This is a genomic window from Paenibacillus sp. JJ-100 (assembly GCF_948329825.1).
Taxonomy (GTDB): Bacteria; Bacillota; Bacilli; order Paenibacillales; family Paenibacillaceae; genus Paenibacillus.
The window spans coordinates 461,372-576,714 of sequence record NZ_CAOJCM010000003.1; the positions used below are offsets into that span (position 1 = coordinate 461,372).

Genomic DNA, 115,343 nt, shown 5'->3' on the forward strand with positions numbered 1-115,343 from the left:
TGAATACATCGGACAGAATGTTATGGAATATTACGGCAGGGTAACTGAAGCGTTGATCGCCGATCTGGAGGCCAGACGTGGACCAGATGTATGGTTCGAAGATCGATACATGGGCGATATGAACCAGCTCGCCACGGAGGGCAGTGACCGCTTGCTTCAACGTCTTATGGAAGTATGCCGCAGCTTGCTGCTCTCTGCGGAACCGCTGCGATTGCCGTTTGAGGAGGAATTACTCCAGCGTGCCAATGTGACGATTACGTATGGAGATCGAGATGTGTTAACACGGGATGACCTATTCCGCAGACTGTACCGCACACTGGAAGATCAAGCCGTTGTTCGCATACGGGTGTTCGACTATACGCAGGAGCATCGGTATGAAGAGAAGTACTTTTTCGGCGACCACCATAGTGCTTTCCTGGACTATGCAGCACATGCGGAGGAGACCTCACGCATCTACAAGCTGGGTGTGGTGTATGAAGAACGCAGCAGTGGGGTGGAGAAGCTCAATCTCATGGGTGGTTTCCATCTCGAGGATCTTATGGTTTATCGCAACGGCAAAGTGTACTACGATTCATATACCGAGAACGGTTATGAGCTTCACCCTGCGGATCTGGTAGAGAAGCTCTCTCCGCTTCGATAAGCGATGTATTAAGTCAGCCTGCGTATGGCGGGTTTTGAGAAAGGATGCATGTAGACATGCAGCGAAAAATCAATCTTCTCCTGGTACTGTTCAGCCTCATTGGCGGAGCAGTCGGTTTTGCGGCAGGGGAACTCATGCTGCATCAGTGGCTTGGGAAGATGCCACGGCTGCTGCTGATGGGATTATACTTTGGTGTGCTGGCACTGAGTGTAGGGCTGTTCTGCTTACTGGCGGAGATAATCTCACCACGTCTGAATGGTGCTTCGTGGAAGCTCAGATATCTCGGCTTGTCCTGGAAGCTGCTCGTTCCGGCAACACTGGCTCTGCTACTGGTGGCTGGACTCGGTTTGCAGTTGCTATACCAGATTAATCCGGGCGGTGCGAAGCAGGTCAAAGATATCGTGCTGATGATCGACAACTCCGGCAGCATGAGCGACACCGATCCGAATAACGGGCGGTTTGAAGCAGCCAAAACGCTGATCAACCAGATGGAGAGCGACAAGCAGGTGGCGGTAATTACGTTTGACGATCAGCCACAATTGTTGCAACCCTTCATTGCAGTGGATAGCGAAGCTTCGAAAAATGAAGTGAACAACCAAATTGACAGCATTGTAACAACGCCGGGTGGGACTAATTTTGATGCGGTACTCCGGGAAGGGATGGAGCTGATCCAGAGCAAGCCAGATGTGAAGCGGGGAACAGTTGTTATCCTGTTATCTGACGGATTCAGCGATGCCGATATCTCAGGTGTTTTGCCGCAGTATGTACAAGAACAGGTTGCGATTCATACGGTTGGCTTGAGTCTGGTTGACCCTTCGGGCACGGATCTGCTCAAAAATATTGCTCAGCAAACCGGCGGGATGTACTATGATGTGCCGGATGCAGGTGGTCTGGATCTGGCATTCCAGCAGATTTACGATACGATTGATGAACGTACACTCGTGACAGAGCGTACCGGTGCCATGGAACATAGCGTGTATCTCGCCATTTTCCGCGTCGCTGCCTTACTGTTCATCGGTGTAGCTCTGGGTGTATCACTTGGTCTTGTGTTTGATAACCGACATCTTGCGCTCAGCTTTGGTGTGGGCGGTGCAGTCTCGGGCTTACTAGCCGGTTTATTGCTAGAGTGGGGATTGAACGGTTCGAATGTAGGTGATGCTTTCGTTCGGTTGGGAGCAATGCTGATCCTGTCGGGTGTGCTTACCCTCTTCTCATGGATTGTTCCCATTAAAGAGAACACGCCGCGTAAGAGTAAAGGACGCCGGGACGCTGGTCGTGGGACTTCTTCTGCGGAAGGATTCGGGCAGCGACCACGAGACACACGCAGCAAAGGATTTTAACATCGGGGAGGTCAATGGAATATGCGGGTTATGAATGCAGATGCAGATCCTTCAGCTCCCCGGATTCGAAAGCTAACGCTCGCGGTGGACGAAGATCGCTGCACGCTTCGCTGGCTCTGGCCGGAGCAGCTTGAGGCAGTGTACGTCGAACGTCTGGAACTTAATCAGATGAACGAGAATCACGTGGCTGAGGAACAATGGGGCGATATGGATCACAGTGGAAAGGGACATTCAGAAGCCTGGACACAAGGCAAGCTGAAGCTGTATACACGCGAGGAGTACAAGGCTAACAACGGGTATACAGACCGAATCACTGGCTTTGGTGCGATCCAGTACACTGTGTATGCATGTCAGATGCATAAGGATGGGCCTGTGCTGATTCGTCAGCAGGATGAAGATAATCGAGGGATTGCAAGTGCAGGCAAGGCGGATATCCGCTTTGCCATTCGCTATAAGAGCGGTTTTTTTCAGAAACGCAAGACGGTTCTGATTACCGTAACGGCCGAAGTGCCTGTGCCTAAAGAAGCGCTCTGTTATGTTCGCAAGCAGGGCGGTGTACCGCTGAACAAGGACGATGGTACGGTATACCCTTTTCTGAGTGATTTTGTACCTGGAAAAAATGAAATGCCGCCTGTGGAAGTCGCCAAAGACGACTATGTGAGGTTGTTCTTCACGGATGGCCCGAAATATGGAGCCGCTTATCGGCTCATTTCAGACTGAACAGACACGACGATCCAAGTTGAATTTATATTTACACACAAACGGGGAGGGGAGTGGCTATGAGTTTTTTTAGCCGGTTTTTGAAGAGACAGCAGCCGGAGGAACGACCGCTGTTTTACGACATCGTATGTCCTTACTGCTTCAGCAAATTCTCACCGGAAGATGTGGTGTTCCGTGCGGCACACCATCGTGACGATGATGAGGACTATGCACTCGGAGAAGATGCCAAGCTCAACCGATATCGGGAGCGCTTTGGACTGGATACGGTATTTGATATGGAGGCTGTGCTGACACCTTATGATGTACCGGAAGAACATCGAATCTATTCGGATAACATCATCATGGGGTTGAATGATCGTTATGGTGTAGTGACGCGCCGCCGGTTGTGTCCGCACTGTCATAACGAACTGCCTGTAACGGCAGGCAAGGCACCAAGCAACATCATTTCCATCATTGGAGCATCCCAGGTGGGGAAATCCGTCTATATGACATCGTTGATTCACACGTTGCAGCATTATACGGCAGATCATTTTGACGCCGCCTGTATGCCGCTGAATGCAGAGATTAGCCGCCGTTTCCGCGCGGATTATGAAGAGCCACTTTTCGAGCGGGGTGACCTGCTGGATTCAACACAGAAAGAGAAGTTGCAGGAGCCGTTTATCTTCCAATTTGTGTTCAAGGATGAGGATAAAGCACCGTTGACACTCGTTTTTTTTGACGTGGCTGGTGAAGGTATGGTGGAACAGGATTATCTGGGTTTACATGGACAGCATATCAAAAACTCGGCAGGCATTTTATTTATGGTGGACCCGCTCCAGATTCGTTCGATCCGAGACAAGATCCGTATTAACCTCGGCAGCGAACCGGGAGAATGGACACCAAAATACGATGAACCGCGAGATGTGGTGCTGACCCTGTTCGGTGACTTTATTGCTTATCAGGATAAGGCCAAGACCGATATCCCAACTGCTGTTGTGCTCACCAAAAGTGACATGCTGCACTCTCTCAAGGATGAGGAGGGGGATTACATCAAGTCCAACAGCAATGTATTCCGCAACATGGTGCACCGCGATTGGTTTGACCTGACCGAGTTCGAGAATATCGATGGGGAGATTCGCCGTTTTATCGAGAAAGTGGATCGTCCGTTCAAAGGCACGATGGATGTGTACTTCAAGAACACGGCTTATTTCGCTGTATCTGCGCTGGGCAGTAATCCGGTAGATATGAAAATCCAGGGCGTAGTTAGTCCTATTCGTGTGGATGAGCCTTTCCTATGGCTGCTGTACAAGCTCAAATACATTGAGGGGAGAGTGGGATAATGCGTTCTTCCATAACTCCGCCCATTCAACAGCAGATGTACACGAGAGAGCGGCGCGGGGTATTCCGGACAACAGAGGGATTCGATACGGTGGCTGCATCGCCGGGACTCGACCCTTCCTTTATCAAAAAAGTACTACATCCTTACTGTGTCTATGATGCTCCTGCGGAGCTGACAGGCCGAAGCGAGAAGGATGAGAGCAAATTCCCGGCTTCCATGCACCTACTTCATCTGGAGAACGGTGAGACGATTCTGGGGCAAAATGTGTACCAGGCTGCGGACTTTACCGGGCTGCGCAGTGCTTTTTTCGCTCATAACTATGTGTTGTCTCCAGCCAGCGCGGAACAATATATGAAAGGGATCGACTGGCTGGATACCGTGTTCGCTACTTCGTATGACATCGAGCAAGGCACGGAGCTGCCTGTGCTGACAGCATTGCCTGTAGCAACGGGAGATGTCGCTGGGCCTCGTGCTGGCCTGAGCGACAGCCATTTTAATTCTAATGCTTCAACGAGCCAGATTCTGAGTGCGCTGAAAATGGATGAGACGCTATTCAAGCGTTTGCTCTATGCAGTAATGCAGGCTGTGGCAACACGCCGCAAAGTATACATAGCGCTTGATGTGCCAGCGGAGGAAGTGACTGCAGGTGCGAAAGCTATACTGCGTCTGCTGTACAAGGCACTGCCGTATGCGTTCAGGCGGCAACTGGGCTTTATGACGTTTGCCAAGGAACCGCAGGCCAAAAAGGGAATTCATGTGCAGTTTGTGGAGCGCGGTACATTGCGTCCCAAGGATCGGAATACGGAAAAAGATTTCACCTTTGATCTCATGTCAGGGCGGGTTATGCATGCAGAGGCTTCGGTGGCCAAACTGCCTTATATTGAATTTGCATGGTCTTTGATACAAGACCCGGCAAGGGCGACTGCGTTTTACACTTTTGCTGATGAGATGTTAGCAGGCATGGAGCCTGGACGAGAGTTTTCTATTGAAGCATACGGAGAGTTGTCAGTATTCTTTAGCCTCGAACAAGGTATGGAAGATGTCTATTTGAATAACAAAAGCGAGGTCTTGAGCGGGTTACTGACCTACCTGAAACCGGAAGGAGCGCTACAGCAACGTTCACGTCTGAATGAACTGTTTCTGACTTTGCTCAGCCGAGAGTTAGACAGCACACGACGAGAAAATGTACCTGAAGAGGCAGTTGCCTCTTGTATTGGAGACTATTTCAGCATTGCAGCACCCGTCGTGAAGGCAAGGATTGTCGATTATTTTATCTATGCTGTGAACAATGCCCGTGCCCAGAAACGGATGCGAGCTGTCCAGGAGCTGTATACCATTCTGGAACGCGATGCTTGGCTGCATCAGGCATTCTTTGATAAGGTGCTAGGCAATGCGTCGTTAACAAAGCTGTTGTTTGAGCCATATCTGGACAATCAGTTGAAACGTACGGAAACAGCAGCGGGTGTCATTGAACTTATTCAGCGGTGGGTTACAGCCAATCCGTCTGCCATCCAATCTACATTTTTACTCGAACGTTCTTGTGAAGAGCTTCGGGAAAGGCTGTGCTCTGCGCCTGAGCCTGTTCCATCTGCGAACGATGCGCTGCAGCGGGTTAGTGTGCTGGATCGGATCAACGGGAAGCGTGAGCTTGAACCTGAGATTACAGGACATATCGGACAGTCTGACGTCGCAGCTAGTTTAGAGCACCGAACGGGTCACTATAGCAACAACCTGGCTGGGTATCAGGAAGACTTGACGAAGCTGGCAGACAAGCTTGCCTATGTGATTAACTTGTTCATGATTCAGGATCTGGATCTAGAACGGGTGAATCGCGACCAGCTTCTGCGTATCGATATTTTGCAGCATGAGGATGAAGTTCGGGATTGGGCTGCACGCCAAGGCTCGGATGTCGCTGCAAGAACAAACGTGATGCTGGCTGCCAGAGCATGGCTAAAAGGTGAGGTTCAGGCAGAAGAAGGGGTGGAGTCCCTCTCGCTTGCTGAGCGTGATGAGCTTCAGCGCTGGACACGTCGCTGGCTAGCGACAGAGCTGCAGAATCATCGGGGAACAGAAGCGTATGAGGCTTTGCCGCTAGCGTTCTACCGTGGGGGAAGCAGCAGTAATCGTCTTGATTATTCGGGTCTGATCGAATTTGTACGTAGTCATACAGGTCAACCCGAAGTCTTGTATGCTTTTTTTGAATGGTCTGGCAAACAACGGATGTTTGTTCGTGGCTCCAATGCGCATAAAGGTTATGCAGATGCCATCATTACGTATTTTAAATCTCATGATCGGGAAGCATTCCGATCCAAGTCTGCTTTTAAGCCGTATTATGCAAAAGCAGGAAAAGCGATGAAACCGGTCTATGATCGTGCCAAAGCTGAGCTTGCTTCTCCGCTAATGCGTATACTAACTGGAAGTAAGAACAGGCGCTGGCTGGGGATGTTGCTTCTACTCCTCGTTCTCGGTATTGCGGGTGGTACGTATGCCTGGATAAACAGTGCGTCAGAACCTCAGGCGCAACCACCGACCGATCAGAAGCCAGCAGCCCCTGCCGAGCCTGAGGAGAAACCAGCAGACTATATTGGTTATATTGTAGCTGCGAATAAGCAGAACGAAGCAGAATCATCGTCCCTGTTAGTCATCCGTTATCAGGGCGAGAAGGGCGGTGATCCTTTTGAACGTGGGCGTCTACAGTTCCTTATGGATGACGGTAGCACGAAGGATCTCGTCGTGGAGAACAAATGGAAACCATTGAATGATGCTCAGATGTCAGGCGGAACCAAAGAAGATTCTGCATCAGATTCAAAGGTTGGTGCAGGGACAGGAAATGCATCTGAATCAGATGCAGAAGCAGATCAAGAGTCGGCAGATTCCGAAGCTGGCAGTGCATCAACAGACCTAACGGATGAATCACCGACACAAGACGAAGGGAAAACGGATAAGAATCCAGCGGGTACGGTCTCGACAGAAGGGAAACCCAATGCGGACAGTTCAAGTTCAACACCTTTAACTGCGGCAGAAGTGGATCGCTTGTACCCTTACGGCATGCAGATGACGTTGCCGGACAGTATTGATCCGAAACATGTGGTGGGCATCCAACAAGGTGCAGAGGGTTCGGAATTAACTGTTGAGCTGATACAGGAACCCATCTGAGGATCCTGATTTAACGATACAATGAATCATAACAAACACAGAAACATATTAAGGTAAGATTAAGTTGAGTTAGAAGGATGGTCCTGAACCGAGGTTTCAGGATCATCCTTTTTTTGAGATAACCCGTTTAAGAAGAGGAAGTGTGCAGTAGACATTTTTAGTTCACAAAATAGACATAATTCGATTGATTCAGATTAAGGACATGAGTGAACAGTGAAAAATGGTACGGAATCATTGAGAAATACTCTCATATAATAAGTGGGGAAGGAAGTGGCTTAGAGCGGAAGATAGATAAAAAAAGCCTGAATCCATCAAAAGATGTGGTATTTTTGGTTGACAAGTGATAATGATTATCAGTATCTTTATTGTAGAAGATTTAATTCAGAAGTAATGAATCAGAATATAAATTCGATTTCGTGTTCGTTAGGATAGCCGGCATACATAACCGGGATTAATGAGAGAGGGATGATCGCATGTTTCGTCTGGAGACGTCCAAGTTGGATATCGCTTATGAGGAAAGACTGATAGTTGAGGATCTGAACATTCAGATTCCCCAAGGGAAAATCACTGCACTTGTGGGAGCCAATGGTTCGGGAAAATCAACGATCCTGAAAACGATGGCACGTATTATGTCTCCGAAGGCAGGCAACGTGTTACTCGACGGGAAGTCTATTCATAAGCAGTCTACGCGTGAAGTTGCCAAGCAACTTGCGATTCTGCCTCAAAATCCTACAGCTCCGGAAGGGCTGACCGTTACAGAATTGGTTTCTTATGGTCGTTTTCCTTATCAAAAGGGATTCGGTTCCATGCGCGCAGAAGACAAACGCATGATTGAGTGGGCGATTGAAGTAACCGGTATGACCGAATTCCATGATCGTCCGATCGATCAGTTGTCTGGTGGGCAACGTCAGCGTGCCTGGATTGCCATGGCACTTGCACAGGAGACGGATATTCTTTTCCTAGACGAGCCGACAACCTTCCTCGATATGGCTCACCAGCTTGAAGTATTGCAGTTGTTGGAGCATCTGAATGCAACGGCTAATCGGACCATTGTGATGGTCGTACACGACCTTAATCATGCATCTCGATATGCACAGCATATGATTGGAATCAAAAAGGGTAAAGCTGTTGCACAAGGCTCACCGGTAGAAGTCATGACTTCAGATGTACTGCGTGAAGTGTTCAATATTGAAGCGGATATTGTCATGGACCCGCGTTCCAATGTACCACTGTGTTTACCATATGCACTCGCTGGTGAACGCCAAAGACCTGTAGCTCCTGAAACAAAAGTGATGAACACTGCCATGGTTCATGCCGTGGGCCGTACGGAACATCGCGTTCAAGCAACAGGCAGTTAATTGAAATGAGCTGGATTGCATATGCGATCCTGAAGTATAGAATTGAAGCCGCTGTGCGCTGTAGCACGCGGCTCATTCGCATTCACGGGAGGATTCACTAATGGGCGCAATCGACTATACCTGGCTTGAACAATATGGACGGATATCGACCAGTCCCGCTTCAGATCCGATATATACTACAGTTTTGGCATCGTTACGGGATGCAGAGCATGCGAAAGAGATGCTGACCGTGTATCATGAGTATTTACGTGCAGATTGCTTGCGGACCACTGCAGTATATTTCATGCATTCTATTCGTGGACTGCTGTTAGCCATTCATTACATGAATGCGATGTGTGACACGATACTGAATATTTCTCTGGATAATCTTCAACTACAGTTGGTTGTTCAGGACGGATATCCGTCATTCCAATTTCTATTGCTCGATCAATCCGAGTATGCACATCCTGCGGCAGTGGTTAAGGATCAATCGGAATCGAAAGCTGCATCTGTATCTGCACGAGAAGCGATGCTCAACGCGTATTACAAGGAACAGCTTAGGCCGCTCATTGAGGGAATTGCACAGGCTGTCGGAGCGAACACAGGACAGATGTGGGCACAGCAAGCGTCGATCCTGAAGTGGTTCAAGACGCTGGCTGCCCAGATGGACATTACAGCTGAAGAACGGGAGGCTGTTCATCAGGGTTATGAGTATGTGACTATGATGCCGCCTGAAATTCTGGGATTGCGCAAAAATGTGTTAGCTTTCAAGCCCGTGGAGATCGACAGTCCGTACCAACCTGGAGAGAAAATGTTGATGAAGTCAGCATGCTGTCTGCATTATAAAGTCTATGACGGTCAAGAGTATTGTTATAGCTGTCCTAAGCTAAGCAGAGCTGAGCGGCAAAGCCAATACGATAAGATCAGGGCTTCGCGGTAAATTTGATGTATACGATGGAACAAGTCTATAATTAACTTAAAGGTCGGCGTTATAGCCTATAAGCTATAGGTGCAGGCTCATAAGCTATTGTGGGCATTGGTGTATATTGGTTTATACATGCCCTCGTCTAATTTATGTCATAGGAGGAATCAGCAATGTCCGTATATTCTTACAAGGCAGTAACAACCGCAAATCAGGAAGTGCCCCTGGATATGTATCAAGGCAAGGTGCTCGTCATTGCGAACACAGCTAGTAAATGTGGGCTGACTCCGCAATATGGTGAACTGCAGAAGCTCTATGATCGCTATCGTGATCAAGGTTTGGTGGTACTTGGTTTTCCATGTAATCAATTCGGTGGACAGGAGCCAGGTACAAGCGAAGAAGCTGAATCTTTTTGTCAGATCAACTATGGCGTAAACTTTCCAGTCTTTGCAAAAGTCGATGTGAACGGTGAAGAGGCACACCCTCTGTTTCAATATCTGAAAGAACAGCAACCTGGACCGGGGGAAACCAGCGATATTCAGTGGAACTTTACGAAGTTTCTTGTGAATCGTGAAGGTGAAGTTGTTGCCCGGATTGAACCCAAAGAATCACCAGAGTCAATGACTCAAGCGATTGAGCAATTACTCGGTTAATTCGCTGCATGTGAAATAGACTGATGATGCGAAGTCTGTCCTAGATAGGACAGGCTTCTTTTTGTTCTCTTTTTAGATAAAAGCCTCTGAACCTGTTGGGTTGGTTGCTGTCCTCTTAATGGTATGTTGCCCATTACTCATCAAATTGAACTATTTGGTCGGCATAAGCAAAATGTAATTCGGGGAAAATGAAGTTAGTGAGACCTTAAGAAAGAAGGCATATATACAGAGTGTGAAAACAGAAGACCGAGACTGCACTGTCGTTATTTTTTTCTGATTTAATAATTTTTTTACTTAATCTATTGCATTGTGAAAAAGATCACATTATAATGAGTGTATAAAGTGAAATTAATCACATACACATTGTTTTATTAATAGTGAATTATTTCACAACCTAATGAGTCTAATTATTCCATATTTTATATACACCAAGGAGGAACTATTCATGAAAATCGCAGTCATCGGATGTACACACGCAGGAACGGCAGCTATCGTTAACACCGCTAAATTATACCCGGACGCTACGATTACGGTATACGAACGCAATGACAACATTTCCTTCCTATCTTGTGGCATTGCGCTCTACGTTGGTGGAGTCGTGAAAGACCCTGACGGTTTGTTCTACTCTTCGCCGAATCAATTGGCAGAACTCGGTGTTGTCACCAAGATGCTTCATGAAGTTACAGCCGTTGATGCCAAAGGGCACACCTTGCGGGCTAAAAATCTGAAAACAGGGGAAGAATTTGAAGATACGTTTGACAAATTAATCGTAACTACAGGTTCATGGCCAGTGATACCCAACCTGGAAGGCATCGAGTTGGATAACATCTTGCTCAGCAAAAACTACAATCACTCCAACACCATTATTGAAAAAGCGAAAGATGCGAAACGCGTAACGGTGGTCGGTGCAGGTTATATCGGCGTCGAACTGGTAGAAGCATTCCAGATGAATGGCAAAGAAGTGACACTGATTGACAGCGTGGATCGGATTTTGAATAAATATTTGGACCCTGAATTTACAGATGCGATCGAAGAAACACTGACAGGAAAAGGCATTAAGCTGGCTCTTGGTCAGACTGTAGAAAAGTTTACTGGCGAAAACGGCAAAGTAACCAAAGTCATCACGTCCAAAGGTGAATTCGAGACGGATTTGGTCATTCTCTGCATCGGGTTCCGTCCGAATACGGAGCTGCTCAAAGGTCAGGTGGATATGCTTCCTAACGGCGCAATCATCGTGGATAAATACATGCAAACCAGCCAAGAAGATGTCTTCGCTGCAGGTGACAGCTGTGCAATTCATTACAACCCGACTGGCAAAGCTGCCTACATCCCGCTGGCGACCAATGCAGTTCGAATGGGTACACTGGTAGCGCGCAACCTGGTTCGTCCAACGACACCTTACTTGGGTACGCAAGGTACATCCGGTATCAAGATTTATGAGCAAAATATTGCGGGTACCGGGATGACGGAAGCGTCTGCTGCTGATGAAGGTCTACAAGTTGAAGCCGTAACGTTTGAGGATGCCTACCGTCCAGAATTCATGCCAACTGCTGAGAAGCTGCTGTTAAAAGTGGTCTATGAACAGACGACTCGTCGCATTGTTGGTGCACAGATCATGTCAAAAGTGGATCTGACGCAGTCGATCAATACGATCTCCGTCTGCATCCAGAACAACATGACCGTAGATGAGTTGGCCTTCATCGACTTCTTCTTCCAGCCGCATTACAACAAACCATGGAACTTCCTGAACTCGGCGGGTCTGCAAGCACTGCCACCAGTAGAGGTAAAGGAACCGGCTCTGGTATAAGGAAAAGGATGGGCTTCGAGAGATAGAAAAATAGAAAAAACCAAAAGGCTGGCGAGTAATCGTCGGCCTTTGTTTTTTTGTAATGGATTCACCATATGGCTACTCGTGATTAAGATTAAAGCTCATTATTGTTTTTGGCAGATGTTCCCCAAGCCTGGCCATTCATATTGTTTCCACCTGCGCGATATGAGACCTCAAACTCCCCACCTCTAACGCCCTGAGGATAATCGTAGTAGCTTCTCCAATCCAAAGTGCCTCCTGCTGGAACGGAGTCCACAATATATACTTTGCCAGCACGAACCAAGGGAGTTGCGGTTCCAGTTCGGGCGATTGATGAAATTCAAGAGCAGAAGCATAAAGATGGGCTTGTTTGCCCACATTGCAAAAACCATTCTGTCGTGCGATTTGGAAAGTACGCTGTAAAAACACGCACTGGAGAGGTTAACCGTCAACGTTACCGTTGTAAGTCTTTTCGCCTAACGTTCAATGACCTTACAAATACCCCTCTTCAACGCACGAGAAGACCTCATATGTGAGTTCGTTTTATCGAATGCATGATTGAGGGCTTTTCTCTGAGAAAATGTGCAGAGCAGTTAAACGATGAAGTCACGCATGTCACCTTGTTTTACTGGCGGCATAAGATTCTCTCTGCTCTAAAGCAGATTCCGACCGAAGCATTTCAAGGTATTGTTGAAATGGACGAGACTTATTTCTTGTTCTCTGAAAAAGGTAGACGTAACATCACCGAACGCAAGCCACGTAAACGAGGTGGTAAAGCTAAATATCGTGGTATAAGCCAAGATCAAGTATGCGTACTCGTTGCCCGTGACCGTCAGAAAATGACTTACTCTGGCGTACTTAGGCGTGGACGTATTCGGACTACAAAATTGGATGAAGCGATTGGTGGTCATATATTTGACTCAAACGTGCTATGCACTGATTCGTGGAGGGCATTCAGTTCCTATGCGAATTCAAAAGGCTTGGCTCATTACCGATTCAAGTCCGACGGAAAACAACGTGTGAAAGGCGTGTACCATATCCAAAATGTAAACAGCTACCACAGCCGTTTAAAAAAATGGATGGATCGTTTTAATGGTGTTGCAACTAAATATCTACAACATTATTTGGCTTGGTTTCGCTATATAGACAGCAAAGAATATGAGAATACCTCGTCGAATAAGAAAAATATGTTGGTCAAATCGTGTCTGTTTACTGTGACCGACACGAACACCAAACTTCGGCTTTCTGCTCACTCTTGTTAATACGGACGGGCAGGATAGCCAAATGAACAAATGTGAGAAAATTATAAAATTGACTTTATCATTCATGTGTATAAGTAGTAAAATTAGTAATGCTTGGGTGTTTGGTGTGATCATTATTGACTTAAGATACTGAGAGGGAGGAATGGATATGCAGGCAAATGAGGAAGTCAAAATGGAAGAAAGACTGGAAGACATCACGGGTATAACTTGTATTTACGTACCAGTAAATGATGTTTACGAGTCTATTAAATGGTACCAAAAGAATTTAGGGTACCAACCTTCAAACAACGACCGTGTTGAGCCTGGGATGGTGATGGCTGTTTTGAATTTACCCAATCGGAATGGCAACCTACCTTCACCTGGTTTAAGGCAAGTTGTACCTGCTCTGTTCCTTCACAAATCGGACGAAGAAGGCGGTCGATTACGCTTTTCATGGTCATTGGACAGCGGCAACCCCCATGCAATGGCATGTTTCATTACTCCACGGATCGAGGAGCTATATGAACGTTTCAAAGAAAACGGAGTGAATATATTAGGAGAAAGGGTGACAAGCGGACTAAACATAACGTTCGCTGATCCTGACGGTAACATATGGGAAGTTTGGCAACCATAATCGATTAAACAGATCTTTTACGCTAATAGGTACGAAGCAAATAACCGCCTTTTCACTAAGGCGGTTATTTTATGGTTAAATATCAACATTAGAGTTTAACATAGCCAAAAGTATAATACTATTTCTATGAGGATGATAGACTGCGTAAAGTTACAGAGTTACCCACAATCATTTGTGATTAATTTCACAATAAATCCTCCCGTTTTGACATACAATTGATGTAATGGAATGAACTGAAGGAGAGGATGAGATATGGCGGCTAAAACACCTCTGGAGGTTGCACAATACACGGCACAGACCGGGGTGAAGAAAGCACAAACCCCCGTTTCCTCTGTGCTTATTCTTGGTTTTCTGGCAGGTGCATTTATTGCGCTTGGTTTCTTGCTGGATATTCGCGTGATTGCATCTGCACCAGCAGAATGGGGAAGCATCGCGACATTTATCGGAGCGGCTGTCTTTCCGGTTGGATTGATTCTGGTCTTGATCGGTGGCGGAGAGCTGCTGACGGGGAATATGATGGCTGTGCCGCTTGCTGCAATTACACGTAAAATTACACCAGCCAGTATGGTGAAAAACTTACTCCTGGTAACGTTGGGTAATCTGCTCGGTGCCCTGTTCGTAGCTTATTTCTTCGGTCATGTGCTGGGACTTACTGCGGATGGAGTGTATTTGACCAAAGTGGTTGATATGGCGGGACACAAGCTGCATGACAGCTTTTTGCAAGCCTTTATATCTGGTATTGGCTGTAACTGGTTAGTTGCACTGGCAGTCTGGCTGTCATACGCAGCGGATACGATGAGTGGTAAAATTCTGGGCATTTGGTTCCCAACGATGGCGTTTGTGGCCATTGGTTTTCAGCACGTCGTGGCGAACATGTTTTTGATCCCAGCCGCGATCTTTGAAGGCCACTATTCCTGGGGACAGTATGTCATGAATTTTATTCCAGTCTGGCTGGGTAATCTCACAGGCGGAGCGTTGTTCGTAGCGGCTGCGTACTGGATGGTATATCTACGCCAAGCCGAACCGGTAACCAAGCCGGAAACTATAGGACCTGCTACGGTTGCTCCTGTGGAAGCAGAAGGCAGAACGATGCTTAGTAAACATGCATAACCCATGGTTGAGTCGACATTTGGACAAATTTTATCACAGAATAAATTGTGAGAGCGTCAGAAGATTAGCTGGATGGTGGATTGTCTGCTCGTATAGGTCACGTTGAATAAGAGCTACCCTGCTGTTTCATGAGAAAATAGATACGGAGAAATACCCATAGGCTAGATGAAGTGAGATGATGGCATCTTATCGCTTCACGACAGGCGTTGTCGTGGCGGTGTGAGATGTGATCATCTTTTTTTGTGCAAAATAAATTCGCCATGACAAGGTTCGGGGGAACGAAACCTGTTCATGGCGAATTTCGGGAGTGGTCCATGATATGGCATGAGGAGGAAGTGGGGAAACATCAACCTAATGCCTTGATTCTAATTACCCCTGGATTCCAAGAATGAATCAAAGGGACAAAACTATTTTTAAAAATATTTAACTACCGCTATTACTGATATAATTACGAAATTTTGGAAGAATCATTCTTGTTCTCTTTACGATATAGCCTAGAACGGGATATCATACAGGGATAGGTATGGAAAGAGGGAGGACCAGAAGATGATGATCGATCAGGAGAATGGTGTATTTCCAGCGGTATGCCCGCTCGATTGTCCAGACACATGCGGTCTGTTGTTACATAAAGAGGACGGAAAAATTGTCAAGGTCACCGGTAATCCGGACCATCCCATTACGAAGGGTGCGATCTGTAATAAAGTTCGAAATATGACGGAGCGTGTGTATCATCCCGAGCGTCTTCAATATCCGATGAAACGAGTCGGACCCAAAGGTGAAGGCAAGTTCGAGCGTATCAGTTGGGACGAAGCAATCCAGGAGATTACGACAACGTTCAAGGACCTGTCCGCAACTTATGGACCTGAGAGCATTCTGCCATACAGCTTCTACGGCAATATGGGCATACTCGGTGTGGACGGTATGGATCGACGTTTCTTCAATGCACTTGGCGCAAGTGTACTGGAGCAAACAATATGTAATAGTGCGGGTAACACCGGCTGGAAATATACGATGGGAGCCAATCGCGGAACGCTGCCTGAGGAGACAGAGCATGCCGATCTGATTGTGGTCTGGGGTGGTAATATCGTCAGCACCAACATGCATCAGGTCGTACTGGCGGAGAAGGCTCGTAAAAAGGGTGCCAAAATCGTTGTTATCGACGTGCACCGCAACCGGACGGCCCAATGGGCAGACTGGTTTATTCCGCTCTATCCGGGTACGGACAGTGCACTTGCACTGGGTTTGATGCATGTATTATTCGAACAGGGACTGACAGATGAAGCTTTTATGCAAAAATATACCGTAGGACATGAAGCGCTGTGCGAGCATGTACGCAGTTATACCCCGGAGCGCGTAGCACGTATTACAGGCGTGCCGGAAGAAACAATCCTGGAGCTGGCACAGCTCTATGGGAACGCTCAGGCCGCTTACATACACATTGGCAATGGTCTGCAACATCATGACAATGGGGGGATGAACGTGCGCAGCATCGCCTGTCTGCCCGCGATTACAGGGCAGTGGCTGAAGCGCGGCGGCGGTGCGGTTCGCACCAACAGCTACGCAAGCACCAACAGTGATGCGCTGGAGCGCCCGGACTTGCGGCATAATCAGGAGCCGCGGGTCGTGAACATGAACCGGATTGGGGAAGCGCTGCTTGAAGCCGAGCAGCCGATCCGGGCGATGTTGGTTTACTGCAGCAATCCACTGGTGGTAGCACCGGATACCGAGCGGGTTGAGCGAGGTTTTGCACGGGAGGATCTGTTCACGGTGGTTCATGATTTGTTCATGACCGATACGGCGAAGTATGCAGATATTGTGCTGCCTGCGACCTCTTCTTTTGAAGCGACCGATCTGTACACCTCTTACTGGCATCAGTATGTTCAGCTGCAGGAGCCGGTCATTGCACCCATTGGAGAGAGCAAAAGCAATGTAGAGCTGTTCTCGCTACTTGGACAAGCGATGGGATATGACTCGGACATTTTTGGCGAAACACCGGAGCAGATGATTGAGGATGCACTACAGCACACGGAAAATCCGTATATGAACGGGGTTACGTTAGAACGTTTGAAGCAGCAGCGGTTTGTGAAGTTGGATATGTCGGCTCATGCCTCCTTCCTAGATCGCCTGCCGACACCATCGGGCAAAATTGAATTATATTCCGAGCAGATGGAACAGAAGGGGTTACCGCCACTACCAACATACTCCGCGCTTGTTGAAGGATTTGATGGAGAGAACCCGGCTGGACCGAATGATGCATATCCGCTAATGTTTGTATCTCCGCCAAACCACAACTTCTTGAACTCAAGCTTCGGCAACTCCGCCAAACATCAACGTCTGGAGAAGATGCCGCTATTGCAGATCCATCCAGAGGATGCAGCACGCCGCGAAGTGCAGGATGGCGATGTCGTTATCGTATGGAATGAGCGTGGACGCATCGAATTGACGGCTAAAGTGACGGATGCGATGCTTCCAGGTACGGTGATCAGCCAAGGGCTCTGGTGGGACAGCGAGGGTAAAAAGCAGCGCTCCAACACCCTGACCTCGAACCGTTTGTCGGATATGGGCAATGGCGCAACTTTTTTCTCAGCCACTGTTGAAGTGAAGCGGCAATGAGTGTGCTTGCAGTCAGATAGTATTGATGTAATATAGATTCATATTATAAAATCTTTCAACTTACAGGCTTCCGCCGTGGCGAGTCATGTCACGTGAGCGGGAGCCTTTTGTGTGAACATATGCTAGTGGATAGGACAACAGGTTAGTGAATGTAAGGAGTTTAAGATAACAATGATGAGATGGCTGGATGACTATCCCAGAGAAGTTCGAGTTTTTTTGCTTGCAAGTCTGGTGAATGCTACGGGCAGTGCCCTGATGTGGCCGCTGACAACGATGTATGTGTTCGACGAGCTGGGACGCACGATGGCGAATGCGGGGTTTGTCATTCTAATTCAATCCTTGGGTGGCATTTTTGGACAGCTGCTTGGCGGTTCATTGTACCATCGGGTAGGTGTCAAAAAGCTAATCATCGGTTCGCTGGCACTAAACGCGGCAGGATTGTTTGCCTTGCCTTGGATTAGCGCGTACTGGGTAGTCTTTATCTGTGCGATGGGCTGGATCGGGCTGTTCAGTTCGTTATCGTTACCTGCGATTCAAGCGTTTATCGGCTTCCGGTTTGCCGAGCGGCGCGGAGAACTGTTTAACATTATCTACGTGGCAAACAATATTGGCGTGGCGATTGGTACAGCCCTCAGCGGATTTCTCGCTGACTTTTCGTATCATCTGAGCTTTGTATTAAACGGGGTGACCTCGGCAGGGTTTGCGGTATTCTTCTGGTTTTATCTGTCCCGGGCTGAGCCCGAGCAAGGTGAAGTGCATCTGAGAAAACGTACAACGGTACCTGAGGGTCCGGGCATCTGGACGCTGCTAGGCAATACTCGGCTGTATCTGTTCATGAGTTTGGGTGTGTTGTTCCTCTTGTTCGGCAATTCTATCTGGAATACAGGTGTGTCGCCTTATATCATCTCAGAAGGGTTGGAGAAAAGAATGTACGGCCTGCTCTGGACACTTAACGGTGTACTGATCTTTGTCGGACAGCCGTTCACCAGTTGGGTGAAGCGTACGATGGCTCGTACTTCCAGTGCCCAGATGACGGCAAGTGCTGTATTCTACGGCATGGCCTATATCGTCATGATCACGATGTACAATTATCCAGGCATGATGCTAGCTATGGTTCTGGCTACCTTTGGAGAGATGCTAATCTCGCCGGCAACGCCGGCATTTATATCGGAGCATGCCGGTAGAGCAGCCCCTTTTTACATTGGGGTCTCGGGCGGGATTGGAGCAGTGGGACGCGTGATCGGACCATATGCCATGGGAGTTATGTATGATAAGCAAGGCTTAATCCCTGTAGCTTGGCTGGCAGTGGGAACCGCTGTGATTGCTCTGCTTGGATTCGGACTGCATGCAGCGCTGAACCGCAACCGGGAGATTCGGGAATACGGTATAGACGGATAGAGGATGGGATTTGATCTCCATGAACGTCAAACAGTGGATATGCACAAGTTGAATGAAAAAGCATTGAAGATGCTGATCTCATCTCGAATAGAGATTGACAAAAAACTTTAAATATGCTATAATTTACATATATAAAGTTTCCGTATATACTAAGGTTCTCCTGGCCAGGGGGACCTTATTTTGTTTTATACGGGAGGAAACATAGGATGAGCCAGAAAGAGTCCAGCATCACATCTCTGATTTCAGCATTTGCCCGAGCCTATCATGTGGAACATGATAAACCACTCATTTTTAATGATGTTGTAGCCAGGAAGCTAATCACCGCGCAAGAGTTTGCAGATATTGGAGCGAACATGGCTCAAGGCATACATTTCTTCCACCCGGATGCCGATCGTCAGTTCGGCGGAGACCCGGAGCAGATTTTAAAATGGATCACTCAGGTCCAGTTGTCCCCGATAACACTGGCTCGTTCTGCGTATAGTGAGCAGGTGATACTGCAGGAAGCGGTATTGGGAGTGAAGCAAGTGATTATTCTTGGCGCAGGCATGGATACGTTTGCGATTAGACATCCGGAACTGGAGCACACACTGGACATCATTGAGGTGGATCTTCCACCCGCACAAAAGCTCAAGAAGGAACGCTTGCAACAGGCAGAGCTGGTGATTCCGCGTAATCTTCATTTTGTTCCTATGGATTTTACCTATGAAGTTATTCATACAGATTTTAAGAGTGAAGTCTGGAAGAATGTGAAAACCTTGTTTACATTGCTTGGTGTTTCGTATTATCTGTCCAAAGACGACCTGTTCCGGTTGATCCATAACGCCTTTTCAGACCTTCCCGCTGGAAGCTCAATCGTATTTGACTATGCGGATGAGTACCTCTATGAGGAGAAGGGCTACTATAATCGGGTTGAAAACATGGTCAAGATGGCTGCAATGGGCGGTGAACCGATGACATCCTGTTTTACGTATGCGGAACTGGAACAGCTGCTAGAGCAAGCAGGGCTTCTCATCTATGAGCATCTCACACCAGAAGATGTACAAGCGCGTTATTTTAGTCAACGAACAGATAATTTGTCCGCCTTCGAAACCATACATTTGATTCATGCTGTGAAAAAGTAAAGCTGATTCATTACAAGCTATAATCATTTCCACCATTAGGCTTGCTTTATAAGGAGCGTTGCTTTTAATCTTAAATCAGAAGGCTTAGTAGAAGCCAAGGTTGAGAGTTCTCCTATATAGCAAGCCATCTCCTCTCGTGTAACATCTAAGTTGTAAGTTGTAAGTTAATGTTTTGCTAATAAGTCTACTGCTTCGAAAGTAAAGTTGGAAACGTATTGAATATGTTGTTGTTTTCTGTCAAAATCAAATAAAATGGTTGAAATCGCTATCACTAGCGACTATAATGATAATGTCGAAACGTTTCAATCTGTTACGTAGAGCAGAGTTGTCAACATTTATCTGTATATGATAAGTCTAATTTGATCATGAATAAGCAGATGATGACTACAGTTTTGTTTGTACACTGGCAGAGAGATAGGAAGATTGAGCGTGGATTATTTTTTTGGAAACACCTCGAAACGTTTCGATTATTAAGATGAAAACAGCTCAGCATTAAGCAAAGAGTTCATAATAAGAGAAGAACCAAAGCATAATTTAGAAGTAATCTGAACACCACAAAATATATGCAATACAAATGAACCGTAACTATAATGGACACAGAATAGGACGAAGTAGTAACGGATGAGATAAGCAAGAAGGAGCGAATGAGGAATGGCAACGATCAAGGATGTGGCTAAGCTGGCGGGTGTGGCGCTCTCCACTGCCTCCTATGCACTGAACGGTGACAGCAAGGTTAGTGCCAAAACGAAAGCGAAGGTGCTTGAGGCAGCACGGGAACTGAATTACCGTAAAAACGGCTTTGCCATGGATCTGAAACGAAGCCGGACAAATACCATTGCACTGATTCTGACGGATTTGTCGGGACCCTATTATTCGGAACTCATTCGCAGTGTGCAGGATGTGGCGCTGGCGAACGGATATGATCTGATTGCATGCAGTTCGATGGGTGGGGGAGATTCCACGGCTGTTCGTTTTTTACGTGAAAAAAGAGTAGACGGAGCCATTGTATTGGCCCAGAACATTCATGATGACATTCTAGTGGAATCAGCCGGATCACGCTTCCCGATTATTGTTATGGACCGGCCGCTTACGGGTGACCATCTGGTTAACGTTCTGGTCGATGGCGAGCAAGGAGGATATCTGGCAACCCGTCGTTTGATCAAAAGCGGTCATGAGGACATTGCTTATATCAGTGGACCTTCCAATTCATATGACAATGCGCTACGTTACCAGGGATTTCTGCGTGCGATGAGGGAAGCAGGGCTTGCAGAGAAGTCCAAGTGGCGTCTGAACGGCAATTTTGTGCGTGAAGGCGGCTTCAGTGCAACCAAGATGATGATCATGCAGGGAGAGCTTCCATCTGCTGTGTTTTATGGGAATGACGAGATGGCTCTTGGCGGCCTGAAGGCATTTGAAGAGAGCAATATCTCGGTGCCGGGAGACATTTCCGTTATCGGCTTCGATGATATTCAGCTATCGGAATATGTCACTCCGCCGCTTACCACGATTCGCCAACCAAAGCATGAAGCCGGATCACTCGCTGCCCATCTACTATTCCAGATGTTGAACGGAGAAACGGTTAATCCTGCCTATACGTTAACCATTGATCTGGTGGAGCGCGGTTCTGTAGGTTCTCCGCGAAGTATCTCAGGAAATAATGGTTAGTTTGGTTACTGAGAAGTCACAGGTATGCCGCGTTTAAGTGGACAACACACATAGAGCGGTCGATGTACGAGGATGTCGGATGTACAGGTACACCACAACATGAGGACAATGGATGTGACTAGGAATTTTCATATGCATCAAGACCGGGCTAGTGTGAATACATAAAGGTTAAGCGCGGTCTGCATGTGAATAGGATTTGTTATGTACACAAGGGTTATCGTTGGAGCAGGTTCGAAAAGAACCGTTCAAAAGGAGCCTTATTCTTTTACAACAAAATCGAAACGTTTCGAATTTAGGTAATAAACTAAATTAAGGAGTGATTGTGAGATGGCAACAATTTTGAATGAAACGATTCGCTTGGCAGCCGGAGAAGTCACATTTACCTTTTTGAGCAGTGGAGACTTGGCTCAGGCAACTTCCGGTACAACCATGCTGAACCAACTGATTAGCAATCCGGTTGATGGGTCGATGAACAATCTGTATCTGCGCGTACATGAGAATGGAGAGATTCATTCGTTCCCGATGCTCGGCGTACATTCCAACAGTCAAGTATCAAAGAGCAGATTTCATGGGGACCGTCAACTGATCTGGAAAGGTAGCGTTCAGCCTAAACAAGCCGGAGAAGCGATTAACTATCAGGTGGTATTTACGCTTGCGCCGCAAGGGATCTGGTTCTGGGATGTGAAGATTACCGGACAACAACAGCGTATTGATGTCGTGTATGGACAAGATGTAGGATTGGCCGATCCGGGAGCTGTTCGCAGCAATGAAGCCTATCTGTCACAATACATTGACCACACCGTATTTGAAGATGATGCGAAGGGATATGTCGTATGCTCGCGTCAGAATCAGCCACAAAGCGGAGCATTCCCTTACATGCAGCAAGGTTCCTTGACCAAAGCGGTCGGTTATTCCACAGATGGATTCCAGTTCTTCGGACTGTCTTATAAAGAAACGAATCAACCCGAAAGTCTGAGCCGCCCGTCACTAGCCAATGAGATTTATCAGTACGAGTTTGCTTATACTGCACTGCAATCCAAGCTTATGGAGCTGAACGGTGAAGCAAAGGTTGTCTTCTACGGCTTGGCGAAGGCTAACCATGCATCGGATATTACAGCACTGGAGTTCGGGGATGAAGTTGCAACAGCGTGGAACGACGTTCAGGCCATGGTAGCCGAAGAGGGGGATGTTCTTGATCAGGTGAAGCTTTCCTCGTCTTTAGGTGAGCCACTGGCAGCCCTTGATCTGACACAAGAAGAGATTAACGAGCTGTACCCTGATCGTCATCAGGAAGAACGTAGTGGGGATCAATTGTTGTCTTTCTTTACCGAATCTTACGAGCATATTGTCTTAAAAGCTAAAGAACTGTTGGTAGAACGCCCACACGGTCACATCCTGATGAGCGGCGGTAATGTGAAACTTGGAGCACAGGTAATTACAACCACATCGTATATGTATGGGATGTTCAACTCACAGCTTGTGATCGGCAACACCAATTTTAATAAAATGATCAGTAATGCCCGCAATGCTTTGAACGTGCCGAAGACGGCCGGACAACGCATCTATGTAGAGATCGATGGACAATATCGTCTGCTGACGATGCCGTCTCTGTTTGAGATTGGTTTTAACTATGCTCGCTGGATTTACAAAATGGAGTCCGATACGCTTATCGTGACCAACTATACTACGACGCATGCTACAGAAGTGCGCATGAACGTGCGCTCTACAAGTGGAAAGGCCTACCGTTATCTTGTGACGAACCAGATTACGATGAACGTGAACGAATACGAACATCCGATGCACATGGCACAGGAAGGCAACACACTGATCTTCAAGGCAGACCCGCAATCCCTGAGTGCAGGAACGTATCCAGAGCTGGAGTATCGATTGACCGTTGAAGGAGCCTCTGTACAAGCCGGGGACGAGACGTTACTTGCCAGCGGTGTTCGCAGTGGCTCTGCTTCGCTCGTCACGCTTCGTCTGGAAGAGAGTGCGGAATGGACACTGAAGGTACAAGGTGTACTGGAAGAGAATGCATCTGCCGATGCAGGTGCTGACGCAGCAATTTCAACTCTTTCTTTTGAAGAAGAAGTGCAGGCATACCGTGAGTTCTTTGCAGGTGTTATGAATGGATTCCGATTGTCTCGTGGCAAAAGCCAGGGTGCGGAAGATTTGTTCAAAGTCAACGCACTTGCTTGGTGGTACACCCACAATATGCTGGTTCACTACTCTGTACCTCACGGTCTGGAGCAATACGGCGGCGCAGCATGGGGTACACGTGATGTGTGCCAGGGCCCGGTGGAGTACTTCATGGCCACTCAGAAATATGAGCAAGTTCGCGATATTATCAAAATGGTCTACACGCACCAATACGAAGATGATGGTAACTGGCCGCAATGGTTTATGTTTGACAAATACTTTGCCATTCAGCAAGAAGAGAGCCATGGGGATATCATCGTATGGCCGCTGAAAGTGCTGGCAGATTACCTGACGGCTACGCGCGATTATGCCATCTTGGGTGAAAAAGTGCCTTACACGGTTAAACATAGCTTTGGATTCACAGAAGAGACTGCAACGGTATTGCATCACGCCAAAAAACAGATCGAATATATCCGTGCACATTTCTTGCACGATACGTTCCTGTCCTCCTACGGAGATGGCGACTGGGATGATACCCTCCAGCCAGCCAATGCACAGCTCAAGCAATACATGGTGAGCAGCTGGACAGTAGCACTGACGTATCAGTCCATGAACGTGCTGTCACAAGCTTTGAAAGCCAAAGACGAAGCGTTTGCACAGGAGCTTACCGAACTGGCACAGGGCATCCGTGAGGACTTCATCCGTTATATGCTTAGCACAGACGTCATTCCAGGCTTTGTGTACATGGAAGAGGCAGACCAGGCGAAGCTGATGCTGCACCCAACAGACACGGAGACAGGTATCCAATACCGCCTGCTACCAATGACACGCAGCATGATTGGTGAATTGCTCAATGCGGAACAAGCGGAGTCACATTATGCGCTCATTCGTGAGCAATTCCTGTGCCCGGATGGGGTTCGTCTGATGAACCGTCCAGCGCAATATGCAGGTGGAGTGAGCACACATTTCAAACGTGCAGAGCAAGCGTCTAACTTCGGACGTGAGATCGGTTTGCAATACGTGCATGCTCACATTCGTTACGTGGAAGCGATGGCGAAGCTTGGTAAGACGGATCAGGTGTGGAACGGTCTGGCGATGATCAACCCGGTTGGCATCCGCGAGGTTGTGCCTAACGCAGAGATTCGTCAAGCGAATGCATACTTCAGCAGTTCGGACGGGAAGTTTAACACGCGTTACGAGGCTCAAGAGCATTTTGACCAGCTCCGTAAAGGTACGGTACAGGTGAAAGGCGGATGGAGAATCTACTCCAGCGGCCCTGGGATCTACATGAATCAGCTAATCTCGAATGCTTTGGGTATTCGTCAGGAAGGCGGTAATCTGGTGATTGACCCGGTATTGCCAGCTGATCTGGACGGAATGCAGTTTGAATTCGAATATGCAGGAGAGCCGGTGACGTTTATCTACCACCTGAGCGAGGGGGTTGTCAGCCGGGTAAGGGTGAATGGCAGAGAGGTTCAAGGCGAGCGTACAGCGAACCGCTATCGCCAAGGTGGGATAAGCATTTCACTGGATGCATTTAAGCAGGCTAGCGGTGCGTCAGACCGCACAATTGTAGATATTTATATGTGAGTTCATCCATTGCTGTACGCAGCAATGGGCCAAGCCTAAAGGGCTAACCTTCTTTCGCAGGGTTGGCCCTTTTGTATAACTTTTTGTATAACCGATAGTTACGATGTGGGCTGTTGCGTAGACTATCGCACCGGAAACGCTAATACGGTGTGCAGTAATTCATTATGCCGTATGTACTTCGTCTCGTAGCCTAGGTGACTCAGCCAGCGGCACAGTTCGCTAAGCAATGAGAAATGGCGCTCGCGCAATGCTCGCTGCTGTTCTGCATCTCCAGCTGTGGCAGCGTGACTGCTATATGCGACACGGTGGTCAGAATCGGTGAACATGAGATCAGTGAGACAGATTCTGCTCGTTGAAGTAGTTTTGAGCACACGTTGTATCTCTTCCAAAGCAAGGTATTGCTGATCTGGACCAAGATGATGAAAGGCAAAACTGGATACCACGAAGTCAAAGGACTGGTCGGCAAAAGGTAGCGCCAGAAAATTACCGAGCTTCACCTGCATCTGCGGATATTTCTTACGGCAATTACGTAACATTTCACGCGACTGATCGATTCCGGTCATGATTGCACCTTTGTCCAGCATTTTGCCAGCCAGATTGCCTGTTCCGGTCCCGATATCCAAGCCCACCTCACCAATTACAGGAGAAATCCACTGCGCAGTCTGTTCCAAAGCTTCGTCATAATTATGGTACAGATTGAAAGGTTTGTCCGCTGTATTCCCTTCCGCTTGCACACGCTGGTCATGGATTGCCGCCTGTCTGTCATAATTCCAGCGGTCATGCCAGTTCTGCCGAGCTTCACGCAGACGGCGTGCGCTACCTGCCAGATCGTGAAGATAGCTGACATCAAGTGCTCCATCCTGGCGGTTCAGATCGATCATGCGCTGGGTTGTATCCATCATGCGTTTCAGTTCGACCCACTGGGCATACATTACTGCTTGCTGTAGCTCTAGATATTCCTCTAGTCCCTGCTGGTTACCCTGATCAATCTCAGCGAGCGCATGGGTAATATCCTGTAATGACATGCCAATTTCACGCAGTGCTGCGATCGTCTGCAAGCGCCATATATCATTTTCTGTATAGACACGATATCCGTTGCCAGACTGCTTGGCAGGCCGAATTAATCCTTTTTCCTCATAAAAGCGAATGGCTCTGGCCGATATTCCCAGACGGGATGCGGCTTCTTTGATATTCAATCCGGTGCACCTCCGTACCTTATAGAACCGTTTTAAGACATGATGATAATGCAATCAGTATAAACCATGACGTAACGACAAGGTGAAGTGGTTTTTTTGCTGTTCGCAATGATCGAGTTTCGCAGTTTAGTGGAATCGAAGCAGAATTTTAGTCCACGTGATGGCTATGCTACAATACATAGAAAGAATGAGGTACACGAAAGGTTGAATTGGCATGCTTACCAGTCATACGTATCAGATCCGTCCTTCCGAGATGAGGGATGCAGACCAACTGATGGAGCTAGATATGCTGGTCTGGAATGCATCCACCTCGCCCGCACCGATGCAATGGCGATCCAGACAGCAGTATCTGCAATATTGCCCACCAGGTAGTCAATTGATTGCTGTACAGCAGGAACGGGTATGCGGATACGTCGGCTTTCATCCCCCCACAGGGATGCCTGTGAACCGCCATGTATACGAGATTCATATCGCTGTACACCCTGAATTTCGCCGATCTGGTGTGGCAACGGCTCTAATGAAAGCCATGAAGACATATGCGAAGGAACAGGCCATCCGCAAACTCAGATTGCGTGTGCTATCAAGCAATCCGGGAGCGGTTGCTTTCTATGAACAATGCGGATTTATAACCGAAGGCAGGCTTGTATCCGAATTTCGAATTCATGGCCGAGATGTAGATGATATTTTGATGGCTTATTTTGTTGAGGCATAGGCAGTGAGATCGTAGTTGTGAGGCAACCATAACTTGGCTAAGGAGGAATAACGATGGACATGGGGATTCGTGGTAAAAAAGCACTGGTGCTGGCCTCCAGCAGAGGCCTGGGCAAAGCGGTCGCGGCACAGCTGGCACTGGAAGGTGCGGATGTGATGCTGGCGAGCCGTAGCGGAGACAAACTGGCTCTAGTCCAAGAGGAGTTATTGGCGCTTGGCGGCGGTGGACATGTGGAATATTGTGCAACCGATGTAACCCGGAAGGAGGATATTACAGCACTCATTGAGAAGACGGTCGAGCATTTCGGTCACATTGATATTCTGGTCAACAATTCAGGCGGCCCTCCTGCGGGTACATTCGAGTCACTGTCAGATGAGGACTGGGAGCATGCTTTTGAACTGAATATGCTCAGTTATGTCAGATTAATTCGGGGTGTACTTCCATATATGAAGACAAGCGGTGGTCATATCGTCAACATTGCTTCTACCTCGGTGAAACAACCAATCCCGGGCCTGATTCTGTCCAATACATTCCGTACGGGAGTATTTGGGCTGGCAAAAACATTATCTCAGGAACTAGCTCCTTACGGCATCCTGATCAACACTGTAGCCCCTGGGCGTATAGCTACAGACCGGATTCGTGAGCTGGATACGGCACGGGCAGAACAAAATGGGGTCAGTGAGGAAGAGATTGCCGAACAGTTCCGCAAAGAGATTCCACTGGGACGTTACGGTGAGCCGGAGGAATTTGCCAAAGCTGTCGTATTCCTGTTATCCGGAGCTAATTCCTATATTACCGGAACCTCATTGATTGTGGATGGCGGCATGGTTCGTGCACTGTAGCGATCTCTTAAAAAGAATAAGCCGCCACCCCCTCATCTGCGGCACCTATTGTCACAGAAGAGGGGGTAGCGGGTGAAAAGCTATAATAGCGAGTTATGAGTGATGAGTGATACGTTATGATGTACATTCATCCAATCATGAATTGAACGATAGATTCCTTTGTATAACCATTATGTAACACGTTTTATCGCAGAAGTTCCCATTCGTGCTGTAACATGCCGTATACCGCATGATTGACGTATCCTTTAGGCAACTTCTCCGCCTGACGAATAACCCCTTCAAGCACGAAGCCCAGACGTTCTGGAATCGCGCGGCTTCTCTTGTTGTTGGTCGCGCAGCGAATCTCGACCCGATTCAGGTCCAGTGTTACGAGCGCGTAATCCACGAAGACACGGCAGGCACTGGTCATCAGGCCTTGTCCTTCAAATCCTTTGCCAAGCCAATATCCAATGCTCACCGAGCGGCTCGTCCAGTTAATCTCGTGGAAACCGATAATGCCTGCGAGTTCTCCTTTTAACCAGATACCTGCAGTGAATCCACCGTTCTCGGCCGCTTGTTTTAAAGCGTTTGTAATATAGTTCGATGTATGTTCAATCTCTGTCACATGGTCCACCCAAGGAAGCCAATGTCTCAGTTGATCCCGGGAACGATCGGTTAGTTCAAACAGCGGTTTGGTATGCTCCATCAGAAGCGGGCGAAGCTCCGTATATTCATCCAATGAATAGGTAAACATGATTGCAACCTTCTTTCTTTATATAATAGGTAGATTAGCGGGGAGGCCGGGGCAATTTGCGCTCCAATGCAAACAGATCTTCTTCCATGGAGGCCATGCGCTGGTTTACCGTTGTGCGTGCGTCGCTGAGTGCCTGATTATATATGTAGGGAGCAAGTTGTGTCATAAACAGATCAAGGACACCCCATGCTGCCAGATCGCCCATTTCTTCATCGCGTTCTTCTTCGAAATACGACTGGATCGTGCGAATGGCTTCATCCTGCTGTTCTTTGGTCAGTTTTAGCGCGTTCACTTGGGAAACCCTCCCTTAAATTTTGTTTTACTAACATGCTACATGATTCGTGCGAACTCGTCAAAATGGTATTAGACCTAACTTGTGCGGATGCAGTTATGCGTCTGATCCTGATTTTGGTGCTGTTATTTATTGAACTCCTCCCCCGTTAAAGGTATATTTAAATGAAACGCGTACGAAACTTTCCATGAAAGAAGATATTTTCAGGAAATGACTTCGTAACTAAGGAATTCTAGCGAGCATTGTTCTGGTTTTTTGCAAGCTCCAATCCATTCATGAAAGGTTTGATACCTGTGGACAAACGATTCACAACCCCACCTAACTTTATTAAAAATATCATTACCGAAGACCTCCGGTCGGGCAAAGTCCAGGAAGTTATTACCCGTTTTCCACCGGAACCGAACGGTTATTTGCATATTGGTCATGCGAAGGCCATCTGGATCAACTTCACGCTGGGCGGCGAGTTTGGGGGCAAGACCAATCTACGCTTTGATGACACCAACCCGGTGAAGGAAGATGTAGAATACGTCAATTCCATCCAGGAAGACGTGAAATGGCTAGGATACGAGTGGAACGAGAAACGTTTTGCCTCGGATTATTTCGATGAGATGTACGACCGTGCGGTCCTGCTTATTCAAAAAGGTAAAGCCTACGTCGACGATCAAAGCGCCGACGAAATTCGACAAATGCGTGGAACGCTGACCGAGCCGGGCAAAAATAGCCCGTACCGCGAGCGTTCGGTGGAAGAGAATCTCGACCTGTTCACACGGATGCGTGCTGGCGAATTCAAGAACGGTGAAAAGGTGCTGCGTGCGAAGATCGATATGGCTTCGCCTAACATCAACCTGCGTGATCCAGTTATTTACCGTATCTCCCATGCGCATCACCATAACACCGGTGACAAATGGTGCATCTATCCGATGTATGCTTTTGCACACCCGCTCGAAGATGCCATTGAAGGCATAACACACTCCCTATGTTCCCTGGAGTTCGAAGATCAACGTCCATTCTATGATTGGGTGGTTGCTGAGTGTGAGATGGAGAGCCAGCCGCGTCAATATGAATTCGGACGTCTGAATCTGTCTCAGATGGTCACAAGCAAACGCAAGCTGAAGCTGCTTGTGGACGAAGGCCATGTGGATGGCTGGGATGATCCGCGTATGCCAACGATCTCAGGTCTGCGTCGTCGGGGTTACACTCCGGAAGCGATTCGTGATTTTGTATACGAGACGGGTATTTCCAAAAGCCAAGGCGTGATCGATCTGCAAACGCTGGAGCACTTTGTTCGTGAAGATCTGAAACTGAAAGCTCCGCGCACCATGGCTGTGTTGCACCCGCTCAAAGTAGTTATTACTAACTATCCTGAGGGACAAGTAGAGTGGTTGGAAGCAGAGAATAACGTAGAAAATCCGGAGATGGGCAACCGTCAGATTCCGTTCTCTCGTGAGATTTATATTGAGCAAGATGACTTTATGGAAAATCCGCCGAACAAATACTTCCGTTTGTTCCCGGGTAACGAAGTTCGTCTGAAACATGCTTACTTCATTAAATGTAATGATGTCATCAAAGATGCGGAAGGTAACGTCGTTGAGATTCATTGCACATATGATGTGGAGACGAAGAGTGGCAGCGGCTTTACGGGACGTAAAGTGAAAGGCACGATCCACTGGGTAGAGGCGACTCAAGCCGTGCCCGCGGAGTTTCGTCTGTATGAGCCGTTGATTTCGGCAGAAGCACCGGAAGCTGAAGCGGAGGTCGAAGTGGAAGCTGCTGTAGCCGGAGCCGAGATTGAGGCAGATCTTACTGGTACTGGAGCAGAGACCGTGGAGCAACCGGAGAAAACGTTCCTGGATCAGCTGAACCCGAACTCTCTGGAGATCGTTCACGGCTATGTAGAGCAAGAGATGAAAGAAGCGAAACCACAGGATAAGTTCCAATTTTTCCGCCATGGTTACTTCAGTGTTGATCCAAAGCACTCCGAGCCAGGCCGCCCGGTATTTAACCGTGTCGTATCTCTGAAAAGCTCGTTCCAATTGCCGAAGGCATAAGGATTTTATATTCTAGCTTATATTCTTGATTGAACTAAATGATACCCTATAGAGCAGACACGTTAAAAAGTCTATCTATAGGGTATTTATAATTTACATTTTCACAAGACTATAGCTGTAATAGCTACCTTCGAATCATATGCCCTTGCTATCAAGTTCATCTATTGTGTGAATTCCCTACGATGTATGTTTTAATTAATGGTTAGTAGTTATTTTAAACTGACCAACGATCGTTTTTCCGTCTTTTTCATAAAGTGGTATCACTCGATTGACATTCACTTGTTCTAACTGTTGTTTAACCGCCTCTTCAGGTGTTGTTGGCTCTTTACCGATAAGGTCTGATGAAAGTACATAACCAGCTTTACCATCAGTTCCTTCAGCCAAGATCAGATCAGGTACAACTAGTGGATCGAAAGATTTCCCATAAGTTTGGCCAGATTCATTAACTGGATATGACTTCAAAGCTTTTTGGTCTGCTTGAGGTTCCAATGAGTCATTGGATTTATCTCCAAAAGCTGATGTAAAGATAATAAGAATTGTTGCTGCTAAAGTAAGTGTAGCAACAAGAAGTCGTTTTAAGTTCAATCTGCCTCGCTCCTTTCTGCTACAGAACGTTACGATTCGCAAAAAAAGTAAGTTGATCTGCCAGTGAGGTGTCGATCGTACTACAATGCCCCGGCATCCTAAGATTAACTGTCCTCATCCATACTACCCATCTCTGTCAACACCGTGGGTTGGTATCCATTACGTCGGTTCCACAGCCACATGATAGTGAAGCCAGCAGCTCCCAGGAGGGAGAAGAATACACCGATATTGTACATAACCTCTGCACCGAAGCTCTGGAACAGCCAACCCCCAAACAGTCCGGCAATGACACCAGAAAGACCTCCCCAAGCCATCGTATATACAGCTTGACCGGAGGAACGATAAGGCCGCGGAATACATAGCATCGTTAGCTGGGTACCCACATAGAAGTAGCCGCCAAAGGTGACCGAGTGCATAAGCTGAATGAAGACAACCTCCATCGGGTTGTTAGCCAGAGCCATGAGCTGCCAGCGAAGAGCAAACATCAGACTAATCACGATCAGAGAACTAAGTAGCATGCTCATTTTGCGTTTCAGAAGCCGATCCAATAACAGAAACACGCCCACTTCAAGAATAGACGATGTGAAGATGGCCCAGCCAACGATCTGTTTGTCACCGCCCATCTCTACAATATAGAGGGACATGAATGTACTGTTCATCGCATTCGGGACGGAGACTAGCACGCCCAGACCGATAAAAATCATAAAATACGGATTGAACATCACTCTGCCGAACCGTCGGAACGTTACAATCGGGGTATCGGAAGCAATGGGTTGTTTCGGCAGGAATACAGAAAATATAAAAGCGATAGCAATCATACATGCAAAGATAATCGACACACTGCTCACGCCAAAACGGTCAATGACCGGGCCGGCAGCGACTGCAGTTATGGCCCAGCCGAGCGATCCCCAGAGCCGAAAAGTACCGAACTTCTGTTTCGTTCCATCAATGTATCCAAGGATTAGACTATTCGTCTGAGCAAATAATGGACTCTGAAAAAAATAAAAGAAAATCATAGCAACATATATCCACGCATATGAGGGCGCGTAAAATACACCTTGTGCTAGCACAAAGGTGCCTCCCATCATCATCATCAGCACAATGCGAATATTGCGTGACTTATCACTCCAGAAACCCCAGAATGGATTGGCAAACAGGGATACAAAAGGACCAATCGCCATCAGGCTGCCAATCTCCAGCTTGGTCATACCAATCTCTTGAAGATAGAGCTGTAGGAACCCGGCGAAGATCGATATGGCTCCGTAGATGAAAAAGTTATATAGTTTCAGAGAGGTTAGCGAGGAGGTGCCTCTCACTGTTGCGGATCTGTCCAATTAAGCCATTCCCTTCTGAATCGAATCCTATTGTTCAATGTATCATTTGTTGAAAGGGGATTCAATGTATAGAATATATATGAATTAACAATGGTCTTGAAAAGGAGAACCCTATGGAAGTTAGTCAATGGACAGGCATAATATTGGCAGGCGGACAATCTAGCCGAATGGGAACGAACAAAGCACTGCTCGAACTAAACGGTTCATCTGTGATGACTCATATAGTGAAAGCAATCAGACCGGCTGTATCTCGAATCATCGTTGCAGCGGGCCCCAATGAAGCAATCTACAGCTTAATGGGCGATGAACGTTTCGAATGCATCCAGGATGATTATGCTGGGAAGGGGCCGCTTGCTGGACTTCACGCAGCACTGAAGGTCTCCAGTACCGATTGGAATCTGGTCAGCGCTTGCGATATGCCGCTTCTGCAAACTTCTTTTTTTGATGGATTGAAGAAGCTCGCAGAGCAATATCCAACAAGCAGTGCTATCGTTCCGTGTGTAGAGGACCGGATTCACCCCCTTGCAGGCGTATATCACAGACGTATACTTCCCGGGTTGGAACAGTGCCTGATTCATGACCGTCTGCGTGTCACCCGCTGGCTGGAACAGATCGGTTGCCGATATGTCGAAACAGCCGAACTGGAGCAAGCGGGTGTTCTGCGGCCTGAACTGCAATTAAGCAATATGAACACTCCGGAGGAATTCGAGCATGTACGTCTTCGTCTTCATGGTTCAGATAGCTCGCCCTTAGCTTAATGAGACAATCGTTTAAGATTATCTTTTGCATGCTGATTTCGATAGAGAAGTGGGCTCTGACCTGTCCAGCGTTTGAATTGTCTGCTGAAATGAGACAAATGGGTATAACCTAGCTTTAGAGCAATCTCCCCCAGCGACAGGTCAGGTTGCTCGATTAGCATTTTAGCTTCCTGAAGTTTCAGGTTGGACAGGTAGGCTCGTGGAGAATGGCCAAATACTTTACGGAACACCTGTAACCCATATCCCGGACTGATGCCAAATGAAGCGATAATCTGCTCGACTTTGACCGAGGACACATTGCCATCCCGTGACCGAAGCTGGGCATGGAAGGCCTGTTTGATGGCCTCGGCGATTGCTCCGGCGTAATGCAAGGCTGTTGGGGCAGGAGCCTGTGCAGCAACGGAAATGACGGATTCCGGTGCATTGTCTGCGGCCTGAGACAACAGAGCAAACAGTTCGAACATACGGGCTTGCATCAGCAATTTATCAGTGGAAGTATAGGCCTCGGCCGTATTAATCATGTCCATCCAGCTTTCAAGAACAGCTCGTATTTTCATATTATCTTCTGTACCAGCGGCATAGATTCTACTGCGTTGGGACAGGAGCTTTAAGGTGAATACCGGATCATCGACATTAAAATGTGCACTGAAATAGGTCATACCTTCCGCGGAGATACATTCATTTGTATGTCTGAATCCGGGAGGGATGAGCAGGATCGAGCCTTCATCCACAGTATATGTGTATCCATGAATGACACTCTCCTGCGTACCTTGAATGATTAGAATAATCTCGAAGCCGGGATGTGTCTCCTCAGGCATAGCCCATCCATACGGGACATGTTGACTATGGGCTCCATAAAATTTGATGTTACAGTCAATAATGGGAAGCCAGTGCGCCAGTGTATGATATGGCATCTCTCGAAGCTGCGAACCGTTATCCATGACATTCACCTCGGAAAAGGGTAAAAAATACTCGTCTTGTGCCATCGGCACTATGCATGTTCTTCATTATAATCAGTTTAACGCAGGCATCCCGAACCAAGGAGTGTGCAAGCGTAATTCATAATACTGTACAAAGCGTGCTTATATACCGATATTAATGTAAACGCTACCACCAAGTACAGGAACATGTCAACCATACAGCTCACCTTATACCAACAACGCTATATAAGTTGATCACCTCACTCAAAGGAGACGATATCATGGACAAATTATTATACGGCGTAGCCTACTATGATGAATATATGCCATATGACAGACTGGACAAAGATATTCAGATGATGAAAGATGCTGGTATCAATGTCGTGCGTATCGCTGAATCGACCTGGAGTACCCACGAACCACAAAATGGCGTGTTCGACTTCACTTCGGTAGATCGGGTGCTGGATGCGATGCATGCAGCAGGAATGCATGTCATTGTAGGTACACCAACGTATGCTGTTCCTACGTGGATGGTCAAGGAGCACCCGGATGTTCTGGCAACAACCGCACAGGGGCCTGGAAAATATGGAGCAAGACAGATTATGGACATCACACATCCCACGTATCTGTTCTATGCAGAGCGCATCATTCGCAAGCTGATATCACGCGTGAGTAAACATCCGGCTGTGATCGGGTATCAAACAGACAATGAAACAAAACATTACAATACGGCTGGAGACAATGTGCAGCTACAATTTGTGAAATACATGCGGAATAAGTTCAGTTCCCTGGACGAGTTGAACAAGGAGTTTGGACTGGACTATTGGAGTAACCGCATCAACAGTTGGGAGGACTTCCCTTCGGTAGTGGGCACAATAAACGGCAGTCTTGGAGCGGAGTTTGCGAAGTTCCAGCGGCAATTGGTCACGGATTTTCTGGCATGGCAAGTTGGCATCGTGAATGAGTACAAACAGGAAGGTCAGTTTGTTACCCAGAACTTTGACTTTGAATGGCGCGGGTATTCCTACGGCATTCAGGGGGATGTGGATCATTTTGCAGCATCCCAACCTTTTGACATTACCAGTGTAGATATCTACCATCCTTCTCAGGACGAGCTGACAGGGATCGAAATTTCGTTCGGGGGAGATGTGGCGCGTTCCACCAAACAATCCAATTATCTTGTTCTGGAGACCGAAGCACAGGCTTTCTGGCACTGGGTGCCTTATCCGGGACAACTGCGGTTACAGGCATTCAGTCACTTGGCTTCAGGAGCGAACATGGTAGCTTACTGGCATTGGCACTCCCTGCACAACTCGTTCGAGACATACTGGAAAGGCTTGCTGAGCCATGATTTTGAACCGAATCCCGTATATAACGAAGCGAAGACGATTGGTCGGGATTTTGCTCGTCTGAGTCCCAAACTTGTGAATCTGAAGAAAACGAATCGAGTGGCCGTGCTATTCAGCAACGAGGCGTTGACCTCCATTAAATGGTTTGGTTTTAACTTCACCAGTGACAAGAATTATAATGACGTAGTACGCTGGATGTATGATGAACTGTATAAAATGAACATTGGCTGCGATCTGATCGATCCTTCCGTTGAAAGTTATGCAGGGTATGACGTGCTGGTTGTGCCAGCCTTGTATGCCGCATCGGATGCGTTGTTAGAAAAACTAAATCAATTCGTACGGGATGGCGGACATATCGTGTACTCGTTCAAGAGCGGCTTCGCCAATGAGCATATTAAGGTTCGCTCTACGCGTCAGCCCGGACTGATCAGTGAGGCGTGCGGCATTAGCTATAACCTGTTTGTCGAGCCGAAGCATGTCGCTCTGCGGGATGATCCGTTTGGCGTAGGTGAGGAGCATAATCAGGTACACACCTGGATGGAGCTGATTACACCGACTACTGCCGAGGTGCTCGCTTGGTATGACCATCCACATTGGGGAGAATATGCAGCGATCACGCAGAACAGCTACGGCAAAGGGAAAGCGACTTATGTCGGCTGTTATACTAGCGCTGCTGTCATTCGCCAGGTGCTGGAACGGGTGATGAAGGATGCAGGTGTATGGGGAGCGGATCAGGAGCTTGCTTTCCCACTTATTGTGAAGACAGGTGTAAACGATGAAGGGCATACGATTCGCTATTATTTCAACTATTCCGATGAGCCGGTATCCTTCCAGAATCCACATGGCGGAGGAACAGAGCTGTTATCGGGAGATTCGATTGCTGCCGGGCAGGAGATCGAGCTGGAACGATGGGGCATACGCATTATCGAACAAAACTAGGGGATGATCATGCTGAGTATCAGTCTTAGGCTTACATTTAAAGATTTAATTCCTATTTTCCGAAAAAAATAATAACTAGACCATGGCGCCCTCGGCTTTAATGCTGGGGCGTTTGTCTTATTTTAGCTCAGGAGTGGATGTGCATTGTTTCGTGAATTCTACCGCCGGCTGATCGACCCTTTCAAGCGCAGCATTCGCAATAAACTGATTTTGACGATGACATTCGTTGCTGTCCTGCCAGTCATTGTAATGACCGCTGTAGCCGCTGAAAATGCACGATCCTCAATGGAAGCCGAGATTATGGATACGAACCGGGTCAACATTAATTGGGCTTCTGCCTATTTGGCAGAACAGTTTGCACGCATGAATAATATCATTTACTCCATTCAGATTAGTGATGAGTTACATCAGTATTTGGCGTTGACTCAGGAAGCACCTGCTTCCATCCGTTTCGATGAACAAAAAGCAGTGTTTAATATGCTCAACAGTGTGTACTATTCTGCTGGCAACTATGTATTTGGTGTCGAACTGTACCTGAAGGAACAGGAGACCTTGTTCACATTTAATTCGATGGAATCACGCATTAAGGCAGTGAACGATATCCCGGAAGGATATCATGAACTATTTACTCAGCGCAAAGATTTTACAATTATTAATGATCCCAAAGATCCGTCAAAATTCCATATGACACGCAGCATGAATCGCTTTGAAGATCAGGCTCAGGTCGGGGCAATCAGCCTGGAGATCAAATGGGCCGAATTCAATCAGACCCTAGAGCTGCTCGATAGCAGAGGTGATTACACTGTATATATTGGAGATCATTCGGGTCGTCCAGTGTATCAGCTGAATGCCTCCATCCAGCCATCGAATGAGGCATTGATGCAGTTGACGGATACGAAGGACCATACGGGCCTTATTCGCACAGCGAACGAATATGTTTTCTATCATGATATTGAAGACACAGGACTGAGAGTAGTCAAGATCGTACCTAATCATGTAATTAACGAGAGTGCCATGGAGACGATGAAGTACGGTCTTGTCGTAGGCGGAGTGGCAACCGTAGTGTCTGTTGCTTTGGCCGCTTTGGTCGCTTGGCGGACCTCTAAACCGATCGTCAGACTGGCGAATTCCATGAAAGGCATCCAGTTGATCAAGGATCGTAAAGTGGAGCGCAGCGGAAGGGTGGACGAGATCGGTTTACTGGAAAAAAATCTCCATGGTATGGCCAGTCGTATCCGGGAACATATCCGGGACAACTATATGATGAATCTGGAGAAGCAGACTGCGGAGCTTAAGGCATTGCAATCGCAGATTCATCCCCATTTTCTACAAAACACATTGCAGATGATTGGCGGCATGGTCTATTCGCAAAAACCGGCAGACAGTTACAAGGTGATCCGGGCTTTGAGTGAAATGTTCCGTTATATTGTGAGGGCACCAGATGGCCTTGTTCCTCTGCAATCTGAACTGGATCAGCTAGAGCATTATATGCTAATTCAGAAGCAGCGATTTGCCAGCAGGCTTGAATATAAGCTAGAGATTGTCGGAGAGATTGGTGACGGTTATATCCCCAAGCTATCGTTACAGCCTATTGTGGAGAACGCATTTTTGCATGGGCTGGAGAATAAGCCAGGGGAGTGGAGGCTGGGGATTGAAGTGACCGCTGATCCAGAGCTAGGTCTGTTGACCATTCAGATTTGTGATAATGGAATGGGCATGGAGCCAGAGAAACTGGTTGAGATGCAATCGAAACTGGAACGCATCACGCGTCACACCGATCGGATATGGAGTTCTGGCACCAGTATTGGGTTGTTGAATGCAGCTTCGCGGATTGTGATGCATTTTGGACCTGATTACGGTATGCGTATCGAAAGTAAACTTGGGCAGGGAACAAAAGTGATCGTATGTATCCCCTGCACAACAGGAGGCGAATCCTTTTGAATAAAGAGTTATATAAAGTACTGCTAGTGGATGATGAACCGTGGAATCGGGATATTCTACGCAATCTGGGTCAGTGGGACGAACTGGACATGGTCGTTTGCGGCGAAGCCGAGGATGGGCAAGAGGCGATGCGTATGGTCAAGGAGCTACAACCTCATCTCGTGATTACTGACATGCGTATGCCGGGATCAGACGGCGTGGCGCTGATGCAGACGTTGAATAAGGATTTTCCAGAGATTAAGGTCGTTGTGGTGAGTGGATACGATGATTTTAATTATGCTAAACACGCTCTCCGGTACCGTGCGGCAGATTATTTACTGAAGCCGGTGAATCCCGATGAATTAAATGTCACGTTGGCCAAGTGCGCTCGTGAGTTGGAGAAATCAACCACTTCACCAGAGGGCTGGGAAGCCTATCCCGCTTCCTTTGCGGGAGAGTTTTCCCTTTTTCAGCAACAAGCACGCCTTCGCTTCAACGATCTGGACCTGCCCAGACTACGAGAATGGTTTCAGCAATTAGAGCAGAAGCTGGAACAAAGTGAAGTGTGCAGACCTCGTCAGCTTGGACGGGTAGCGTATGAGCTCCAGAACCTGCTGGATGAATTGTGTGTTTCTAATGGATTGTCTGATCGTTCAGAAGAAGGAGGATTGCCGCCTTCAACCGCATTAGGGTCAATCTCAGCCGCAGTCGATTGGATCTCTGCTTCGTATTATCAGGCGCTAGAGCAGCTGATTGCACAGCGGAAGTATAAGAATAAGCTGAATCTGGAAGAAGTGAAGCAATACATGCAGCAGCACTGCATGGAGATGATTACTCTGGAACATCTGGCACAGATCTTTTTTGTCAGCAAAGAATACTTAAGCAAAGCTTTCAAAAAGGAGTATGACGTGAACGTAACTGATTACGTGGTGCAGCTTCGTATGGCTAGAGCGAGAGAGTGGGTCATGGATGATCAGATTCCATTTAAACATATTGCGGAGATGACAGGATACGAAGATGTGTCCTATTTCTATCGCGTGTTCAAAAAGCATTTTGGTGTGTCACCTGGAGAAATGCGCAAGGGCCAACCTAAATTGTCCGATCCATTCCCCGAATGATTCGTTCGGGGAATGTTATTTGGATTAAGGTTTAAAATAATCCAATGGATGAGTCCAATTTTGTCCAATGAAGCGCTTACATTTTACGATATATAATGAGCCTATGAAAGACAAACCAGTCACTACGGGAGGTCATAAGAGATGAAGGTATGGAAAAGCGTTGTAAGTGCAGCACTGGTTAGCGTTCTGCTGGTGGGCTGCGGCTCGAATGCAGGCACCGATAATGAGCAAAAAGAAGTTGCAGCGGGCAGTACCGTAAACCTCAAAGTGTTCATTGCTCAACCAAGGCTGAAAGAACATTACGATAAATATATAGAACAGTTCAAAGCCAAGGTAAAAGCAGAGAAAAACATTGAAGTGAATGTGCAGCTGGAGATGCCGCCGGCAGATAATGCACCTCAGATTCTGAAAACAAGACTGGCTTCCAATGATGCACCGGACGTATTCGCTCTGCATGCGGTGAATGAGATTCCACCGTTCAGCAAAGCTGGGTATCTTGAAGACTTGTCTGATCAACCTTTTGTAGATAAACTGCTCGATTCGGTCAAACCTTCGGTTACGGATGCAAGTGGTAAAGTTGTTGCGGTTCCAATGGAAACTCTGTCATGGGGTTATCTGTACAACAAAGATATCTTCGAGGAGCAAGGACTTGAAGTTCCAACGACATTGACAGAAATGAAAGCGGTTGTAGAAAAGTTGAAGGCAGCTGGCATCACGCCGTTCGAGCTGGCTTACAAAGAAGCTTGGGTTCCACAACTGTTCTTGCCACTAACTGTAGGGGCACTGACACAATCAGAGCACAAAGACTTCGTAGAGAAAATGAATAAGGATGAAGGTTCCTTCTCGGATATGAAAGCCTTGTTTGACGTATTCGATCTCGTGAATGCCAACGGAACGGATAAAGCGCTTGAAGTTGGTGCCGATGATGGTGCAGCGGCTTATGCTACAGGTAAAGCTGCGATGTGGATTCAAGGTCCTTGGTACGCAGAGACGATTCTGAAGTCCAATCCTGACATTAATTTTGGTGTAGCTCCAATGCCATTGAACGACAATCCGGAAGATACCAAAATCAACCTGAGTACGTCCACTTCACTGGCTGTATCGTCAACAAGTAAAAATAAAGAGGTTGCCCTTGATTTCATCAACTATATTCTGGATGACAACGATTCAAGCGCATTCTACGAAGCACTCAAGTTTAATCCGGTTGCCAAAGTGCATACCTTCAAAAGCTTCCCATGGGTAGATGATGCTCAAAAATATGTTAACGAAGGCAAAGCGTATCAAGATCCAACGATTCCTCAAGCCGTTAAAGATGAGTCCGGTAAAGCACTACAAGGGTACTACTCTGGACAGTTGAATCAACAGCAGGTTATTGATGCACTCGACAAGGCATGGAAGTCCTACAATAAAGTCAACAAGTAAGAGCCTGAACGGTTAATAAGCAAGTGCTGTTAGGAAAGCAGTATCCGCGTTTGTTGACGAAATCTCTGTCGTGCCCGTAACGATCTTGGAGCTTTTGTCAACAAATTGCGGTACTTTATTTCGTCAACAGTCTCGAAGCAGATGAAATGGCTGGCCGAACGATTCTCGTTCCCCCGGTTACCTTCATCCGCTGTGTCAAAAGGGGGGAGAAGCTATGGCTACGAATGTGTTGAAGAAGTACCTTTCACTGCTCGCGTTCACAGCGCCAGCCTTTGTGATCTATGCGATTTTTCTACTGTATCCAACGTTCAGCGGCATGTTCTACAGCTTGACGGATTGGAACGGATTAAATCGTGATTACAGCTTTATCGGTCTGGGGAACTTTGTGGAACTGTTCAAAGAAGATCCCGACTTTCTAAACTCGTTATGGTTTACGTTGAAATACGTTATATTTATGCTAATTTTGCAAAATGTAATCGCCTTGCTGCTCGCTGTGTTGATTGAGTCACGTACACGCAGTAAAGGGCTCTTCCGAACATTATTTTTTATGCCGAATATGATCAGTACGATCATCAGTGCATTTATGTGGACATTTATCTTCTCACAGGTGCTGCCTCAGCTCGCTGAGAAACTGGCGGTTACATTTCTTGACCAGCAATGGCTTGGTGATCCGAAGTTCTCCTTCTATTCAATTCTGATCGTATCGCTGTGGAACGGTGTAGGCTACATGATGATCATCTACCTGGCTGGATTGCAAGGGGTACCGAAGAGTCTCAAGGAAGCTGCCGTCATTGATGGAGCCAATGCTTTTCAAGTGCTGCGTAACGTGGTACTGCCGATGATTACACACGCCATTACCATCTGTTTCTTCTTAACACTTAATGGTGCATTCAAAGTGTTCGAGGTTGTCTACGGATTGACAGGCGGTGGTCCAGGCCGGGCCACACAGGTGATCACGATGAACATTTATGAAGAAGCATTCTCAAACAACTTCAGATATGGTTATGCAAGTGCCAAATCGGTGGTGCTATTCATTATTGTACTGATCTTCACACTCATCCAGATCACTGTCATGAAGAGAAAAGAGGTGGAAGCATGAGGATACAGCGGTTGAATACTATTCTGATCCGGCTGTTCTTGATTCTCGGCTCCCTGGTAGCGATGCTGCCGATCTATATGGCCGTGGTGAACTCGTTCAAAACACAGGGCGAGATGTTCCAATCGTTTATCGCATTGCCAACAACATTGCACTGGGAAAACTATGCCGATGCTTTTAATAAGATCAATCTTCTTGGCAGCTCACTCAACTCTGCCATCGTATCCATACTGGGTATCGGAGGAATCGTATTCTGTGCCTCGCTTGCAGGTTACAAGCTGTCACGGACTTCTGGCCGACTCAGTAATCTGATCTTCTTCATGTTTGTCGCTTCCATGCTGGTGCCATTCCATTCCATCATGATTCCGCTGACACGTGTAGCGAAGGGGATGGGAGTGCAAGGGAGCACTTACGGACTGGCTTTAATTTATATCGGACTAGGTGTAAACATGGCGATCTTCCTCTATCACGGGTTTGTGAAGTCCATTCCGCGTGAGTTGGAAGAGTCTGCTCAGATTGATGGATGTAACGAGTTTCAGACATTCTTCCAGATCATCTTCCCGTTGTTGTTGCCAATTACCGTGACGATCGCTATTCTGGACTTCTTATGGATCTGGAATGACTTCCTGTTGCCATTGCTGATGTTGACAGATGTGAATCGGTACACATTAATCTTGTCCACAAATATGCTGTTTGGCGAGTACAACAAGGAATGGCCATTAATACTGTCTTCTCTGGTTCTGACTGCAATTCCTGTCATCTTGATCTATGCGTTCTTCCAGAAATTTATTATGGAGGGGATTGCGGAGGGAGCGGTTAAAGGGTAACATGCTTCGTTCTCAAATGCCATTCATACCAATAGCCTTGAACTACAGATGTGCTCCTGTAGTTCAAGGCTATTTCGTTATGAATTGGCCAAGAGAGGCACGCAAAGGTAGCGTGTGCAGACAGACGGAATATCCGTCATATAACGTTTATAATAAGCTGGCGGTCGTCAGTCTGCGGACTGCTTGTGCAAGGCAGATCAGGCCGCGCTCCATCTCATCTTGAGAAGCATAGGCATACGAGAGGCGTATATGACTCGCATCCAGCCGATCATATAGGTAACCGGGATGGATGAGTACCTTTTCTTCCAGACAGGCATGGAATAAACGACGGATAGATAAGGGTTCTATTGTGAACTGCAACCAGATATAGAATCCACCTTCTGGCGTTGTCCATCTCGCGATGTCATGCAAATAATGCTGCAAGAGATCTAACATGAAGTCTCTGCGTCTTTGCAACTCAGGTCGCAGCCATTCCATATGGCTTGCATGATGACCGTCTGCAAACCATAATGTGGCAGCTTCCTGAGCCAGTGAACTGGTACCGTAATCCGTCTGCATTTTAATATCGGCCAAGCGGCGAATTACAGGTACAGGACCGACTAGCCAGCCGAGACGAAGCCCGGGACTGACCGCTTTGGAGAGGGTTCCCAAATGCAACACCCGTCCTTCCTGATCGAGAGATTTAAGGGAAGGTGGGGGAGGATGATCCAGCCACAGCTCCTGATAAGCGCCATCCTCCAGGATGGAAATGCCGGAACTGCGAGCGAGAGTCATCAATTCTTCTCGCCTGCGGCTGCTCATGGCATTCCCTGTAGGATTATGGAAACTTGGAATGGTATATAGCATCGGGAAGGATTCGTTGTGCCCGTCTCCGTTCATCTTCTTTGCCGTTTGTATAGCGCGTTCCAAATGTCCTATATGTACACCTTCTTCGTCCATAGGTATTCCGCTCAGCTTCAGTCCTGCTGACTGAAAGGCATGGATCGAATAGAGATAGGACGGCTTCTCCAGCAGCACGGATGACCCACGAGGCAGGAGCCCCACAGAGATCAGATGCAGTGCCTGGAGAGAGCCGGACACAATCAAGATCGAATCGGGTGAGGCTGGAATGCCAGTCGTTTGTAAATGCGCAGACAATGCTTCACGCAGTTCCAGACTGCCCTGAGGTTCAATGTAATTAAGGGTATGCGGGCGGTTGGACAAAGTCCGCAGAATTTCATTAAAAGCCTTGTGGGGCAGTAATTCTGGCGCAAGTTCACCTGTACCTAAACGAATGATGTCAGGTTGGAACTCAGTCTGATTGATCTGTTGAATCTCAGGCAGGTTCGGATAGTACCAGCCTTCCTGAGCCGCCTCGCTCCAGTTGGGCATGGAAGTGTGAGCCATGCTATGCCACCCGGAACCACAGACATAGGTTCCACCGCCATGTCGTCCTTCAATCATGCCTGCCGCAGTCAGGTGATCTAGAGCGGTAACGACTGTACTACGGTTGACATCCATGGATGCCGCCATGGTTCGCTGGGAAGGCAAGCGGTATCCTGCAGACCATTCTCCAGTCGTAATTTTCTGACGGATATAGTCTGCAATCTGACGATACAAAGGCATAGCAAGTGCAGGGTTTGGCTTCCAGTTATGGTCAGAATACAGATCTGAATGTTCAGGTCTCATCAGGCTTGATCATCTCCTGTCGCGGTTAAAGGTGAAAGTTGTTACTGTCGTTGCTGATATCGTATCATTTGGTTGGGTTCATTGCCATCCAATTGGCTGGTTACGTTTCCTCTGATTTCATCTACGCTATAGACAGAAATAAGGGGGATGAAGTATGGAAGTGATTATTCATGCACTAGTGCTTGCATTCGGCTTAATCTTGCCGCTGGGTGTTCAGAATGTATTTATTTTTAATCAAGGGCTTAGCCAAAGGAAATTCCTGCATGCGATGCCTGCTGTCATTACAGCAGGAGTCAGTGATACGCTGCTGATTGGAGCAGCCGTTGGGGGCATGTCCCTCATTTTAATTCAATGGCCGATGATTACCACTGGTCTATACGGAGTGGGAAGCCTATTTTTGCTCTACATGGCTTGGGGACTGTGGAAGTCCTCAGCTACCCCGGATGAAGCACCGATCGCGATGTCTGCAGGACGGCAGATTGCTTATGCTGCCTCCGTGTCTCTACTTAATCCCCATGCCTTGCTGGATACAGTGGCTGTAATAGGCACGAGCTCACTCCAATATGAAGGAGTAGCACGTTTTTATTTTGCAATAACGACAACGGCTGTGTCCTGGGTATGGTTTCTAGGGCTAGCAGGGGCAGGCCGGCTGGTTGGAAGTCGTGATCATACTGGACGTGTTCGGTATGTACTGGGCCGGGTATCCGCCCTGATCATGGTTGGACTAGCACTATGGATGTTGTTGAAGCTTCTTCAACCATAGAGTAATGGAATACAGGCTTCGAAACTAAAAAAGCTTCCTGCGAAGAGTCGCGGGAAGCTTGATGAATTACTTATTCTGCTTTTAACAGCATCGATTCAATAAACACTTTGAGATCCTGGCTTGTTGCATTAAGCTGATCAATAATCTCACTGAACTCGGTCACAATCTCAGCCTGTTGATTGCTGGATTGGGCAATGGAGTTAATCTCATGCTCCATCTGCTGAATGGAAGTCTGCACATCCTTAAGGGAGCGTTCGATATTCACTGTTGCCTCCTTAGTTCCAGTGGACAGTTTGCGTACCTCAGAAGCAACTACGCCGAATCCAGCACCCGCCTCACCAGCCCTAGCGGCTTCAATGGCTGCATTCAGGCCAAGCAGATTCGTCTGTTCCGAGATTTCACGAATAAATACAGCGACCTTGTTAACCTCGCTCGAATTCTTCACCGCCTGGCGGGTATTGTCCAGAATCTGCGTTGAAGAGGCTGACAATTGCTCCGACTGAGCAGCTACGGTCTGAACCATATCCGTCAGTCTACTGCTGATGCCAGTAATCAGGTCGGTGAAGTGCTCCAGCTTTTCTTCATTCTGAAGTGAAAAACCGATTGCCAGTGTGCCCGCAATTGTCCCTTCATCATCAAAGAGCGGTGTAGCGGCAGAAATAATAGCCGTGCCGTAAAACTTGGCGTCAATGCGATTGGCAGACGTCTCACCGTCTACAAGTGCACGGCGCAGTGTAGGGTCTTCTAGGGAGATCGGGTCCCCTGCTTTAATGCCAAGATCAAGCTCGTTGCTAGGAACGTAATACCAGAATTGCTCCGTATCGGTTACAGCAATCATGATATCGTGTTCTTTCAACATCAGTTTGAAATATGGACTTGCAGCAACCAGTGCTTCTACGATATTCAATAAAGTCAACTCCTATAATGTACGTACGTATGTATTGTCTAGTCGTATATCATCAACATCTATACCATCTAGGTGTATATTATACATCGTCATATGGGATGGAAAATTTTAGATCTAATAAAAGGTTTTCGATTACATTTATTGAAGGCTCTGAATCCGAATCTCTTGTTGCTCCAAAGTGAGATTATCAAATAAATAAATAAAAAAAAGCAGACATGAACACGATGTTCTCGTCTGCTTTTATCATAATCATGGTATGAATTATCCCCCAATCTGTGACATGCGCCGCAGTGTTGGAGTGTGCGATTGCATCTTTTTCTCCAGTGCCAACGCCATTTCATGATTTTTGGGTTTGGTACCGAGTGCATTCAGAAAAAGTGCGGCCATCGCATCCGGATCGTGTACATAGCGGCGGACGTTATACTCATCTGACCAATACAGACAAGCTTTGATATGTCCATCTGCGGTAAGACGTAGCCGGTTACAATTGTCACAGAAATGGTCGCTTACGGGGTGGATCAGACCAAATGTGCCTTGGGAGCCTGCAATTCGCATATTACGAGATGGGCCATTACCGGCAGGGCCCTCGGTGTGCTCAATTGTCCAGCCCGCTTCAGCACAGACATCCGTTACCGCCTCCAGCGGCAAATATGATTTACGCCAGGAATCGGAAGCATGTCCGATCGGCATATATTCAATAAAGCGTACATGCAATGGCTGATCCATGGTCATGGCAATGAAATCCTTGATTTCATCGTCATTCATTCCTTTCATCAGCACCACATTCAGCTTGATCGGTGCAAGGCCGACCGCAGTGGCTGCCTCGATACCCTGTAGCACCTTATTGACATCTCCACCCCGTGTGATCATGGAATATCGGTCAGCGTGCAGCGAGTCCAGGCTGATGTTGATACGGTTCAATCCAGCATCCTTCAACGCTTGTGCCTGTTTATCCAGCAGGAGTGCATTCGTGGTCAGTGCGATGTCTTCTATGCCGTCGATAGCAGAGATCATGCTTACAAGTTTGTGCAGATCCTTGCGTACCAGCGGCTCGCCGCCTGTTAGCCTAACCTTGCGCATCCCCATCGGTGCGAGCACCTTCAGTACCTCCGTAATTTCTTCATAGCTCATAATTTCATCATGCGGAGCAAACTCCATACCTTCTGCAGGCATACAGTATACGCATCGCAGATTGCAGCGGTCCGTAACGGAAATACGGATGTAGTCATGTATTCGGCCAAATGAATCCTGTAGCAGTTCCATGCAGACCACCCCTTTCTTCGATTCAGATTGGAAACCTTCTATAGAAAATGATACGACAATGACCAAAGCAACAGTTGCATCAAATTTTAGCTACTTCTCCAATCCACGTCAATGATGACCTCTCATCACACTCATTTCAGGTATGCTGATTTCAACTGGATCGATCGGCCACAACTGTACTGGATACAAACAGAGTAAAGACTTTATGAAGGGTAGAATAGGTTAGAGACAATGATTTGTTCCAAAGTAAAAAAAAGCCCTGACCAGGCACTGGAATAAAGCATCATTCCGGTGCCCGGCAAAGGCTAATCTTCTGATCACATTCGATGTCGTGTCGTCACTGGTGAAGACATTAATCTACGATTTTTTTCTTTTTGAATTTCATCAGGAACTCATACACAATTGGCACGATGACAAGGGTGAGCAGTGTGGAGCTGATCAGACCACCGATAACGGTGATTCCGAGTCCTTTCGAGATGATGCCTGCACTTTCTTCAAGACCTGTTACCAGTGGCAGTAGAGCACCAATAGTAGCCAGAGCGGTCATCAGAATTGGACGCAGACGTGTAGCTCCTGCTTCCAGCAGCGCTTCTCGCGTAGTGAGTCCTTCATTTTCCTTATTAATTACACGGTCGATGAGTACGATCGCATTGGTAACAACGATACCGATCAGCATGAGTGCGCCCATCATAGCCGATACATCAAGCGTACCTCCTGCGACGAACAAACCAACCATGATACCAATAACGGTAAACGGCAGGGAGAACAGGATGGCGAATGGTGCAAGTCCGCCGCCAAACGTAACGACCAGAACAAAGTATACAATCGCAATGGCTGCCAGCATCGCCAGACCAAGCTGCGTGAACGTATCATTAATCTGCTCTGTCGTACCTCCAAATTTCACTTCGACGCCATCTGGCAAGTCAAGCTTGTCGATACTTGCTTGCAGGTTCTGCGAAGCTTTCCCTACATCGGCAGCCAGAATGTTTGCTGTCACCTGCACAACTACTTTGCCATCAATACGCATGATGGAGTTTGGTGAAGTGCCTTCTTCCACTTTTGCTACATCCTTGATTGGAACCTGGATGCCCAGTGGTGATGTGACTTTTTCATTCTCAATATCCTTCAGACTGCTAAACGTTTTGTTGTCTGTTTCCACATAGACTTTGTAAGTCTTGTTGTCGATATCTACCTCTGTGAGAACCGGACGTTCCCGTACCGGACTAAGTGCCATCGCCAGCTGACCCGCTGTAAGGCCTAGTTTGCTCAGCTTCTCTTGATCGGCAACCAGTGTATATTGACCGTATGTGTTGGAGATCGTGGTATCTGCCTTTTCAAAAGATTCGGTATCCGCCTGAACCAGCTTCAGTACTTCTTCCGCTACAGGTTTCAACTGTTCTACATTGTCGCCGTAGATGGACAGACTTAAGCTGCTGCCACCGAATCCACCGGACATGTCGAGTTCACTCCATGACCCTGTTGTAACTTCCTTCTGCAGACCTTCAACCAGTTGTTTTTTCACTTCGGTGAAGTCTTTTGTATCCTCGTTGTATTGAATATAGAAGAGTGCGGAGTTACCACCACCGCCTCCACCCATGCTAGCGAGCGGATTACCGCCACCGATGGAATACTGCATTTTTTCTAGACCTGGTTGTTTCAACAACCATTTCTCAGCAACCAAAGCTTCTTTCTCTACCTCTTCGCGAAGAGTTCCCGATTCTGGACTATACGTAATCGTTACATATTTATCCTTCTGGTCCGGTAGGAAACTTACACCGATGAACGGATACAGGAACAAGCTGCCCACCAGCAATAGAACCGCAATGATAACGGTAATGATTTTATGCGAGAGAGTCCAGTTCAACAGGCGTTTGTAGCTTTCAGCCAGTTTACCTGGTTTCTCATGATTCTGTTTGTTTTTGATCCCCTTACGGAACAGACTGTGTGCCAGCATAGGAACGATCGTGATGGCAACCAGCAAGGAAGCCAGCAGGGCAAATACCATCGTTAAGGCAAATGGCATAAACAGCTCTCCGACCATACCGCTAACGAGAGCCAGCGGCAAGAATACGGCAATCGTAACAATGGTAGAGGAAAGAATCGGGATAAACATCTCGCGAGTTGCTTCGCGAACCAGTTCACGACCTTTAAGCTTCTCATTTTTAAGGGTTAGTCTGCGATAGATGTTCTCGATTACAACGATGGAGTCATCGACAACCCGACCGATTGCAACGGTCATCGCACCCAAAGTCATCATGTTCAATGTAATGTCCATCAGGTTGAGCGCCGTCAATGCCATGAGCAAGGAGAGCGGGATCGAGATGATGGAGATAATCGTTGAACGGATGTTACGCAGGAAGAGCAGAATAATCAGAATGGCGAACAGAGCACCAAATACGGCTTTGCCCAACATCGTATTCACGGAGTCCTGAATCGGCTGACCTTGATCAAGAAGGATGGTTAGCTCTGCATTCTTAAATTGCTTTTGTAGTTCTTCCGCTTTGCTTTTGACCGACTTAACCACATCTACGGTATTGGCATCATTGGATTTTACCACCGAGATACCGATGGATTCCTTGCCGTTCGTACGGGAGATGGATTCCGCTTGACCGATGACTTCAATCTTGGCAATGTCGCCTAGTTTAACGGTCGGGATTCCCGCTGAACTTGCTGCACCTGCGGCACCAGATGGATTTGCGGCTGAAGCATTGCCACCGCCTGCTTGACCTGTTGCCGGGTTAGAGCCTTGCCCAGCTTGAGCCGATGCACTAGCTTCTGGACTTTGTTGCGAAGCTTGTGGTGCAGCACCTTGCGCTGGATTAGCGCCTTGACCAGCAGCAGCTCCAGCTCCGCTTGGTACAACAGGAATCTCTAAGTTTTTCAGATCATCAAGACCGATGATGTTGCCATCGACAACGACAGCTTTTTGGGATTTATCTAGTTCAAAGAGTCCAAGAGGTACACGTATGGATGAACCTTTAACAATGCCATTTACGGTATCTTCGCTTAGTCCCAGTTCAGCCATTTTGGCTTCATCAAATTGCAATTGTACTTCTTTGACATATTGACCGGAAACCTGGACTTGAGCTACACCGTCGATATCTTCAATCGCAGGTTGAATATCTGATTCTACAAGTCTTGTCAGTTCCTCCAGATCACCGCCATCCTTATCGGACAGGCTAAGAGATACGACGGGGAACGAGTTAATACTGAATTTGGTGATCGTTGGCTTCTGTACACTGTCTGGCAACTGCACTTCGTTGAGTGCTTCGCGGACTGTCGCTGTTGCATTCGTCAGGTCAGTTCCATAGTCGAATTCAAGTGTGATGGATGCTGCATTCTCCATTGATGTGGAGGTGACCGTCTTCACGCCATCGACGTTGCGCAGCTTCTGTTCGAGGGGCTTCGTGACATCTTCTACAATACCTTCCGGAGCTGCACCTGGATCAATCGCTGTGACATTCAGAAAAGGTACATTGATGTTTGGAACAGTCTCCTGCTTCATCGTCATTCCGCTGTAGAGACCTGCGAATGAGATAATGATGGTCAGAATCCAAATTGCAAATTTGTTGTTCAGTGAAAAGTTAATAATCCCTTTCATACGTTGGTTACTTCTCCTCTCTATTTCTCCTGTTTATGTGTGTGATGAGTCAGCTTGGATAAACCGATTGTGAATGGTATCCATAATGTGCTGAAGCTCGGAGTGCAAAGGTTCAAGGAGGGGTATATCCTCCAGGTTTCGCATCATACCGAGAATAATTGCGCGTCTTGGTGAAAATTCCATAATCTCCTGCCTTAGTATGGCAATGGTCTCGAGTACATCATTTCTTGTCTGGCCGGAAGGTAATTCACGAGAGGCGATCTCCTGCATCTGTTTCAAAATATGGGCGGGGTGTCGCAGCATGGCTGTATCCAGCTGAGGATCTGATATCCAGGCAGGCCATTGTTCCAGTGGAATCAAAGGTACGGGTCGATGTTTGAGACAGCCCTGTGCTGTATAATCCATCGTTTGCAGGAGGTTGGTAGCCATCTTACTAACTGTAAGGTTAGGCATCTCGGTAAACCATATTTTGACATAAGACAGAAGGAGCCCATGTGTCATCAAGATGAGATCTATCGTATAGGGTTCAATCTCTGGGCCGTAAAGATCCTCTAGTTTCTTTTTGAACCAATGCAACGTACGAATTTCAATATCTCTCTGCTGAGGTGTGCGTTGCTCATTGCGCTGTGACTCATCCTCCATCATGCTGCGCAGTTGGACGCGTAGAAATTCTTTCAGTTCCGAAACGTGTTTCAGGAGCGCCTCAAACTGTTTATGTAGCCGTTCTCTGGAGGTCAGGCCATTTTCATGCTCGATCTGAGACATTTTGTCCATAAGAATGTACACGCAGTACTCCAGAGTGCTGGCTTCCAGCTCTTCTTTGGATTTGAACATCAGATACAAGCTACCTTTGGACATCCCGCATAACTCGGCAATTTCCTGCATGGAGGTAGCAGCGCTGCCTTTGGCTGAGAACAGCTTAAGCGCTGTAACGATGACCAGTTTTCTTTTTTCGTTCATCCCATGAATCGGGTTCATTAAGAGTACGTTCACCTCGCTGGGAACTCATGAGTTCTTGAATTGACTTGATAGTCAAGCTAAGTATAAACGATATGAGTAACGAAATACAAATGGCAGGTAAATGGGAAAATAAAAAAGACGACTTCCACATTGAAGTCGCCTTTCTGTAAGCTGAGAGCCCTCATTTTTATTACGTAATGATCTTCAGTCCCACGGCTGCCACCAGAATCATGGCGATAAATAACAGCCGCTTCGCTTCTTTTCGTTCACCAAACAGAAGCATTCCTGTCACCGTACTGCCCACCGTACCAATTCCTGTCCAGACCGCATAGGCTGTACCCATAGGAATGGAAGTCATGGCATAGGATAACAGTGAAAAGCTGACTGCAAACGATACCACCATCAGAACAATATAAGGCCACCCCTTGCGAGTCGAAGCCCCGTTAATGCCAATAACCCCGAAAATTTCACAGATTCCTGCACCTACAATCGCGAGCCAAGCCATTAGACGGCACCTCCTTTAACTGGGGTATCCTGATTTTCCTGCTGATCTGTAACGAGCTTCAATCCAATAACACCGCAGAGCAATAGTCCAATCAACAGCATTTTAGCTAAACGGAACGGCTCACCAAACAGCAGCATTTCGGTCAAAACTGTACCGGCTGTGCCGATACCTGTAAACACGGCGTAGACCGTACCTACAGGCAGTCGTTTGGCAGCAGCAATAATCAAACCAAAGCTGATGATAATGGCGATTCCTGTACCTATCCATTCCCAAGCATTCGAAGAATGTTTCAGGCCACTGACCCAGACAATCTCGATAATGCCTCCAGCAAAAACGTATAACCAATTTCGGTTCATGATGCTTAATCTCCTTCTGGCACAATAGGGTGTGCCTTTTCATTCAAGCTGTGAATACCATTCCAAAACACAGGCCAGGCAGCATCCATTCGCCTCTTATACCTGCGTGAGCTTCCATAGATAATTTCAACCGTAATGCCATCGAGAAATGTCATAAAAGCAATGGCAACCTGCTCGGCAGGAACAGGTGGAACATCGCCTTCGCGAATGGCTCGCTGCAACAGTCTGGTCAATGCACGCTCCATGCCGTCCAGAAATGGATACACTAAATCCATCACCTGACTGTACAGCTCAGGCGGCGGATAATAACAATTGCGGAGCATGAGTCTGGCAGAGGCGTGATCTTGGTACTCCTGCTCAAACCAAGCCAAAAGCCCTTGAAGACGCTCTTCCAGTGGTAGGTGGGCATGATCGCGAAAATATTCCAATGTGTGCCGCTGCACTTCGTGAAAAGCATGAACCAGCGTGTGCATAAACAAATCTTCTTTGCCACTGAAGTGTGCATATATAGATGGTTTCTTGATCCCAACTTCATCAGCTATCGCTCTTAAAGAAGCCCCTTCATAGCCGTCTTTTGCAAAATGAAACAGGGCCGCATTCCGAATTGAATCAGCAGTCATCCAACTCACCTTCCTAACGGTCGTTAGGTGATATCTTTTCACGATTTACTTCATATGTCAAGAACAAAGATACATCCGCGGCACTTTACGTGTGCAAGCGGATGTATCAGGTTAATGGATATGTTGATGTAGTGGAACAAAAATCAATGTGCCGATCAGAAGGTAGTAAAGCCAAGAATTAACTGTAGCTTATACAGTATGCCTTTTAAAAATGTGGTCTTCTCCTGGAACTCTTCCAGATCCAATGTGAATTCCGCATCTTCATTCGTCCAAATACGCTTGAAATAATTCGCAACGTCAATCGTAAACGGATTGTCTGCCGGAGCTGCGACCCACACATTATTCTCCAGATTGTAATCATTGAGATTACGTGGAGTGAAGTTGGTGGAGCCGCCCAGAACCACATGATCCCCGGTAGCTTTGGCGATATACATCATCTTGGTATGGTATTGCTCTTTGGTGGTGTTGTACCACCTAATCTTAATTTTGCCGTTCGATTTATCATGCAGTTCAGCCGCGACAGGACGATTCGGGATACCGATCTTCTCCTGACCAAATGCATTCTCATTAGGATCAAGCACAAGCCGGATGTCGGTTCCTCGCTCAGAGGCCTCCAGCAACGCCTCCAGCACCTTAGGCGAAGCGAGGTAGAACATCCCCATCCATATCGTATCCCCTTGGCCCGCCTGTCGAAGGTCATTCAGCAGGGCATCATTGACTTTGCCTTCGGTCACATATCGAAGGCGAATAGGTCCATCATCGTTATTCGTATCCTCTGAAGGGGAGGACTGGGAAGATTCGGTATAAACGGGGAGCCGACCTCCGCCGGATATATCCACAACAGCTTGTTCCGATTTCAGGATATCCCCAATGATCGGGCCCGTAAACTCAAATCCAACGTTCGAATGATAGGCACTAGGATCATGAATGTTGCCTGATGACACGATGGCTTTTTTTTCGCTAGCAACCACCTTGCGGTGATTCGCTTTCACATTTAACAACTTCAGATAGGATCTCAGGGTAACATCCGGCCCATCTGTCGCCATCAGGTTAGGAATCCAGCCTTTTCCGGACTGACCGAACCACTGGAAAAATGTGCGCCAGACTGCTGAATACACCGGTGTCGAATCGCGCAGTGGATCATCATTCGTGATGACGACATGAATATTGGCCTGTTTCATCTGTTCCAGCAACGGATTCGGGGCGGAGTTATAGTTGGTGTTTATTTCGTCGGTAATGAACCAGATGTCGATATCAGGTTGTTTCATTTTTTTGGCTATGAGCGCATCGGTAAACTCCTGACTGACAGGTGGAAACTGTTGCCCCTTATGCTGGTAGTTGTTGAACAAAAACATGTCAACCAGGATAAATTGCTCGGCATCTTCCACGACCTGAAGCATCCGCTGGAAAATCTGCTGCTCGTGTTGCATTTGTCCATCGGAAGAAGGATAGGTGAGATCATGTAGGAACTGGACGTTCTGCACCCTGTATTCCGGGCTTTCATAGGAAATACCCGGTGGCAGCGGTTTATAGGTCTGATAGAGCATCACGGCGATGAGCCAGAAGATCAGAAGTACAACTGCTGTTCGTATGTATGGGAATTTGCTGCGAGAAGATGTGCGGTCAGAGTTATGGTGACGTAATGATACCAACGTGGTTCCCTCCTTCGATGCTTGCTGACGTTTATTACCACATGTGTTGCAATGTTGACGCAAAGACTGCTTTGATTGTGCATGATTAGCTGGGCGGGCAGTTCTGGAAATGCTTGAATCGACAGGTACAGAGGTGTAATGTATAATCAATGTATTATTTTTGTAGAACGTTTACGGAGAGAAAGTAGGTAATCACGTGTATTCCATTAAACAAGTCGCTACTATGCTGGGCATTCAGGCGGTCACGCTCCGGGCTTGGGAAAATCGGTATAATGCAGTGACCCCTGAGCGGACAGAATCGGGTTATCGCATGTACACGGAAGAGAATGTTGCGGATTTGCGCTGGTTGAAAGAACAGATCGATGATCATCAGACCAATATCTCTGAGGCAGTGCGTATGTTGAAGATTAGAAAAGAAAATGTGCATGACACTGCCTCGCCTGTGCCGATGGCTCCAACGGTACCTGTGGTGGAAGAAGCTTATACTCAGATGGCTGATCAGATCTACGACTCCCTCTATCATTTTCAAGGTGAGCGTGCGAATGGCTTGATTGACTTTGGATTCACCATGTACGGTTATGACAGCATGTTCTACCATGTGCTCGTGCCGATTCTGGTTCGGGTTGGAGATGCATGGGAAGAGGGGCGCGCAACAGTAGCGCAGGAGCACTTCATGACACAGTTAATCTCACAGCGATTTTATCAGTTTTTCCATCTGTTCCCGATCTATCCGCATCTTCCAAAAGTTCTGGCTCTCTGTCCGGAAGGGGAGCATCATCAGGTTGGTCTATTATTATTCTCACTATTTATGCGCAAAAACGGAGCTGAGGTGCTTTATCTCGGAGCTAATACGCCTGAAGAAGGTGTTTTTCCAATCCTTCGTGAACAGAAAATCAAACTGGTCTGTCTATCGGTAACCAATTCTGGACTTGTAAACACTTGTGATCAGTTAATCAGCAAAATTCGGGACGAGTTCCCTCATATTCGTTTTGTTCTTGGTGGTAAAGGGTTCGAACGCGCCAAGAATGCTCGTTACCCAGAGTGGATTATGCCGGAAGATTCGTCAGATTGGCAGTCATGGTTTGAGCGGGAGTACTTTACCGATCATCGATCGTCAGGAACGAGGCAGTGAGTAGTCTGCATTCCAGCATAATTTGTAGCCAAGATAATAGTTTTATATAAAAGACATCCTTTAAGTGAAGATCAAAGGATGTCTTTTTGATTCAAAATAAAAGGGTTACGGGGGGGTGATTGACCTAGTGTATGTATGATTGGATAGGGGCGATTCCTAGATCGATCAGAAAATAAGTTATAAAGTGACAATTAATTTGACCCGTCGGTCATTTTATGTTTTACTTGTTGTATAACATTTGTATTGCATTTGTATAATGTTTTTCGATTTATCCGCTTAAAGTGTTTCAATGCGGTTTAATAATAGTTTAGGGGATTGAGAACTGGAGATATTCCTTACATAGAAAGGTGAGTGGCATGATACCGAATCAACAACGAAAACGTGCAGCCGTTATTGGCGCAGGTCCAGGAGGACTTGCAGCAGCCATGTTACTGTCCGGTCAGGGATATGAAGTGGATGTGTATGAGAAACAGCCGGCTATTGGAGGACGCTCTGCCCGTCTGGAGCTTGGTGAATACAAGTTTGACCGCGGGGCTACTTTTTTGATGATGCCTCAGTTAATTGAAGAGATGTTTGATGTGGTCGGACGCAAGCTGTCGGATTATGTAGATATGAAAGAACTGACCCCGCTGTACGCTTTGAATTTTGGAGACAAGGTATTCACGCCTTCACGTAATCGAGAAGATACAGCAGCACAGATCAAGGAACTGTTTCCTGGTAATGAAGAGAATTACCTGCGGTATATGCGAGACGAGGAAGTGAAGTTTGGCAAAGTCATGCCACTGCTCCGTCGTCCGTTTGGTAAGCTCACCGATTATCTGCGGAAAGATGCGATTACGGCACTGCCCAAACTCGATATCAATAACACGGTTTACGGCATCCTTTCCCGTTATTTCACCGATGAACGTCTGCGCTGGGCATTTACATTCCAATCCAAGTATCTGGGGATGTCCGCATGGGACTGTCCGGGAACCTTTACGATATTATCGTTTATCGAGCACCAGTATGGACTGTTTCACCCCGTTGGCGGCGTGAATCGTATTTTCCAGGCCATGGCTGATGTCGTTGAAGAATATGGCGGACGAATTCACACAAGTACACCTGTGAAACAGGTAATTGTTCGGAATGGTCGGGCTGAGGGTCTACTGCTTGAAAATGGAGAGCGAATTGAAGCTGACCATGTCGTGGTCAACGCCGATTTTGCTCATGCAGTGAACCATTTGTTTGAACCTGGTGTACTGAAGAAGTACACCCCTGAGAAGATGAAACGCAAAAAGTATTCCTGCTCCACAGCGATGTTGTATCTCGGTGTAGATGGGGAATTCGATCTGCCACATCACTCGATCTATTTTCCCGAAGACTACCGGGTGAACGTCGATGAGATTACGAAGCACAAAATATTATCCGCAGATCCATCTCTATATGTTCATAACCCATCCAGACTCGATTCGACACTCGCACCTGCAGGGAAATCTGCACTTTATGTGCTGATGCCTACTCCAAACCTTACGGGAGACATTGACTGGGAGGCTGAACGGGCGAAGGTTCAGGAAACGATGTTGAAGCGGCTTGAAGCTATTCCAGAGCTGGCTGATATCCGCGGCCGGATTGAAGAATGCATGATGTTTACCCCGCTGGATTGGCAGAATGAGCTGGATGTCTACCACGGGGCAACGTTCAACATGGCTCATAACTTGGGTCAGATGATGTATCTCAGACCGCACAATCAATTTGAGGAATTGGAACGGGTCTGGTTGGTAGGCGGAGGGACACATCCGGGCAGCGGTTTGCCGACCATTTTTGAATCAGCACGCATCAGTGTCAGACTAATTCAGGAAGAGGATGCAAGAAAGCGTACCAAGCCATCTTCTTATGTGAAGACAGTGGAAGCAGGAGGGCACTCATGAAGCGGGTAGGTATTGTCGGCGCAGGGATCGGAGGACTTACTTCAGCTCTGCTGCTGAACCGTCAGGGATGGGATGTTACGGTGTATGAACGAGGCTCTCGTGTAGGGGGGCGGATTGCTTTTGAACAGGAAGGCGATTACCGAATTGATCAGGGGCCCACGATTGTGCTTCTGCCGGAGATGTTGCTAGGCATTCTGGAAGAGGCTGGTGTAGATCGTTCCAAGGTCGAACTGCTGCGCTGTGACCCGTTATATCGCGTGCATTATCACAGCGAACGTGTCATGTCGAAGAAAACAGACCGGGAGGAGCAGGCAACAGAGATAGAGCGTTTGTTCCCAGGAGAAGGCCGGAGCTTCACCAGATTTATGAAAGATATGGATACGTTGTTCCCCGCAGGACGGGCAGCATTCCTGGAGCAGATGTTTCCGCGCAAAAGGGATTTTTTCACCCCGTCACTCATGTCACTCATGGGCAGGTTGCGTGCACACAAGAGTGTGCGGAAAGCTGTAGGGGATTATTTTGAACATGAAGAGTTACTAGACGCTTATTCGTTGCAAAGTTTGTATATCGGTGGATCCCCCTTTGGTACGCCGGGCATTTATTCTTTGCTTCCTTATGCCGAGCACGAATATGGCATCTGGATGGTGAAGGGCGGTTATGCGGCTTTGCCTGCTATTCTGGAGCAGGAGTTGCTCTCACGTGGCGGTAAGATCAAGCTGGAGACCGAAGTGACCGGACTAACGATCCGCAACGGGATATGCCAAGGGATCGAAACAGCTGAAGGCATAGAACAGTTCGATGCTGTAATCTATAACGGGGATTTTCCACACTTAAGTGGGCTGATGAACCAAGTGCCAGAAGCTCCTGTCAAACGCAAACCGTATCGTCCGTCATCGGGTTGTGTGCTGATCTACACCGGAGTCGACAAAAGATGGGAAGATGCCACAACGCATCAATTCTTCCTGCCGCCAAGTCTGGATGGTAGTTTACGTGAAGTATTCAACCAGCGCCAGATTCCGGTGAAGTCTTCATTTTACGTCTTTAATCCGGTTGCGGTAGACGAAACAGCTGCACCTCCCGGACAAAGTGTATTGTATTTTCTCATCCCGGTACCGGATGCGGAAGGCTTGCACTGGGAACAAGAGAGCGAGACACTGGCGGAACGTGTGCTGGAGGAGGCAGAGCAGCGAGGATTCCCTGGACTTCGGGCAGCCATAGAGTGGAAAAAGGTACGCACACCTGCTGACGCAGCACGTGATGGTCTTTACTGCGGAGGAAGCTTCGGCATCGCACCTGTCCTGTTTCAATCAGGAGTGTATCGACCGCAGCCCAAGCCGTTTCCGAAGATACAAGGGTTATACGCCGCCGGAGCATCGGTGCATCCAGGAGGCGGAGTACCCATCGTCATGCAAGGCGCAAGGATGGCGGTCAATCAACTCATGAAGGAGATGGGGAAATGAATGAAGCGATTTTGAGTAGATGTGAAGAGTTGATGCAAAAAGGTTCCTCGTCTTTTTATCAGGCATTCAAAGGGCTGCCAAGTCCGCGCCGTGAGGCTGTATATGTAATCTATGCTTTTTGCCGGATGATAGATGATAGTATGGACGAACCAGAGCAATCAACATATACGATTCATGAAATTCATGATTTGTTTGAACGCTTGGAAGAAGCGGAGGGACATTTCATCTGGCCAGCACTGAGATGGCTGTTTAGCAGCTTTCCTCATCTGGACAAAGGCCCTTTTTTTCGTCAGATGGAAGGACAATTAACGGATCTTGAAGTGACACACTACACAACGATGGAACAACTGGAACATTATTGTTATCTGGTTGCTGGTACGGTAGGGGAGATGTTGCTGCCTGTGCTCCGTAACGATAATGGCGCAGAAGTAGCCATGAACGGGATTGCACTGGGTAAAGGTATGCAAATCGTAAACATCATTCGTGACATCGGCGAGGACCGTGCAAGAATGCGTCGCTATGTGCCGCTGGAGATCATGGAGAAACACGGATACTCCGAACAGGATTGGAAAGACGGCGTTGTGGATGATCGATTTATTGCCATTATCCATGATTTGAAGGATGCAGCGCTGAATTGGTTCCGCATTGGTATGGATCGTCTGGATACATACCCCGAGGAGAGTGCGTTTGCCATTGAGCTTGCGGCTGCTTTCTACTCGAACATTCTGAATGCGGTGGAGCGTAACAACTATGATGTATATACGCAACGTGCATATGTCAGCGATGAATCGAAACTGGAGATGCTGGGTGCAATTGTGAAACGTTATCCGATGCTCGCCTATCAAGCTTCCCGAATGGCGGTATCCTGATGGTTCAGTGGGTGTACTGGATTTGGTACGCCATTGGTGCTACCTTGATGCTTACCATCGGCGTCCCAGAGGTGTTATCTTTTTCGAATGGATTTTTTCTTATATTTTACGCGCTTTATGTGCTTGACCTGATATATCAGCAACATCACCGATCTGACCTGTCCGACCAGTCAGTCAAATGGTTGCGTCCCGGTCTCTGGATATCGTCGTTCATCATCTGGCTAGGGGGCATGGGTGTGGAATGGATCGGTGTACATACACACTGGCCTTTTGGCGAGTATGCTTATTCCGACTTTTTCGGTATTCATCTCTTTAGCGTTCCAGTGACACTTGGATTCGCATGGATTGCCGTTGTTGGTAACTCGGCCCTGATTAGTGGCGGTGGATCGACTTGGGGAGGGAAGCTTGTACGTGCACTCAAGACGGGATTCTGGGCGATTGTACTGGATTTCGTGCTTGATCCGGTTGCTCATGCAAGAGGGTTCTGGGAATGGCAGGCGCCAGGCGGGTTCTACGGTGTTCCGTGGACCAACTATATCAGCTGGTTCATTATGGGAGCGTTTCTGTCTCTCTTTTTACCTGCGATGCCGAAGGATCGACGTTCTTTGCTCCGGGCGAAATGGCTGTACCAGCTCTTTATTCTTCTGTTTGGCCTGCTTGCGCTAAAAGAAGGCATCACGGGCAGCTTCATCATTGCTATTGTGGGTGTGCTGCTTGCGGAGGGGAGCTGGCTGTGTGATCCGCGCCGTAAAATCCAAAGCGTTTGAACGCGTATTCTCCCTGTACAATCATTATTATCTTCTGCGCAGGCGTTTTCGTTCGTTCACACTCTCAGGCTCACTTGATCCGAAGATGATGGATGGTAATGGCGGAGGTAAGATGCTGCCCATGGCACCAGATCAGCCCGTCGTTTATTTCATGAACCACAGCTCGTGGTGGGATGGTCTGTTGCTCTACCATGCAGCGAAGCAAACTTCACGCGGGGATCATTATGTGATGATGGAGGAGCGACAGCTTCGGCAATATGCTTTTTTTCGCAAACTCGGAGCCTACTCGATCAACAAGGACAGTGCCTCTGGTGTGCGGACATCCTTACAATATTCTAGTGAACTGCTGGCTGCTGGCAAAAGGGTCTGGATTTTCCCGCAAGGTGAAATTCTGCATCAGGAGGCTCGGCCGATTCAGTTTCGTCCTGGCATTGGATTAGTTCTTCGCCGTTCTCCGCAGACCATTGCCGTACCGGTTACGCTATGTCATGGCATGGTTCAGCATGATCTGCCGGAAATTTCTATGCAGGCGGGGCCGCCTGTTGTACAAGATTGGAAAGCGTTGAGGAGTGAAGAGATTGCTCAGCAGTTGGGGCAGGTGCTGGAACAGCAACTGGATGAACATCGGGCAGAGCTGATTCGGCTCGGGCAGGGAAGCTTGCCGGATGCATGGCCCCTGATTCGCGGCGCGCGTTCCACCAGTGAAAAATATGATCAGGCACGAAAGCGGGTGAACCGGTAACATGAGTGGGAGTGTGAATACATCTGAATGGCTGTGGATGTGTCTGGTTGGAGGGCTGCTTGTGCAATGGCTGTTTGCGATGTGGAATGCGGCTTGTCTGCCTAGAGTACGCTCATTCGGTAAAGGTAACATCGTGCCGCCCGATCAGCTTGTTTCGGTGCTCATTCCAGCAAGAAATGAACGAATACATATTGAAGATTGCCTGGAAAGTGTGCTTGCCAGCAACACGGAAGGGTTCCGCATGGAAGTGCTGGTGCTGGACGACCGTTCTGAAGATGAGACGGCTGCCTTGGTTCAGGCCATAGCTGCACGTGATTCTCGTGTGCGGTTGCTGCATGGTACCGATCTGCCAGAAGGCTGGATGGGTAAATCTCATGCCTGCCACCGATTGGTGCAGGAAGCACAAGGGGACTGGTTTATGTTCGTGGATGCAGATGTTCGCGTGAAGCCGGATGCCATACGACAGACTCTTGCTGCCGGGTGCTCGCAAGGCGGCGGTCTGGTGACCGGCTTCCCGTATCAGGTCGCGAAGACCTGGATGGAGAAGCTGGTTGTACCTATGATGATGTTTACGATCATCAGTCATCTGCCTATTTTTATGATACGCAGGTCATCCAGTCCGATGTTTGTCACCGCTACGGGGGCTTTTTTGCTTGTTCATCGAACAAGTTATGAAGCATCTGGAGGACATGCGGCAATTCAAGGGCATCTGGTGGACGACATGAGTCTTGCCAAAGCGGTGAAACGTGCCGGTCATCCCGTGATGCTGGCAGATGTACATGATGTGACGAGTACGCGGATGTATCAGAACGGTGCAGAGGTATGGAACGGGTATAAGAAAAACATGTACGAAGGCATGGGACGGAGAGACGGACTGTTGGTTGGAACCATGTTGATGTACTTCATCCTGTATATTGTACCGCCGCTAGGTCTGGTTGCCGGGCTACTAACGGGTAATGACACCTTCATGCTGTATGGTTTCATGGGGACGTTGCTGGGTATGGCTGTAAAACGAGTATCCGATCATGTCGGAGGTCAGCCGTGGTGGCTTGCTCTTTTTCAACCGATCAGCATGGCATGTGTTATTGCTATTGGACTCGCGTCATGGCAAGCGGGGCGATTCGGTAAAGGATACGTATGGAAAGGCAGGCGGTATAGCTGATGCTGGATGGACAAGGGTATGGTAAAGGTGAAGGCACAGAGGCAGATAAAGCCACAGAGAAAGCGAAAGCTTCAAGCGGAAGCTTGAAACAGGATGTCATCATCATTGGGGCTGGCTTTGGTGGTTTGTCCTGTGCGATCCGTCTAGCCACTGCTGGTTTGCGTGTGACCGTTCTGGAGCGGCAGGAGCATGTGGGTGGCAAATTGCAACAGATTGAGCAGGGTGGATACCATTTTGACCGCGGTCCGAGCACAATTACGATGCCGGATGCGTTTCGCTCCGTGTTTGATCATGCAGGTGCGGTGATGGAGAACTATGTGCAGTTGTATGAGCTGGAGCCTCGCACACGTAATATATTTGCTGATGGTACCGTGGTCGATCTGTCGAGGAACCGCGTCTGGATGAAAGAGCAGATTGCAGCATACAGTCCGCAGGATGCATCTCGTTATGATGCGTTTATGGATGAATCTGCTGCGCTGTATGCGGAGGCCAATCGCCATTTTCTTGGCAAGCTGCTGCTGAACCCCTCGGATAAATACAATCTCCAAATGCTGCGCAGTCTGCTTCGGGTGCGGCCTACAGTCAAACTAGATAAGTTGCTGCGCAGGTATTTCGATCACCCGCATACCCTCGCGATGTTCGGACGGTATGCCACCTATGTGGGATCATCACCGTATCTGTCTCCCTCCATATTTGCCATGATGGGCCATGTAGAAGCAGAAGTGGGCATCTACGGGGTCAAAGGTGGAACGTATCAGCTTATTGAAGGCATGACCCGGCTTGCACAGGAAAAAGGGGTACGAATCCAGACGGGGGTAGAGGTGCACCAGATCGTAGTTCGCCAAGGCAAAGTGGCGGGCGTGGATACAGATCAGGGATTCATGCAAGCGGCGCAGGTCGTGGCTAACGGAGATGTGCTCAGTGTCAATCGTCTGCTGCTCGCGCCGGAGCATCGGAAACGCATGAGTGATTCACGGATTGCAAAATATGAACCGTCGATATCAGGCTTCGTTACCTTGGCTGGAGTACGCAGACACTATGATCAGCTGCTGCACCATACCGTCTTTTTCCCGGAGCAATATGAACCGGAGTTTGATGACATTTTCCGTGACCGCAAGATGCCTGCCGATCCAACGATCTACATCTGTTACTCGGGTTATTCAGAAGCAGGTATGGCTCCTGCGGGAGCTAGCAATCTGTTCATTCTGGTGAATGCCCCGTATTTGTCGGATGCGTGGAACTGGGAGGAGCAGCAGAGTCGTTATGGAGAACGGGTACTGGAACAATTGGAGGCACGCGGCATTGGTGGCTTGAAACAATCGGATGTACTTATTCGTTATACACCCCAACATATCGAACGGGACACGCTCGCTCATCAAGGGTCGATCTATGGCATCTCATCCAACTCGGTGAAACAGACCTTCATGCGTCCAGGCAATCAGAGTCAAGACGTTCAGGGACTCTGGTACGTTGGCGGCACAACCCATCCTGGCGGTGGAACCCCGATTGTTACGCTGTCCGGTCAGCTTGTGGGTGAGCAGCTTGCGTCGGAGCTGGAGAAGTAAATAGGTGCTCCGAGACTCCAATGAGGTTATTATGAAGATCATTGGGTCTTGGGGCATTCTTTCATTAGGTGGAGAGGAACGGTATACTGGATAGAGTTGTCCAGTGATGGTGCACGGATGGGACACATTCAGTTATGACTTGTCTATAAGTCGAATGAATAAGTTGAGCGGTTAAAGACATTGAATGATTTATGTTGTATGTGTGAATGGCTAGAATGATGAATGATCGCGATTAGTCCATTACACCGCATTTACATAGAAACATGAGGTACGGAGCAACTCATAATAGGGTAGGGAGCGGATAGGAAATACGCAGGCGAGCCTACCCTGCACATCATTCTCACGTAGGAGGTCTCATCATGAACGAACAAGAGCGAGCCGGGAGACGGTTGCTACCCGAGGTGGCTACGGGAGAACGGAAGCTGGAGCATGTGCGCCTCTGTCTGGAGGAGAATGTGGCAGGAGAAGGCATAACGAGCGGACTGGAGAAATATGCGTTTCGGCATCACCCGCTCCCGGAGCTGGATTTTGAAGAGGTGCGTCTAGACACTTCGTTCCTTGGCAAAACAATGCGCACACCCCTGCTTATCAGTTCGATGACGGGTGGAAGCAAAACGACAGGCGCCATCAATGAGCGACTGGCACGGGTGGCGAACGCCCGAGGCTGGGCGCTCGGGGTGGGCTCGATCCGGGCTGCAGTGGAGCAGCCGGAACTCGCGAGCACATTTGATGTCCGCCGCTGGGCACCGGACATCCCGGTCATCGCGAACCTGGGCGCGGTTCAGCTGAACTATGGCTTCAGCACGGCTGATTTCCAACGTGCCGTGGAGATCGCCGGCGCGGATCTGCTCGTACTGCATCTGAACACGCTGCAGGAAGTATTTCAGCCGGAAGGTAATACGAACTTCAGCGGTCTGTATCAGCGGATTGAGAAATTGTGCCGTGAGCTGGAGGTGCCTGTCGGCGTTAAGGAAGTTGGCTTTGGCATCGATGGCGTGACAGCGCAGCGGCTGTATGAAGCAGGTGTATCATTCATCGATGTAGCTGGCGCTGGCGGTACAAGCTGGGTGCAGGTAGAGAAGTACCGCAACAACAATCCGGTACGCCGAGCGGCGGCGGAGGCCTTTGCCGACTGGGGCATCCCAACAGCGGAATGCATCCAGGATGTACGCGCATTGAACCCCGATGGGGCGCTGATTGGTAGCGGTGGACTGTACACCGGTGTGGACGCCGCCAAAGCGCTCGCGTTAGGTGCCGACCTTGCAGGCTTTGGCCGCTCGCTGCTCGAATCCGCAGTCACTTCCGACGAAGCGCTGTCGGATCGGTTAGAGCAGGTCGAGTTTGAGCTGAGAACCGTCATGTTTGGCATCGGCGCAGGCAGTGTTGCAAGTGTGAAGCAGACAGAGCGTTTGGTGGAGCGGCGGTAGGAGAGGTGCAGTTGAATCAGCGCCTGGTGGATTAAACGATAGAAATATTGAACATACTAAAATTCTTTTTTTTCATCAAACCTACTCAATTAATGGGTAGGTTTTGTTTTGTATATAATAGTAAAATATTGATGCTTATTACTAAAATATTGTATGATTTCATTGATCGAGCTTTATTTCTTGGGAAGGCGGTGTCCTTTTGAACGAACAAGCCACAATTCGTGACCATTTAGAACGGTATTTAAAAAGGAATAGGATGACCATTAATCGCTTCTCAGAAATTTCAGGTGTGAATTCCGGGACATTAAGTGGGACGTTGAAAGGAAATCGTCCGATCGGTTTGAATCAGCTGGATCGTATTACCGCTGGGATGGGCTTACCTGAGGGACATTTATATGATTTATACATAAACGAATATTTAGTAGGCTCAAACTTAGATTGGAGAAGGCTCAGGCCATTTCTGTATCGTTGTGCAGAGCTAGGTCATACCGCATACATGGAGATAGCCGTGAACGATGTGGTGGATAACCTTTCTTACGTACCTCTATTATTTGAATTGGCTGAACAGTTATATGACGAAGGGAAGCTGGAGGCATGTAAACCATTGTACAGCTGTGTTGCTGAAAGTGAGAAACTGCAGCATTCGGAACGTCTGGCTCTAAGCCAGTACCGTCTGTTTTCGATAGGACTATCTAATGACCAGGTGAATAATCTTACTTTAGCCACACGATTTGAACTATTTGTAGAACGTCTGGATGAGCAGTATCAATTCGATGCACTGAATGACCTGATCAATGTGTATGCATCTTTGCGTCGCTGGGACAAAGTGAAACAATTTGCTGACCAGTTACAGATCAAAGCATTCGTCCAATATGATGCCAAGAAAACATTGAGACAAGTTGAGATTAAAACCAAAAAGAAGATTATATTTTATGCCTTGTATTCGTATCTTGCTCTTTCCGAGGTCAGTTATCAGTATGGGAAGTATGAAGAAACGCTTCAGTATGTAGCTAAATACGCTGACTATAGCTGGATCAAAGATCCTACCGAAGAGGAAAAGATGGTGATTCTTCAGTTTCAGGATTGGTCAGAAGGGAATTATTACTATTTTAGATTGTTGTCAGGTGAGACCGATTTGATTCAAGATTATTTAAAGTACATCTCGGACCGAAAAAAAGAGATATTTCCTGCACTTTGTGCAATTGTGACCGCAGCGAATCGATATAATTTCAATATTGATGCCGTTCTTGAACAGTACCGGTCTCATCTCGTTTACGAGGAACAGAGCAGTCGCATTGGAAAGGTGAGCAAGCAATACACCAATGATCAATATGGTATTTTGTTGGCAGGACTAGGCACGTACTATTTGAGAAATAACGATTATGACAAAGGCGTAGATTACATTCGTAGAGGTATGGAATTTGCGATAGAAAACATGAATAAAGATGGTCTTCTGGATTGTTTGGGACTGTTTGATGATCTGCAGTACTGTGTAACTGGACGGGGAGATAAGCCAAGTGCAGAACAGCTTATTGAGAAGATTCAGAGACTATACAGTCAAGAGCAGTCAAATTATAAAAAAAGTTAGGGTTAGAAGTCAGTATCCTGATGGGTGTATAGACAAAATGCTAGACCAATTGGTGGGAAAGAGGTTCGTCTGCTTTACCCTGAAGCATCCTTATATTTGAAATTCCTTCGACAGACAATCTTTACAGCGTTGTTTAAGAAGGTGTTTCGGATAAGGGTGTTTTTTGCTATTTCCTCTGTTGGGGTTTATTTGAATTTCTGTTAATTAGCAGGATGTTCTAAAATGGTACAGCAGGGAGGGGTGTTATGAATCGTGACGAACTCAAACTGTGTATTGAGGAAGCGAGGGAGAAACTCCATCAATTAAAAACGGAGTACGGCGAGCTTGTTCACCCTAAGGTTATCCACCAGTCGATGGTACTCGATGAACTTATTAATCAGTACAATCATGTTAAAAGGTTGAAGCCGATGGAGTAATCCATCGACCTCGGGGCGAGAAACTTTGGCCGGTCGCTCGCCCTTATATTTTAACATAAGTAGATGTGTCAAAAGAGAATCATACAACCTACATACAGTTTTCCTTCACGATGACATTTTCGTTGGTTATAGTGATGTGAGAAGTGCCTGACAGCGATTCGGTATATCCACAAGCGGTTTTCGTATAGGCTTTGCCTTGGCTGTCCCTAAAGGTGACGTAAACAGAACCTTCACCTCTGATACTCAACTGCGGAGCAAATTTTAATGTTTGGCCGCGGGGTATATCCTTGTTCAACGTATAGAGCAAGCCTAACTCCTCTTTTTTGCCTGCTGAAGCTGTGTCTGTGAGTGAACTTTCACCGGTTAATGCGCCAGCTTGAATCTGGGTGATGTCATAATCTGATTGATTGTCAATGGTAATTCTAAGACTGCGGAAAGGATCGATGGCATTTAGAAAGCTCATCACAGCCAGGGTACCCAGCCCAAGGAACAGAACAAGAGCAATCGTTAGTTTTATTTTGAAAAGGGGACGACGGGGCCTGGTATACATGAGAGAACCGTCCTTTCTAACTTGAGTGGAATTCGCATAAAGGTATAAACGCAGAAATGCATGCAAAAGTTTGTGCAGTTGCATTTATTTTACAGTGCATATTCAACGAACAGGGTACAATACGGTGAGTCATCGCAACATTCACACCTAAGTTAGTACACCCAAATGAGGAGGAGACGACATGGAACTATCCCCAATGACTGTGGAGCAGTTTGCGAGTTTTCGCAGCCGCTCTATTGCAGATTTTGCACAGGAAAAAGTAGAAGCAGGCACGTGGGCGCCGGAGGAGGCGTTAGAACGGGCAGAGGAATCATATGAGCGTTATCTGCCGCAAGGCATAGAGACGCCAGGGGCATACGTCTACAATCTGGAGCATCCGTTGGACGGTATTGTCGGGTACATCTGGTTTAATGTTTCAGAGAATCGCCGGGGCAAGGAAGCCTTTTTGCTGGATATCGTAGTAGAAGAAGCATTTCGTGGAAAAGGTTATGGGACCGAAACGATGGAGGCGCTTGAACAGTGTGCGAGAAGTCTTGGGGCAGACCGCATTGGTCTGCATGTGTTTGGACATAATGTGCGGGCGAGCAGCTTATACCGCAAAATGGGTTATGAAGTGACAGACTTGACGATGTACAAAGAATTGCAAGATTAGCAGGAACCAGAGGTTTGCAGAATGGAATGACTGGGGATGAATCAGCGAAGTTCCTTGATGCCTTGGGGGTCTGTCATATATAATGGTTAGGATTATCCATACCGAACAAGTAATGAATGAGGAGTTGTCATATACATGGCTTTGAAAGCTGGGATCGTAGGTCTGCCGAACGTTGGTAAATCTACATTGTTTAACGCAATTACACAGGCAGGTGCCGAGTCCGCGAACTATCCGTTTTGTACGATTGACCCGAACGTGGGGATCGTTGAAGTACCGGATGAGCGTTTGGACAAATTGACAGAACTGGTTGAACCGAAAAAAACAGTACCAACGGCATTTGAATTCGTAGACATCGCAGGTCTGGTGCGCGGAGCTTCCAAAGGTGAAGGTCTGGGTAACAAGTTCCTTGCCCACATCCGTGAAGTAGATGCGATTGTACACGTGGTACGTTGCTTCGTCGATGAGAATATTACTCACGTAGATGGCAAAATCGATCCGATCAGCGATATTCAGACGATCAACCTGGAGTTGATTCTGGCCGATATCGAGAGTGTAGAGAAAAAAATCGAGCGCTCCAAGAAAAATATGAAGGGCGGCAACAAAACGGCTGCTCAAGAAGTGGAAGTATTGGAGAAAGTCAAAGCGGTTCTTTACGAAGACATGCCTGCACGTAGCATGGAGTTGTCGGACGAAGAGCGCTTGATCGTACGTGATCTGCACTTGCTCACGCTGAAGCCTGTTTTGTATGCTGCGAACGTAGCTGAGGACGAAATTGGTGATGTAGCAAACAACGCATATGTACAAAAAGTAAGAGAGTTCGCTGCTGCTGAAAACGCAGAAGTGGTGCCAATCAGTGCGAAAGTGGAGGAAGAAATCTCCGAGCTGGAAGGCGAAGATAAACAGATGTTCCTCGAAGAGCTGGGGATTCAGGAATCTGGTCTGAACTTGCTCATTAAAGCAGCTTACAAATTGCTCGGCCTGTACACATACTTTACAGCTGGTGTACAAGAAGTTCGTGCATGGACGATCCGCAAAGGAACAAAAGCGCCTGGCGCAGCGGGTGTCATTCACACGGACTTCGAACGTGGATTTATCCGTGCTGAGGTTGTTTCCTACGAAGACCTCGTAGCAGCAGGTTCCATGAACGGTGCCAAAGAGCGCGGTCAACTGCGCCTGGAAGGTAAGGAATACGTGGTGAATGACGGCGACGTGATGCACTTCCGTTTCAACGTGTAATAGAAAAATAAGTTGCAATCCAAATCGGACAGGGTTACTGCGGCACAAGGTGAAACCTTATAGATCACCAGATTGCTATCTGAACCGAAAAATCATTTTTTAGACTAGAACAGCACTGTTCTCTACTGTAGAGAATAGTGCTTTTTTGGTGTCCTATATGATCCGGGAGTAAAAGGATTACAGATGCGGAGATGACTATGACGACGTTTTCACTGGATTGTTTACTCGTGATGGATATAATAAAAGGAAAGAAGTACCCTTGAAGGAGGTGGCAACATTGGAGAAAAAGTTCCGAAAGGTTCGATATGATCCACTGCTTGCTAATATTTACTCCGTGAACTGTTGCTATTCAGAAGTATAAGAATATGCTATAATTAAGAGTCGTATACCCATGAATTTTATCGTTTCTAACCGATGAGATAAAACGTGGGTCTTCTAGATATAGCGATTTTTTATATTACTCTAAAAGTAAAGGATTTGATGACGTTGTAGCGAGTTTATACGTCGATCATATATAACACTGTGAATGACAGGCTGCGGTCAGGGGATTCAGGGAAGAATCCTGTGTATTGTAGAATTTAGAACTATAGATCGGTAGTACGAATGGTGCATGTGAAATTAGTATAAGTGGAAATGCACATGTGCATGAAAAAAATAAAACGTGAGGTGACTATACATGTTGGATAAATTGCAGGCGCTAGCCGATCGTTATGACAAGCTGAGCGAGCTTTTGTGTGACCCGGATGTAGCTAGCGATAACAAAAAGCTGCGTGAATATTCTAAGGAGCAATCCGATCTTCAGCCGACATATGATGCATATAATGAGTACAAACAAGTCAGCGAAGATCTGGAAGCGGCCAAGGAAATGCAGGGCGAGAAGCTGGACGATGAGATGCGTGAGATGGTGAAGATGGAGATCGAAGAGCTGTCTGCACGCCAGAAAGAACTGGATGAACGGATTCGTGTACTCATGCTTCCTAAGGACCCGAATGACGATAAAAACGTTATTGTTGAAATTCGCGGTGCGGCTGGTGGAGATGAAGCGGCATTGTTTGCAGCCGATCTGTATCGGATGTATACCCGTTATGCAGATGCACAGGGCTGGAAAGTGGAACTGATGGATGTGAATACGAATGACCTCGGTGGTTTTAAAGAGGTTGTGTTCATGATCAACGGACGCGGCGCGTACAGCAAAATGAAATACGAGAGTGGTGCACACCGCGTACAACGTATTCCGACAACGGAATCCGGCGGACGGATTCATACCTCCACTTCAACCGTTGCAGTGATGCCGGAGGCAGAAGATTTTGATATTGAAATTCACGATAAAGACATTCGTGTAGATACGTTCTGTTCCAGCGGTGCCGGTGGACAATCGGTTAACACGACGAAGTCAGCAGTACGGGTAACGCATATTCCAACGGGCATCGTAGCCACATGTCAGGATGGAAAATCTCAGAACTCCAACAAGGATAAGGCGTTGCAGGTTCTGCGCACACGTATCTTCGATATGAAACGTATGGAAGAAGAAGCGAAAATCTCTGTGGAACGTAAAAGCAAAGTGGGAACAGGTGACCGTAGTGAGCGGATTCGCACGTACAATTTCCCGCAAAGCCGTGTTACTGATCACCGCATTGGTCTTACGGTGCACAAGCTGGATCAGGTGATGAACGGAGAGATCGAAGATATTCTGTCTGCACTGACGATTGCGGAGCAGACGGAAATGATGGAAAGAGGAGAATAATCTGTGACGCGCGCGCAGTTTGTTATGACGCCGGAGCAGAGTTGCCGGGAAGCCTTCGTCGAGGCTTCCTCTTTTTTGGAGAAGTGTGGCGTGTACGAGCCGCATAACAATGCCCGGCTGCTGCTGGAGCATGTGCTGGGCGTCTATGGCGCCCAGTACTACATGATGCAGCCGGAGCCGTTCCCCAGCGAGCTGCGCAGCCGCTGGGAAGACGCCATCACGCGCAAGGCTGAGGGTGAGCCGGCGCAGTATATTATCGGTAGCCAGGAATTTTACGGGCTGCCGTTCGAGGTCACACCGGCCGTGTTGATCCCGCGGCCGGAGACGGAGCTGCTGGTCGAGGCTGTGCTGCGCGAAGCGGACCGCGTGTTTGTGGGCGGTGGCGACACAGTGCGCGCCGTCGATATTGGCACGGGCAGCGGTGCCATCGCGGTGACGATGGCTTCGCTTCGCCCGCAGTGGCAGGTGGCCGCCGGGGATCTCTCGGCGGATGCCCTGCAAGTGGCCGCGCGCAACGCGGCCGCGAACGGCGTACAGATCGACTTCCGTGAAGGCGATTTGCTGGCTCCGTTCGCTGGGGAACGGTTGGACATCCTGGTGTCCAACCCGCCTTACATCCCGGCGGACGATATCGCCGGGTTGCAGCAGGAGGTGCGCGATCATGAGCCGCGCCTCGCACTGGATGGCGGTCCGGACGGGCTTGCCCCGTACCGCATCATGCTAGAGCAGTTGAAGTTGCTGCCTGCGCCGCCGCAGATTATCGGATTCGAGCTGGGCATGGGTCAGGCTCGGGACGTGGCAGCGCTCTTGGAATCGGCGGGGTGTTGGCCGGAGATTATCATCGTTCCAGACCTCGCAGGCATCGAGCGACATGTTCTGGGGGTTCGAATCTAGACATGAGTGACAAAAATGTAAGGTAACTTCAGTTTCCTTTTTGCCGTAAAATGCTCTACAATGGGGTATGCCGAAGATTTTCTGAATGCTTGGGGGAACATAACTACATGCTGCATAAATTCAAAAAGATCGACTACTCCATCGTTTTTATTCTGGTGATTTTGATGGTCATCAGCCTTTTATCTATTTATAGCACCACGTTTGGTCGTCCGAAGCTGGAAGGACTAACACGAAGTGCAGTGATCTTTTATATTCTGGGCTTCATCGTTTTCTTCGGAATGTCGATGATCAACTACAAATTCATTATTAAAAACTATTTATATATCTACGGCGTAGGTATGCTGCTACTGCTTCTGGTCATGTTTATTGGTCAGGAATACTACGGTGCCAAAGGCTGGCTCTCGATCTTCGGAGTCAGTTTGCAGCCTGCCGAGCTGTTCAAGCTATGTTTGATTGTATTTCTTTCAGCGTTGCTTGCACGCAAGCGAAACAGGACCCTGTATTTCGGGCGGGATGTCATCCCGGTCTCCCTCTGTGTGCTGCCACCTCTACTGTTAGTATTACTCCAGAATGACTTGGGGAACGCACTAAGCTATGTGATTATCCTGCTTGGTCTGCTCTGGATCGGTAACATCAAGTTTGCTCATGCACTGATCGGTTTTGTCATTGCCGTGGCTGCATTTATCGGGGGCACCCAGGCATATATTCATTACCATGACGAGATCGTCAAGTTCCTAAATGACATAGGACGTTCACACTGGGCAGATCGTTTCGATCCTTGGCTTGTACCGGAGCAGACGTCCAGAGACGTACTGTGGCAGACCTATAATGCGAAGCTCGCTATCGGCTCTGGCGGAATCACGGGCAAGGGGTATTTGGAGGGCACGACGATCCAATCCAATCGTGTGCCGCTGGCGTATGCGGACTCGATCTTTGTGCAAATTGCAGAAGAATTCGGCTTTATTGGGGCGTCGATATTGCTCCTGTTGTACTTCATTCTGATCCACAGGCTCGTGCTCATTGCGCTGGAATGTAAAGACCGGGCAGGCCCGTACCTTATCGTAGGTATTATTGCGATGCTGCTGTACCAGATCTTTGTTAACATCGGTCCGTTTATTGGTTTGATGCCGCTGACAGGAATTACACTGCCTTTTATCAGTTCAGGAGGAACATCGCTTATACTGAACATGATTAGTATGGGCATTGTTATGAGCATCAAAGTACACACTGAAGAAAACGAAGATATTCTGGGGTCGGCAGAGCAACCGAGCATTACGGAACTGGTGATGAGGCTGTTCAGACGTAAACCTGTGCAGCAGGAGTAATCCTTACATTGAGGATGAATGCCTGTCACTTTTCAGTGAGACTTATATGCAAGTTCGTACCATAAATATATTGTTAAAACCATTCATAAAAACCTTGGGACTGATGTTTCCGGCACTGCCTGGAGAGATCGGTTCCAAGGTTTTTTTGTTTCATTCACATGAGCCATCCGGAATTCCATTCTCCCATTCACTGAGGTACAATGGAATTATTGATCATTATTGGGAAAAAGATGTGTGAACTAGGGGGATTTTCAAACATCATGTGGAGAACGGTAAAAAAGCTGGATGGTGTCATTCTTTTTGTGTTGTTGTTATTCATGATCATCAGTGCAGTTGCTATTTATAGTGGTACACGTGTTGATCCCAGCTTAACGAATCATCATGTCAAAACCATGTATTTCTATGTGGCTGGATTTATCGCTTTATTCGGAATTAGTTTGGTCAATTACAAGTTATATTTGAGATACGCGTTTCTCTTAAACGGCATCGGCATTGTTTTTCTAGTCTTAGCCAATGTACTTGGAAGTACGGTTAATAACGCAAATGGATGGCTGAAGATCACCGAGAGCATTTCGTTTCAACCTGCCGAACTCTTCAAAATGATTCTCATTTTGTTTCTTGCTCATTTAATAGTAAGGCGAAAGCGGGATGCGTTAGGGTTCTGGAGAGATGTTGTACCCATTGGATGCTGGACGTTTATCCCCTTCGCACTCGTGATGGCCCAGAATGACTTGGGGAATGCGCTGGGATATGTAGTGATTTTGGTGGCGGTTTTGTGGATCGGTAATATCAAAATGAAACATGCGTTAATCGGGCTAGTTATTATAGGTTCGGTCTTTGTTGGGTTTATCAAAGCATATACGTTCTACCATGATGAGGTGTTTACCTTTCTAGAAAAGATCAAACGTGAGCACTGGGCTGAACGGATCGATCCGTGGCTTGTTCCCGAAAAAGCAACAGCGAAAGCCATGTGGCATACCAAAAATGCAGGACTCGCCATCGGATCAGGTGGAATCATGGGCAAAGGATTTCTGGAAGGAACCTCAGTCCAAAGTGGACGTGTACCTTATACATACTCGGATTCAATCTTTGTCGTGGTTGCGGAGGAATTCGGTTTTGTAGGAGCATCACTATTACTTCTGTTATATTTTATCCTCATCCATCGGATGGTCCTGATTGCGCTGGGGTGCAAAGAACGGGCCGGGCCTATTATCATTGTAGGGATTATCGGTATGTTTCTCTATCAGGTGTTTGAAAATATAGGAGCATTCCTCGGTCTCATGCCACTGACGGGCATTACGCTACCATTTATCAGTTATGGCGGAACGTCTTTGCTAATTAACATGGCCTGTATTGGACTGGTGATGAGCATTAAACTCTATGGTGACGAGGACGAAGATGAACTGTTTCAAGAGGAGAATACGCCATCCCTCATGCAGCGGATTTGGAGTTTGATCAAAAAAGAGGATAGCACGGTGGTGCCAAAAGGAGACAGCTCGGTGTAGCTGTCTTCTTCTTTTGCTCTCATCTGAATGCCCTCTTTAACAAGCAGATGAATCGTTTCTACGAAAATTTAAATAGATTAGTGAATTTGCTAGGTTTACTTCTTCCTTGGCTGGGCATACTGATAGACATGAGAGAGTTGCATGCTGGATATCGGAGCCGAGGGGGAGAACGGGATGAACAGACGAATTGTAAAACAAATTGGACTTATTATCGCTTGTCTTATGATGATTATAATGATGTGGGAAGGTCAGAAAACCGATGCGGCGGTTGCTGCAGCAGTCATTCCGGAACAATCGATTCGTTTGCGGATTCTAGCAAATTCGGATGCGGCTGGAGATCAGCTTGTGAAACGAGAGATTCGGGATGCGGTCGTTGCACAGATGGGCGAGTGGGTCGGAGCGCTGGAGAATCCGCAAAGTCTGGAACAGGCGCGTCATGTTATTCGGGAGCATCTGTCTGAGATAGAAGATCGGGTAGGCGAGGAATTAAGTAAGCGTGGATTGAGCTATGATTATCAGGTGGAGCTGGGGACGGTTCCTTTTCCAACCAAGCTGTATGGGGGTACAGTGTATCCCGCGGGTGAATATGAAGCGGTGCGGATTACGCTGGGCGAAGGCAAGGGGCAGAACTGGTGGTGCGTATTGTTCCCGCCTCTGTGTTTCATTGATGCAAGTACAGGAGATGCACTGGCGAAGCCAGAGACCGCCTCTGCAACAACAGCGGGTGAGGTGGAGGTGAAAGCGACGGTGCAGGGAGAGACACCAGAAGCGAGATTCTTCCTGTGGGATGTGGTCGTGAAATTATGGGATTGGGTAACAAATTTGTTCGCATAACAAGGGTTTAATAACATTTAAAATTTAGGTATTAATAGCATATAGGTCAGAACAAGGGGAGTTTTCGTTGCAGATGTGCAGGAACTTCCCTTTATTGCTTGATGGAGGATATGCAGGGATTGGCATTGTGGCTGAATCAAACCTGAAACGTGACAGATATGGTATACTTATATGTACTGAATTTGAACCTACTTGAAGTTTAGGGATGATGATTAATATGAATAGAGATCAAAATGAGTTACCATATACCCCGTTAGGGGACAAGCATGACCGTGCAGCAACAGAGCAAGGCAAGCAGGAACTGCATACCGCTTATTGGGATGTCAGAACGCTGTTACATGAGCAGGATGAGGACGCGGATGCGCAAGAGATTTTCTCGGTTTCTGGTGTGAAAAAGGGGAGCGCCGACCACGAGACGGCGCTTGCTGACTTGCAGGCAGCCGCGGCCTGCCTTCGTCAAGGGAAGACGGTTGCCTTCCCGACCGAGACGGTCTACGGCCTCGGCGCAGATGCGCGCAGCACAGAAGCAGTCGAGGCGGTATTTGCCGCCAAAGGGCGGCCTTCCGACAATCCGCTGATTGTGCATATCGCGCACCGTGACCAGCTGCATGAGCTGGTCACTGAGGTGAACGAAACGGCCGAAGCGCTGATGACGGCCTTCTGGCCAGGGCCGCTAACGCTGGTCCTGCCGGTTAGGCCAGGGGCGGTGTCCCCGCGGGTCACCGCTGGTTTGGATACGGTGGCCGTGCGCATGCCGGATCACCCGGTGGCTCTGCCACTCATCGCCGCGGCGGCATGCCCGGTGGCTGCACCGAGCGCGAACCGCTCCGGGCGGCCTAGCCCGACTCTCGCCGCACATGTGCGGGAGGATCTGGATGGCCGCATCGGCGGCATTGTGGACGGAGGCCCCACCGGGGTGGGCGTCGAGTCCACAGTGGTGCAGGCCGGTGACGACGGTACCGTCACCATCCTGCGCCCTGGCGGCATCACGGCGGAACAGCTGTCCGCCGTGGCCGACCGTGTCGCCACGGACCCGGCGCTTCTCGCCGAAGGGTCCGGGGGCGACAGCTCTAGCCCGGCGCCGCGCTCGCCGGGCATGAAGTACACGCACTACGCACCCGCAGGGGCGCTGTGCGTGGTGGAGGGGCCGCCCGCAGCGGTGGCGGCCTGGACCCGCGCCGCCCTGGCGGAGGCGGCGCAGCGCGGAGAGCGCACCGCGGTGCTGGCGTTCGCCGAGCACGCGGAGCAGTACCGCGCCGATGCCGTATTCTCGCTGGGGGACGCCAGCGAGTTGCAAGAAGCTGCGCGCAGGCTGTACGCCGCGCTGCGCAGCTGCGATGAGCAGGGCGCCACATATATTGTGGCGGAAGCCTGCTCACGCGAAGGGCTGGGAGCAGCCGTCATGAACCGGCTGCTCAAAGCGGCAGGCAACCAACTCATTCACGTTGGTTGAACCGCCCTCATCGCTCCTGACCACAGGAACAGGAGCACCGACTCCCTTTCCACAGCAAGCGTAACGTGTGTTCACAAGCTATAGGTTCCATACACCTGGCGAGCCTTGATCTGTTTTTTCTCAACGCAGTACTTCATCGACACGCATAACTCCTGTTTCCCTGCAACGGTCATGTTTAGGTTCTTGTCCGCATATCTTGTACAAGAACCTTTATGCGACTTGGGGGAATGAGGATGTGGGATGTATCTGCCCATGTAGGGCAGTTGGTGACCATTCTGATTATGGCGGTTGCGCTCGGACTGGATGCGTTCTCGCTGGGTATTGGCATTGGCATGAAGGGGATACGGCTGCGAGATGTGTTGAAAATTAGTACGGTCACAGCGTTATTTCATGTGATTATGCCGCTTGCCGGGATGTACACGGGCAAGTATGTCAGCTCCTTGCTGGGTGACATTACGAATTATGCGGCAGGTGGTTTACTCGTACTGCTGGGCGGCCACATGATTCTGAACGCGTTCCGTGAAGGGGAGACGAAGCTGGTGGATCATCGATCCATACTGGGCATTATTTTATTTTCGCTCAGTGTCAGTATAGATTCCTTCTCCGTCGGCGTATCACTCGGCATGTTTAGCAGCGATCTGGTCCTGACCATCCTGGCTTTTGGTATCTGTGGTGGACTGATGTCGATCATGGGCCTGCTTCTCGGACGCCGGGTGAGCCAGAATCTGGGGGATTATGGTGAGGCTGTAGGCGGGGCAATCTTGCTTGCCTTTGGACTTTTGTTTATATTTTAAAATAATATGTGTGAACGATAGGATTAGGCATATCACATCATGATCGAATGGGGAGGCTGACACATTGAAACATATTTTATTTGTATGTACAGGCAATACGTGCCGCAGCCCCATGGCAGAGGGGCTTTTGCGAAAACTTGCATCTGAACGTGGCATTCAGGTGAATGTCCGTTCAGCAGGTGTGGCTGCAATGTCGGGAATGCCGATATCACACCATGCTGAAGCAGTTTTGAAAGATCATAGTGCACAAGGACCGTCCCACTCGACAGAGCTCAGTGCAGAATTGATTGAATGGGCGGATCTCATTCTAACGTTAACGCGGAGTCATAAGCAGCATGTGATGCAGGTGTTTCCAGATTCGATTCAGAAGACATATACACTGAAAGAATATGCGGAGAATGATGCACAAGTGCTTCAAGACTTGGAGGAATTGGACAGCCTGTTCGCTACACTTGAGATGAAACGGGCACTGGGACAAGAAATCTTGGCGTCTGAGCGGGAGCGTGTGATCGAGATTAGGCAGCGTATCCCAAGCTTTGACATCTCCGATCCGTTTGGCGGTAGCCGGGATGATTACAATATTGTCGCGGCAGAGATTCGAACAGCATTGTCCAAACTACTGGATAAGCTTGAATAATTCTGCTGTGTAGAGATAAAATGTCGAAACGGAACATCGAATGTAAATTAACCGTTGATTTTAAAGTGGGGTTGATTTATGATGGAGGGGAAAACAGGGATCCGGTGTAACTGGCGACGAAGTGGGCATAACCACAGTGGAGCACCGGAACAAACGGCCGGTCGCCTGGGCAAAAGAGCAATTCTGCGATACCCGCAGACTGCTCTTTTTTTCGTCTTTCATCTGAAGTTTCGCTATAATAGTACCTGAAATGCCATGCAGTGTATGCGTAGAGTAGACCATCACGAGATCAAGGGCATGATTTTATCGGGAGGCGATAGGATGACTATTGAGTTGGATTCGGAACAAACCGGATTGCAGCAACAGACTGCATTGATCCTGCGCGAACTGGCGGTTGCCGGTAAGCTTGGCTCTGGGCACGTTGTGGTTATTGGCACGAGTACAAGCGAGGTGGCAGGCCAGCGTATCGGAACAAGTGGTGCTGTCGATGTGGCAGAGCAGTTACTCGCAGGTATTCGCGAGGTACAGGCAGAGTTTGGTTTCGATACCGTATTCCAGTGCTGTGAACATCTGAACCGAGCGCTTGTGATGGAACGTGCATTGCTTGATCGGCTTGGACTGACAGAGGTTGGTGCTGTACCTGTGCCGAAGGCGGGGGGTTCTATGGCATCAACAGCCTATCGTTCATTGTCCGATCCATGTCTAGCTGAACATATTCAGGCTCATGCGGGACTGGATATCGGGGAGACCATGATTGGTATGCATCTTCGCCATGTTGCAGTTCCCTTCCGGACATCGCTTCGTTACATTGGTGAGGCTCGTGTTACAGCAGCGCTTACGCGGCCGAAGCTGATTGGCGGCGAGCGAGCGGTCTATCGAATGGAGGAACAACCCGATTCGACCTTTTGTGACTAACGTATAAAGTGAAATGATGTTTACACGTAAACGAAGAGTGCAACACCGATCTGGAGAAGCGGAGCGTTCACGTTTATCACCGAATTTCCCCTTTTGTCAAAGGGATTCAAAGAAATTTGGGGATAACAGTGATCGTAAGATGGTGATGCAATTGAAGTCAGGAGTGTAACCTGAAGGCTCGCTTTATAACTTCATTATAATTTAGGAGGAATTTAATCATGGAACAATTGCGCAAACAAGACCCTGCAGTACTGGAGGCAATGAATCTTGAACTGAAGCGTCAACAGAACAACATCGAATTGATCGCATCCGAGAACATCGTAAGCGAAGCGGTAATTGAAGCCCTGGGCTCCGTTCTGACGAACAAGTATGCTGAAGGTTATCCGGGCAAACGTTACTATGGTGGTTGTGAGCATGTAGATATCGTTGAAGATATCGCACGTGATCGTGCAAAAGAACTGTTTGGCGCAGAGCATGCTAACGTGCAGCCGCACTCTGGTGCACAAGCGAATATGGCTGTTTACCTGGCAGCGTTGAAACCTGGTGATACGGTACTGGGAATGAACCTGGCACACGGTGGCCACTTGACGCATGGTAGCCCGGTTAACGCTTCTGGTTTGCTGTATAACTTCGTTGCATATGGCGTTCAAGAAGATACATTCCTCATTGATTATGATGAAGTTCGCAAAGCTGCATTTAAGCACCGCCCTCGTTTGATCGTAGCAGGTGCAAGTGCATACCCACGTACCATTGATTTTGAAAAGCTCGCTTCCATCGCTAATGATGTTGGTGCGCTGTTTATGGTAGATATGGCCCATATCGCAGGGCTTGTTGCTGCTGGATTGCATCCTAACCCTGTGCCACATGCGCACTTCGTAACGACAACTACACATAAAACGCTGCGCGGACCACGTGGCGGTATGATCCTGTGCCGCAAATCCTGGGCAGCTGCGATAGATAAAGCGGTATTCCCTGGTTCCCAAGGTGGACCTTTGATGAACGTGATCGCTTCGAAAGCTGTAGCATTTGGTGAAGCATTGCAACCTTCATTCAAAACGTATGCTCAGAACGTTGTGAAAAACGCACAAGTGCTGGCTGAAACATTGATCGCTGAAGGATTGAACATCGTATCTGGTGGTACAGACAACCACTTGATGCTGATCGACACACGCAGTGTAAATATCACGGGTAAGGAAGCTGAGCATGTGCTCGATTCCATCGGGATTACTGTGAACAAAAACGCAATTCCGTTTGATCCAACGAGTCCATTTATCACAAGTGGTATCCGTATTGGTACACCTGCGGCAACATCTCGCGGTATGGATGAGAAAGCAATGGTATCGATCGGTAAGATCATTGCCAAGACACTTAAAAATCCGAAGGATACAGCAACACTTGATCAGGCACGTGCAGAAGTAACTGCTCTGACTGACCAATACCCACTGTATAATGACCTTAAATACTAATACTACTTAAAAATATTGCTCGTGCTGTTTGATTTTGAGATGTTCATTTTTTGTGAACACGCAGACGGAGCAAACCGATAAGATCTGAAGAAGCGAAGCGTTCGCCTTTATCACCGGAATTCCACCATTTAATTAATGGATCAGAGAATTCTGGGGATAACAGCGATCGGAAGGTCATTCGGTTTGTGGAGTACCTTTAGTGTTCACGCGTATTTTGAGCATTCAACTCACACAACAGCACGAGCAAACAGGACCGGAAGAATTATTTTCCGGTCCTGTTTTTTGTAGGAATTGCGATTCATTGATCAATAGGTATCCTTTGATGGTGTAATTCAGTGTGGGTGATGATATAATATACAGGATTTATCGAGCCTGTGAATGATGGCTAGGTATATTTGGAAATGCTTAACTCATGAAGAACTTACCGGAGGGACAAATTAATGGGAAAATTAGTAATATGTGATCACCCCCTGATTCAACACAAACTGACGTTTATACGCGATGTGCGTACAAATACGAAGGATTTTCGTGAATTGGTAGATGAAGTAGCTACATTGATGGCTTACGAGATTACAAGAGATGTTGAACTGGAGTCAATCGATGTACAGACTCCTGTCGCAGCGACACAAGGTAAAGTGATTTCTGGCCGTATGCTCGGACTGGTGCCGATTCTACGTGCAGGACTCGGTATGCTGGATGGCGTTGTTAAACTTCTGCCAGCGGCAAAAGTAGGACACGTTGGTTTGTTCCGTGACCCGGAAACAATGCTACCGGTTGAGTACTATACCAAGTTGCCTACAGACGTGACTGAACGACAGCTGATTGTGATTGATCCGATGCTCGCAACAGGTGGATCGGCGATCGCAGCTATTGACGTGCTCAAAAAACGCGGTTGTAACCAGATCAAAATGATGAACCTTGTTGCTGCACCCGAAGGTGTTAAAGCGGTACAGGAGGCTCATCCGGATGTGGATATCTATGTGGCTGCATTAGACGATCGTTTGGACGATCATGGATATATCGTGCCAGGACTTGGCGATGCAGGAGACCGTCTGTACGGAACGAAATAAAGCATACTTTGATGCGTATTAGAAAAGGGGCTTGGCTTGAATGTCTAACAAAATTAAGGTGATGACCATATTCGGAGTACGTCCGGAAGCCATCAAAATGGCGCCGCTTATTCTCGAATTGCAGAAACATCCCGAGTCAATTGAGTCAATTGTTTGCGTAACTGCGCAGCATCGTCAGATGCTGGATCAAGTTCTTGAAGTTTTCGACATCCATCCTGACTATGATCTGGATGTGATGAAGGATCGTCAGACATTAAACGAGATTACCATTCGTGTTCTCGGCGGTCTGGAGCCGGTTTTACGCGAAGCTAAGCCGGATATTGTACTCGTCCATGGAGATACTTTGACTACATTTGTAGCCAGCTATGCCGCATTCTTGCAGCAAATTCAAGTGGGGCATGTGGAAGCGGGTCTGCGTACGTGGAACAAGCTTTCACCGTATCCGGAAGAGATGAACCGCCAATTGACTGGCGTACTGGCTGATTTGCATTTTGCACCGACGGAGTGGTCTTCCTCCAACCTTGCCAAGGAAAATAAACCGGAGTCTAGTACCTATGTCACAGGCAACACGGTAACAGATGTGTTTCAATATACAGTACGGGAGGATTACAGGCACCCGGTGCTAGATTGGGCACAAGGCAAACGTCTGGTGCTGATGACGGCACATCGCCGCGAATCGCAAGGCGAGCCTCACCGCAACATTTTCCAGGCCGTCAAACGAATCGCTGACGAATTCGAAGATATTGCCATCGTGTACCCGGTGCACCCTAGTCCTGCAGTGAAAGAGCCGGCTCACGCGATTTTGGGGAACCATCCCCGTATTCAGTTAATTGATCCGCTAGACGTAGTGGATTTGCATAACTTTTACCCGCACACTCACTTGATTCTGACTGATTCGGGCGGTTTGCAGGAAGAAGCTCCTTCATTTGGCGTGCCTGTCCTTGTATTGCGCGATACAACAGAACGTCCGGAAGGCATTGAAGCTGGTACGCTTGAGTTGGTAGGGACGGAAGAGGAACGTGTTTATGAACGGACGAGAGCGCTGCTTACCGATGAAACACTGTATGCAAGTATGAGTCAGGCTGCTAATCCATACGGTGATGGACATGCATCAGAAAGAATTGTCAATGCGATTTTGCACCATTTCGGCGTAAATAGCGAACGTCCGGAAGCATTTCACAGAAAGTTCAAAAAATAATTCACATTTTTTGACGGATTTACTGAGGGGATAGCATACAGTTAAACTGTACGGTTTACGCGGGTTTATGGGCTTTATTTAGCAGTAAACCCGTCGTAATACCCTTTGAATTAGCTGGAATCAATCAATTGACAAAGGCTCTCATCATTCAGTAAAATTAACTGGGATTGCAAGGGTGGCGAGGAAAATGGCCGATTCGAACAAACCAAATTCATCCCGTAACCATGATGATAAGTTATGGAAAGCAATGGGGCTCGTGACAGCTTTTGGGATCGAGATTGCCTTGCTCGCTGTTGCCGGATATTACGCTGGCTCGTGGTTGGATCAAACCATTGGAGGCAACGGAATATGGATCGCCGTAAGCGTTCTCTTTTTTATTGCGGCAGGTGGGGTAAGCATTTACTTTATTGCTAAAAAATTCATGGGGGAAAATGATGAGTGAACTAGCCAGATATCGCAGATGGATGACCGTTTCCGTCATGTATGTACTCATGATATGTTTTCTAACGGCTGCGTTTGCACCTCGTTTAGAGACGATTGCTTTGGGACTGGCTCTGGGTGTGATTATCAGTTTGATTAACGCATATTACCTAGGCTACAAAGTAAGGAAGATGTCCGATGATGCGGCAGAAGGGAATCTGAAGCGTGTTAACCTGGGATTTTTGACAAGAGCGGCACTCGCTGTGCTCGGTATCTACGTATCGATGCGCTTTCCGCAGTATTTCAATACATATGCGGTTGCAGGCGGTCTGGCCATTGCGCAATTTTCCTTATTGATTATAGGGATCATCATGTCCCGCAAAGAAGAATGATGTTGAGTGTGGCAGCTTTCAGGTAGAGAAAGGGGTGAGAAAAAATTATGCATGAAGCTCCAGTGATTATGCTTGGTGGATTCCATCTGGACTTGTCCGTACTGTTGATGTTGATTATAACCAGCGCCATTGTCTTCATTTTTGCCATCATCGCTACACGGAACCTGTCAGTGGATAATCCGGGAAAGCTGCAAAACTTTATGGAGTGGGCCGTTGAGTTCGTTCGTAATCTGATATCCAGTACAATGGATATGAAGAAAGGCAAACACTTTATTTCTCTCGCGCTTACGATGATTTTGTTCATCTTCGTAGGAAATATGCTTGGACTTCCGTTCCAGGCAGTTACTGATGTTAAGGATATCAATGAAGCAACCGTTTTCGGAAAACCGATTGTTACAGCGGTTGAGGCTTATGAAGAAGCTCACGCTAAGGATCCGGAAGCACATCCGCACATCGAGTTGGCTTGGTTTAAATCACCTACAGCTGACTTGTCCGTAACGATGGGACTGGCTCTCATTGCCTTCCTTGTAGCACACGGACTTGGACTGTTCAAGAACACTAGAGGTTACTTGAAGCACTATGTGCAGCCATACGCGTTGTTCCTTCCGATTAACCTGATCGAGACCGCGTCTAAACTGCTCACGCACGGCATGCGTTTGTTTGCGAATATTTTTGCGGGTGAGGTGCTGATTGCAACAATCCTCAAACTGACCAGCTTTAAAGTGCTGGGTGCTATTTTCGCAATACCACTGCTTGCAGTGTGGCAAGGCTTTAGTATCTTTATCGGTGGGATTCAAGCTTTCGTGTTCGTCATTTTGATGATGGTGTACATCTCACAGACTGTCGAAACACACGAAGAACATTAAGTTTTAGACCTGCGGGGATTTCTCCATCAGGCTGAACATAAAATTGATTTATAATTTTAAGGAGGATATACAAATGGGAGCAATGGCATTAATCGCAGCAGCAATTGTTGCAGGATTGGGCGCTTTCGGCGCAGGTATTGGTAACGGTATGGTAATCAGCAAAACAGTGGAAGGAATCGCGCGTCAACCAGAAGCGAAATCCACACTGCAAACAACAATGTTTATTGGGGTAGGTTTGATCGAGGTATTGCCGATTATCGGTGTGGTACTCGCGTTCATGTTCTACGGTGCTGCTTAAGACACAACACAGTACGGCGGGGAAGGCTGGAGCCCTCCGCGCCTTCTTTTTAGCTAGGAACTTGTCCTGTAAGGGATAACGTTTTTATAGGATACCTCCAGGAAGGAGTGAACAGATTGAGTTTCTTATGGGAAAATACGCTACTTGCGATTATCGCATTTGCAATTTTATATTGGCTGCTTAGCCGCTACGCTTTCGGTCCATTGTTCTCCATTATGGAAAAGCGTCGTGAACTCGTGATGAGTCAGATGAATGAGGCTGCTCAGACTCGGGAACAGGCGATTGCTTATGTGGAGGAGCAAAAACAGGCTCTGGAACAAGCGCGCAAAGAAGCTCACGACATTATCGAGCAGTCCAGACAAACGGGTGGCAAGCAGGCTGAATCCATTCTGGCTGATGCCAAGGCTGAAGCAACTCGTCTCAAAGACGACGCAGTACGTGAAATCGAAAGTGAGAAGAACAAAGCGGTTGCTGCTCTTCGCAACGAACTGGGTACTGCTTCCGTTCAGATTGCTTCCAGATTGATCAAAAAAGAAGTTGAGAACGGTCCAGCACAAGAGGAACTTGTGAACCAATACCTCAATGAGGTAGGAGGCCGACAATGAGCCGCGATACGATTGTTGCCAAGCGTTATGCAAAAGCATTGTTCGAAGTTGCTCTTCAGCAGCAGCAAGTGCTCGAAGTTGAACAGGAACTACGTGCTGTTGTCAGCGGATTGACTGGAGATCAAGAGATTATCAAATTTATTGTTTCTCCGAACATCTCTGATGAAGCCAAACGGAATGTGCTTCATGCAAGCCTTGAGGGCAAAGTGTCCGAACCTGTTCTTCGCACGGTTTTGCTTCTGATTGAGCGTGGCCGCGTGGAATTGTTGCATGACTTGTTGAGTGATTATGTGAAAATCGAAGGGGATTCCCTTGGAATCGCAGATGCTCGCGTATACTCGACGTATGCATTAAGTGAAGAAGAGAAAGAAGCGGTATCCCGTGAATTCGGTGGCCGTGTGAATAAAAAGATTCGTATCGAGAACATTGTTGATCCTGCACTGCTGGGCGGATTGAAAGTCGCCATTGGCGATACGATCTATGACGGCAGCTTGGCTGGCAAGCTCGAACGTCTTGAGCAGTCTTTTAACAGACGAGTACAGTAGATTGGGGTGAGGACACTTGAGTATCAAACCAGAAGAAATCAGTACGTTAATTAAGAGTCAGATTGAACAATATAAGACTGATATCGATGTAGTCGAAGTTGGTACAGTTATTGAGGTTGGTGACGGGATCGCCCGTGTATACGGACTCGAGAATGTCATGTCCAACGAGTTGGTTGAGTTCCCAAGCGGTGTAATGGGCCTCGCCATGAACGTGGAAGAAAGCAACGTGGGTGTCGTTATCCTGGGGCCTTACTCGGATATCCGTGAAGGCGACCAAGTAAAACGTACAGGTCAGATCATGCAAGTGCCTGTTGGCGAAGCATTGATTGGACGCGTTGTGAACCCGCTCGGTATTCCAGTCGATGGCAAAGGGCCAATCGCTACAACGGAATTCCGTCCGGTTGAAGGTAGAGCACCAGGCGTTATGGATCGTAAATCGGTTCATGAGCCAATGCAAACAGGGATCAAAGCGATTGATGCGATGGTTCCAATCGGTCGCGGACAACGTGAGTTGATCATCGGTGACCGTCAAACAGGTAAGACATCGATTGCAATTGATGCGATCCTGAACCAAAAAGGCAGCGGCATGAAATGTATCTATGTGGCTATTGGTCAGAAACAGTCCACTGTTGCTCAGGTTGTAGAAACGTTGCGCCGCAGAGGTGCAATGGAATATACAATCGTTGTAACAGCATCGGCTTCCGATCCGTCACCATTGTTGTACATTGCTCCGTATTCCGGTTGCTCTATGGGTGAGTACTTCATGTACAAAGGCGAGCACGTGCTGGTAGTATATGATGACTTAACGAAACAAGCAGCTGCATACCGTGAGTTGTCCTTGCTGCTTCGTCGTCCTCCGGGTCGTGAAGCTTATCCGGGTGACGTATTCTACTTGCACTCCCGTTTGCTAGAGCGTGCTGCGAAGTTGAATGATGAACTTGGTGGTGGTTCTTTAACCGCTCTGCCATTCATTGAAACACAGGCTTCTGACGTATCTGCATACATTCCGACCAACGTAATCTCTATTACAGACGGTCAAATCTTCTTGGAGTCCGACCTCTTTAACGCCGGACAACGCCCAGCGATCAACGTAGGTATCTCGGTATCTCGTGTCGGTGGTTCTGCACAGATCAAAGCGATGAAAAAGGTTGCAGGTTCCCTGCGTCTCGACCTCGCTCAATATCGTGAGTTGCAGGCCTTCTCTCAATTCGGTTCCGATTTGGATAAATCCACTCAGGCCCGCTTGAACCGTGGTGCTCGTATGATGGAAATCCTGAAGCAAGGTGTAAACCAGCCACTGCCTGTAGAACAACAGGTTGTCAGCTTGTACACTGCAGTTAAAGGGTACTTGGATGAAATTCCAACAGGTGATGTAACTCGTTTTGAGCGTGAGTTCCTTGCGTTCATGGAGAGCAATCATGAGGAAATCCTCGGATCCATCCGTGATACTAAAGAATTGACAGCAGACAATGAAAATGCACTCAAAGATGCAATCGAGAAGTTCAGAAAGAGCTTCGCTGTCTCTGTCTAAATAGATGAATGCAGCTGCGGAGTTGTTTAACCGATTCCGCATGTCTGCATGTGTAACTTTTAAGTTAAGGCTTACGAAATAGTTTTGACTTTGTCAAAACCGGAGTGGGTGCTTACGAAGTAACTTTGGCTACGCCAAAGTAGGAATATGCTTACGAAGTAGTTTTGACCCTGTCAAAACTTTAAGGTGGTGAAATCATGGCAAAAGGCATGCGCGAAATTAAGCGGCAAATTAAAAGCGTACAGAGCACAAAGCAGATCACCAAAGCAATGGAGATGGTTGCTGCTGCAAAACTGCGTAAAGCGCAGGAAAAAGCAGAGGCTGCCCGTCCTTATTCAGAGAAGCTGAAAGAAGTTGTGGCAAGCATTGCATCAAGCACGCAGGGTATTCAGCACCCTATGCTGGACAGCCGTCCGGTGAAAAAGACAGCATATCTGATCATTACGTCAGATCGTGGTCTTGCGGGTGGATACAATGCGAACATTTTGCGTCAAGTGAATATGACACTAAAAGAGCGTCACAACTCTCAAGACGACTATGAACTGTTCGTTATCGGACGTAAAGGACGCGACTATTTCAGACGGCGTGAAATTGCTATGGCTTCAACGATAACTGATCTGTCGGATTCACCTACATTCGCAGATATCAAATCTATCGCTCACGAAGCGGTTCGTGGATTTGAAATGGCTGAATTTGATGAATTGTACATCTGTTATAACCGCTTTGTAAATGCGTTGACCCAGATTCCAACGGTAGAAAAACTTCTTCCTATGGAAACACCGGAGTTATCTGCTGCGGAAGGACCAACTGCTAGCTACGAGTATGAACCGTCAGCTGAAGCTGTGCTGGAAGTTTTGCTTCCGCGTTATGCGGAAACATTAATCTACGGCGCATTGCTGAACGGTAAAGCGAGTGAGCTGGGTGCAAAAATGACGGCAATGGGCAATGCAACCAAAAATGCATCTAAACTCATTAACGATCTGTCATTGACTTATAACCGTGCCCGTCAAGCAGCGATTACGCAGGAGATTACAGAAATTGTAGCAGGTGCCAACGCAGCACAAAGCTAACCGTTTTTTATTTAATGAAGGCTTGCACTGCAAAAATGAACGAACGGAATTTTATTTTTGCCAAAGTAGCAGGCTTGTAGGAGGGGAACGTTAAGATGAACAAAGGACGCGTTGTGAGCATCATGGGTCCGGTTGTTGACGTCGAGTTTGAACGCGGCGGTCTGCCGGAAATCCTCAATGCCATTACGATCACTACAGCAACCGAAAGCGGCGTTAGTGTAAATCTTACACTCGAAGCTTCGAAACATCTGGGTGACAACCGGGTACGTTGTATCGCGATGTCCTCCACGGACGGTCTCGTACGTGGTATGGAAGCAGTAGATACTGGAGCTCCAATCTCTGTACCTGTTGGTGAAGCGACATTGGGTCGTGTATTTAACGTACTCGGCGAGGCAATTGATACTGGCGGTACAGTAGCAGCTGAACATAAAAATCCGATTCACCGCTCTGCTCCTGCATTCGATGAACTGACTACCCAAGCAGAAATGCTTGAAACAGGTATCAAAGTTATCGACTTGCTGGCTCCTTACGCAAAAGGTGGTAAAATCGGTCTGTTCGGTGGTGCCGGTGTAGGTAAAACGGTGACCATTCAGGAACTGATCAATAACATCGCGCAAGAGCATGGCGGTATCTCCGTATTTGCCGGTGTTGGTGAGCGTACACGTGAAGGTAACGACTTGTATCACGAGATGAGTGATTCCGGCGTTATCAACAAAACAGCAATGGTCTTCGGACAAATGAACGAGCCTCCAGGCGCACGTCTTCGTGTAGCCCTCACAGGTCTAACCATGGCGGAATATTTCCGTGATGAAGAAGGCCGTGACGTGTTGCTCTTTATCGATAATATCTTCCGTTTCACCCAAGCAGGTTCAGAAGTATCTGCCTTGCTTGGACGTATGCCTTCCGCGGTAGGTTACCAGCCTACGCTGGCAACAGAAATGGGTCAATTGCAAGAGCGTATCACTTCAACGAAAAAAGGATCCGTTACATCCATCCAGGCGATCTACGTACCTGCGGATGACTATACTGACCCTGCTCCTGCAACAACGTTTGCTCACTTGGATGCAACAACGAACTTGGAGCGTAAAATCTCCGAGATGGGTATCTACCCAGCGGTAGATCCGCTCGCATCCAGCTCACGTATTCTTGCTCCAGAAGTTGTAGGAGAGGAACACTACACTGTAGCTCAAGGCGTTAAACGTATCTTGGCTCGTTACAACGAACTTCAAGATATCATTGCGATCCTGGGTATGGATGAACTTAGCGAAGAAGACAGAGCGCTCGTTTATCGTGCGCGTAAAATTCAACGTTTCTTGTCCCAGCCTTTCCACGTAGCTGAAGCATTTAACGGTATTCCGGGTAAATACGTTCCGGTTAAAGAAACGGTGCGCAGCTTTAAAGAGATTCTCGAAGGCAAGCATGACGATCTGCCGGAAGCAGCATTCCTCTTCGTGGGTACGATTGAAGAGGCAGTGGAGAAAGCTAAAACACTGGTATAATCTGAGTCCAGGATTGTCCTTATGAAGCGAGCTATCCTTCGGATAGTTTCAGGAGGGATGGAATTGAGCACCTTTTTGTTGGAAATTGTAACACCAGAGCGTCTTGTCTATTCACAGCAAGTGGATAGTATCAGTGTTCGTGGTGTTGAAGGGGAACTGGGGATTCTCCCTGGTCATATCCCGATGGTTACACCTTTACAGATTGCACCGATCGTTATCAAAAACGGAAAAGAGAGCAAGCAGGTCGCTATCGGCGGCGGTTTTATCGAAGTCCGCAAAGATAAGGTTGTTGTACTCGCAGAGAGTGCCGAATTTCCGGAAAACATTGATGTGGATCGTGCGCGCGCGGCCAAAGAGCGGGCGGAACGCCGGCTTGCCAGCCAAAGCAACCAGGACCACTTTGATCACCGCCGTGCAGAGATTGCTTTGCAAAAAGCGGTTAACCGGATTAACGTATACGGCAAATAAAGTGTTTTACGGAGCCCGGTGGCTTAGTCTGCCGGGTTCTTTTAATCGTTTTTATAGGGTTATGCATCATAGAACCAAAAGCGCTTGTGAATGAATCTCTATTGTAAGGATTGAAAGACACAGTAAACGCAAGAATAAATCATAGTTATAATTAAATTTTATAAAATGAATCTCTGAAATGGAACATTAGAGGGTCACCTCTTTATATAGTATGAGATTTCATTTCATTGAAGGCACCTTTACATGATGAGATGAATACGTTATAGGACCTAAGCATTATAGGCGTATAACTCTGATAGAACCAATTTTATAAAGGGGAATTTGAATTATTTCCGAGGAAATGACAGAGTTGATATCTTTATTACGCTCTTTGATGTCGTTTTAGTCACAAACTCATAGCTAATAAAAATTAAAATATTTTCAAAGTGGAAATCTATGTAATTGACAAGATATGCTGAAACAGCCTATATTCCTTAGAGTTGGCAAAAGAAAAACGTAGATGTGCTAGTTATTGATCACTATAATGCATTGATGGTCTGTTGCCTCTCGTTTAATGACAACCATTGCTTCGAAGGTAAGAATAGGACCGAAAGCCAATCTTGCGTGATCCAAGTTTACTAACAAGTTATGAGTATGAGGCATATGATATGCTGATCACTGCAACAAATGAGTTGGAGGTAAGAAGATATGGGTAATGATCTGGCGAATCAGGTAAATCAGGCATTAAGCGCTAATAGCCTGATCTCAATGGTTGTCTCGCTTTTATGTATAGCCATATCGTGGTGGGCATTGCAGAATCTGAAGTTAGATTTGGTGATCAGACAGCCTAGAGGTGCTCAAGGAAGATTGCTTCATTTGTTGCTTGCTATTATTTTAGGGCATGCGGTGGCTGGCTTTGTTCTTGATTATTTATCCTGGACTCAAATGTTGAGGAATTTGTTTTGATTTCGAGATGGTTGGTTAATCATCTTTGAGGTTCCTCATGCTACTCCTTGTCGAATAACATCGATTAATTGTGTTAACAATTAGAGTATGAGTTGTCGGCCCGAAGAAGTAAGAAAGAAATGTGAACTTTGACTGAACGAATTGAAAATGTTTTGTGTAAAAAAATGCTTGTAACGTACAATTCAACAGTGTTATGATGGAAGTTAGGGAATTCACAATTTTTCACTTATTTTGTAGGTTATAAAGGGGATACCCGGTCAATACCGGCTAAAAATCATCCCAATTGGTCTGTTCTGATGCTATGGTGGTATGTATGATGTTTTTTACAAGCCATGAAGCAGGACGTACAGTACACATGGTATCATCAATTTGAATTATACAAACCAATTCTTTTCTGAACAGACATCTGAGCATATCGTGCCAGAATATGTCGAAATTCCACACACAGCAACAGTCCTTTCTAGCATAGTGGGGCTTACGTATTCCGGAATGAGGAAAAGGGAATAAAAGCGCGGAGGGAACCATGATGAGCAAATTTATCGTCCGCGGTGGCAAAAGATTGACCGGAAGTGTCAAAGTTAGCGGCGCTAAAAATTCTGTTCTTCCGATCATCGCTGCCTCTCTCTTAGGGGAAGAAGGACAAAGCGTTATTATTGACGCACCTCCTCTAGACGATGTGATGACGATTAACAAAGTGTTGGAATCGCTGGGAGCGGGAGTTACATACCGGGACGAAGTGATTACCGTAAATGCGGAGAATCTAACTTCCTGTGAAGCCCCGTATGAATGGGTTAGTAAAATGCGGGCGTCTTTTCTAGTCATGGGGCCTTTGTTGACACGTCTGGGTCAAACGAGAATCTCACTGCCTGGTGGATGCGCTATCGGTACAAGACCGATTGACCAGCACCTTAAAGGTTTTGAAGCCATGGGAGCCAAGATTAACTTGGGTCAAGGTTATATCGAAGCACGCAGCGAAGGACGATTACGCGGTGCAAAAATTTATCTGGATGTGGCTTCCGTAGGTGCCACTCAAAATATTATGATGGCTGCAACTTTAGCTGAAGGTGTAACCGTGTTGGAAAATGCAGCGAAAGAACCTGAGATCGTGGATTTGGCTAACTTCCTGAACGGAATGGGAGCAAAAGTTCGCGGTGCAGGTACAGGCGTCATTCGTATTGAGGGTGTAGAGAAGCTCTCAGGTGTCAAACATACCGTGATTCCAGATCGGATTGAAGCGGGTACGTATATGGCTGCGGCTGCAATCTCAGGCGGGGACGTCTACATTGAAGGAGCAATTTCAGATCATTTGGGCTCCGTTATTGCGAAGCTGGAAGAAATGGGTGTAACTATTCAGCCTGATGAGAATGGTGTACGTGTTATTGCGGATCGACCACTCAAAGCTGTGGATGTCAAAACATTACCATACCCAGGATTCCCTACAGATATGCAATCTCAGATGATGGCTTTGTTGCTTGCATCGGAAGGAACCAGTGTTGTGACGGAGACGGTTTTTGAGAACCGTTTCATGCATGTTGATGAATTCCAACTGATGAATGCAGAAATCAAAGTTGAAGGACGTTCGTCCATCATTACGGGCAATGCACAGCTGAAGGGTGCCAAAGTGACGGCTACAGATCTTCGCGCAGGAGCCGCTCTAATCATTGCTGGCTTGGTCGCTGAAGGTACAACAGAAGTTGGCGGTGTGCATCACATCGACCGTGGTTATGTACATTTGGCAGAGAAGCTCAATGGTCTTGGAGCAGATATCTATCGCATTTCCGTTGATGAGCCTAAGCTGGATGCAGTTAAAGCACCTAGTGAAAAGGTTGAGGAAGAAGCTCCTATGTTCAAAGTACAGCCAACTTGGGTGTAAAGGACATATAATCCCGGATGTGTTGCTCCGTATAAATCACTGAAAACTGTGGATTGCGGATACGAGAGAACATGCAGCAGGATGAATGTTTAAAAAGCTAAGCCTTCGGGTTTGGCTTTTTTGTTGTTTTTACATGTTTTATGACATCATTGATTTCGCAAGTTTAAACGAGAACGTCAAGGTTCTATGGCTCGTAATAATTAAACGATGATCCGCTTATTGATTAGACTTAAGCCTTCCTATGAATACGATAGATTGACGAACGCCATATGTAATACCTGATTCTATTAATAGCTGGTCCTAATCTGGATAATATAATGTCTGATTCTCTATCAGTACACAACACTATGCTACATACCTGATCGACCAATCCCACTGCCTGAGATACGTAGGCTCAATGTTTTCGGGCAGACAACTTAATAAAGAGGCATTCTGTCGCATCATTTAATAGCCGAGGTCTCTCTTAAATCTGGTTCTATCAGATGAAGTAAACTCATATCTTAAACTATGGATTTGACAAAAGAACCGGTTAAGGCCCGGTCATGAACAACGGAGGGTTATCTCGGATGAAAGAAGCTCGTGTACAGGTCAAAGTACCTCTTGTCCCAAGGCCCAGGGTGCAGAATTCGGAGGAGAGTTCCATAGACGTTGCAGCAGAGAAAGACAAGCCCGCCCCAACAAATCATAGAAGCAACTCATCATCGATCAACACATTGTATATGTCAAAGGGGAGCAATGTTGAAAAGATATCTATCAGGAACAGGCATCATGTAACAAAAGATCTTGAAGAGGCTGCTGAACGGAATATTCATTTTCCCGTTATAGAGTTTGATCAGTTGCGAAAAGTGAAGCGTCGGCGTATGCGTGCCTTTGGACGTCGTCACCACTGGGGTCATCTTCGGGGAGGTTGGCATCCTGCAGCAGCAGTTTCCGTTCTGCTCATTTTAGCGATCACTATTCCAGTCATTCTGGTATGGCCGCGAGCAGGTGAGCAAGTCAAATCAACTCCTGCTTCAACAGGTGTAAGTTCAAGCAGTCGTTTACAGAATCCAGCGCCTGTACCAGCCGTGCCTTTAACCTATCCTGAACCCAAAGTGCGCGTTTATTTGTCTGCGTCAGGGACAACAATCGAGCTACCGCTTGAAACGTATGTAACAGGGGTTGTTGCTGCGGAGATGCCGGCAGAGTTTGAACTGGAAGCACTCAAAGCCCAAGCGATAGCAGCACGTACGTTTATTGTGAGAAGACTTGCTGCTAACGATACGAGTGGTGTACCTTCCGGCACAGCAGATGTAACAGATACGGTGAGTCATCAAGTGTTCATTCCACCATATAAAGTGGAGGCGGACTGGAGCCGACTTGGCAAAGGAAAAGAGTGGGGGAAACTGCAGCAAGCAGTCCAGGAAAGCCGAGACACTGTTATGACCTATGAAGGTCGGGCCATTACAGCATCCTTTTTCTCAACTAGTAATGGATATACAGAAAATGCAGAGGATGTATGGGGCAACGCTGTACCCTATCTGAAAAGTGTAAATAGTCCATGGGATAAGAAGCTCGCCCCGGGATTTAAAGAAACGGTTACGATGAAGCGAAGTGACATTTTGCAAAAAATGAATCTGGATTCAATTCCGGTGAGCACTGGTACGGGGGGATCTTGGATGAAAGTGTTATCGACCACTGCGGGACATCGTATCAAGGAGATGCAGATCGCAGGCGAAACATTCAGCGGACCGGAAGTGCGCAAACGCCTCGGGCTCAGATCCAGCCAGTTCAGCTGGAGTTTAAAAGGGGACGAAGTACAGATCACAACGTATGGATATGGTCACGGAGTCGGGATGAGTCAGTGGGGAGCGAATGGTATGGCACAGGAGGGGCACACGGCTACCGAGATTTTGAAACACTATTATACGGGAATCTCCTTCGGACAGGCATCCAAGATGCTAGCTTCAAAACATTAACTACTCTCCCCCATATATAGCACTCTTTGAAAGTAGTGTGAAAATATTTAGAGTCGCACGTGTATAAAAGAGTTGCACCCGGTAACACTTGTTACTGAGGTGATCAAGATGAATGAACAAAACAACAAAAAAACAGTCCAAGAAGAAACTCCTAAAACAATGCCAGGAGTACCGGCAGCTCAGCCCTCTTCATGGAGAAAAGCAATGTCCAAACGCTGGGTTTTCCCCGCAGTCTACATCGCAGCAGCAGGTATTATACTAACTCTAGTGTGGGTCTACCAGGGAACAGGCGATAAAGCGCTGAACCCAGACTCTGCTAAAGAAGCAGTAGAAAGTAGTGCAGCGAGCACTCAGGGAACTATGACAGATGGAGAACAGGATAGTGTGGAAGTGGTTGCGAAAGTGGAAGATTTCGTTTGGCCAGTAGCTTCTTCGTCCGATATTTCGGTCGTGAAACCATTCTATGACAACGAAGCTTCAAGTGAAGAACACGAAGCAGCGATGGTACAGTACAATGACACATTCATTCCGAATACAGGTGTGGACCTGGCACGTGGTGATAACCAATCATTTGAGGTCAGAGCAGCACTCAGCGGAAAAGTTACACGTGTTGAGCAAAACCCGCTCACAGGTCAAGTGGTTGAAATTACCCATAGCGATAACCTGAAAACTGTATACCAAAGTCTTGCGGACGTCAAAGTGAAACAAGACGATGAGGTGAAGCAAGGAGATGCGATTGCATCTGCTGGTGTGAGCGAACTTGGCAAGAACTTAGGGAACCACCTTCACTTTGAGGTTTATGAAGATGGCCAACCAGTGAATCCGCAAGGATATCTTCCGGAAAAATAAATGATTTATACCGCAATACGATGATGGGCAGGGGTGAATAACCTCTGCTCTTTTTATGCTTTTCAGAAAATATTGGGACCTCCGAAGCTTGTCACACCTCTAAACCGCGAATATATAGGCATGCTCCTCATATAATGTACCAAACTATCCACACAGTAGGGAGGCGGGAGCGTGCACGATTACATCAAGGAACGGACCATTAAAATTGGTCGCTGCATTGTTGAAACGAGAAATACGGTCCGTACCATTGCCAAAGAATTCGGCGTGTCAAAGAGTACTGTGCATAAGGATCTAACGGAGCGTTTGCCGGAAATTAACCCTGATCTTGCTGACCAGGTCAAACACATTTTGGAGTATCATAAGTCGATCCGCCATTTGCGGGGCGGTGAAGCAACCAAAATCAAGTACAAAAAAACGAGTGGGAAAAAACATGAGGTACTGGCTTCCGCTAAATCATAAGCAAATTCTTCAAGAACTAGGCCAAAAAGCTCACAGTATGGATTGAATCCCTCCCCTGAAGTATGATATGTTAAAAGCTGGTACAGGATCGAATTATGACATCTTATCAGCCCGATTTTTACATATATATGTTGCACTTTGTCGAACGAGCGGTGACGTGATAAGAGACACTATTTCACAGGATACGCTGACCAAATAATATCACTTTGGGGGCTCTTTTATGTTTAGCAAGGATATCGGTATTGATCTTGGCACGGCGAACGTGCTTATTCACGTGAAAGGAAGCGGAGTGGTGCTTAATGAACCTTCCGTCGTGGCCATTGAAAGCGATACGAAGCGGGTCCTTGCTGTCGGGGAAGAGGCTCGTCGTATGGTAGGACGTACGCCAGGCAACATTGTTGCCATCAGACCGCTGCGCGATGGTGTTATTGCGGATTTTGAAATTACGGAAGCGATGCTTAAACATTTCATTAATCGTGTCGGGGCTAGAAGTTGGTACAGCCACCCGCGAATTCTGATTTGTGCACCAACGAATATTACTTCCGTAGAACAAAAGGCCATCCGTGAAGCTGCGGAGCGCAGCGGTGCCAAAGAAGTGTTTCTGGAAGAAGAGCCGAAAGCAGCAGCTATCGGTGCAGGTATGGATATTTTTCAGCCGAGCGGCAATATGGTCGTAGATATCGGCGGCGGAACGACTAACGTTGCAGTCCTGTCTATGGGCGACGTAGTCACCGCCTCTTCTATTAAAGTTGCAGGGGACAAGTTTGATGAAGCCATTACCAAGTATATCAAAGCCAAATATAAACTCATGATCGGGGAGCGGACTGCGGAGGATATCAAAATTGCAGTGGGTACCGTCAATTCGGCTGCACATCGGGCTGAGATGGACATTCGCGGTCGGGATATGGTAACTGGTCTGCCTGTGACCGTTACGGTGTCAGCAAGTGAAATACAGGAAGCACTATGGGATTCCGTGCAATCCATTATCGCTGCAGCCAAATCAGTATTGGAACGCACACCGCCTGAGCTGTCTGCGGATATCATCGACCGTGGGGTTGTTCTGACGGGTGGTGGCGCATTGCTAAATGGACTGGACGAACTTTTATCCAATGAATTACATGTACCGGTATGGGTTGCAGAGGATCCGATGCACTGTGTGGTTAAAGGGACAGGTATTATGCTAAATAATTTGGATCAAGTGGTTAAGAAAAAGTTCTAATCTGCCGATATATAGAGCAACTGGTTCATCAGACAGGTGAACAGAACGGACAAATCGCGGTCTTGCAATGCAGGGACAAGCGTTTGAGGAGAGGGGTTCATCCATGTTAAGAGGTCTGTACACAGCTGCTGCGGGAATGATTACAGAGCAACGCCGTCATGACACAGCGACACAAAATATAGTAAATATGAACACAACGGGATACAAGCAGGTAAACACTGTAAAACGCTCATTCCCAGAAATGCTCATTACTTTAACAGGCGGGGATGCCAATCTTCCAACGAAGCGACTGGGCAGGCTTAACTCTGGTGTATTCGCAGAGGAAAGTTTATCTATGAATGTTCAGGGGACTCTTATGGAAACGAAGCGGAATAGTGATTTTGCGATCTCCTCTAATCTGATTGTGAATGATCCGCAGACAGGGCAGCCTATTCCGTTTGATGCTTCAGGCAAATGGGTCCGCGCAGATGGAACGACAACATTCCAGCCGCAGGCTTATTTCACGGTTAGGGACGCTGAAGGTAATACACGTTACACACGCGATGGTCATCTGAAAGTGGATGGGACGGGACAACTTCTCAGCTCAACCGGTTCTCAGGTGCTGGATAATAATGGACAGCCAATCGTGTTGACAGGTTCTGTGGAGCAATTTAAAGTGGATGAGCAAGGCCGACTTATTAATGCGGTTACGGGTGATCTAACAGGTGTTAACCTTGGAATCAGTATCATTGATCAGCCGAATCAACTTATTCGTCAAGGTGACGGTAATTTCAGTCTGAGCGAAGAAGAGGGAGCAACGGCTCGTATGATGGCTGCTGCTGATAATGTCCAGATTCATCAAGGTTATCTGGAAGGATCCAATGTGGATGCCTCTCAGGCCACCATTGATATGAATGCTGCATTTCGTGCATATGAAGCTAACCAGAAGATCATTCAATTCTATGATCGGAGTTTGGATAAAGCTGTTAACGAAGTTGGTCGTGTATAACCCACGAGTGTAATCATCTAACCACGTAGTGAAGAACGGAATGTTCTTTTTCGAAGCAAAGCAGGGAGGCTAAATCACCGCATGAACAATTCCATGATTAGTGCTAAGGTATCCATGACTGCGATTCAGCAGCGACTGGATGTCATTTCCGATAATATTGCCAACGTGAATACGGCAGGCTATAAGAGTAAACAGGCAAACTTTGAGGACGTACTGACCCGTGTGCAGCAGCAGGATGACAAGTATAAGCTGGACGGACGTTCAACTCCAATGGGATACAATTTGGGGTTTGGAGCACGTCTCGTTAATCTTACCAGAGATATGTCCCAAGGAAGTATGAAAGAGACAGGGAATCCGACAGATCTGGCTATTGAAGGTAATGCATTGTTTGCAGTTGAGGCGAATGGACAAAAAGTATGGACTCGTCAAGGGTCATTTCATTTTGTGCCCGATATGCGTCCAAAAGCGAATCCTAATGATCCAGATCTAATGGTATTGGTCAATGGCGATGGTCATTTTGCTTTGGATCGTCGTGGGGAGTTAGTTACAGCACCAAGAAATAGTACAGTTGCTTTTGATGAAAAAGGGAACTTGCTCATGCGTCAAGGGAATGCAGCAGACGCAGTCATTACAGGACAGCTACAGATGGTTGATATTGAGCGTCCTGAAGGGCTTATGCAGCTCTCTGATAATCTGTTCGGTCTGAAAGCCGGGTTAACTGAGAACGATGTATTCGGGGCTAACGCGGCAACGCGTGCGCCTGAGGCATCCATTCGTACAGGTTTTCTTGAAGAGTCTAATGTGGATCTGACGCAGGAAATGGCGCTCCTCATGCAAGGTCAGCGGACATACCAGCTGGCAGCACGGGCGCTGACATCCAGTGATTCCATGGCGGGTCTTGCCAATAATATGAGAGCGTAAAGGTGGATGGGATGACAGAAACACAGCAGCAGAACAACAAGCCGGAACAGAAGGAAGTCAAGAAGAAAAAGAAGAGTTGGGGACGCATCGCAAGATGGTTTCTAATTCCTGTTCTGCTTGTTCTTGCCCTCGCTGGCGGAATGGTCGCTGGATATGTGGTACTGGGCAAACAGGATATCAGTTCCGTGTGGCAATGGAGTACTTGGAAGCATGTCTATGATCTGGTATTTGCTCCATAATATAATGAGTTCAGCGAAAACTCCTGCGTAGGCAGGAGTTTTCTTTTTGGTGTTGAAAACAGTATAATGGTGGGTGAAGTTTAATGTCAGAAGAGGCCTCTCCTGCGATAGACATTCATCATCATCGCGAAGAGAGACCCCTTATCTCAACCTTCACTACTGCAGTCATGAAGGATATCACTAGTGTTAACCCTAAATCAACATTTCATACAACCTAAAAATGAAAAGTAAAAACCATTTATATGAGGATTGACTTAATCATATCTGTTTTTTTGTGATCACGATAAGTAGAGGAAACAGAATTGTTCTAAGAAGCGGAGCGTTCGCGTTTGTCACAGAATTTTGCCCATTATAATGGGATCATTAAAATTCGGGGACAATGGCGATCAAAGAACGATCTGTTTCCGGAACGACCTAAGTGAGCATATAAAAACTTTATGATGGAGAGCCTCGTATAAACACCCCGAGAGGAGATTATATCGTGCTTGATATCAAACAAATTCAATCCATTATCCCGCATCGCCCACCGTTCTTGTTGGTGGACAGAATTTTGGAGATGGAGGATGGTAAACGTGCCGTTGGTCTGAAAAATGTTACGATTAACGAACCATTCTTCGTTGGTCACTTCCCGGAATATCCAGTAATGCCGGGTGTGCTGATTACGGAAGCCTTGGCTCAGGTTGGTGCAGCAGCAATGTTAAATCTGGAAGCTAATAAAGGCAAAATTGGTTTCCTGGCGGGCTTGGATAATTTTCGTTTTCGTGGACAAGTTGTGCCTGGAGACACTTTGATTTTGGAAGTAGAAATCACACGGTTGAAAGGTTCCATTGGCAAAGGCCAAGCTACTGCTCGCGTGGAAGACAAGATTGTCGCTGAAGGCGAGATCATGTTTGCACTTTCAGACCCTAGCTGATTACATAGGCATCTATAGGTGTTGCGATATTTAATCGCATGCATGCGGGTAAGTTGAACTAATTTGCACATATACGGAGAGGACAGAGAGAACCTGAAAAGTGAAGTGTTCGCCTAAAAACGTTTCTGTAAGGAAGCTACATCTGAAGCATAGGCGTATCACTGGATTTTCCCCTGGTGCAAATGTTTTTGGTTCAACTTATGACGATGCATAGCTAAGCTGATTACAGAATTTTATATAGACGGAAGGGGCTTATTGGATATGGAACAGTTAAGCGCAGCAGCAGCCGAGACGTTGCAGCAATGGTTGGAGGATGCTTCCATTGATGAAGCAACCAAACAGGAGCTTCGTGATTTGAAGGATCAGCCAAAAGAGCTGGAAGAACGTTTCTACAGAAATCTGGAATTTGGTACAGGTGGACTACGTGGTGTAATTGGTGCTGGAAGCAACCGAATGAACAAGTATACAGTAGGTCGTGCAACGCAAGGTTTTGCTCGATATTTGCTGGAGCAGCATGGAGATAAGGAAGGCAGACCTTCCGTTGTAATCGCTCATGACTCCCGTCATTTCTCACCAGAATTCTCGCTGGATGCGGCGCTGGTACTTGCAGCAAACGGCATTGTAGCTAAGCTGTATCCATCCCTGCGCTCCACACCACAATTATCGTTTAGCGTGCGCCATCTGCAAGCTACGGGCGGTATCGTAATAACAGCGAGTCATAATCCTCCGGAGTACAATGGATACAAAGTGTACAATAGCGAGGGTGGACAGTTGGTGCCACATGAAGCAGAGCAAGTGATTAAGTACATCCAGGAAGTTCCTTCTCTGGCTGATGTGAAAAAGCTGACGCAAGAAGAAGCCGAAGCTCAAGGGTTGTTAATCTGGCTTGGGGAAGAAGAAGATCAGGCGTTCGTAGACACGGTGGCGAGCCGCAGTCTGAGTCGCGAGCTGATCCAATCTGGCATCGGTCGTGATTTCAAAATCGTATACACACCGCTGCACGGTACAGGGAATCTTCCGGTTCGGCGCGTATTAGAACAGATCGGTTTCGAGCAGTTGTACATCGTTGCTGAGCAAGAGCAGCCAGACGCTGAATTTTCTACGGTGAAATCCCCTAACCCGGAAGAGCGCGAAGCATTCACACTGGCGATGAAGCTGGGCGAATCGGTAGGAGCCGATATTCTGATCGGTACAGATCCAGATGCGGACCGTATGGGTGCTGTTGTAAAAGACAAGGATGGTAAATATTTTGTCTTGTCTGGTAACCAATCAGGTGCCATTATGGTACATTATCTACTGAGTCGTCTCCAAGAGACAGGTACGCTACCAAGCAACGGTGCAGTCATTAAAACCATTGTAACGAGCGAGATGGGTGCAGCCATCGCACAGCATTACGGTGCAGAAGTGATGAACACTCTGACAGGCTTCAAATATATCGGTGAAAAAATGAACCAGTTCGAAGCTACAGGAAGCCATACATTCCTCTTCGGATATGAAGAGAGTTATGGCTACCTCTCCGGCAACTATGCCCGTGACAAGGACGCTGTCCTTGCCTCGATGTTGATTGCCGAAGCGGCTGCCTACTATAAGAACCAAGGCAAAACCCTCTATGATGTGCTGCAGGAGCTGTACGGCCAGTTCGGATACTTCCTGGAAAAACTAGAATCCCGCACACTCAAGGGTAAAGACGGCGTTGCACAGATCCAGGCGAAAATGACCGACTGGCGCTCTAACCCACCGAAGGAAGTTGCGGGGATTGCAGTTCAAGATGTACTGGATTATTCTCTCGGTCTGGATGGACTGCCGAAGGAAAATGTGCTGAAATTTATTTTGGCAGACGGTTCGTGGTTCTGTCTTCGTCCTTCCGGTACAGAACCGAAGATCAAAGTGTACTTCGCTGTTCGGGGAGAGAGTCTGGACGTTGCAGAGGGCCGGATCGAACAACTTGTTGCGGAAGTCATGTCGCGTGTAGACGCACAATAAAACAAATGGTACTGTAGGACCAGGATTAGAAGGCCTCTCCGCACCGTAAGGTTGGTTGGCGGAGGGGTTTTTCTTTGAAATATTGGAAGTATGACAGCATATTAGAGTGCGTGTTAACACATGCTGAACGTAAGAATTATAGGAGCAGAACGTGTAATTGGTTCCAACAACTGAGGAGGTACAAGTAGTGCGTCAAAAATGGGTTTTATGGAATAACGCTTCCCGGAAGTGGTTGTGGCTCATCGTTATTATTGGTTTGGTAGCTTCCATTCCAGTTATCCGTGATCGGGTACAGACTGAATCATCTGCGAATAAAGTGGAACTGGTCTTCAATTATCGGGGACTACTGGATATTTCTGCGTATCAGGCTCATCCACAAGATTTTATTGATCAACAAACGACACGGCTGAAAGAAGCCGGTGTGACAACAATGGCTGTATTTGAGAGCACATTGGACGAACTTAAGAAAACTCGTCGCTTGATGGTTTACTCTGGTCAAGATCTAGCAAATATGACAAAGGACGTTATTCCTTCCAATGCGAACTATACATATGTGTTGTTCACATCTGAAGAAAATGCGCAGATATATGCTCCAATCATTGAACAAACGTTCGCTGAGCGTCAAATCCCGATTCAACCATGGGAGTATGAAGGCCGCAGCGGCTTGATATTGCAGACACCGCCGGAGACTGCGAACATGCAACCGATGCAGCCTGATCCAGTTGCAGTGAAAATGTTGCTTGATAAAGGTTTTCATATTTTACCTCGCATCTCTGATACCGTTCCTTATAACCAGCAATCCATGGAACGACTGCTCGCCTTCTTTGAAGAGAATGGTGTGACACGTATCTTGTTTGATGGGGATGCGGTCAAAGGGTACAATGATAATGCAGAGATGAAAAGTCTAGATCAATTTGCTGCGTTGCTGAACAAGCATGGCATTGGGCTGGCAGCAATTGAGAATCTGAAAAAGCCACAATCTGGATTTGAGACGCTGGCATATAAGACTGATTACAATGTCACTCGTTTGTATTCACTAAGCGATGCAGATGCTAATCTAAAGGAAGATGTCATTGCCGACCGTTTTGTGCTGGCAACGAAGGATCGCAACATTCGTATGATTTATATGAATGCAGCGCCAAGCCGAAATACAGCCAAAGCAGCGATTACAGACCCGATCGACAATCTGATCAACAGTTTGGGTGAACCGGGTCATGCTGTTGAACGTATGGCCAAACACGGTTTTGAGCTTGGACAAGCTGAAGCATTTAAAGTGAAGGAATCATCCATTCAACGGTATGCGAAGTTGGTTGCTCTCATTGGAGCAATCGCATTGATTACACTAATGGTTTCTTATTTTGCACCTGTGTTTACGATTGCAGTATTCTTGCTTGGTTTGGTAGGAAGTGCAGGACTGTTCCTGTTGAAACCAACATTGTTAGAGCAGGGAGTTGCCTTGCTAGTAGCCATTGCTGCTCCAACGATTGCTATGGTGCTAGCTGTTCGTACCGTTAATGCGACGCAGCTTCGACACCCAGATGCCCCTGCGGGCCGTCGTTTGGTTCAAACCATCGTTTTGTATGTAAGAACTTCAATTCTTTCATTGGTAGCTGTGCCCTTTGTAATTGCACTGCTAAATAACATCACATATAGTCTGGTTATTAACCAGTTCCGCGGTGTGAGTCTGCTTCATTTTGCACCAATTGGATTGGTAGCACTCTATATTGTGTTCTATCGTGGATCAGGTTCAATCTCTGTGAAACAAGTGAAGGACATGCTCCGTATGCCAATCAATATTTTGATGGTAGTATTGGCGCTTGTTGCTGCCGTTGTTGGATATTATTATTTGAGCCGTACGGGCAACGCTGGTTCCGTTACACCATTCGAGATGTTCCTCCGTACGACGCTGGAAGATACGTTTGGCGTACGCCCTAGATTCAAAGAATTTGTGCTGGGACACCCACTGTTTATCGTTGGCGTGTTCGCCGCTTTAAAATACCGTAAAGTCATCTTTGTGCTAATTATCGCTACGATGGGTCAATTGTCCATGGTGGATACATTTGCGCATATTCATACACCGGCTGTATTGTCTCTGATTCGCGGTGTGATGGGACTCGGACTTGGCTTAATCTTTGGTATCATTGCTGTGGGTGTGTGGCAAGTCGCGGAAGGATGTTGGAAAAAATGGTCACCACTTCTAAAAAGTTAGTTATCTCAGGATATTACGGATTTCGAAACAGTGGAGATGAAGCTGTACTGAAATCGATCCTGACGGCACTAGAGGAAGAAAGTCAGCGATCAAATGTGACGATCGAACCGATTGTGCTATCCATTGATCCCGAATGGACAACTTCAATGTACGGCGTTCGTGCGGTGCATCGAATGAAGTTGAAGGAAGTTCGTGAAGCACTTAAGGAAAGTGATGGACTGATCAGTGGCGGAGGGAGTCTGCTACAGGATGCAACGGGATTAAAGTCCATTCCTTATTACTTGGGTGTGATCAAGCTGGCTCAGTGGTTGAAAAAACCTGTCTTTATTTATGCTCAGGGGATCGGCCCTGTTAACCGTAAATTTTTTAACCCGATGATCAAATCGGTATTTAAATCTTGTACTTATGTATCGGTTCGAGATGAACAATCTGCAGATTATCTACGTGGACTTGGACTGAAATGGAATCAGATTCATGTTGTACCTGATCCCGTGATGGGTTTGCCATTGCCAGAGAATAACTCATCATTCCGGGAACAAGGAGACACACCTTTTGCGGTTGAACAACCAGCCCATAAAGGGACTCCAATGGAGGCGACAGAGGCTGTGCCCGCAGATCAGCAAGAAACGGAAGTGTCTAAAGGCAAGCATGCCAACCTACCGGTAATCGGTGTGTCTGTTCGGTTTTGGGAAGCGGATCGCAAGGAGCTGACAGCCATTGCGACTGGACTGAAGAAAATAACTGCGAAGAAGGCTGTACATTTCCGTTTCCTGCCGTTTCATCTTCCCGATGATGTGCAGGCATCCCGTTTTATTATGGAAATGCTCGGTGATGTGACCAGTAAAGGCAGTGAAATTAGCATTACCGAGGATCTCACCGATCCACAACAGATGCTGGAGGAAGTAAGCCGCTGTGATCTGATGATTGGTATGCGTCTGCATAGCCTGATCTACGCTGCTTCACAGTATGTCCCGCCAGTGGGCATTTCGTATGATCCCAAAATCGATCAGTTCATGCTTCGTCTGGAGAGCGAGCCTGTGGGTAATACCCGTTCGCTAGATGCCGATAAACTTGCCGAGCAAGTTACTCGACTGCTGGATCAGCGTTCGCAGTGGCTGAAGCAACACGAGGATCAAATCACTGCATTGAAGCAGGAAGCTAGAGAACCCGCGAAGCAAATTATTACCTATTTAGGCCGCAAAGGATGAGATAACAATGAGTCAGACCGGAACGATTCCGACCGTTTCCATCTATGGTATACCCTTTTCCAAGTTAACAATGAAAGAAACGGTACAGGTACTTGAAGAAGCCGTATTGTCGAAACAGCCACATCAGGTTATAACGGCCAATCCAATTATGGTTATGGCTGCGCTGGAGGATAAGGCAATCATGAAGGTGATGCAGGATGCCGAGATCATTGTTCCAGATGGAACCGGTGTTGTCTGGGCAGCCAATTACTGTGGTGATCCTGTAGCAGAGCGAGTTCCGGGGTATGATCTTTTACATGAATTAATGCGAGTTGGAGAAAACTATCGATGGGGCGTATACCTCTTGGGTTCTACCTCGGAAGTGATTCAAGAAACGGCCGTTCGGTTACAACAGCAGTATCCGGCAATTCGTATTGTGGGTTACCGCGATGGTTTCTTTGGTCCGTCTGAAGACGAACAGGTTATAGCGGACATTCAACAAGCTGCACCTGATTTGTTATTCGTTGCTCGCGGAGCGGATACACAAGAACCTTGGATTCACAAATACAAACATACGCTGCAAGTTCCTGTAATGATGGGCGTTGGCGGTAGTTTTGATGTCATCTCTGGTAAAACCAAGCGGGCGCCTAAACTCTTTCAAAAGCTAAGATTGGAATGGTTTTATCGTTTATTACGTGAACCTAGCCGCGCTGGACGTATGCTTGCGCTTCCGAAATTCGCTCTCAAAGTGATGCGGGACAAAGAAAACGTGATAAAACCCCGTTAAAAACAGGTAATTGCGAGATAAATGCTTGTTTTTGCTAGAAATTGATGATAGCTTTTCGGATGTGATGAGCGTATAATTCATTCCGGCACATACGTGTGCCACTCAAATGAAATTATATTAGTTGCACTAGGCACTCCGATGTCAGAATAACCTTTCGCTCGCCCTTATCCCCAAATTTCAATTTATTCTTGTTCAAGGATGAAATTCGGTGATAAATGCGAACGCTGCGCTTCTACAGGTTGTTTCTGCCCTCTCCGTTAAAAGTGCAACATTGGATTTTCATCAACAGTGACAAATATGTTTTTTATATATAGAAAAAGAGATTAGGGGATTTATAATTTTTTCGGTACTAAAATTGGGGGTCGAATGTTCAAATGATAGCGATCTTTATCATTGGATTTATTGTGTCGATGGGACTTGCATTAGCTCTTACACCGCTTGTTAAAAAGTTCGCAGTCCGTATTGGTGCTATGGATACACCGAATGCACGTAAAGTGCATACTCGGATTATGCCGCGTCTTGGCGGTCTAGGAATATTTTTAGCTTTCATCATTACGGTTGCAGCATTGCTTCCGTTTGTATCTGCCTGGTTTACAGCGAGGGATATGAGTTTTGTTAGTGCATTTCTTATCGGGGGTACCATCATAGTGTTAATTGGTGCACTTGATGATCGGTTTGAACTGTCAGCTAAGGTGAAGTTGCTCGGACAACTCTTGGCTGCGGCTGTAGTAGTTTTTGGATTTAACATCCGTGTAGACTTTGTCAATATTCCGTTTCAGGATGCCTATTCTTCACTTGAGTCTTGGGTATCCATCCCGTTAACTATTTTGTGGATTGTTGGTGTAACCAATGCCATCAACCTGATTGATGGACTGGATGGTCTGGCGGCTGGTGTATCTGGTATTGCCATTGGTACCATTGCGGTGATGTCTTTCTTAATGGGCAATACGATGATTGCTTTGATGTGCTTGGTGCTGCTCGGCAGCATTATCGGATTTTTGTTCTTTAACTTCCATCCAGCCAAGATCTTCATGGGGGATACCGGTTCGTTATTCCTTGGGTTCTCTCTGGCGATGCTTTCTATGCTCGGATTTAAACAGATCGCAGTCGTTTCTTTCATTACGCCGTTGATTATTATCGGTGTGCCACTCTCGGATACATTATTTGCTATTATTCGTCGTGCGGTGCAACGGAAGCCGATTTTCTCACCGGACAAAGGACATCTACACCACTGTCTGCGTGAACTTGGTTTCAGTCATCGTCAGACGGTGTTGATCATTTACGGTATTGCTGCTTTTTTTGGTGTGCTGGCCATAATACAGTCCTCGGCAGCGATGTTCGAAGCTAACTGGGTGACGTTTGTAGTGATTTGTATCATGATGTTCTTCCTGCAGGTAGGTGCGGAGGTTATTGGACTTGTTAGCAAAACCAAGAAACCAGTTATCAACTTTTTAATGCGTATGCGCGTGAAGCTTAATCCGCAAACCCGATCCAAATCTTAAATAGAACATATTGATTTCTGCTATTGTTAATATCATTTCTGACCCTGACCTTATCCCGTTTGCGGATAAGGTTTTTTGTTTATTTTAAGTATTTTACTAAATATTTGGAACCTCACCGCCGATAAATAAAGGTAACTGACTTAAAAAGAGGAGAGATGAAATTTTATGACTCTAAAGAAGAGACCTTTAATATGGCTTGTATTAACAGCCATGATCTTTTCGTTATTTCCACCTGGCTTGTTCGGTAGTAACGTTGCGTCAGCCGCATCACAGGCTCCTGCGACTTACTTTATTCCAGATTTGAAAAGCATAAGCGATACATCGTTGCTCTCTACAGAGCCAAGCACGGCCAATAGTACACAAATTTCTCGTGGCAATGTCTATATGACAACAAGTCCTAACTTGACTATTACGGGGACCTTTTCCTATGTTTCCAAAGATACAATGCGAGTAAAGGTAGAACAATTAAGTTCTGAAGCTGTAGGTAGTCAAGGTCAGGTAAGATGGGTAACGGACGATACTCATTTCACCTCAGGGGCTGTGACAACAGACGCAAATGCAAGTAACAAGTTCACTGCAACTAATCTTAATCTGTTCTCAGGTTTTAACAAGATCACATTCTATGGTAATCAAGGAAATGTTGAGAGATCAGATACATTCTATGTTCTTTATGATAAGGTGCCTTTCGTAGAAGATTTAAAAGTATTTTCGGGAAACAATTCTTTTAATTTGAACGAAGGAGCTCAAGTTGTAGTTAACACTCAAGCGGTTGCTGTTCAAGGTAAAGCACAGAATGCTACAAAAGTAACCGTTTCTGTTAATGGTGGGACAGCTCTTCTGTCATCTTTACTTGAGGATGGAACATTCTTTACTCCACAGATGAATCTTTCTTCCGGTTTGAATAATCTGAAATTCTCGATTACGAATGCATCAGATACGATCAATATTGAGCGTTCAGTTTATTATTTTGACACCAATCAACCTTTTTCAAAATTGGATGTCGTAAGTGATACAGAAACCAAGTCACTTCTCGGTTCTACTCAAACTGTATCCACTCCGGGTAATCCGGCAGGCACAGCTTTTTTAAATGGTGAAGTTTTGCTGCCATATAATGCAAGCAATCAAGATTTTGCAACCACAGCCCAAATGACAATTAACACGACGGCTGTGAACTTTACAGTTTTAAGTAATACGGTGGTGGCTGGAAACGATGGTGTCACTCCTGCTTACCGACTGGTGACGTTCAAAACGGACAATTACAATTTGCAAACTGATCCTAACGGTATTAAAAACGATCAAGCTGCCAATCTCGTCCTGACCTATGGTACATTTAGTGCTGCTTACAATGGAGTATTCAAGTACCTGCCTGGAGATACCGTAATTACGAATATGTACTTACTACCTGATTATAATGAAACGAATAATACGTTCAGCTCTAAAGTTCCTTTGAATAACAGCCAGGTAGACAAAGATAGTTTTTATATCTTAGTTGCTGCGAACAAAGCGCCAACCGCAATGCTGGAAGCTCACTACTTGCCACTGGGTACCAACCCATTGTCAATAGTTTCTGTGACACCTGCCACTACTATTGGCACCAATGAGCAAGTCTACCATGTAACTAATTTTGCAAGCGGCCAACAGCAAGTGCGATTTAAGTATAACAATGCATCTTCTTCGTTTAACGCGAATATTTCCTTTGTATCAAAAAGTTATATTTATGTGTCCAACCTTTTTGATGGACAAACCTATTCGTTCGATTCTCGTACTACGCATAACTTGGACGTAGATGGTCAGTATATCGGGTTTACTGACCTGAACAACTCCATGTTTAATGCGCAGGTATTTGTTAATGGTGTGGATCAAAAACCAGGAGATACTAGCTGGATCACGAAAAGCACGGGCGCGTTCAAATTGTCATTTGAGATTAAAAAAGATGGTCCATTAGTATTCGGTGAAAACACGATTGTTTTGACGGGTACGGATAAAGATGCAAGCGGCGGAACTAAGGAAATTCGCAAGGAATTGCGGATATATATTCTGGATACTAACGTATCCAACATTGATCGCTTCATGCCTACGCTTATTCCAACCAACCAACGTCAGGCGTTTAGTGAGAAAGAAGTAAAAAACTACACAGCAGATCAAATGTCTAGAATTTTCTCGGTGACTCCTGATTTTGCATTTCAAACGGATCGTTATGTAACAAGTGAACAAGAGTATGATCTAGTATTCAAAGGCGGCGGTGCACAAATCGTGAACCTGTACTTTGGATCAAAAGTTATTCTAACTTATAATCCTCCAGCAAAAGGCAGTGAGACAAACGGTACTGCAAGTGATCCTCAAAGTGGGTACAAATATGACTTTGCTGGTAATGAAGATGAATTCATAATTCGGGTTCAAGATCTGAAATTTGATGCACCAGGTAGTCATGTATACACACTTGAGCTTATTAATAGCACTGGCGCGAGAACAACTCAGCGTCTAGAAATTGTACGTGAACCTTCATCATATCGGATTCTAGCGCCTCAACCAACCGTAGGCGATAAAATCGTAGTGAATAAGAACTTTGTCCGTTTTGACATTGAAGCTGAAGGTGCATCTCAAGTCATTATTGATAAAAAGCCTGCTGTGAAACGGACAGATTTAAAAGATCGCTTTGTGTACGATTATGTAGGTCTGAAACCGAATAAAAACAACGCGATTAAAATTCAGGTTGTTCGCGAAGGTAATACCATTAACGATGTGATTAATGTGTTTTACACAGGAACGGTAGAAGTGGACAGCCAGTTCATGGCACCAGGACCAGCTAACAAATATAGCGTGTTTAACAAACAACTCGAATTGAGTTTCCCTAAGGGCACCATTCTACAGTCCTCCTCACAAGTAGGAAGTGGAGTAGTGAAATTTTACCCAGAAAACAAACTGCTGTTTGGTATCGCTGATCCTAAAGATGGAGTAGTAGAGAGAAGAAATGATTACGGCAATATTATCAATGTGAACCCGGATTCCCGTACTGAAGGCGGATTAAGTACTATTATTATTCCTGATACATTGGTGTTGTACTTCAACTCTACGTTGAATACAAGTAACTTCTCACCAGTATCTGATATCTACTGGATTAACGGTGGGGTTGGTGAACTGGGTGATCAGGGATCTACAGGGTACAAGCCGGGCACCAATGGTTTGGCTCCTTACTCTATTGAAGGGAACTTTACCCAGTATCAAGCAGAACGTAAACTTGTACCTTCTCAACGGGGGACATTGAAGTTAACTTATGATTCTAATATCGTAGATGAGGTTGGCTCAACCATTACTGTTTTCCGTTACACTGACAAAGGTGTATGGCAAAACATTGGTGGAGAAGTGGATACGAAGAAACATACAATTAGCGTTCCTTTCGACGAATTTGGATATTATAAGGTTATGAAACAAAGTAAAGGGTACTCGGATGTGACAAATCACCCGTGGGGCAGAAACTTGCTTAATGCATTGTACTCTAAGGGAGTAATGAACAGCATTAGATTTAATGAATTTGGTGCAGATGACCAAACCACTCGTGGAGAGTTCGCTACATTACTTGTCAAAGGACTGAGCTTACCTCTAAATTATGATAATAAGCAGACCTTCTATGATATTGTGCCTGGAGCACAATCATCCACATGGGACTATGCTTCCATCGAGACTGCTGCACGTGCAGGGATTGTACAAGGCCTTAGTGATGGGTTCTTTGGGGCAGACCAAAGAGTAACGCGTGAACAGGCTGCGGTTATGATCGCGAGGGCGATGAGTCTGAAGCTATCCGCAAATAATGATAAATTGTCTGCGAATCTGGGCAAATCATTTATGGATGCGGCATCCATTGATTTCTATGCACGTCCAGCTATCGAGGCTGTTAATAAAGCCAAGATCATGCAAGGAAGCCCAGTGACTATTGCTGGCGCTAAGAAGCCTCTAGTGCAGTTTAACCCTAAAGGGAATCTGACACGGGCAGAAGCAGCTAAAATTGCAGTGGAATTGCTTAAGAAGACAACCAAGTTATTCCCTAAAAACTTGAGTTAGTTCTCACTATCAACTCATAAGTTGGGTAAGACCTGCCCCTTGAACTTCAGGGGCAGGTCTCTTTTTATGCCTGTAAAGGAAGTGGGAAAAGAACCTTTTATAATAGTAGGAATCTTTTTTTTACCAATAACTATTTTTGTAATTTGCTAGAGATTAAGATACAATAACGGTAAATACACAAAGATCTAGAGGGTGAAGTTAGCTAATGAAACCGATTTATTCAAAAGCCCAGTTGGGCTACATGAAGGCAAAGACACAGTTCGAGAAGCAAGCAGTCATTCTGGAGAAAAAGTTGGAAGATACACGTAAAACACAGGAGATCTCTCAGGAAGTAATGGAGGGGCTTGTACAGACAACCGGCTTCCATGATGCGTATAATAATCTTGTTCTGGCTGAGAATGAATTGATTGAATGGTCTCATACGACAATGAAGCATGAGAAGACTTACCGGGAGAATAGA

The 115,343-nt window shown here is 47.1% G+C and carries 96 protein-coding genes, 1 pseudogene and 1 riboswitch (2 of these 98 running past the window's edge); of the genes and pseudogenes, 80 read left to right on the forward strand and 17 right to left on the reverse strand.

The window, feature by feature from the left end:
• From PQG66_RS15110 to PQG66_RS15150, 9 genes are all read left to right on the forward strand, one after another.
• Window positions 1-640 carry the 3' portion of a transcription initiation factor TFIID gene (locus PQG66_RS15110; RefSeq protein ID WP_272038551.1) on the forward strand. It extends 1,841 nt beyond the left edge of the window, so the window shows 640 of its 2,481 coding nt (coding positions 1,842-2,481); its start codon lies beyond the left edge, outside the window; the stop codon is at window positions 638-640.
• A 56-nt stretch (window positions 641-696) separates the two neighbouring features.
• Window positions 697-1,980, forward strand: coding sequence for a vWA domain-containing protein (locus PQG66_RS15115; protein WP_272038552.1), 1,284 nt, complete (start codon window positions 697-699; stop codon window positions 1,978-1,980).
• Between the two features lie 21 nt (window positions 1,981-2,001).
• Window positions 2,002-2,700 carry a beta-mannanase gene (locus tag PQG66_RS15120; protein ID WP_272038553.1) on the forward strand — a complete coding sequence of 233 codons (699 nt, stop codon included), beginning with the start codon at window positions 2,002-2,004 and terminating at the stop codon, window positions 2,698-2,700.
• 59 nt (window positions 2,701-2,759) lie between these two features.
• Window positions 2,760-4,019, forward strand: a complete 1,260-nt coding sequence (locus PQG66_RS15125; RefSeq protein WP_272038554.1) for a TRAFAC clade GTPase domain-containing protein — start codon at window positions 2,760-2,762, stop codon at window positions 4,017-4,019.
• On the forward strand, window positions 4,019-7,174 hold the full coding sequence (locus PQG66_RS15130; protein WP_272038555.1) for a GAP1-N2 domain-containing protein: 3,156 nt from the start codon (window positions 4,019-4,021) through the stop codon (window positions 7,172-7,174). Before PQG66_RS15125 ends, PQG66_RS15130 begins: the two co-directional genes overlap by 1 nt.
• A 473-nt stretch (window positions 7,175-7,647) precedes the next feature.
• The gene (locus PQG66_RS15135; protein ID WP_272038556.1) at window positions 7,648-8,532 is read left to right on the forward strand and encodes an ABC transporter ATP-binding protein; all 885 of its coding nucleotides are present in this window, start codon (window positions 7,648-7,650) and stop codon (window positions 8,530-8,532) included.
• 100 nt (window positions 8,533-8,632) lie between these two features.
• Window positions 8,633-9,451 carry a (2Fe-2S)-binding protein gene (locus PQG66_RS15140; RefSeq protein ID WP_272038557.1) on the forward strand — a complete coding sequence of 273 codons (819 nt, stop codon included), beginning with the start codon at window positions 8,633-8,635 and terminating at the stop codon, window positions 9,449-9,451.
• 155 nt (window positions 9,452-9,606) lie between these two features.
• Entirely contained in the window at window positions 9,607-10,086 is a 480-nt protein-coding gene (locus PQG66_RS15145; RefSeq protein WP_272038558.1) for a glutathione peroxidase, read from the forward strand.
• 445 nt (window positions 10,087-10,531) lie between these two features.
• Window positions 10,532-11,893 (forward strand): FAD-dependent oxidoreductase, encoded by a 1,362-nt coding sequence (locus tag PQG66_RS15150; RefSeq protein ID WP_272038559.1) that lies wholly within the window; start codon window positions 10,532-10,534, stop codon window positions 11,891-11,893.
• Window positions 11,894-12,008: 115 nt separating this feature from the next.
• Here PQG66_RS15150 and PQG66_RS15155 read toward each other — a convergent pair whose 3' ends face one another.
• A complete protein-coding gene (locus tag PQG66_RS15155; RefSeq protein WP_272038560.1) occupies window positions 12,009-12,143 on the reverse strand; it encodes a hypothetical protein in 135 nt (44 codons plus the stop codon).
• A 1-nt stretch (window position 12,144) separates the two neighbouring features.
• Between PQG66_RS15155 and PQG66_RS15160 the strand changes: the two are divergent.
• The 8 genes and pseudogenes from PQG66_RS15160 to PQG66_RS15195 all read left to right on the forward strand — a co-directional run bounded on the left by PQG66_RS15160 (window position 12,145) and on the right by PQG66_RS15195 (window position 25,404).
• Window positions 12,145-13,155: pseudogene (locus tag PQG66_RS15160) on the forward strand (IS1595 family transposase).
• Between the two features lie 148 nt (window positions 13,156-13,303).
• Window positions 13,304-13,768, forward strand: coding sequence for a VOC family protein (locus PQG66_RS15165; protein ID WP_272038561.1), 465 nt, complete (start codon window positions 13,304-13,306; stop codon window positions 13,766-13,768).
• 252 nt (window positions 13,769-14,020) lie between these two features.
• Window positions 14,021-14,878, forward strand: a complete 858-nt coding sequence (locus tag PQG66_RS15170) for a formate/nitrite transporter family protein (RefSeq protein ID WP_272038562.1) — start codon at window positions 14,021-14,023, stop codon at window positions 14,876-14,878.
• A 549-nt stretch (window positions 14,879-15,427) separates the two neighbouring features.
• The gene (locus PQG66_RS15175; protein ID WP_272038739.1) at window positions 15,428-17,491 is read left to right on the forward strand and encodes a molybdopterin-containing oxidoreductase family protein; all 2,064 of its coding nucleotides are present in this window, start codon (window positions 15,428-15,430) and stop codon (window positions 17,489-17,491) included.
• A 174-nt stretch (window positions 17,492-17,665) separates the two neighbouring features.
• The gene (locus tag PQG66_RS15180; protein ID WP_272038740.1) at window positions 17,666-18,889 is read left to right on the forward strand and encodes an MFS transporter; all 1,224 of its coding nucleotides are present in this window, start codon (window positions 17,666-17,668) and stop codon (window positions 18,887-18,889) included.
• 206 nt (window positions 18,890-19,095) lie between these two features.
• Window positions 19,096-20,010 (forward strand): class I SAM-dependent methyltransferase, encoded by a 915-nt coding sequence (locus PQG66_RS15185; RefSeq protein WP_272038563.1) that lies wholly within the window; start codon window positions 19,096-19,098, stop codon window positions 20,008-20,010.
• Between the two features lie 651 nt (window positions 20,011-20,661).
• Window positions 20,662-21,675: a LacI family DNA-binding transcriptional regulator gene (locus PQG66_RS15190; RefSeq protein WP_272038564.1), complete on the forward strand. Its 1,014-nt coding sequence runs from the start codon at window positions 20,662-20,664 to the stop codon at window positions 21,673-21,675.
• A 327-nt stretch (window positions 21,676-22,002) separates the two neighbouring features.
• Entirely contained in the window at window positions 22,003-25,404 is a 3,402-nt protein-coding gene (locus PQG66_RS15195) for a GH36-type glycosyl hydrolase domain-containing protein (RefSeq protein ID WP_272038565.1), read from the forward strand.
• A 122-nt stretch (window positions 25,405-25,526) separates the two neighbouring features.
• Here PQG66_RS15195 and PQG66_RS15200 read toward each other — a convergent pair whose 3' ends face one another.
• Window positions 25,527-26,600: a MerR family transcriptional regulator gene (locus PQG66_RS15200; RefSeq protein ID WP_272038566.1), complete on the reverse strand. Its 1,074-nt coding sequence runs from the start codon at window positions 26,598-26,600 to the stop codon at window positions 25,527-25,529.
• A 214-nt stretch (window positions 26,601-26,814) separates the two neighbouring features.
• Between PQG66_RS15200 and PQG66_RS15205 the strand changes: the two genes are divergently transcribed.
• Both PQG66_RS15205 and PQG66_RS15210 read left to right on the forward strand, forming a co-directional pair.
• Entirely contained in the window at window positions 26,815-27,312 is a 498-nt protein-coding gene (locus PQG66_RS15205) for a GNAT family N-acetyltransferase (RefSeq protein ID WP_272038568.1), read from the forward strand.
• Window positions 27,313-27,365: 53 nt separating this feature from the next.
• Window positions 27,366-28,154, forward strand: a complete 789-nt coding sequence (locus tag PQG66_RS15210) for an SDR family oxidoreductase (RefSeq protein ID WP_272038569.1) — start codon at window positions 27,366-27,368, stop codon at window positions 28,152-28,154.
• A 184-nt stretch (window positions 28,155-28,338) separates the two neighbouring features.
• Here the strand turns inward: PQG66_RS15210 and PQG66_RS15215 are convergent, their stop codons facing one another.
• Both PQG66_RS15215 and PQG66_RS15220 read right to left on the reverse strand, forming a co-directional pair.
• A complete protein-coding gene (locus PQG66_RS15215) occupies window positions 28,339-28,887 on the reverse strand; it encodes a GNAT family N-acetyltransferase (RefSeq protein ID WP_272038570.1) in 549 nt (182 codons plus the stop codon).
• Window positions 28,888-28,921: 34 nt separating this feature from the next.
• Complete coding sequence (locus tag PQG66_RS15220; RefSeq protein ID WP_272038571.1) at window positions 28,922-29,179, reverse strand: DUF2164 domain-containing protein; 258 nt, start codon at window positions 29,177-29,179, stop codon at window positions 28,922-28,924.
• Between the two features lie 275 nt (window positions 29,180-29,454).
• Here PQG66_RS15220 and PQG66_RS15225 point away from each other — a divergent pair, with 275 nt between their 5' ends.
• A complete protein-coding gene (locus PQG66_RS15225) occupies window positions 29,455-31,227 on the forward strand; it encodes a glutamine--tRNA ligase/YqeY domain fusion protein (RefSeq protein WP_272038572.1) in 1,773 nt (590 codons plus the stop codon).
• Window positions 31,228-31,422: 195 nt separating this feature from the next.
• Here PQG66_RS15225 and PQG66_RS15230 read toward each other — a convergent pair whose 3' ends face one another.
• On the reverse strand, window positions 31,423-31,812 hold the full coding sequence (locus PQG66_RS15230; RefSeq protein ID WP_272038573.1) for a peptidase M56 BlaR1: 390 nt from the start codon (window positions 31,810-31,812) through the stop codon (window positions 31,423-31,425).
• Window positions 31,813-31,916: 104 nt separating this feature from the next.
• Entirely contained in the window at window positions 31,917-33,128 is a 1,212-nt protein-coding gene (locus tag PQG66_RS15235; RefSeq protein ID WP_272038574.1) for an MFS transporter, read from the reverse strand.
• Between the two features lie 131 nt (window positions 33,129-33,259).
• On the opposite strand from PQG66_RS15235, the gene mobA reads away from it, so the two are divergent.
• Window positions 33,260-33,904, forward strand: a complete 645-nt coding sequence (gene mobA, locus PQG66_RS15240) for a molybdenum cofactor guanylyltransferase (protein WP_272038575.1) — start codon at window positions 33,260-33,262, stop codon at window positions 33,902-33,904.
• Here mobA and PQG66_RS15245 read toward each other — a convergent pair.
• The gene (locus tag PQG66_RS15245; protein ID WP_272038576.1) at window positions 33,901-34,845 is read right to left on the reverse strand and encodes an AraC family transcriptional regulator; all 945 of its coding nucleotides are present in this window, start codon (window positions 34,843-34,845) and stop codon (window positions 33,901-33,903) included. The genes mobA and PQG66_RS15245 overlap by 4 nt on opposite strands.
• A 260-nt stretch (window positions 34,846-35,105) precedes the next feature.
• On the opposite strand from PQG66_RS15245, the gene PQG66_RS15250 reads away from it, so the two are divergent.
• The 6 genes from PQG66_RS15250 (at window position 35,106) to PQG66_RS15275 (ending at window position 43,495) form a co-directional block, all read left to right on the forward strand.
• On the forward strand, window positions 35,106-37,112 hold the full coding sequence (locus tag PQG66_RS15250) for a beta-galactosidase (protein WP_272038577.1): 2,007 nt from the start codon (window positions 35,106-35,108) through the stop codon (window positions 37,110-37,112).
• A 144-nt stretch (window positions 37,113-37,256) separates the two neighbouring features.
• The gene (locus PQG66_RS15255) at window positions 37,257-39,053 is read left to right on the forward strand and encodes a sensor histidine kinase (RefSeq protein WP_272038578.1); all 1,797 of its coding nucleotides are present in this window, start codon (window positions 37,257-37,259) and stop codon (window positions 39,051-39,053) included.
• The gene (locus PQG66_RS15260; protein ID WP_272038579.1) at window positions 39,050-40,150 is read left to right on the forward strand and encodes a response regulator transcription factor; all 1,101 of its coding nucleotides are present in this window, start codon (window positions 39,050-39,052) and stop codon (window positions 40,148-40,150) included. The genes PQG66_RS15255 and PQG66_RS15260 overlap by 4 nt, the downstream gene beginning before the upstream one ends.
• 141 nt (window positions 40,151-40,291) lie before the next feature.
• On the forward strand, window positions 40,292-41,572 hold the full coding sequence (locus PQG66_RS15265; RefSeq protein WP_272038580.1) for an ABC transporter substrate-binding protein: 1,281 nt from the start codon (window positions 40,292-40,294) through the stop codon (window positions 41,570-41,572).
• A gap of 214 nt (window positions 41,573-41,786) precedes the next feature.
• Complete coding sequence (locus PQG66_RS15270; RefSeq protein WP_272038581.1) at window positions 41,787-42,671, forward strand: carbohydrate ABC transporter permease; 885 nt, start codon at window positions 41,787-41,789, stop codon at window positions 42,669-42,671.
• Complete coding sequence (locus tag PQG66_RS15275) at window positions 42,668-43,495, forward strand: carbohydrate ABC transporter permease (protein WP_272038582.1); 828 nt, start codon at window positions 42,668-42,670, stop codon at window positions 43,493-43,495. The genes PQG66_RS15270 and PQG66_RS15275 overlap by 4 nt, the downstream gene beginning before the upstream one ends.
• Before the next feature lie 147 nt (window positions 43,496-43,642).
• On the opposite strand, the gene PQG66_RS15280 is transcribed toward PQG66_RS15275, so the two are convergent.
• On the reverse strand, window positions 43,643-45,163 hold the full coding sequence (locus PQG66_RS15280) for an aminotransferase-like domain-containing protein (RefSeq protein ID WP_272038583.1): 1,521 nt from the start codon (window positions 45,161-45,163) through the stop codon (window positions 43,643-43,645).
• Between the two features lie 154 nt (window positions 45,164-45,317).
• On the opposite strand from PQG66_RS15280, the gene PQG66_RS15285 reads away from it, so the two are divergent.
• A complete protein-coding gene (locus PQG66_RS15285; RefSeq protein WP_272038584.1) occupies window positions 45,318-45,926 on the forward strand; it encodes a LysE/ArgO family amino acid transporter in 609 nt (202 codons plus the stop codon).
• A 70-nt stretch (window positions 45,927-45,996) separates the two neighbouring features.
• On the opposite strand, the gene PQG66_RS15290 is transcribed toward PQG66_RS15285, so the two are convergent.
• From PQG66_RS15290 to PQG66_RS15325, 8 genes are all read right to left on the reverse strand, one after another.
• Window positions 45,997-46,833 carry a methyl-accepting chemotaxis protein gene (locus tag PQG66_RS15290; protein WP_272038585.1) on the reverse strand — a complete coding sequence of 279 codons (837 nt, stop codon included), beginning with the start codon at window positions 46,831-46,833 and terminating at the stop codon, window positions 45,997-45,999.
• 261 nt (window positions 46,834-47,094) lie between these two features.
• Window positions 47,095-48,096, reverse strand: a complete 1,002-nt coding sequence (gene moaA, locus PQG66_RS15295; protein WP_272038586.1) for a GTP 3',8-cyclase MoaA — start codon at window positions 48,094-48,096, stop codon at window positions 47,095-47,097.
• 352 nt (window positions 48,097-48,448) lie between these two features.
• Window positions 48,449-51,697 (reverse strand): efflux RND transporter permease subunit, encoded by a 3,249-nt coding sequence (locus PQG66_RS15300; RefSeq protein ID WP_272038587.1) that lies wholly within the window; start codon window positions 51,695-51,697, stop codon window positions 48,449-48,451.
• Between the two features lie 33 nt (window positions 51,698-51,730).
• Complete coding sequence (locus PQG66_RS15305; RefSeq protein ID WP_272038588.1) at window positions 51,731-52,675, reverse strand: TetR/AcrR family transcriptional regulator; 945 nt, start codon at window positions 52,673-52,675, stop codon at window positions 51,731-51,733.
• 172 nt (window positions 52,676-52,847) lie between these two features.
• Entirely contained in the window at window positions 52,848-53,162 is a 315-nt protein-coding gene (locus tag PQG66_RS15310) for a DMT family transporter (RefSeq protein ID WP_272038589.1), read from the reverse strand.
• A complete protein-coding gene (locus PQG66_RS15315; RefSeq protein ID WP_272038590.1) occupies window positions 53,162-53,518 on the reverse strand; it encodes a DMT family transporter in 357 nt (118 codons plus the stop codon). The genes PQG66_RS15310 and PQG66_RS15315 overlap by 1 nt, the downstream gene beginning before the upstream one ends.
• 5 nt (window positions 53,519-53,523) lie before the next feature.
• Window positions 53,524-54,138, reverse strand: a complete 615-nt coding sequence (locus PQG66_RS15320; protein ID WP_272038591.1) for a TetR/AcrR family transcriptional regulator — start codon at window positions 54,136-54,138, stop codon at window positions 53,524-53,526.
• A 155-nt stretch (window positions 54,139-54,293) separates the two neighbouring features.
• Window positions 54,294-55,790: a phospholipase D family protein gene (locus PQG66_RS15325; protein ID WP_272038592.1), complete on the reverse strand. Its 1,497-nt coding sequence runs from the start codon at window positions 55,788-55,790 to the stop codon at window positions 54,294-54,296.
• Between the two features lie 196 nt (window positions 55,791-55,986).
• Here PQG66_RS15325 and PQG66_RS15330 point away from each other — a divergent pair, with 196 nt between their 5' ends.
• The 11 genes from PQG66_RS15330 (at window position 55,987) to PQG66_RS15380 (ending at window position 68,825) form a co-directional block, all read left to right on the forward strand.
• Window positions 55,987-56,922 carry a MerR family transcriptional regulator gene (locus PQG66_RS15330; RefSeq protein ID WP_272038593.1) on the forward strand — a complete coding sequence of 312 codons (936 nt, stop codon included), beginning with the start codon at window positions 55,987-55,989 and terminating at the stop codon, window positions 56,920-56,922.
• 356 nt (window positions 56,923-57,278) lie between these two features.
• Window positions 57,279-58,829 (forward strand): phytoene desaturase family protein, encoded by a 1,551-nt coding sequence (locus tag PQG66_RS15335; RefSeq protein WP_272038594.1) that lies wholly within the window; start codon window positions 57,279-57,281, stop codon window positions 58,827-58,829.
• On the forward strand, window positions 58,826-60,289 hold the full coding sequence (locus PQG66_RS15340) for a phytoene desaturase family protein (RefSeq protein WP_272038595.1): 1,464 nt from the start codon (window positions 58,826-58,828) through the stop codon (window positions 60,287-60,289). The genes PQG66_RS15335 and PQG66_RS15340 overlap by 4 nt, the downstream gene beginning before the upstream one ends.
• Window positions 60,286-61,158 (forward strand): phytoene/squalene synthase family protein, encoded by an 873-nt coding sequence (locus tag PQG66_RS15345; RefSeq protein WP_272038596.1) that lies wholly within the window; start codon window positions 60,286-60,288, stop codon window positions 61,156-61,158. The genes PQG66_RS15340 and PQG66_RS15345 overlap by 4 nt, the downstream gene beginning before the upstream one ends.
• Complete coding sequence (locus tag PQG66_RS15350) at window positions 61,158-61,925, forward strand: carotenoid biosynthesis protein (RefSeq protein WP_272038597.1); 768 nt, start codon at window positions 61,158-61,160, stop codon at window positions 61,923-61,925. Before PQG66_RS15345 ends, PQG66_RS15350 begins: the two co-directional genes overlap by 1 nt.
• On the forward strand, window positions 61,894-62,667 hold the full coding sequence (locus PQG66_RS15355; RefSeq protein ID WP_272038598.1) for a lysophospholipid acyltransferase family protein: 774 nt from the start codon (window positions 61,894-61,896) through the stop codon (window positions 62,665-62,667). The genes PQG66_RS15350 and PQG66_RS15355 overlap by 32 nt, the downstream gene beginning before the upstream one ends.
• Before the next feature lies 1 nt (window position 62,668).
• Window positions 62,669-63,829: a glycosyltransferase gene (locus PQG66_RS15360; protein WP_272038599.1), complete on the forward strand. Its 1,161-nt coding sequence runs from the start codon at window positions 62,669-62,671 to the stop codon at window positions 63,827-63,829.
• Window positions 63,829-65,394, forward strand: coding sequence for a phytoene desaturase family protein (locus tag PQG66_RS15365; RefSeq protein WP_272038600.1), 1,566 nt, complete (start codon window positions 63,829-63,831; stop codon window positions 65,392-65,394). The genes PQG66_RS15360 and PQG66_RS15365 overlap by 1 nt, the downstream gene beginning before the upstream one ends.
• 359 nt (window positions 65,395-65,753) lie before the next feature.
• The gene (gene fni, locus PQG66_RS15370; RefSeq protein ID WP_272038601.1) at window positions 65,754-66,821 is read left to right on the forward strand and encodes a type 2 isopentenyl-diphosphate Delta-isomerase; all 1,068 of its coding nucleotides are present in this window, start codon (window positions 65,754-65,756) and stop codon (window positions 66,819-66,821) included.
• Between the two features lie 256 nt (window positions 66,822-67,077).
• On the forward strand, window positions 67,078-68,409 hold the full coding sequence (locus tag PQG66_RS15375; RefSeq protein ID WP_272038602.1) for a transcriptional regulator: 1,332 nt from the start codon (window positions 67,078-67,080) through the stop codon (window positions 68,407-68,409).
• A gap of 245 nt (window positions 68,410-68,654) precedes the next feature.
• Window positions 68,655-68,825 (forward strand): aspartyl-phosphate phosphatase Spo0E family protein, encoded by a 171-nt coding sequence (locus tag PQG66_RS15380; RefSeq protein ID WP_272038603.1) that lies wholly within the window; start codon window positions 68,655-68,657, stop codon window positions 68,823-68,825.
• Between the two features lie 88 nt (window positions 68,826-68,913).
• On the opposite strand, the gene PQG66_RS15385 is transcribed toward PQG66_RS15380, so the two are convergent.
• On the reverse strand, window positions 68,914-69,375 hold the full coding sequence (locus PQG66_RS15385; RefSeq protein WP_272038604.1) for a hypothetical protein: 462 nt from the start codon (window positions 69,373-69,375) through the stop codon (window positions 68,914-68,916).
• A 181-nt stretch (window positions 69,376-69,556) separates the two neighbouring features.
• Here PQG66_RS15385 and PQG66_RS15390 point away from each other — a divergent pair, with 181 nt between their 5' ends.
• The 41 genes from PQG66_RS15390 to PQG66_RS15590 form a co-directional block, all read left to right on the forward strand.
• Complete coding sequence (locus PQG66_RS15390; protein WP_272038605.1) at window positions 69,557-70,027, forward strand: GNAT family N-acetyltransferase; 471 nt, start codon at window positions 69,557-69,559, stop codon at window positions 70,025-70,027.
• A gap of 135 nt (window positions 70,028-70,162) precedes the next feature.
• Complete coding sequence (gene ychF / locus PQG66_RS15395) at window positions 70,163-71,263, forward strand: redox-regulated ATPase YchF (RefSeq protein WP_216518906.1); 1,101 nt, start codon at window positions 70,163-70,165, stop codon at window positions 71,261-71,263.
• Between the two features lie 676 nt (window positions 71,264-71,939).
• On the forward strand, window positions 71,940-73,007 hold the full coding sequence (gene prfA / locus PQG66_RS15400; protein ID WP_272038606.1) for a peptide chain release factor 1: 1,068 nt from the start codon (window positions 71,940-71,942) through the stop codon (window positions 73,005-73,007).
• Window positions 73,008-73,031: 24 nt separating this feature from the next.
• Entirely contained in the window at window positions 73,032-73,901 is an 870-nt protein-coding gene (prmC, locus tag PQG66_RS15405) for a peptide chain release factor N(5)-glutamine methyltransferase (protein WP_272038741.1), read from the forward strand.
• Between the two features lie 107 nt (window positions 73,902-74,008).
• Window positions 74,009-75,226: an FtsW/RodA/SpoVE family cell cycle protein gene (locus tag PQG66_RS15410; RefSeq protein ID WP_272038607.1), complete on the forward strand. Its 1,218-nt coding sequence runs from the start codon at window positions 74,009-74,011 to the stop codon at window positions 75,224-75,226.
• 260 nt (window positions 75,227-75,486) lie between these two features.
• Window positions 75,487-76,731: an FtsW/RodA/SpoVE family cell cycle protein gene (locus PQG66_RS15415; RefSeq protein ID WP_272038608.1), complete on the forward strand. Its 1,245-nt coding sequence runs from the start codon at window positions 75,487-75,489 to the stop codon at window positions 76,729-76,731.
• A 174-nt stretch (window positions 76,732-76,905) separates the two neighbouring features.
• On the forward strand, window positions 76,906-77,565 hold the full coding sequence (gene spoIIR, locus PQG66_RS15420) for a stage II sporulation protein R (RefSeq protein ID WP_272038609.1): 660 nt from the start codon (window positions 76,906-76,908) through the stop codon (window positions 77,563-77,565).
• Between the two features lie 217 nt (window positions 77,566-77,782).
• The gene (locus PQG66_RS15425) at window positions 77,783-79,018 is read left to right on the forward strand and encodes an L-threonylcarbamoyladenylate synthase (protein WP_272038610.1); all 1,236 of its coding nucleotides are present in this window, start codon (window positions 77,783-77,785) and stop codon (window positions 79,016-79,018) included.
• Window positions 79,019-79,251: 233 nt separating this feature from the next.
• Complete coding sequence (locus PQG66_RS15430; RefSeq protein ID WP_272038611.1) at window positions 79,252-79,812, forward strand: manganese efflux pump MntP; 561 nt, start codon at window positions 79,252-79,254, stop codon at window positions 79,810-79,812.
• Between the two features lie 64 nt (window positions 79,813-79,876).
• The gene (locus PQG66_RS15435) at window positions 79,877-80,449 is read left to right on the forward strand and encodes a low molecular weight protein arginine phosphatase (protein ID WP_272038612.1); all 573 of its coding nucleotides are present in this window, start codon (window positions 79,877-79,879) and stop codon (window positions 80,447-80,449) included.
• A 96-nt stretch (window positions 80,450-80,545) separates the two neighbouring features.
• Window positions 80,546-80,627: riboswitch (ZMP/ZTP riboswitch) on the forward strand.
• 143 nt (window positions 80,628-80,770) lie between these two features.
• Window positions 80,771-81,364 (forward strand): TIGR01440 family protein, encoded by a 594-nt coding sequence (locus PQG66_RS15440; protein ID WP_272038613.1) that lies wholly within the window; start codon window positions 80,771-80,773, stop codon window positions 81,362-81,364.
• A gap of 218 nt (window positions 81,365-81,582) precedes the next feature.
• Window positions 81,583-82,830 (forward strand): serine hydroxymethyltransferase, encoded by a 1,248-nt coding sequence (gene glyA / locus PQG66_RS15445; RefSeq protein WP_272038614.1) that lies wholly within the window; start codon window positions 81,583-81,585, stop codon window positions 82,828-82,830.
• Between the two features lie 440 nt (window positions 82,831-83,270).
• A complete protein-coding gene (gene upp, locus PQG66_RS15450; protein ID WP_272038615.1) occupies window positions 83,271-83,900 on the forward strand; it encodes a uracil phosphoribosyltransferase in 630 nt (209 codons plus the stop codon).
• 40 nt (window positions 83,901-83,940) lie between these two features.
• Window positions 83,941-85,098, forward strand: a complete 1,158-nt coding sequence (gene wecB, locus PQG66_RS15455; RefSeq protein WP_272038616.1) for a non-hydrolyzing UDP-N-acetylglucosamine 2-epimerase — start codon at window positions 83,941-83,943, stop codon at window positions 85,096-85,098.
• Window positions 85,099-85,285: 187 nt separating this feature from the next.
• Window positions 85,286-85,540: an AtpZ/AtpI family protein gene (locus tag PQG66_RS15460; RefSeq protein ID WP_272038617.1), complete on the forward strand. Its 255-nt coding sequence runs from the start codon at window positions 85,286-85,288 to the stop codon at window positions 85,538-85,540.
• Window positions 85,530-85,910, forward strand: a complete 381-nt coding sequence (locus PQG66_RS15465; protein ID WP_272038618.1) for an ATP synthase subunit I — start codon at window positions 85,530-85,532, stop codon at window positions 85,908-85,910. The genes PQG66_RS15460 and PQG66_RS15465 overlap by 11 nt, the downstream gene beginning before the upstream one ends.
• A 47-nt stretch (window positions 85,911-85,957) precedes the next feature.
• Window positions 85,958-86,776, forward strand: a complete 819-nt coding sequence (gene atpB, locus PQG66_RS15470) for a F0F1 ATP synthase subunit A (RefSeq protein WP_272038619.1) — start codon at window positions 85,958-85,960, stop codon at window positions 86,774-86,776.
• 73 nt (window positions 86,777-86,849) lie between these two features.
• Complete coding sequence (gene atpE, locus PQG66_RS15475) at window positions 86,850-87,074, forward strand: F0F1 ATP synthase subunit C (RefSeq protein ID WP_090922866.1); 225 nt, start codon at window positions 86,850-86,852, stop codon at window positions 87,072-87,074.
• A gap of 116 nt (window positions 87,075-87,190) precedes the next feature.
• Window positions 87,191-87,679, forward strand: coding sequence for a F0F1 ATP synthase subunit B (atpF, locus tag PQG66_RS15480; protein ID WP_272038620.1), 489 nt, complete (start codon window positions 87,191-87,193; stop codon window positions 87,677-87,679).
• Complete coding sequence (locus PQG66_RS15485) at window positions 87,676-88,224, forward strand: F0F1 ATP synthase subunit delta (protein WP_272038621.1); 549 nt, start codon at window positions 87,676-87,678, stop codon at window positions 88,222-88,224. Before atpF ends, PQG66_RS15485 begins: the two co-directional genes overlap by 4 nt.
• 16 nt (window positions 88,225-88,240) lie before the next feature.
• Entirely contained in the window at window positions 88,241-89,755 is a 1,515-nt protein-coding gene (atpA, locus tag PQG66_RS15490) for a F0F1 ATP synthase subunit alpha (RefSeq protein WP_272038622.1), read from the forward strand.
• A gap of 197 nt (window positions 89,756-89,952) precedes the next feature.
• A complete protein-coding gene (gene atpG / locus PQG66_RS15495) occupies window positions 89,953-90,825 on the forward strand; it encodes an ATP synthase F1 subunit gamma (RefSeq protein ID WP_272038623.1) in 873 nt (290 codons plus the stop codon).
• Between the two features lie 95 nt (window positions 90,826-90,920).
• Window positions 90,921-92,324: a F0F1 ATP synthase subunit beta gene (gene atpD / locus PQG66_RS15500; protein ID WP_272038624.1), complete on the forward strand. Its 1,404-nt coding sequence runs from the start codon at window positions 90,921-90,923 to the stop codon at window positions 92,322-92,324.
• 63 nt (window positions 92,325-92,387) lie between these two features.
• Window positions 92,388-92,792, forward strand: a complete 405-nt coding sequence (locus PQG66_RS15505) for a F0F1 ATP synthase subunit epsilon (RefSeq protein ID WP_272038625.1) — start codon at window positions 92,388-92,390, stop codon at window positions 92,790-92,792.
• 687 nt (window positions 92,793-93,479) lie between these two features.
• Window positions 93,480-93,737, forward strand: a complete 258-nt coding sequence (locus PQG66_RS15510) for a DUF1146 family protein (RefSeq protein ID WP_272038626.1) — start codon at window positions 93,480-93,482, stop codon at window positions 93,735-93,737.
• A gap of 526 nt (window positions 93,738-94,263) precedes the next feature.
• On the forward strand, window positions 94,264-95,610 hold the full coding sequence (murA, locus tag PQG66_RS15515; RefSeq protein ID WP_272038742.1) for a UDP-N-acetylglucosamine 1-carboxyvinyltransferase: 1,347 nt from the start codon (window positions 94,264-94,266) through the stop codon (window positions 95,608-95,610).
• A gap of 566 nt (window positions 95,611-96,176) precedes the next feature.
• On the forward strand, window positions 96,177-97,568 hold the full coding sequence (gene spoIID, locus PQG66_RS15520; protein ID WP_272038627.1) for a stage II sporulation protein D: 1,392 nt from the start codon (window positions 96,177-96,179) through the stop codon (window positions 97,566-97,568).
• 108 nt (window positions 97,569-97,676) lie between these two features.
• Entirely contained in the window at window positions 97,677-98,417 is a 741-nt protein-coding gene (locus PQG66_RS15525; RefSeq protein ID WP_272038743.1) for a M23 family metallopeptidase, read from the forward strand.
• Window positions 98,418-98,588: 171 nt separating this feature from the next.
• A complete protein-coding gene (gene spoIIID / locus PQG66_RS15530; RefSeq protein ID WP_272038628.1) occupies window positions 98,589-98,876 on the forward strand; it encodes a sporulation transcriptional regulator SpoIIID in 288 nt (95 codons plus the stop codon).
• 220 nt (window positions 98,877-99,096) lie between these two features.
• Window positions 99,097-100,095 carry a rod shape-determining protein gene (locus tag PQG66_RS15535; protein ID WP_272038629.1) on the forward strand — a complete coding sequence of 333 codons (999 nt, stop codon included), beginning with the start codon at window positions 99,097-99,099 and terminating at the stop codon, window positions 100,093-100,095.
• Between the two features lie 103 nt (window positions 100,096-100,198).
• Window positions 100,199-101,083, forward strand: a complete 885-nt coding sequence (locus PQG66_RS15540; protein ID WP_272038630.1) for a flagellar hook-basal body protein — start codon at window positions 100,199-100,201, stop codon at window positions 101,081-101,083.
• An 81-nt stretch (window positions 101,084-101,164) separates the two neighbouring features.
• A complete protein-coding gene (locus PQG66_RS15545; protein ID WP_272038631.1) occupies window positions 101,165-102,004 on the forward strand; it encodes a flagellar hook-basal body protein in 840 nt (279 codons plus the stop codon).
• Window positions 102,005-102,015: 11 nt separating this feature from the next.
• Complete coding sequence (locus PQG66_RS15550; protein WP_272038632.1) at window positions 102,016-102,243, forward strand: DNA-directed RNA polymerase subunit beta; 228 nt, start codon at window positions 102,016-102,018, stop codon at window positions 102,241-102,243.
• Between the two features lie 481 nt (window positions 102,244-102,724).
• Entirely contained in the window at window positions 102,725-103,156 is a 432-nt protein-coding gene (gene fabZ / locus PQG66_RS15555) for a 3-hydroxyacyl-ACP dehydratase FabZ (RefSeq protein WP_272038633.1), read from the forward strand.
• 261 nt (window positions 103,157-103,417) lie between these two features.
• Window positions 103,418-105,139 carry a phospho-sugar mutase gene (locus tag PQG66_RS15560; RefSeq protein WP_272038634.1) on the forward strand — a complete coding sequence of 574 codons (1,722 nt, stop codon included), beginning with the start codon at window positions 103,418-103,420 and terminating at the stop codon, window positions 105,137-105,139.
• Between the two features lie 187 nt (window positions 105,140-105,326).
• Window positions 105,327-107,348 carry a DUF5693 family protein gene (locus PQG66_RS15565; RefSeq protein ID WP_272038635.1) on the forward strand — a complete coding sequence of 674 codons (2,022 nt, stop codon included), beginning with the start codon at window positions 105,327-105,329 and terminating at the stop codon, window positions 107,346-107,348.
• Window positions 107,324-108,556 carry a polysaccharide pyruvyl transferase CsaB gene (gene csaB, locus PQG66_RS15570; RefSeq protein ID WP_272038636.1) on the forward strand — a complete coding sequence of 411 codons (1,233 nt, stop codon included), beginning with the start codon at window positions 107,324-107,326 and terminating at the stop codon, window positions 108,554-108,556. The genes PQG66_RS15565 and csaB overlap by 25 nt, the downstream gene beginning before the upstream one ends.
• Before the next feature lie 7 nt (window positions 108,557-108,563).
• Window positions 108,564-109,322, forward strand: coding sequence for a WecB/TagA/CpsF family glycosyltransferase (locus PQG66_RS15575; protein ID WP_272038637.1), 759 nt, complete (start codon window positions 108,564-108,566; stop codon window positions 109,320-109,322).
• A gap of 374 nt (window positions 109,323-109,696) precedes the next feature.
• On the forward strand, window positions 109,697-110,824 hold the full coding sequence (locus PQG66_RS15580; protein WP_272038638.1) for a glycosyltransferase family 4 protein: 1,128 nt from the start codon (window positions 109,697-109,699) through the stop codon (window positions 110,822-110,824).
• Between the two features lie 165 nt (window positions 110,825-110,989).
• Window positions 110,990-114,883: an S-layer homology domain-containing protein gene (locus tag PQG66_RS15585; RefSeq protein WP_272038639.1), complete on the forward strand. Its 3,894-nt coding sequence runs from the start codon at window positions 110,990-110,992 to the stop codon at window positions 114,881-114,883.
• Between the two features lie 205 nt (window positions 114,884-115,088).
• On the forward strand, window positions 115,089-115,343 hold the 5' portion of the coding sequence (locus PQG66_RS15590) for a hypothetical protein (RefSeq protein WP_272038640.1). Its footprint extends 87 nt past the window's final position; only the first 255 of its 342 coding nucleotides appear in the window; the start codon lies at window positions 115,089-115,091; its stop codon lies off the right edge, out of view.

Bases quoted from the DNA above. Each gene is read 5' to 3' on its own strand.
- PQG66_RS15380 (WP_272038603.1), top strand. From the start codon at position 68,655: ATGAATCGTGACGAACTCAAACTGTGTATTGAGGAAGCGAGGGAGAAA.
- PQG66_RS15205 (WP_272038568.1), top strand. From the start codon at position 26,815: ATGCTTACCAGTCATACGTATCAGATCCGTCCTTCCGAGATGAGGGAT.
- PQG66_RS15275 (WP_272038582.1), top strand. From the start codon at position 42,668: ATGAGGATACAGCGGTTGAATACTATTCTGATCCGGCTGTTCTTGATT.
- PQG66_RS15165 (WP_272038561.1), top strand. From the start codon at position 13,304: ATGCAGGCAAATGAGGAAGTCAAAATGGAAGAAAGACTGGAAGACATC.
- prmC (WP_272038741.1), top strand. From the start codon at position 73,032: ATGACGCCGGAGCAGAGTTGCCGGGAAGCCTTCGTCGAGGCTTCCTCT.
- PQG66_RS15225 (WP_272038572.1), top strand. From the start codon at position 29,455: ATGAAAGGTTTGATACCTGTGGACAAACGATTCACAACCCCACCTAAC.
- PQG66_RS15180 (WP_272038740.1), top strand. From the start codon at position 17,666: ATGAGATGGCTGGATGACTATCCCAGAGAAGTTCGAGTTTTTTTGCTT.
- glyA (WP_272038614.1), top strand. From the start codon at position 81,583: ATGGAACAATTGCGCAAACAAGACCCTGCAGTACTGGAGGCAATGAAT.
- PQG66_RS15410 (WP_272038607.1), top strand. From the start codon at position 74,009: ATGCTGCATAAATTCAAAAAGATCGACTACTCCATCGTTTTTATTCTG.
- upp (WP_272038615.1), top strand. From the start codon at position 83,271: ATGGGAAAATTAGTAATATGTGATCACCCCCTGATTCAACACAAACTG.
- PQG66_RS15390 (WP_272038605.1), top strand. From the start codon at position 69,557: ATGGAACTATCCCCAATGACTGTGGAGCAGTTTGCGAGTTTTCGCAGC.
- PQG66_RS15460 (WP_272038617.1), top strand. From the start codon at position 85,286: ATGGCCGATTCGAACAAACCAAATTCATCCCGTAACCATGATGATAAG.
- PQG66_RS15140 (WP_272038557.1), top strand. From the start codon at position 8,633: ATGGGCGCAATCGACTATACCTGGCTTGAACAATATGGACGGATATCG.
- spoIIR (WP_272038609.1), top strand. From the start codon at position 76,906: ATGAACAGACGAATTGTAAAACAAATTGGACTTATTATCGCTTGTCTT.
- PQG66_RS15120 (WP_272038553.1), top strand. From the start codon at position 2,002: ATGCGGGTTATGAATGCAGATGCAGATCCTTCAGCTCCCCGGATTCGA.
- ychF (WP_216518906.1), top strand. From the start codon at position 70,163: ATGGCTTTGAAAGCTGGGATCGTAGGTCTGCCGAACGTTGGTAAATCT.
- PQG66_RS15560 (WP_272038634.1), top strand. From the start codon at position 103,418: ATGGAACAGTTAAGCGCAGCAGCAGCCGAGACGTTGCAGCAATGGTTG.
- murA (WP_272038742.1), top strand. From the start codon at position 94,264: ATGAGCAAATTTATCGTCCGCGGTGGCAAAAGATTGACCGGAAGTGTC.
- fni (WP_272038601.1), top strand. From the start codon at position 65,754: ATGAACGAACAAGAGCGAGCCGGGAGACGGTTGCTACCCGAGGTGGCT.
- PQG66_RS15385 (WP_272038604.1), bottom strand. From the start codon at position 69,375: ATGTATACCAGGCCCCGTCGTCCCCTTTTCAAAATAAAACTAACGATT.
- PQG66_RS15580 (WP_272038638.1), top strand. From the start codon at position 109,697: ATGATAGCGATCTTTATCATTGGATTTATTGTGTCGATGGGACTTGCA.
- PQG66_RS15135 (WP_272038556.1), top strand. From the start codon at position 7,648: ATGTTTCGTCTGGAGACGTCCAAGTTGGATATCGCTTATGAGGAAAGA.
- spoIID (WP_272038627.1), top strand. From the start codon at position 96,177: ATGAAAGAAGCTCGTGTACAGGTCAAAGTACCTCTTGTCCCAAGGCCC.
- atpD (WP_272038624.1), top strand. From the start codon at position 90,921: ATGAACAAAGGACGCGTTGTGAGCATCATGGGTCCGGTTGTTGACGTC.
- atpG (WP_272038623.1), top strand. From the start codon at position 89,953: ATGGCAAAAGGCATGCGCGAAATTAAGCGGCAAATTAAAAGCGTACAG.
- PQG66_RS15585 (WP_272038639.1), top strand. From the start codon at position 110,990: ATGACTCTAAAGAAGAGACCTTTAATATGGCTTGTATTAACAGCCATG.
- PQG66_RS15375 (WP_272038602.1), top strand. From the start codon at position 67,078: ATGACCATTAATCGCTTCTCAGAAATTTCAGGTGTGAATTCCGGGACA.
- PQG66_RS15430 (WP_272038611.1), top strand. From the start codon at position 79,252: ATGTGGGATGTATCTGCCCATGTAGGGCAGTTGGTGACCATTCTGATT.
- prfA (WP_272038606.1), top strand. From the start codon at position 71,940: ATGTTGGATAAATTGCAGGCGCTAGCCGATCGTTATGACAAGCTGAGC.
- PQG66_RS15340 (WP_272038595.1), top strand. From the start codon at position 58,826: ATGAAGCGGGTAGGTATTGTCGGCGCAGGGATCGGAGGACTTACTTCA.
- PQG66_RS15575 (WP_272038637.1), top strand. From the start codon at position 108,564: ATGAGTCAGACCGGAACGATTCCGACCGTTTCCATCTATGGTATACCC.
- PQG66_RS15130 (WP_272038555.1), top strand. From the start codon at position 4,019: ATGCGTTCTTCCATAACTCCGCCCATTCAACAGCAGATGTACACGAGA.
- PQG66_RS15510 (WP_272038626.1), top strand. From the start codon at position 93,480: ATGGGTAATGATCTGGCGAATCAGGTAAATCAGGCATTAAGCGCTAAT.
- atpB (WP_272038619.1), top strand. From the start codon at position 85,958: ATGCATGAAGCTCCAGTGATTATGCTTGGTGGATTCCATCTGGACTTG.
- PQG66_RS15315 (WP_272038590.1), bottom strand. From the start codon at position 53,518: ATGAACCGAAATTGGTTATACGTTTTTGCTGGAGGCATTATCGAGATT.
- mobA (WP_272038575.1), top strand. From the start codon at position 33,260: ATGGAAGTTAGTCAATGGACAGGCATAATATTGGCAGGCGGACAATCT.
- PQG66_RS15545 (WP_272038631.1), top strand. From the start codon at position 101,165: ATGAACAATTCCATGATTAGTGCTAAGGTATCCATGACTGCGATTCAG.
- PQG66_RS15170 (WP_272038562.1), top strand. From the start codon at position 14,021: ATGGCGGCTAAAACACCTCTGGAGGTTGCACAATACACGGCACAGACC.
- PQG66_RS15525 (WP_272038743.1), top strand. From the start codon at position 97,677: ATGAATGAACAAAACAACAAAAAAACAGTCCAAGAAGAAACTCCTAAA.
- PQG66_RS15440 (WP_272038613.1), top strand. From the start codon at position 80,771: ATGACTATTGAGTTGGATTCGGAACAAACCGGATTGCAGCAACAGACT.
- PQG66_RS15350 (WP_272038597.1), top strand. From the start codon at position 61,158: ATGGTTCAGTGGGTGTACTGGATTTGGTACGCCATTGGTGCTACCTTG.
- PQG66_RS15285 (WP_272038584.1), top strand. From the start codon at position 45,318: ATGGAAGTGATTATTCATGCACTAGTGCTTGCATTCGGCTTAATCTTG.
- PQG66_RS15150 (WP_272038559.1), top strand. From the start codon at position 10,532: ATGAAAATCGCAGTCATCGGATGTACACACGCAGGAACGGCAGCTATC.
- PQG66_RS15125 (WP_272038554.1), top strand. From the start codon at position 2,760: ATGAGTTTTTTTAGCCGGTTTTTGAAGAGACAGCAGCCGGAGGAACGA.
- wecB (WP_272038616.1), top strand. From the start codon at position 83,941: ATGTCTAACAAAATTAAGGTGATGACCATATTCGGAGTACGTCCGGAA.
- PQG66_RS15265 (WP_272038580.1), top strand. From the start codon at position 40,292: ATGAAGGTATGGAAAAGCGTTGTAAGTGCAGCACTGGTTAGCGTTCTG.
- atpE (WP_090922866.1), top strand. From the start codon at position 86,850: ATGGGAGCAATGGCATTAATCGCAGCAGCAATTGTTGCAGGATTGGGC.
- PQG66_RS15415 (WP_272038608.1), top strand. From the start codon at position 75,487: ATGTGGAGAACGGTAAAAAAGCTGGATGGTGTCATTCTTTTTGTGTTG.
- PQG66_RS15300 (WP_272038587.1), bottom strand. From the start codon at position 51,697: ATGAAAGGGATTATTAACTTTTCACTGAACAACAAATTTGCAATTTGG.
- PQG66_RS15210 (WP_272038569.1), top strand. From the start codon at position 27,366: ATGGACATGGGGATTCGTGGTAAAAAAGCACTGGTGCTGGCCTCCAGC.
- PQG66_RS15145 (WP_272038558.1), top strand. From the start codon at position 9,607: ATGTCCGTATATTCTTACAAGGCAGTAACAACCGCAAATCAGGAAGTG.
- PQG66_RS15310 (WP_272038589.1), bottom strand. From the start codon at position 53,162: ATGGCTTGGCTCGCGATTGTAGGTGCAGGAATCTGTGAAATTTTCGGG.
- PQG66_RS15550 (WP_272038632.1), top strand. From the start codon at position 102,016: ATGACAGAAACACAGCAGCAGAACAACAAGCCGGAACAGAAGGAAGTC.
- PQG66_RS15245 (WP_272038576.1), bottom strand. From the start codon at position 34,845: ATGGATAACGGTTCGCAGCTTCGAGAGATGCCATATCATACACTGGCG.
- PQG66_RS15360 (WP_272038599.1), top strand. From the start codon at position 62,669: ATGAGTGGGAGTGTGAATACATCTGAATGGCTGTGGATGTGTCTGGTT.
- PQG66_RS15365 (WP_272038600.1), top strand. From the start codon at position 63,829: ATGCTGGATGGACAAGGGTATGGTAAAGGTGAAGGCACAGAGGCAGAT.
- PQG66_RS15425 (WP_272038610.1), top strand. From the start codon at position 77,783: ATGAATAGAGATCAAAATGAGTTACCATATACCCCGTTAGGGGACAAG.
- PQG66_RS15250 (WP_272038577.1), top strand. From the start codon at position 35,106: ATGGACAAATTATTATACGGCGTAGCCTACTATGATGAATATATGCCA.
- PQG66_RS15540 (WP_272038630.1), top strand. From the start codon at position 100,199: ATGTTAAGAGGTCTGTACACAGCTGCTGCGGGAATGATTACAGAGCAA.
- PQG66_RS15115 (WP_272038552.1), top strand. From the start codon at position 697: ATGCAGCGAAAAATCAATCTTCTCCTGGTACTGTTCAGCCTCATTGGC.
- PQG66_RS15280 (WP_272038583.1), bottom strand. From the start codon at position 45,163: ATGAGACCTGAACATTCAGATCTGTATTCTGACCATAACTGGAAGCCA.
- PQG66_RS15215 (WP_272038570.1), bottom strand. From the start codon at position 28,887: ATGTTTACCTATTCATTGGATGAATATACGGAGCTTCGCCCGCTTCTG.
- csaB (WP_272038636.1), top strand. From the start codon at position 107,324: ATGGTCACCACTTCTAAAAAGTTAGTTATCTCAGGATATTACGGATTT.
- PQG66_RS15195 (WP_272038565.1), top strand. From the start codon at position 22,003: ATGGCAACAATTTTGAATGAAACGATTCGCTTGGCAGCCGGAGAAGTC.
- PQG66_RS15335 (WP_272038594.1), top strand. From the start codon at position 57,279: ATGATACCGAATCAACAACGAAAACGTGCAGCCGTTATTGGCGCAGGT.
- PQG66_RS15465 (WP_272038618.1), top strand. From the start codon at position 85,530: ATGATGAGTGAACTAGCCAGATATCGCAGATGGATGACCGTTTCCGTC.
- PQG66_RS15190 (WP_272038564.1), top strand. From the start codon at position 20,662: ATGGCAACGATCAAGGATGTGGCTAAGCTGGCGGGTGTGGCGCTCTCC.
- PQG66_RS15320 (WP_272038591.1), bottom strand. From the start codon at position 54,138: ATGACTGCTGATTCAATTCGGAATGCGGCCCTGTTTCATTTTGCAAAA.
- PQG66_RS15305 (WP_272038588.1), bottom strand. From the start codon at position 52,675: ATGAACCCGATTCATGGGATGAACGAAAAAAGAAAACTGGTCATCGTT.
- PQG66_RS15185 (WP_272038563.1), top strand. From the start codon at position 19,096: ATGAGCCAGAAAGAGTCCAGCATCACATCTCTGATTTCAGCATTTGCC.
- PQG66_RS15485 (WP_272038621.1), top strand. From the start codon at position 87,676: ATGAGCCGCGATACGATTGTTGCCAAGCGTTATGCAAAAGCATTGTTC.
- PQG66_RS15345 (WP_272038596.1), top strand. From the start codon at position 60,286: ATGAATGAAGCGATTTTGAGTAGATGTGAAGAGTTGATGCAAAAAGGT.
- PQG66_RS15535 (WP_272038629.1), top strand. From the start codon at position 99,097: ATGTTTAGCAAGGATATCGGTATTGATCTTGGCACGGCGAACGTGCTT.
- moaA (WP_272038586.1), bottom strand. From the start codon at position 48,096: ATGGAACTGCTACAGGATTCATTTGGCCGAATACATGACTACATCCGT.
- PQG66_RS15175 (WP_272038739.1), top strand. From the start codon at position 15,428: ATGATCGATCAGGAGAATGGTGTATTTCCAGCGGTATGCCCGCTCGAT.
- PQG66_RS15270 (WP_272038581.1), top strand. From the start codon at position 41,787: ATGGCTACGAATGTGTTGAAGAAGTACCTTTCACTGCTCGCGTTCACA.